Here is a 112,716-nt window from a genome sequence, read left to right as displayed (position 1 = left end):
GCTCGACGAGGACGAGCGCGCCGCGCTGCGCAACGGCGCCGTCGGATTCGTGTTCCAGTCATTCCAGTTGATGCCGCACCTGACGGCGCTCGAGAACGTGATGCTGCCGCTTGAGCTGAGGGGCGGCATCGGTGCGCGCGAAGCGGCCGAGCGGGCCCGCGCGCTGCTCGTGCAGGTCGGTCTCGGCGAGCGCACCGCGCATTATCCGAAGCTGCTGTCCGGTGGCGAACAGCAGCGCGTCGCGCTCGCGCGCGCGTTCGTCACGCACCCGGCGATCCTGTTCGCCGACGAACCCACTGGCAGCCTCGATGCGGCCACGGGCCATGCGGTCATCGACCTGATGTTCGAACTGAACCGCGCGCACGGCGCGACGCTCGTGCTCGTCACGCACGATGCCGAACTCGCGCGGCGCTGCGCGACGACGGTCACCATCGACGCCGGACGCATCGTCGCGCCGCAGGCGGCGTAGCACGGCGCTGAATGCTTGCGCCGGTCGCACACGGTAAATTGCCGGTGCGACCGGCATGCGCATGACGTTGCCGCGTCAGCGCTTGAGCGCCGCACGCGCGCGCTCGATCAGCGCGGTCGTCGATGAATCGTGCTTCGCGGGATCGACCGACTCGGCCGACAGGTCGGCTTCGACGACCTTGCCGAGAATCTTGCCGAGCTCGACGCCCCACTGGTCGAACGGATTGATGTCCCACACCGTCGCCTGCACCAGCACCTTGTGCTCGTAGAGCGCAATCAGCGCGCCCAGCGTGCGCGGCGTCAGCGCATCCACCAGCAGTGTCGTCGTCGGCCGGTTGCCCGGGAACGTCAGGTGCGGCGCGAGCGCTTCCTTGCCCGGGCCGGCGACCTTGCGCGCTTCGTCGAGCGTGCGGCCGAGCATCAGCGCTTCACTTTGCGCGAAGCAGTTCGCGAGCAGCTTCGGATGATGGCTCGCGAGCGGATGCTCGGGCGTCAGCACCGCGATGAAGTCGATCGGCACGATCGTCGGGCCCTGGTGCAGCATCTGGAAGAACGCGTGCTGGCCGTTGGTGCCCGGCTCGCCCCACGTGACGGCCGACGTCGGATAGTCGACGAACGTGCCGTCCAGGCGCGCGGACTTGCCGTTGCTTTCCATTTCGAGCTGCTGCAGGTACGACGGCAGGTAGTGCAGCGCTTCCGAATACGGCGCGACGAGATAGCTCTGCGAGCCGAAGAAGTTGCGGTACCAGATGCCGATCAGGCCGAGCAGCACCGGCAGGTTGCGCTCGAGCGGCGCTTGGCGGAAATGGCGGTCCATGTCGTTCGCGCCGGCGAGCAGTTCATCGAACTGCTCGGGCCCGATCGCGATCATGATCGACAGGCCGACCGCCGACCACAGTGAATAGCGGCCGCCGACCCAGTCCCACATTTCGAACACGTTGTCCGCGTCGATGCCGAACTTCACGACTTCGGCGGGGTTCGCCGACACGCCGACGAAGTGCTTCGCGAGGGAGGCCTCGGGGCAGCCGCGCGCGACGAACCAGTCGCGCAGCGAGCGGGCGTTCGTCATCGTCTCGAGCGTCGTGAAGGTCTTCGACACGATGATCGCGAGCGTTTCCTCCGGGTCGACCTGTTCGAGCACGCGCGCGAGATCGGCGCCGTCGACGTTCGACACGAAGTGGGTCGAGATGTCCGGGCTCGCGACGTGATGCAGCGCATGCGTGACCATCTTCGGTCCGAGATCCGAGCCGCCGATGCCGATGTTGATCACGTGGCGGATGCGCTTGCCGGTGTAGCCGGTCCACGCGCCGCTGCGCACGGCGCGTGCGAAGGTCGCCATCTTCGCGCGCTCGGCACTGATCTGCGCATGGAACGGCGCGTGCGGGTCGGTCGCGCGCAATGCCGTGTGCAGCGCGGCGCGGCCTTCGGTCGGGTTGACGATCTCGCCGGCGAACATCGCGTCGCGGCGCGCTTCGACGCCCGCTTCGCGGGCCAGTTGCACGAGCAGGCGCAGCGTGTCGTCGTTGATGCGGTTCTTCGACAAGTCGGCCGCAAGGCCGCCGCCGGGGATCGTGAAGCGTTCGGCACGGGTCGGCGCGCGGTCGTTTTCCGGCGCGAACCAGTCGCGCAGGCGCGCATGGCGGATTTGTTCGAAGTGGGATTGAAGGGCAGTCCAGGCGGGGAGCGAATTCAGCGTCATGGCGGTTCGAGTGAAGCGTGAATCGGGAGGAATGCCGCGCCGGCTCATCGGGATCGGAAGGCCGGCGGACGAGAGGACCCGCCGTGCGGCGGGGCACTCAGTATAGCGGCGTTATATGTCGGCGCGCGGCGACGGGTAAAAAAGGCGATTGATCAGCGTGCGCACCATCGGCGCGAGTTCGCCCGCGACGAGGCCGGCCGGGCCGTTGCCGTTCGCGGTCAGCGTGTCGGCCGCGAGGCCGTGCAGATACACGCCCGCGAGCGCGGCTTCGTACGGCGCGACGCGCTGCGCGAGCAGCGCGCCGATCAGGCCGCCGAGCACGTCGCCGGTGCCGCCGGTCGCGAGCGCGGCATTGCCGGTCGGGTTGATCGTCAGGCGGCCGTCGGGCGCCGCAATCACCGTGCCCGAACCCTTCAGCACGACGATGCTCGCGTAGCGCGCGGCGAGCGCCTGAGCCGCGGCCAGCCGATCGTGCTGCACCGTCGCGGTATCGCTGCCGAGCAGCCGGGCCGCCTCGAGCGGATGTGGCGTCAGCACGCACGCGAGGCCGCGCGTGCCGCGGGCGGCAATGGCGGTCGCGAGCTCGGCGTGGGTCGCGACGAGGTTCAGCGCGTCGGCGTCGAGCAGCGTCACGGCGTCGTGCGCGAGCACGTCACGCACGAGGGTTGCCGCGGCCTCGCGCGTGCCGAGGCCGCAGCCTGCCGCGATCGCGGACATCGCATCGAGGTCGAGGCCGTCCGCGGGATGCAGCATCAGCTCCGGAAAAGGCGGGTCGTACGGCGGCGCGCCGGCGCCGAGGAAGCCGACATGCACCTTGCCGGCACCCGCGAACAGCGCGGCACGCGCGGCGAGGATCGGCGCGCCGCACATGCCGGTATCGCCGCCGAGAACCGCCAGGCTGCCGAACGTGCCCTTGTGCGACGCGAACGCGCGGGCGGGCAGCGCGGCGGCGAACCGGGCCGGCGCATTCAGCACGACGGCCGGCGCGGCGGGTGGTGCGACGTCGAGCGACGCGATGTCGATCTTGCCGGCGAGATCGCGGCCGTCGCCCGTGTAAAGGCCCGGCTTCGCGCCGATGAAGGTGAGTGTATGTGTCGCGGCGACGGCGACGCCCGCGCCGACGATCCGGCCGGTGTCGCTGTCCAGTCCGCTCGGCACGTCGAGCGCGAGCACGCGGCCGCCGTTTCGTGTGTGCGCGGCGATGCGCGCGGCCTGTGCGGCGAACGGGCCGTCGAGTGCGGGGCCGAGGCCGATGCCGAACAGTCCGTCGACGACCCACGCGTAATCGTCCAGCGATGCGGGTGGTTCGGTCGACAGCGGCACGCCGGCCGCGCGCGCGAGGCCGAGCGCCCATTGCGCATCGTCCGGCTTGACCTCCAACGGCATCCACGCCTGCGTGGCGACGCCGAGCTGTTGCAACTGCGCGGCGGCCACCAGCGCGTCGCCGCCGTTGTTGCCGGGGCCGACCGCGAACCAGACCGGGCGTTCGTCGCCGGCGACCCGTTCGGACAGCCAGCGCGCGGCGGCGGTGCCCGCGCGGCCCATCAGCGTGTGCGGCGGCAGTTCGGCGGTTGCGGCGGCCTCGGCCGCGCGCAGGTCGGCGACGCGCAGCAGCGCAAGCGGGGCGGAGTCGGGAAGCGGGCGGGCATTCGTCATCGCGGGGTCATGGCGGCGGGGAGGGAGCCGCCCCGGGACGGGCCCGCGGCGGTCAGGTCGTGAAGCGCGCGGCGCTCAGCGCGGCGAGCGTGTCGGCCGGCCACTGCTGCGTGTCGCCGCCCACGCAGTCGGTCACCACTTTAGCAGACCCGCACGCGAGGCCCCAGCCGGCCGGACCGTGGCCGAAATTGACGAACACGCGCGGATGTGGGGTCGGACCGACGACCGGCAGGCCGTCCGGCGACAGCAACTGCGTGCCTTGCCAGGACAGCGCGGCGGAAATCTTCGCGGCGCCCGGCACCCAGTCGTGGACGGCTTGGCCAAGCAGCGCGAGCGCCGCCTCGGACAACGGCTCGGGGAGCGGCTTCGCGGTGTCGGCGAGGCTCTGCAGCACGGCGCCGCCGCCGATGCGCAACCGCTGGTGGGTGCGCGTGATCGAGATCCGCTTGATCGAATCGACGACGCTCAGGTGCGGCGCATGTTCTTCGTACGCGACCGGCGCGGTCAGCGTATGGGCGCGAACCGGATGCAGCGGCAGCCGCCAGCCGAGTCGCTCCAGCAGCGGCAGGCTGCCGGCGCCGGCGGCGACCACGATCGCGTCGGCCGAAATCACGTCGACCTCGTGCGCCTTTGCCGCGTGCCGGCCGCCGGCTGGCGGCGCGAGCTCGACCGCGGCGCGGCCGGTGTCGATGCGGATCGCGGCGACGTCCGCGCCGAAGCGAAACTGCACGCCGTGCTCGTCGAGCGTCTGCTTGACCAGCTTCGCGAACAGCGGGCAGTTGCCGGTGCGCTCGGCCTCGAGCAGCACGCCGCCGGCGAAGCCGGGCTCGGCCGGCACCGACGGCTCGAGTGCCGCGCATTCGTCGGCGGTGAGCACCCGATATGGCTGGTCGAGCGTGCGCAGCAGGTCGAGCGCCGGCTGCAGCGCTTCCCAGTCGCGCGTGTCGCGCACGACGTGCAGGATCCCCGGTTTCTGCTCGAATTCGAGCTGGAAGCGCGCCTCGATGTCGGCGAGCGACTCGCGCGACGCGTCGACCAGCGGGCGCAGCCGCGCGTACTGCGCGACGAATGCGTCGGGCTCGCGCAGCGCCGCGAGCTGCTTGACGAAGCGGCGTACGCCGCCGTTCAAGCCCGGCTTGTACACGATGCCGGTGTCGCGCGGCTGGCGCTCGCGCATGAAGGTCGGGCCGAACCAGACGTCGAGCGGGCTCGGCAGCAGCGTGCCGCCGTCGCCGTAGGTCGCGCCTTGCGCGACGGTCGCGTGGCGCTCGACCACGCACACCCGATGGCCGGCCGCGCGCAGCTGGTAGGCGGTGGCGACGCCGCTGAGTCCGCCGCCGATGACGATGACATCCATGGATTGCTTCGATGACGGGCGGCGCGCACGCCGCCCGGTGAGAATTCGCTGACGGGCCCCGGCCCGGTGAACCGGGAATGATAGCGCCAAAATCGCGCGAACCGGCGCCACGCGAGCCCATCCGATTCCGCCATCGTGCGGCCGCCGGCTGCCGCGGCCGGGCACGCCGGCCCGGCGGGCGGCTGCGCGGGTGGCTGGGCGCGGGGGATTGCGGCGGATTGCGGCGCACCGTCGCGGTGCGCGACGGGTCCCGATCGGCCGGTCTGGGACGACCGAGTTCCGGGTATAATTACGGCCTTCCTTTCGCCCCACGTCGCCACCTCGCGCGACTCATCGACGTCAGTCCAGCCCATGGCTCACTTCTCGTGTTTTCCCGGCGCTTCGGCCCTCTCCGATTTCCGTCAAACCCGTCTGCTCGACACGCTCAGGCAAATCGACGCCAACATCGTCGCGGTGCGCGGCCAGTTCCTGCACTTCGTCAATGCGGCCGAGCCGCTGTCGACCGACGACAGCGCACGCATCGACGCGCTGATGCACTACGGCGCGCCGTTCGAGCCGGCGGCCGAGAAGGGCGCGACCGAGACCTTCGTGGTGCTGCCGCGCTTCGGCACGGTGTCGCCGTGGGCCAGCAAGGCGACCGACATCGCGCAGCACTGCGGCCTCACGCAGGTGCGTCGCATCGAGCGCGGCGTCGAATTCACGGTCACGCTGAAGTCGGGCCTGCTCGGCGGCAAGAAGGCGCTGTCCGATGACGCGCGCGCAGCGGTCGCGGCCGCACTGCATGACCGGATGACCGAAAGCGTGGTCGCCGCGCGCGACGACGCGAAGCACCTGTTCGACGAACTGCCGGCCAAGCCGCTCGCGACCGTCGACGTGCTGGGCGTCGGCCGCGGCGCGCTCGAGCGCGCGAACGTCGAGCTGGGCCTCGCGCTCGCCGATGACGAAATCGACTACCTGGTCGACGCGTTCCGCAAGCTCGAACGCAACCCGACCGACGTCGAGCTGATGATGTTCGCGCAGGCGAACAGCGAGCACTGCCGCCACAAGATCTTCAACGCGCAGTGGACGATCGACGGCGAGCCGCAGGACATGTCGCTGTTCGCGATGATCCGCAACACCGAGAAGCTGAGCCCGCAAGGCACGATCGTCGCGTATTCGGACAACTCGTCGATCATGGTCGGCGCCGAGGCCGAGCGCTGGTTCCCGCGCAACGCGGGCGCGGCCGGCGAGCCGGGCGAGCGCTACGGGCGCCACACCGAACTCACGCACACGCTGATGAAGGTCGAGACGCACAACCACCCGACGGCGATCTCGCCGTTCCCGGGCGCGGCGACCGGCGCGGGCGGCGAGATCCGCGACGAAGGCGCGACGGGCCGCGGTGCGCGTCCGAAGGCCGGCCTCACCGGTTTCACCGTGTCGAACCTCGACCTGCCCGGCGCGCGCCAGTCGTGGGAAAACGCACGCGACGCGGCGCAGCCGCTCGGCGAGCGCAACCCGAACGATGCGCACGGCCCGTACGGCCGTCCGGACCGCATCGCATCGCCGCTGCAGATCATGATCGACGGCCCGCTCGGCGGCGCCGCGTTCAACAACGAATTCGGCCGTCCGAACCTCGGCGGCTACTTCCGCGTGTACGAGCAGAACGTCGACGGTCAGGTGCGCGGCTATCACAAGCCGATCATGATCGCGGGCGGCCTCGGCAACATCGCGGATCAGCATACGCACAAGCACGACGTGCCGGCAGGCTCCCTGCTGATCCAGATCGGCGGCCCCGGCATGCGGATCGGCATGGGCGGCGGCGCGGCGAGCTCGATGGCGACCGGCGCGAACACGGCCGAACTCGACTTCGACTCGGTGCAGCGCGGCAACCCGGAAATCGAGCGGCGCGCGCAGGAAGTGATCAACGGCTGCTGGCAGCTCGGCGCGGAAAACCCGATCCTGAGCATCCATGACGTCGGCGCGGGCGGCCTGTCGAACGCGTTCCCCGAGATCGTCGACGGCGCGGGCAAGGGCGCGCGCTTCGAACTGCGCAAGGTCGCGCTCGAGGAATCGGGCCTGTCGCCGCGCGAAATCTGGTCGAACGAGGCGCAGGAGCGCTACGTGCTGGCGATCGCGCCGGCCGACCTGCCGCGCTTCGAGGCGATCTGCGCACGCGAGCGCTGCCCGTTCGCGGTGGTCGGTGTCGCGACCGACGAACGCCAGCTGAAGCTCGTCGACGACGAAGCGACGGGCACCGACGAATACCCGGTCGACATGCCGATGGAAGTGCTGCTCGGCAAGCCGCCGCGCATGCACCGCGACGTCGCGCGCGTCGCCACCGAGCGCGCGCCGGTCGACGTGACGGGCATCGCGCTGTCGGAAGTCGCGGTCGACGTGCTGAAGCACCCGACGGTCGGCAGCAAGTCGTTCCTGATCACGATCGGCGACCGTTCGGTCGGCGGCACGTCGGTGCGCGACCAGATGGTCGGCCCGTGGCAAGTGCCGGTGGCCGACTGCGCGGTGACCGCGCTCGACTACGCGGGCTTCAAGGGCGAGGCGATGACGATGGCCGAGCGCACGCCGCTCGCGGTGATCGACGCGCCGGCATCGGGCCGCATGGCCGTCGGCGAGGCGATCACGAACATCGCGAGCGCGCCGATCGCGTCGCTCGACAAGCTGAAGCTGTCGGCGAACTGGATGGCCGCGTGCGGCACGGCCGGCGAGGACGCCGCGCTGTTCGATACGGTCCGGGCGATCGGCATGGAGCTGTGCCCGGCGCTCGGGATCGGCATTCCGGTCGGCAAGGACTCGCTGTCGATGAAGACCAAGTGGGACGAGCAGGGCGTCGCGAAGGAAGTCGTGTCGCCGGTGTCGCTGATCATCTCCGCGTTCGCACCGGTCGAGGACGTGCGCCGTCACCTGACGCCGCAACTGCGCCGCATCGCCGACGCGGGCGACAGCGTGCTGATCGCGATCGATCTCGGCCGCGGCAAGAACCGGATGGGCGGCAGCATCTTCGCGCAGGTCACGCAGCAGGTCGGTGACGCGACGCCGGACGTCGACGATCCGGAAGACCTGAAGCGCTTCTTCAACGCGATCCAGACGCTTAACGCGCAAGACAAGCTGCTCGCGTACCACGACCGCTCGGACGGCGGCCTGTGGGCGACGGTGTGCGAAATGGCGTTTGCGGGTCACGCGGGCGTGTCGCTGAACGTCGACATGCTGACGCTCGACCCGAATCACGAATCCGACTACGGCGACGCGAAGGACTGGGCGAAGCAGACGAGCGGCCGTCGCGAGGATCGCACGCTGCGCGCGCTGTTCTCGGAAGAACTCGGCGCCGTCGTGCAGGTGCGCACGGCCGATCGCGACGCGGTGCTCGGCGCGCTGCGCGAGTTCGGCCTGTCGGCGTGCTCGCACGTGATCGGCACGGTCAACGAGCGCGACGTGATCGAGGTGTACCGCGATGCGAAGAAGATCTTCGACGCGCCGCGTGCCGAACTCCATCGTGCATGGGGCGAAGTGAGCTGGCGCATCGCGCGCCTGCGCGACAACCCGGCTTGCGCGGACGCCGAATACGACGCGCTGCTCGATGCGGCGGACCCGGGCATCTCGCCGGTGCTGACGTTCGATCCGGCCGACGACATCGCCGCGCCGTTCATCGCGACGGGCGCACGCCCGCGCGTCGCGATCCTGCGCGAGCAGGGCGTGAACTCGCACCTCGAAACGGCGTACGCGTTCGACCGCGCGGGCTTCGACGCGCACGACGTGCACATGAGCGACCTGCTCGCGGGCCGCGCGACGCTCGCCGATTTCGCGGGCGCGGTGGCGTGCGGCGGTTTCTCGTACGGCGACGTGCTGGGTGCCGGCGAAGGCTGGGCGAAGACGATCCGCTTCAACGCGAACCTCGCCGACATGTTCTCGGCGTTCTTCGCGCGCCCCGACACGTTCGCGCTCGGCATCTGCAACGGTTGCCAGATGCTGTCGAGCCTCGCGTCGATGATTCCGGGTGCCGAGGCTTGGCCGAAGTTCACGCGCAACAAGTCCGAGCAGTTCGAGGCGCGCTTCTCGTTCGTCGAAGTCGAGAAGTCGCCGTCGATCTTCTTCGCCGGCATGGAAGGCTCGCGGATTCCGGTGGCGGTCGCGCACGGCGAAGGCTATGCGGACTTCTCGCAGCAGGGCGACATCGATCGCGTCGCGGTCGCGATGCGCTACATCGACCACCGCGGCGAAGCGACCGAGCGCTATCCGTTCAACCCGAACGGGTCGCCGGCCGGCATCACGTCGGTCACGACGGCCGACGGCCGCTTCTCGGTGCTGATGCCGCACATGGAGCGCGTGCACCGCACGGTCACGATGAGCTGGCATCCGGAAGATTGGGACGAAGCAAGCCCGTGGATGCGCGTGTTCCGTAACGCACGCCGCTGGATCGGCTGATGTTCGATCCGCACGCACCGGTCGAGATCGTCACGCTGCGCGATGAACGCGCCGGCGACGTCGATGCGATCGGTCGTGTGATCATGGCCGCGTTCGCGGACGAACCGCGGCACGGGCAGCTCGAGCGGCAGGTCGTCGACGTGCTGCGCGCGGATGGCGCACTCGGCGTGTCGCTCGTCGCGGAGCGCGACGAGCGCGTGATCGGTCACGTCGCGTTCTCGCCGGTCTCGATCGGCGGCGAGCCGGCCGGCAGTCACGCGTGGTACGGGCTCGCACCGCTCGCGGTGCGACCCGAATGTCGGCGCCAGAGCATCGGTGCGGGGCTCGTGCGCACGGGGCTCGACGCATTGCGCCGGCGCGGCGCGCGAGGCTGCGTCGTGCTCGGCGATCCCGCGTACTACGCGCGTTTCGGCTTCGTGCCGTCCGGCGATCTCGTGTTCGCGGATGCGCCGCGCGAGTATTTCCTCGCGCTGTCGTTCGACGAAGCTGCGCCGCGGCCGTCGGGTGAGGTCCGCTATCACGCTGCGTTCTATCCGGCATAGCGGTTCGCCGCGCTGTCCGTACAGGATCCAGCCGTTCCGAAAAAAAGCCGCCTCGAAGCGGCTTTTTCTTTGCGCGGCCGGGCAGGGCGGCGAGCCGCAACCATGCACATCCGGGCCGTGACGCGCGGGTCGGCTGCGTCCGGCACGTCGCATGCCGCAGCAGCACGCGCGCATGAAAAAGGCCGCTCCGGGGAGCGGCCTTTGCGCGGGCGAGTGTCGCCGACGTTACTGGATCTTCGCCTGCTGGCGCAGGCCTTCTTCGAACGCCTGCAGCTTCTGCTGCACGAGCTGTTGTGCGATCTGCGCCTTCACCTGATCGAACGGCGGCGGCGCGACATCGCGGATGTCGTCGGCACGGATGATGTGCCAGCCGAACTGCGTCTTCACCGGCGTGTCGGTCATCTGGCCTTTCTGCAGCTTCTGCGCGGCCGCCGCGAATTCCGGCACGTACGCCTTCGGGTCGGACCAGTCGAGGTCGCCGCCATTCTTGCCCGAACCCGGATCCTTCGAGTACTGCTTCGCGAGATCCTCGAACTTCGCGCCGCCCTTGATCTTCGCGATCAGGTCCTTCGCCTGCTGCTCGTTGTCGACGAGGATGTGATGCAGGTGGTACTCGCGGTTGCCGCCGGCACCCTTCACGAGCTCGTCATAGCGCGCCTTCACATCCGCTTCGCTCGGCTGGTTCTTCTTCAGGAAGCTCTCGATCATCGAGCGCAGCACGACCGTCTGCTGCGCGACGGCGACCTGCGCCTTCACGTCCGGGCGGTTCGGGATGCCTTCGCGGATCGCTTCCTGCATCAGGATTTCGCGGTTCACGAGTTCCTGGCGCACGGCCTGCTGCAGTTGCGGGCTGTCGGTCTGACCTTGCTGGACGAGCTGCGCGACCATCGCGTCGGCGCGTGACTTCGGAATCGGCGTGCCGTTCACGACGGCGATGTTCTGGGCGAATGCCGGTGCCGCTGCAAAAGCAGCCGCCGCGACCCACAGGCGGGGGGATTTCAGGATCATCGGGAATTCCTGTTGAGACTAGATTGAAGATTCGTTGAATTCTTCGGGCGTATAAGCCACGATCGCGAGCGCGTGTATGCCGCGCTGCATCGCATCAGCGAGCGCATCATACACCAGCCGGTGCCGCGCCACGCGCGGCTTGCCCGCGAATGCGGACGACACGATCGTGACCGTGTAGTGGCCGCCGGCGGCCGCGCCGGCGTGGCCCGCGTGCTGCGCGCTATCGTCGCGCACCGTGAGCGACAGCGGCGCGAGCGAGGCGGTCAGGCGCGCTTCGATCAGCGCGATGCGCTCGTCGGGCGAGGCGTCGAGAAAGGCGTCGGTCATGTCATTCGTCCTTCAGGTACTTCGTGAGCCACAGGCTCTGCAGGATGATGAACACGACCATCGCGCCCGTCGTCCCGAACAGCTTGAAGTTCACCCACTGCGATTCGGTGTAGTTGTGCACCACGTACAGGTTCGCGACGCCGAGCACCGCGAAGAACAGCGCCCACGCGACGTTCAGCTTGTCCCACACGGGATGCGGCAGCGTGAGCTGCTTGCCCATCATCTTCTCGATCAGGTTGTTGCCGAACGCATAGCGTGCGGCGAGCAGCCCGATCGCAAACAACCAGTACAGCACTGTCGGTTTCCATTGAATGAATTTTTCGTCATGCAGGACGAGGGTGGCGCCGCCGAACACGACGATCACGCCGAGACTGACCCACAGCATCGTGTCGACCTTCCGGTGCCGGAAGGCGACCCACGCGACCTGGGCCAGCGTCGCGACGATCGCGACGGCGGTGGCGGTGAAGATGCCCCAGACCTTGAAGGCGGCGAAAAACAGGATGATCGGAAACAGATCGAACAGGAATTTCATGGCGCTCGCAGCTGCGTGAAAGACCGCATCGCGCGGTCTTTCACCGTTGTGGGGACCCGCCAGGCGACACCGTCCGGGATCGGCGCAGCCGGCAAGGCTGTCCGACCGATCCGTCCGGCGCCGCTCATTCGTTTTCGGGTCGGGACTCGAAGTTTAACGCAGCCGAATTGATGCAGTACCGCAAACCGGTCTTGTCGCGCGGGCCGTCCTCGAACACGTGGCCGAGATGTGCGCCGCAATGGTTGCAGCGAACCTCGACGCGCACCATCCCGTGCGTGCGGTCGATCTTCTCGTCGATCACCTCGCCGTTCAGCGGCTTGAAATAGCTGGGCCAGCCGCAGCCCGAATGGAATTTCGCGCCGGATTCGAACAGCGGCGTGCTGCAGACGACGCATTTATAGATGCCGGCATCTTCGGTGTCGGTGTATTCGCCGGTGAACGCGCGCTCGGTTGCCGCATGCTGCGTGACTTCGTACTGCATCGGCGTGAGCCGGCGGCGCAGTTCGTCGTCATCCTTCGGGTACGGGTAGGTTTTATCGTCGGTATCGTGTGACATGTGGGTGTTCTCCTGATCGGTCGGTCGGGTCGTGCGGGTCACGACGAACAGCTCACTTCGAGCGACCCGGCCCAGTCGGGCGGCAATGACGCATACGCTTCATGTTCCGGTTGTTCGTCGAACGGCCGGCGCAGCACCTGCGCGAGTCGTTCGACTTCGGAAAAGTCCTTTTCCTTCGCGCGCCGGATCGCGACTTCGGCCAGATGGTTGCGCAGCACGTATTTCGGGTTCACGCGGTTCATCGCGGCCGCGCGGGCCGCGTCGTCGCGCGTCTCCTCGGACAGCCGCGTGCGGTAGAGGTTCGCCCACGCGTCGAATGCGTCGCGATCGATGAACAGGTCGCGCACCGGCGCGTCGCGGCTCGCGTCGTGCTTCGACAGCTGCGCGAGCCGGCGGAACGTCAGCGTGAAGTCCGCATGGCTTGCGTGCATCGTTTCGAGCAGCTTGTTCGCGAGCTCGGCGTCGTTTTCGCGTTCGAGCTCGAGGCCGAGCTTCGCACGCATCGCGCGTTCGAGCGCGGGTCCGAAGCGCTCCGGAAACTTCGCGAGCACGGCCTGCGCGTCCTCGACCGCGCGCTCGGCGCGCGCATCGTCGTCGGCGATGCCGTGCTGCAGCCCGATCAGCGGCAGCAGCGCCTGTGCGAGGCAGTAGCAGTTCCAGTGCGCGATGCGCGGCTGCATCCGGTACGCATAGCGGCCGCTCGTGTCGGAGTGGTTGCAGATGTGATTCGCGTCGAACGCGTCGACGAAGCCGAACGGACCGTAGTCGATCGTCAGGCCGAGGATCGACATGTTGTCGGTGTTCATCACGCCGTGGCAGAAGCCGACGGCCTGCCATTGCGCGACGAGGTCGGCCGTGCGCAGCGTCGCGGCTTCGAGCAGGGCGAGGTACGGATCGTCGGCGTCGCGGCACGTCGGATAGAAGCGGTCGATCACGTGATCGGCGAGCTGGCGCAACAGGTCCGGGCGATCGTTCGAGAAGAAGTGCTCGAAGTGGCCGAAGCGCACGAAGCTCTCCGACACGCGCGTGACGACGGCCGACGTCTCGATCTCCTCGCGCACCACCGGCTGGTCGGAGCCGATCACCGTGAGCGCGCGCGTGGTCGGGATGCCGAGGTGATGCATCGCTTCGGAACACAGGAATTCGCGGATCGACGAACGCAGCACGGCGCGGCCGTCGCCCATCCGCGAATACGGCGTGCGTCCGCCGCCCTTGATCTGCAGCTCGTAGCGCTGGCCGTCGGTGCCGGGAAGTTCGCCGATCGTCAGCGCGCGGCCGTCGCCGAGCTGGCCGGCCCACACGCCGAACTGGTGACCGGAATACACCGACGCGTACGGCAGCGCGTTCGCGGGCCAGTCGCGCGTCGGGTTGCCGGCGAACAGTTCGGCGAATCCGGGTTGGGCGGCGAACGATGCCGGCAGGCCGAGCAGCTGCGCGACTTCGTCGGAACAGCCGACGACGTACGGCGCGGGCAGCGGCGCGGCCGGCAGCCGCGTATGAAACGCGTCGCCGAGCGTGACGAACGCGCCAAGGGCCGGCGCGCCGAGCGTGGCGGCGAGGTCGGGGAGAGTGTCAGCCGCATCGGCTGCGCTTCGGGAAAACGACATGTTGAGCGCCTCTGGGTAAGCCGATATTGTAAGGCGGCGCCGCGCCGCCCGCACGGCGGCCCGCGTGCGTTGCGCGAGGCCCGTCCGGCCGTGGACAGGCCGCAAGCCGGCGCACCGCTTCAAGGCTGGTCACCGATTCGCGTCCTTCCGGGAGAACAAGACGATGGGTAAGCCGTTGCTGGGCCAGATGATGGACATGCCGTTGCTGGTGTCGTCGCTGATCGCGCATGCCGCGCGTTATGCGGGCGACACGGAGATCGTGTCGAAGCGCGTGGAAGGCGACCTGCATCGCTACACGTACCGCGATTGCGAGCAACGCGCGAAGCGCCTCGCGCAGGCGCTCGCACGGCTCGGCGTCGAATCGGGCGACCGCGTCGGCACGCTGGCCTGGAACGGCTACCGGCACCTGGAGGCGTATTACGGGATCGGCGGAATGGGCGCCGTGTGCCACACGATCAACCCGCGCCTCTTTCCGGAGCAGATCGCCTACATCGTCAATCACGCGGAAGACCGCTACGTTTTCTTCGACATCAATTTCGCGCCGCTCGTCGATTCGATCGCGCCGCAGTGCCCGCACGTGAAGGGCTGGATCGCGATGACCGACGCCGCGCACGTGCCGTCCGGCGCGCTGCCGTACCTGTGCTACGAAACGCTCGTCGACGCCGAAGATGGCCACTATGACTGGCCGCGCCTCGACGAGCTGCAGGCGTCGGGCCTGTGCTACACGTCGGGCACGACGGGCAATCCGAAGGGCGTGCTGTATTCGCATCGCTCGACGGTGCTGCACGCATACGGCGCCGCACTGCCCGACGCGATGAACCTGTCGGCGCTGGACGCCGTGCTGCCCGTCGTGCCGATGTTCCATGTGAACGCGTGGGGGCTGCCGTACGCGGTGCCGCTCACGGGCGGCAAGCTCGTGCTGCCCGGCAAGGACCTCGACGGCAAGTCCCTGTACGAATTGATGGAGGCCGAACGCGTGACGTTTTCCGCGGGCGTGCCGACCGTGTGGCTCGGGCTGCTGAACTACATGCGCGAGGCCGGCGTGCGTTTCTCGACGCTCAACCGCACGGTGATCGGCGGCTCCGCGTGCCCGCCCGCGATGCTGCGCACGTTCGAGGACGAATACGGCGTGCGCGTGATCCATGCGTGGGGGATGACCGAGCTGTCGCCGCTCGGCACGCTCGCGAAGCTCAACTGGGCGCAGTCACAGCGGCCGCTCGACACGCAGCGCCGGCTGCTGGAGAAGCAGGGGCGCGTGATCTGCGGCGTCGACATGCGGATCGTCGGCGACGACGGCCACGAACTGCCGTGGGATGGCGTCGCGTTCGGCGAACTGCAGGTGCGCGGGCCCTGGGTGATCGATCACTACTTCCGGAGCGATACGTCGCCGCTGTCGGACGGCTGGTTTCCCACCGGCGACGTCGCGACGATCGACCCCGACGGCTTCCTGCAGATCACCGACCGCAGCAAGGACGTGATCAAGTCCGGCGGCGAGTGGATCAGCTCGATCGACATCGAGAACGTCGCGATAGCGCACCCGGGCGTCGCCGAAGCCGCCTGCATCGCCTGTGCGCACCCGAAATGGACCGAACGGCCGCTGCTCGTCGTGGTGCCGCGCGAGGGGGCGAACCTGAGCCGCGACGCGCTGCTCGCGTTCTACGAGGGCAAGGTCGCGAAGTGGTGGGTGCCCGACGACGTCGTGTTCGTCGAATCGCTGCCGCACACCGCGACCGGCAAACTGCAGAAGCTGAAGCTGCGCGAGACGTTCCGCGACTACGTGCTGCCGACGGCCGTCAGCGAGTCGTAAGTCAGGGCCGGCCACGGTCCGCCACGCGGTCGCCCGATCCGCCCCCCGGATCGGGAAAAATTCAAATTGAACGACCGTGCTTTTTCGTTGTATGCTGCCTCCGTTCGATCCGGACATGCGGCCGTTCGACCGCGCACAATGAAGCGCAGCCACCCCGGCGCGCGATGCATGGAGGCAGGCAGATGGCAGTGGATTACTCGACTCGCGACGGCGTGGCCGTCATTACGCTCAACAATCCGCCCGTCAACGGGCTCGGCCTGTCGACACGCCAGGGCGTCATGGACGCGCTCGATCGCGCCGTGCAGGATCCGTCGGTCACGGCGATCGTGCTGACGGGCGCGGGCCGCGCGTTCTCGGGCGGCGCCGACATCACCGAATTCAATACCCCGAAGGCCCTGCAGGAGCCGACGCTGCACACCGTGATTCGCGCGGTGGAGGCGAGCGCGAAGCCGGTCGTCGCGGCGCTGCACAGCGTCGTGATGGGCGGCGGCCTGGAGCTCGCGCTCGGCGCGCACTATCGCGTCGCGGCGCCCGGTGCGCAGGTCGCGCTGCCCGAAGTGAAGCTCGGCCTGCTGCCGGGCGCGGGCGGCACGCAGCGGCTGCCGCGTGCGGTGGGCCTCGAAACCGCGCTGAACATGATCGTGTCGGGCGCCCCGGTGCCGTCGGAGCAACTCGCGAACAGCGGGCTGTTCGACGCGATGGCCGATGGCGACCTGCTCGACGCGGCCGTCGCGTTCGCGCGCAAGGTCGGTGCGCAGAAGGGGCCGCACCCGCGCGTGCGCGATCGCAAGATCGTTCACGAGAACGCTGCGGGTTTCATCCAGTTCGCGCGCAATTCGGCGCGGGCCGCCGCGCCGAATTTCCCCGCGCCGCACAAGTGCATCGACGCGATCGAAGCCGGCGTGCTGAACGGCTTCGACAAGGGCAGCGTTGCCGAGCGCGAGGGCTTCGTCGCGCTGATGATGACGCCGGAAAGCCGCGCGCTGCGGCATGCATTCTTCGGCGAGCGCGCGGCGAGCAAGATTCCCGACGTGCCGGCCGACACGCCGGTGCGCGAGATCCGCCGCGTCGGCGTGATCGGCGCGGGCACGATGGGCGGTGGCATCGCGATGAACTTCATCAACGCGGGCCTGCCCGTCACGCTGCTCGAGACGAAGCAGGACGCACTCGAGCGCGGGCTGGCCACGATCCGCAAGAACTACGACGCGCAGGTGAAGAAGGGCAAGCTCACGCAGCAGAAGCTGGACGCGCGCATGGCGCTGATCACGCCGACGCTGTCCTACGACGACCTGAAGGACGCGGATCTGATCGTCGAGGCCGTGTTCGAGGAGCTCGGCGTGAAGGAGCAGGTGTTCGGCCAGCTCGACGCGGTGGCGAAGCCGGGCGCGATCCTCGCGTCGAACACGTCGACGCTCGACGTCGACAAGATCGCCGCGTTCACGAAGCGTCCGCAGGACGTGGTCGGCATGCACTTCTTCAGCCCCGCGAACGTGATGAAGCTGCTCGAGGTCGTGCGTGGCGCGCAGACCGCGAAGGACGTGCTCGCGACCGTGATGGCGATCGCCAAGAAGATCCGCAAGACGGCGGTCGTGTCGGGCGTGTGCGACGGCTTCATCGGCAACCGGATGATCGAGCAGTACATCCGCCAGGCGCTCTTCATGCTCGAGGAGGGCGCGCTGCCCGCGCAGGTCGATCGTGCGATCGAGAAGTTCGGTTTCGCGATGGGCCCGTTCCGGATGAGCGACCTCGCCGGCAACGACATCGGCTGGGCGATCCGCAAACGCCGCTATGTCGAGAAGCCCGATCTGCAGTACTCGAAGATCGCCGACCGCCTGTGCGAGCAGGGCCGCTTCGGCCAGAAGACGGGCGGCGGCTGGTACGACTACGTGCCGGGCGACCGCAAGGCGAAGCCGTCGGCACTCGTCGACGAGATGGTCGTCGCGTATTCGAAGGAGCGCGGCGTCGAGCGGCGCAAGATCGGCGACGACGAGATCGTCGAGCGGCTCGTGTTCGCGCTCGTCAACGAAGGCGCGAAGATTCTCGAGGAGAAGATCGCGTCGAAGGCGTCCGACATCGACATGGTCTATCTGACCGGCTACGGCTTCCCGCTCTGGCGTGGCGGCCCGATGCTGTACGCGGACATGGTCGGCCTCTACAACGTCGAGCGGGCGATCCGCCGCTACGCGGCCGCGCCGAACGGCGACGCGTGGCAGCTCGCACCGTCGATCGTCGAGCGGGCGGCGGCCGGACGCGGATTCAACGACTGACGGGCCCCGCGTGACGGCACGGCGAAGCCCGCAAGGAGAAACGCAATGAAACGCACTGACGACGTATTGCTCGTGATCGACGTGCAGTACGACTTCATGCCGGGCGGCGCACTCGCGGTGCCGGACGGCGACGCGGTCGTGCCGGTGATCAACGCGCTCGCGCGACGCTTCGACCAGGTCGTGCTGACGCAGGACTGGCACCCGCGCGAACACGTGTCGTTCGCGGCGAACCACCCGGGGCACGAGCCGTTCTCGACGCTCGCGCTGCCGTACGGCGAGCAGGTGCTGTGGCCCGTGCACTGCGTGCAGGACACCGAAGGCGCGGCGCTGCATCGCGATCTCGACATCCCGCATGCCAGGCTCGTGATCCGCAAGGGCGGTGACGCCCAGCTCGACAGCTATTCCGCGTTCGTCGAAGCCGACCGCACGACGCGCACGGGGCTCGCCGGCTATCTGCGCGAGCTCGGCGCGAAGCGCGTGTGGTGTTGCGGGCTCGCGACCGACTATTGCGTCGCGTGGTCCGCGCTCGATGCGCGCGCGGCTGGCTTCGAGGCCGCGGTGATCAACGATGCGTGCCGTGCGATCGACCTGAACGGGTCGCTCGCGCACGCATGGCAACAGATGCAGGCGGCGGGCGTCGCACATGTGACGTCCGCGGGCGCGCGCCCGACGGCGTAGCGCATTCCCATCCGATTCAGGACAGCAGGACCGAAGGAGACTCGCATGACCGAAGCCGTAATCGTATCGACCGCACGCACGCCGCTCGCGAAATCGTGGCGCGGCGCATTCAACATGACGCACGGCGCGACGCTCGGCGGCCACGTGGTCGCGGCCGCGCTCGAACGCGCGAAGCTCGACCCCGCGCGCATCGAGGACGTGATCATGGGTTGCGCGAACCCCGAAGGCGCGACCGGCGCCAACATCGCGCGACAGATCGCGCTGCGCGCCGGGCTGCCGGTGAGCGTGCCGGGGATGACGGTGAACCGTTTCTGCTCGTCGGGTTTGCAGACGATCGCGCTCGCCGCGCAGCGGATCATCGCGGGCGAGGGCGACGTGTACATCGCAGGCGGCGTCGAATCGATCTCGTGCGTGCAGAACGAGATGAACCGGCATATGGTCCAGGAAGGCTGGCTCGTCGAGCACAAGCCCGAGATCTACTGGAACATGCTGCAGACGGCGGAGAACGTCGCGAAGCGCTACGGGATTTCGAAGGAGCGCCAGGATGCGTACGGCGTGCAGTCGCAACTGCGGGCCGCGGCCGCGCAGGAAGCCGGGCGCTTCAACGACGAGATCGTGCCGATCACCGTACGCGCGGGCATTGCCGACAAGGCCACGGGCCGGCTGTTCACGCAGGACGTGACGGTGTCGGCCGACGAAGGCATCCGGCCCGACACGACGTTCGAAGGCGTGTCGAAGATCCGTTCGGCCGTGCCCGGCGGCGTGATCACCGCGGGCAACGCGAGCCAGTTCTCGGACGGCGCGTCGGCGTGCGTGGTGATGAACGCGGATGTCGCGCAGCGCGAAGGGCTGCGTCCGCTCGGCGTGTTCCGCGGTTTCGCGGTGGCCGGTTGCGAGCCGGACGAGATGGGCATCGGCCCGGTGTTCGCCGTGCCGAAGCTGCTGAAGCAGGCGGGGCTGAAGGTCGACGACATCGGCCTGTGGGAACTGAACGAAGCGTTCGCGGTGCAAGTGTTGTACTGTCGCGACACGCTCGGGATTCCCGAGGACCGCCTGAACGTGAACGGTGGCGCGATTGCGGTCGGCCATCCGTACGGTGTGTCGGGTGCGCGCCTGACGGGCCATGCGCTGATCGAAGGCAAGCGGCGCGGCGTGAAATATGTGGTCGTCACGATGTGCATCGGCGGCGGGCAGGGGGCGGCCGGCCTGTTCGAAATCGTTTGATTTTGACCGACCGGCGCTCGCGGCTTCGTGGGTGGAAGCCGCGAGCGCCGGTATTCGCATGCTATTCGCAAGGAATGGGCAGCAAAAGGTGTAGATTTCATGCTGCCGTTTCCCCTTACTTGTCAAACGAATTGCCGCATCTATACTTGCTCTGACATTTGCCTTTCGGCGGGATGGGCCAGCGCGTGCGTTGCACCGACGCTCGCGACGCGTTTCCGGTAGCCGGCGAAGACGATGCAGCACGCGTTTCCGGCACCGTGGACGTTCGAACCACGCAGCAGACCGAAACGGGGTTCAAATTGAGCACGACCTATGCATCCGGGGAACCGCCGCGCGTCGTCAGCGCGGCTGCAAGGCTCTACGCGAAATGCCTGCTGGTCGGATTCGCGCTCTTGCCGGCCTATCTGATTGCCTATTTGTGGTTCTTCGGCGACCCGCGCGTCGTGTTCGAGAGCCACGCATTCCATGAAATCGCGATCGCGGCTGCCACGCTCGAAGGCGCATTCGTCACCTACGTGACGTGGGTGTGCTACCGGTCGTCCGGCGAGCCGCTGCTGCGCTGGCTGACACTCGGCTTTCTCGGTTTCGCGATGATCTACTCGCTGCACGGCGTCTTCACCGGGATGGCGCACCACAATATCTGGCTGTTCCTGCTGTACGGGCCCGCGTCGCGGCTCGTGATGTCGATCCTGCTGCTGACGGGCATGCTGTCGTATTCGAATCCGCCCGATCGGCCGGAAAAGCGCACGCGCGCGCTAACCTGGCTGCCATGGATCGCGTTCTTCGTGATCATCAATGTGGTGGTCGCCTACATCGCGTATTCGCCGGTCGCCGGCGCGCTGGGCACGCGGCTGTCGATGGAAGGCGGCGCGCTGGTGTTTTCGCTGCTGAACGTCGGCGTGCTGCTCGCAAGGCGCATCCGTTCGCCGCTGATGGTGATCTACGGCATGTCGATCATGGCGTTCGCGCTATCGTCGCTCGCGTTCATCCTGGGCAAGCCATGGAATCACATGTGGTGGCTCGCGCATGCGATCTTCGCGGGCGGGTTCTTCCTGCTCAGCTATGGCGTCGTGCAGGCGCTGCAGACGACGCGCTCGTTCTCGGCGATCTACCGCCAGGAAGACCTGATGAGCCGGCTGTCGGAATCGATGGCGCGCACCGATAGCGCGCTGCAGGAGTTGCGGCGCACGAACCAGAAGCTCGAGTACATGGCCGCGACCGATCCGATGACGGGGGCGTCGAACCGCCGCCAGTTCATCGGGCAGGTCGAGCGCGAGATCGTGCGTGCGGAGCGCGACGGCACGCCGTTTTGCCTGCTGGCGCTCGATCTCGACAACTTCAAGAACATCAACGACGCGTACGGGCACCAGATCGGCGACGAGGTGCTGCGCGGCGTCGTGCGCCAGTGTCTCGAGGCGATTCGTCCGGCAGGTGCGCTCGCGCGGGTCGGCGGCGAGGAGTTCATGGCGCTGTTGCCCGAGATGCCGCTCGAAGGCGCCCGCATGACGGCCGAGCGCGTGCGTTCGTCGATCGCGAGTTCGCCGTTCGGGCTGGATTTCAAGCGCGTGCAGGTGACGGTCAGCGTCGGCGTCGCGCAGTACGGTGTCGACGGGAGTACGGTCGATGCGTTGCTGCGCGCGGTCGACGAACGGCTGTACCAGGCGAAGCACGACGGGCGCAATCGCGTGGTCGCGCACTGACGAGCGACCGCTGCGCATCCGGCGGCGCCGCGCGCGTTGATGCGGGGCAATGGCGCGATGCCACGTACCGCCGTTTTGCGCGCAACCTGAACGAAGCCCCGCCCGCGGATACGCGCGCGGGGCTTTCGTTTCACCGACGGCCCGACTATCGCGACGCAATCGCCGCCGCGTTCACAGGCTGCGCGTCCTGAATCCGCTGCGCTGCCTGCCACCAGTACTTGCCCGTGCGCAGTTGCGGATCGCGGATCGCGAGATACGTCGTGCTCCACAGCTGCGCCGCGTTGGCCTCGGTCGCATCTGCGCTGCGCGTGCCGAATGCGTCGGTCCGGTACTGGCCGTTGACGTACGACCAGGTCCACATCTCAGACGTGCGCATGTCACGTCCGTTCGAGATCACCTGCCAGATCGTCTGCCGTGCCTGCGTCAGCAGCGTGCGCGTCGTGGCCGACAGGTCCTGGCGTGCGAGCTGGCGATCGAGCCCGGCGACCCACATCGCCTGCTGCCACGACCAGATCACCGTGCCGTGATACGCGGAACTCGTGAACTTCGGCCACAGCGCTTGGCTCGCATACGCGGGGTTCGCGATCAGCATCCCGACATCGGTGACGAGCCCGGTCGGGAAGGGCCGCGTGACGTCGGCGACGATCCGCTGGAGTTCGTCGTCCGGCGGCGTGCCGAACAGCAGCGCGAAGCCGCCGTCGGAATTCATGACCGGGATCGGGGTGCCTTGCTGGTCCAGCGACAGCGCGTAGAACGACAGCGGTGCGCTCGGCGCGGTGCCGGCCGGCACGCCGGCGGACGGCGCATAGGTCGACACGTCGGTCGCCGCCTGCGCGGCCGGCACGCTCACCTGGAACAGCGGCGGCGCCTGTTGCTCCCAGGTGGCCGCTTCGGTCGCCGTGTTCGCGAGCGCCGCGCGTTGCCCGGCGTCCAGGTACGGATCGAGCAGGCCGCGCGCGAGGAACGCGTTCGCCGCGCGCAGCGCGGCCGGCACGAGCACCGCATTCACGTCGTACGGGTAGACGCCGCCGCCGAGCCCGTCGGTGCTGTCGCGCCAGTTGCCGACGATCTCGCCGGGCCGCAGGCGGATCAGGTTCGCGACCGACGGCTGCTGCGCGAATGGCTGCGCGGTCGCCGCGACGTGCAGCAGGTTGACGACGAGCCGGCTGCCGTTGGTCTGGCCGTCGCTGCCGCGTTGCGCGAGATAGGCGGCCGCGCGCGCCTGGCCGCGTGTGTCGTCGATCAGCCAGGCCGCCGCGATCGGCGCGAGCAGGTAGTCGCTGTCGATCATCTTGTAGTCGTAGGCCGGCGTCGCATCGTTCGGCCGGCCTTTCTTCGCGTTGTCGACCAGCGCGAATTCGCCGATGCCTTCCTCGTGCGCGACCTTGCCGTCGTTCGACAGGCGGCTCAGCACCGACGTCAGGCCGGCCTCGATCGCCGCCGGCTCCAGCACCGGCATCAGCATGCGCACCGAGATCAGCGTGTCGCGGCCGAAGTAGGTGTCGTACTGCCACGAGCCGGCCAGCAGCTTGTCGTGGAAGCTCAGGAATTCGAGCACGTTCTGGCTGACCGGGTCGGGGTTCACGGACGGCGCGAGCAGGTCCGCGCGCGTGATCGGCGACAACGGCGTCTCGCCCGACAGCGCGTCGACGTGCAGTTTCAGCGTGCCTGTGCCGGGCGCCGCGCGCAGCACGAGCTTGCCGCCTGCGGCCGGCGCGATGCTGCCGCCATCGCGCAGCGTGATGCGCAGCGCGTAGCCGGGGGCGCCGTCGATCCTGTCGCGCTGCCATTGCGCGGCGCTGCCCTGGATCGTCGGGGCGGTGACGATCTCCGGCGGGATCGTCGCGCCGCCGTTGAAGTCGCGCAGGAAGCGCACGTTGCTGAGCAGGCCCTGGCGGATCGTCAGCGTATCGGTGTCGACCGACACGTCGGCACCGATGCCGTGCAGCGGACGACCGTGCGAGTCGGGCGCCGACAGCGCGGCGGGCGGCGTGTCGAGGCTCCAGTTCACCGGCTGCGCCGTATCGTCGAACCACAGCCCGGTGCCGCTGTTGCCGGCCGGAAACACCACGAGCAGGCGCGGTTTCGTCGACGAGCGCACCAGCAGATGCGCGGCGACCTGGTCCTGCCGGTAGAACGCATTGATCTGTCCGCCGGCGTCCATGCGGAACGACAGTGCGGCCTGGTTCGACGGCGGATTGGCCGGTTTGACGTCGTCGTCGTTGCAGGCCGCGAGCAGGCCGGCGCAGACGAATCCCATACAAAGCGACTTCGCGAAACGATGCATGTGATGTCCCTCCTGGTGAATGGTGATTTTTTATGAGAATGATCGAATCAGCGGGCGATCGGCCTGCTTCGTCCGGCGCGACGACATTCGGATGAATGCGCGATTTAATCCGGACGCGATGCGGGCGAATTGGATGGAATAACCGGCAGGCGGTTAAATGCCCGAATTGAAAAACAAAAGGAGACTTCGCCCCGGTGAAGCATGCATGACTTCTTCCGCAGGCGCCCCAGCGTGGCGCCGGAAGCGACACGTGTGCAGCGAGGAAGTGAAACGTAAGCTGTCGTAGGGGATTCTAAAGTTCGGATAAAGATGGAGTCAATAATGTTTTTGAAAACTCTTGGATGATTGCTTGAAAAGCGGATGCAATTATTTCCAGGTGGGTCGGTAAAATGTTCGAATCAGGATGAATTGAAAATAATCGAGTTTGAGATTGGGTGAGAATCGATCGGCAATGGATGTCGGTATAGGCCATTTGCCGGTGCTTTAGCAATCGGTGTTCCCGGCATGGAGCCGAGTGCCGTCGCGCGATGCCGCTTCCGAGTTCCGTCCCGTACCGCCGCGTTCGCGATCGCCCGTCGGCGCCGACAAATTTGGTAGGCTTGGAGGCGTCCTCCGCTTTCGATTTCGGTCCTTCGCGTAGCCGGGTGTTGCATCGATGATTGGCGCCGGACGAGGTTGCCTTTACATCATTTTGGAGAATGCGCGGTGCTGCACGTACCCGACGATTCAGTGCTCGTATTGGTCGATTTTCAGACACGACTGATGCCGGCGATCCACGCCGGGGCGTCTGTCGTGGCGCAGGCCGTTCGACTCGGCCGTATTGCCCGGATATTCGAGGTGCCGGTCATCGGGACCGAGCAAAGCCCGCTCCGACTCGGCGAGAGCGTGTCGGAGATCAAAGGGTTGTGCTCGGACACCGTGACCAAGGACCATTTCGACGCGTGTGCGGATGGTCTGGCCGATGCGCTTCCGGCCGAACGCAACAGCGTCATCGTGGCCGGTTGCGAGGCACACGTCTGCGTGTTGCAAACGGCCTTCGGCCTGTTGCGGAGCGGCCGTAAAGTCACGGTGGTCAGCGACGCCGTGGGTTCCCGCAAAACGGTCGATCGAGAAGCGGCGATCGGCAGGCTCGGGGCGAACGGCGTAGAGATCGCGACCGTCGAGATGATCGGGTTCGAATGGCTCGGGTCCAGTCGGCATCCGCGCTTTCGCGACGTGCTGCAATTGATCAAGTGAAGCGCGACGAGCTGATCATCTATAGCCGGGACGACGCGGCGCAGCCTGTGGGGCTGTTCCAACTGACGATGCCGGTGCGCACTTTCGAGCCGGCAGCGCGCTTACAGATCCCTGAAGGCGGGCAGGAGATCTTGCTCGACGAGCCGGATCTCTATTGCGTGACGACCTTCGGCAAATAGATCATCCACCCGACGCCCGGCTTGTCGTCGAATACTTGCTTAGTGACGTAGCTTCTCGGGAAGACAGAAACGTAAGCGGGATTGAATGCAGCGACCGTCGCCTGATCCGTATCGGTATCGCCAGCGCTTCGAGCCTGATGGACGCACCTCGAGATACAGCGCATTGCCGTCGGTAAGTTTGGTAGGCTTGTTGCCTGCTTTCGCTTGTCGGATCTTGACGTCGGTAAGTGGCACGGTGAAAAAGCGCGTATCGTCGTTGGAAGTTTGAAATTGAACCCGCTTTGATACCCGTCTTTTCGTCGGCTGGGCGCGATTTCCGACGAGCGTGAGCGAACGATGAAAGGGCAGTTGATGCCCCACTGGTAAGGGTTCTACGCGAATCGCGGAACCACCACGAACTGGAGCGAACGAAGTGATCAGACATATCGTCATGTGGAAGTTGAAGGAATCGGCGGAAGGCGGCACGCGTGCGCAGAACGCGCTGAAGCTGAAGGAAAAGCTCGAAGGCTGCCGCGATCTCGTGCCGGGCATCCTGCAGCTCGACGTCGGCGTGGCGACGCCCGGCCTCGACGCGACGTCGGACGTCGTGCTCGTGTCCGATTTCACGGACCAGGCCGCGCTCGATGCGTACCAGGTGCACCCGATTCACCAGGAAGTGAAGAAATTCGTCGTTGCGGTGGCCGAATCGCGCCAGTGCGTCGACTATTTCTCCGAAAGCGCACGATGAGCGACGCGGCATCCCCGACGGACGGCCCGTCGATCGAAAGCCCGTTCGTCGATCTGCTCGGCGTGCGGCTCGTGTCCGCGAAGGACGGCGCGAGCGAGATCGTGCTGCCGCTCGACGAGCGGCACATGAACACGTGGAGCATCGCGCACGGCGGTGTGACGATGACGCTGTCGGACATCGCGCTCGCGATGGCCGCGCGCAGCTTGACCGACGACGGCGTTGGCGTCGTCACGGTCGAGATGAAGGTGAACTTCATGCAACCGGGGCGCGGTGAGCTGCGCGCGTACGGACGCGTGATGCATCGTTCGACGACGATGGCGTACTGCGAAGGCGAAGTGCGCGACAGCGACGGCAACTTCGTCGCGAAGGCGCTCGGCACGTTCAAGTACATGCGGCGGCTCGCAGTGGGCCGCGACATCAAGCGACAACGCACGCGCACGGCGCCGGATGCCCAGCCCGGCCCGAGCGACGCGTAAGCGCCGGAACGAGCGGCCCTGCCTGATCGAAGGCAGGGCCGTTTTGTTTTGCGGCACGGATCCGCGACGGGATGGCGATATGGCGCGAATGAAGCCAAGGAGACCGTTCGGTCGGATCGCGGTATGCGGGATGATCGCCGGCTACGACGGCGTGCCCGCGCCGCTCGCGAATCCGGGCCTGATCCTGCGCTCGCGACTGACGATGCAGGGTTTCATCGTATTCGAGCATCCGGACGCGTGGCCGCCCGCGCTGGCCGAGCTGAGCGAACTCGTCGCGACGAAGCGGCTGCATTACCGCGAGACGATCGCACACGGGCTCGAGCGGGCGCCGCCCGCGCTCCTCGGGCTCCTGAAGGGCCGCAATTTCGGCAAGCAGCTGGTGCAGCTCGTCTGACCCGCGCGTGGCATCATGTGACGCTTGTCCGCTCACGGCGCCGCACGCGCCGTCCTCACCGATGCCGCTGAATCCGAAGATCGCCCAGGTGCTCGATATGGTCGAGCGCGCGAAACGTCCGTCCTATCACCACCAGACGCCGCAGCAGGCGCGCGCCGCGTACGAGAAGAGCGCACCGATTCTCGACGTCGCACCCGCGCCGATGCATTCGATCGAGGCCTGCGTCGTGCCGACGCGCGACGGCCGCTCGATCGGCGCGCGGCTGTACCTGCCGGTCGAGCCGAGCCTCGCCGAACCGCTGCCGGCGCTGGTCTATTACCACGGTGGCGGCTTCACGGTCGGCAGCGTCGATACGCACGACGCGCTGTGCCGGATGTTCGCGCGCGACGCGCAGTGCGCGGTGCTGTCGGTCGACTATCGGCTCGCGCCCGAACACCGGTTCCCGACCGCGGTGAACGACGCCGACGACGCATTGCGCTGGCTGCATCGCGAGGCCGCCGCCTTCGGCATCGACGCGACGCGGCTCGCGCTCGGCGGCGACAGCGCGGGCGGCACGCTCGCGACCGTCTGCGCGGTGCTCGCGCGCGACGCGGGCATCGACCTTGCGCTGCAGATGCTGATCTATCCGGGCGTGACGGGCCACCAGGACACCGAATCGCACGCGCGGCTCGCGAACGGCTACCTGCTGACGCAGGACACGATCCAGTGGTTCTTCACGCAATACGTGCGCGATCGGTCCGATCGCGACGACTGGCGTTTCGCGCCGCTCGACGGCAAGCGCGATGCGCCGTCGTTCGCCGGTGTCGCACCGGCATGGATCGCGACGGCCGAATACGATCCGCTGAGCGACGAGGGCGCCGCGTACGCGGACAAGCTGCGCGCAGCCGGCAATTCGGTCACGCTGGTCTGCTATCCGGGGATGATCCACGAGTTCTTCAAGATGGGCGGCTACGTGCCGGAGGTGCGGGCCGCGCATGCCGACGCGGTGGCGGCGCTCAAGGCGGCATTCGACGACGTTTGACGGCGGCGGCGCTCGACGCCGCGCGGAGGAAGCGATGACCGACGACTGGGTGGAAACGGGCGACTGGACGGTGCTGGGCGGCGATGCCGCCCGCATTCGCGATGCGGTGTTCGTGCGCGAGCAGCGGATTCCCCCGGAATGGGAGCTCGACGACGAGGATCCGTTGTCGCTGCACGCGGTTGCCTACCGTGTCGATGCGGCGACCGGCACACGCCGCGCGGTCGGGACCGGACGGCTGCTGCGCTCCGGCACGATCGGCCGCGTCGCGGTGCTGGCCGACGCGCGCGGGCAGGGCGCCGGATCGGCCGTGCTGCACGCGCTGCTGGAGGCGGCGCGGCATCGCGGCGAACCGGTCGTGCGGCTCTACGCGCAGGATGCCGCGGTGGCGTTCTACGTACGGCACGGTTTCACGACGATCGGCGACCGGTTCGTCGAAGTGGGCGTGCCGCACGTCGAGATGGCGCGCGCGCCCTAGAGCCCGTTATTCGTATGAACAGGCCCGGGCGCCGCACGCGCAGGCTCAGCGCGGCTGCGTCGCGTCGATGTCGAACGTGAACGTGCGCTCGAACGTGCCCGGGCGAACGGTGCGGTGCGAGCCGTCGTCGTCGCAGCGTTCCTTGATGTCGACCGTCAGCCGCACGCCTTCCTTCATCGTCACGCGCAGCGCAGTCGTGCCGCGCGTACCGTATTCGGGTGTCTCGATGAACGCGGCCGACAGCGCACGCTCGCGCTCGATCGGAATGCCGGTGTGCGGCAGCGCGTCGTCGTCCGCGACGTGCGGATCGCGCATCAGCTCGATCAGTTCGTCGAGCGACGGGGTCGGATTGTCAGTGAGCAGCGTGCCGAGTTCCGCGCGCTTGCGCACGACTTTCGGCCAGGGTGTATCGAGCCGCGCGTTCGACAGCGCATGCACGCCGGCGCCGATCGCGACCGGCGGGGCGACAGCGGTTTCGCCTTCGGCCGCGCGGTTGCAGAACCACGCGAGTTCGCGTCGCTTCCAGTCGCCGACCAGCAGGTTGAAGCCGTTGTACACGGCCGCGTGCTCGGCCAGCGCGCCGAGATAATCGAGCGGCGCGACGGACGGGCCGCCGAGGAAATCGGACACGAGCTTGCCGCGGGTTGGTGCGCCCGCGCGAATGTCGAACGGCGCGCGGTAATTGGTCAGCGCCGCGAAGCGGCCGTCGCGGGATACGCCGAGCCACGTGCCGCCCGCTTCGAGATCGCGGCCGGCCAGCACACCCGGCACGTCCTCCCACCACGAAAGCGGCGCACTCGTACGGCGAAAGAACTCGTCGCGGTTGGCGGTGAGGGTAAAGACAGGACCGGCGGCGGCATCAGGCTGCCAGTCGAAGGCAATCAGACACATCGGGCGAATCTCTCGCAGGAAACATCGTGCGCCGGCCGCCACGTGCGAACCGGCGTGCGAACAGGTTATCAGTGCGTCACGCTTCCGTCGGCCATGCGTACGGCAGCGCGTCGAACGCGAGCGTCGGTCCGTCGGCCGCGCCGAGGTGCACGGTGCCGCTGTCGAGCGCGGCCAGCTTGATCTCGACGAGCGCGTCAACGCCGCCCGCGGGTGCGGCCGCCGCATTGACGATCATTCCGCACGGCTGGCCCGGGTCGTCGCTGTGGAACAGCTCGACGCCGGCATGCACGGTGTCGGTCTCGCCGGTGACATGCGCGAGCGCGGTGCGGCGCTTGATCGTGCCGCGGTACTGGCTGCGCGCGACGACTTCCTGGCCCGGGTAGCACCCCTTCCTGAAGTTAACGGCGCCGATCACGTCGAAGTTGACCATCTGCGGCACGAACTGTTCGACGGCCGGCTGCGTGATGCGCGGCTCGCCCGCGCGCACGTCGAGCCAGTCCCATACGGCCGGCGACACGACCGGCAGCGTGCCGCCGAGCGCGGCGAGGCGCGCGTCGACTTCCGCGCGCGGCCCGATCCACAGATAGCGCTTGCGGCCTGCCGCGTCCGGCACGCGGATCAGCGCCCCGGCCGGGCCGTCGACCTTCACGTGCACGCCGTCAGGCAGCGCGTCGAAGATGCCCGACAGCGCATCGCGCACGTCGCCCGCGAAGCCGACCACCGCGAGCGTGTCGCTCGCGTCCGACAGTTTCGCCTTCGAGCGCAGCACGAACATTGACAAGCGTTTCTGAACGGCGGCCTGGACGTCTTTCGAGACCAGCAGGCGCACGCCGTGACCGGCGCGCCATGCGAGGAACGACGCGAGCAGGCGGCCCTTCGCCGAGCAGTAGCCGGACAGGCGCGCACTCGCGGCATCGAGATGCTCGATGTCGTTGGTGAGCTGGCTGTGCAGGAACGTCGCGGCGTCGTCGCCGGCCACGTCGATCACGCCGAACTGCGGGAGCGGCATGCAGGCGCCCGGCGCATCGAAATCGGCGGCGGACGGGCGGCGGAAAACGGGGAGCGAGGCAGGTGCGGCCTGGGCAGCCGGTGAAGCGAACGGTGTGCTCATGGAATGAGGGAACAGTCAACTCTGACTTTGACGGAGGCGAGCAAGTATTATATGGGTCTTACCTGAGTCTCGTTTCCATGTCCCTACTGAAGAAATGCGCCGCGACGGTCGTGGCGCTGGCCGTCGTTGTGGCCGCTGCCGGCGCGGGCGGCGGGTATTACTGGGCGACCCGGCCGCTGCTGCTGGGCGCCGCGTCGCTCGACGTCACGATCAAGCCGCGCAGCAGCGTGAAGAGCGTCGCGCTGCAGCTCAAGCGCGGCGGTGTGCCGGTCGAGCCGCTCGGCTTCGTCGCGATGACGCGCCTGCTCGGGCTGTCGAGCCGGCTCAAGTCCGGCAACTACGAATTCAAGACCGGCATCACGCCGTACGACGTACTGCAGAAGATCGCGCGCGGCGACGTGAACGAGTACGTCGCGACCGTGATCGAGGGCTGGACCTTCAAGCGGATGCGTGCGGAAATCGACGGCAATCCCGATCTCGCGCACGCGAGCGCCGGCATGAGCGACGCCGAGCTGCTGCGCGCGATCGGCGCGTCGGACGCCGCGATCCAGCGCGGCAGCGGCGAGGGGCTGTTCTTCCCCGACACCTACCTGTTCGACAAGGGCACGAGCGACCTGAACATCTACCGGCGCGCGTACCACCTGATGCAGACGCGTCTCGACGAAGCATGGGCCGCGCGCGCGCCGGGGCTGCCGTACAAGACGCCTTACGAAGCGTTGACGATCGCGTCGATCGTCGAAAAGGAAACGGGCCACGCGGCGGACCGCACGTTCGTCGCGGCGGTGTTCGCGAACCGGCTGCGCATCGGGATGCCGCTGCAGACCGATCCGTCGGTGATCTACGGCCTCGGCGACGCCTACGACGGCCGCCTGCGCAAGCGCGACCTGCAGGCCGACACTCCTTACAATACCTATACGCGCCGCGGGCTGCCGCCGACGCCGATCGCCCTGCCGGGCGTCGCCTCGCTGCAGGCGGCGATCAATCCGGCCCAGACGGGCGCGCTCTATTTCGTTGCGAAGGGTGACGGCACGAGCGTGTTCTCGGATACGCTCGGCGATCACAACAAGGCCGTGGACAAGTACATACGAGGTCAATAATGGCGAGCGGTAAATTCATCACGTTCGAAGGCATCGACGGGGCGGGGAAGACCACCCACCTGCAATGGTTCTGCGAACGTCTCCAGGCGAAGCTGGCCGCGAGCGGCCGGCAGGTCGTCGTCACCCGCGAGCCGGGCGGCACGCAGCTCGGCGAGAAGCTGCGCGAGATCCTGCTGAACCAGCCGATGGATCTCGAGACCGAAGCACTGCTGATGTTCGCGGCCCGGCGTGAACACCTCGCGCTCGTGATCGAGCCCGCGCTCGCGCGCGGCGACTGGGTCGTGTCCGATCGCTTCACCGACGCAACGTTCGCGTACCAGGGCGGCGGCCGCGGGTTGCCGCGCGACAAGCTCGAGACGCTCGAGCGCTGGGTGCAGGGCGGCTTCCAGCCCGACCTGACGGTGCTGTTCGACGTCGCGCCGCAGGTGGCGAGCGAGCGCCGCGGCGCCGTGCGCATGCCCGACAAGTTCGAAAGCGAGTCGGACGCGTTTTTCTCGCGCACCCGCGGCGAATACCTGCGGCGCGCGGAAGAGGCGCCGCACCGCTTCGCGATCGTCGACGCGACGCAGTCGATTCCCGAGATCCGCCAGCAGCTCGAACGCGTGCTCGCCGCGCTGTAACCCGAAGGAACGCACCACATGATCTATCCGTGGCAGACCGACGACTGGAACCGCTTGCAGCAACTGCGCCCGCAATGGCCGCATGCGTTGCTGCTGCACGGCCAGGCCGGGATCGGCAAGCTGCAGTTCGCGCAGCATCTCGCGCAGGGCTTCCTGTGCGAAGCGCCGCAGCCGAACGGCGAGCCGTGCGGCACCTGCGCGGCCTGCACGTGGTTCGCGCAGGGCAACCATCCGGACTACCGGATCGTGCTGCCCGAGGTGCTCGCGGGCGAAGCGCCGGGCGCGGCCGACGACGCGAAGCCGGCCGACGCCGATGAAGGCGGCAAGAAGACGCGCGCGCCGAGCAAGGAGATCAAGATCGAGCAGGTGCGTGCGTTGCTCGATTTCTGCGGGGTCGGTTCACACCGTGGCGGCGCGCGCGTCGTTGTGCTGTATCCGGCCGAGGCGCTGAACGTCGCCGCGTCGAACGCGCTGCTGAAGACACTGGAGGAGCCGCCGTCGGGCGTCGTGTTCCTGCTGGTGTCGGCCCGCATCGACCGGCTGTTGCCGACCATCATCAGCCGCTGCCGGCAGTGGCCGATGACCGTGCCGGCGCCCGACGCGGCCGCGGCGTGGCTCGCGGCGCGGGGCGTCGACGATGCGCGTGCGCTGCTCGCCGAAGCGGGCGGCGCGCCGCTCGCCGCGCTGGCGCTCGCGAGCGACGAGAACCGCCCGCTGCGCGATTTCACGCTCGGCCAGCTCGCGGCCGGCGCCGCGTGCGATCCGTTCGCCTGCGGCGAGACGCTGCAGAAGCTGCCGGTGCCGCTGGTACTCGGCTGGCTGCAGCGCTGGCTGTACGATCTGCTCGCGCAGCGCATGGCGGGCGCGCCGCGCTACTTCCCGATGCAGGCGGCCGCGCTCGCGCGTTGCGCGGAGGCGGTCGACGCGAACGCGTTCGCGCGCTTCATGAAGTCCGTGACGCGCCAGCGGACGGTCGAGAACCATCCGCTCAACGCCCGGCTCGTATTCGAGGAACTGTTTCTCGGTTATCGGGAAATGTTCGCGTGAGCGCGTATTGTTTCCTTCGGGTGGGGAAACGATTGCCGGCGAGCGCCTGAGCGCCCGTCTTACGTATTCAGGAAACACGATGTTCGTCGATTCTCACTGCCACATCAATTTCAAGGGTCTCGCCGACCGCCTGCCGGCCGTGCTGGAGAACATGCGCGAGCACGACGTCACGCACGCGCTGTGCGTGTCGGTCGACTTCGAGACGCTGCCCGACGTGCTCGCGATCGCGCAGGCGCACGACAACGTCTATGCGTCGGTCGGCGTGCATCCCGATCACGAGGACGCACGGGAGCCGACGCTCGCGGAACTGATCGAGCTGGCCGCGCACCCGAAGGTCGTCGCGATCGGCGAGACGGGCCTCGACTACTACCGCCTCGAGGGCCGCTCGATCGCCGACATGGAATGGCAGCGCGAACGCTTTCGCACGCATATCCGCGCGGCGACCGCGACGATGAAGCCGCTGATCATCCATACGCGCTCGTCGTCGGAAGACACGCTGCGGATCATGGCCGAGGAGCGCGCGGACGTGCCCGGCGGCGTGATGCACTGCTTCACCGAGCCGTGGGCCGTCGCCGAGCAGGCGCTCGCGCAGAACTTCCATATCTCGCTGTCGGGCATTGTCACGTTCAAGAACGCGACCGACGTGCAGGACGTCGCGCGGCGCGTGCCGCTCGAGCGGCTGCTGATCGAAACCGACTCGCCGTACCTCGCGCCGGTGCCGTATCGCGGCAAGCCGAATGAACCTGCGTACGTCAGCCATGTCGGACGTTTTATCGCATCCGAGCGCGGGATCGCCGTCGAGGCGCTGGCCGATGCGACGACACAGAACTTTTTCCGGCTGTTCAAGATCGCCCGCTCATGACGCGCGGCCAGCCGACAACCCAGGGAAGGAGCCCACAACAATGATGAAGCCGACCACATACCTGCCCAAGCGCGCCCTCGTCACCGCCGCGCTCGTCGCGAGCGGCCTGTTTGCCGTCGCCGGCGCGCATGCCGAGTCGCTCGACGCGATCGTCAAGGCGGTCAAGTTCGACGACATCGACGACATCGGCAAGCAGCTGAAGAGCGGCAAGCTCGATCCGAACACGCTCGCGCCGAACGGCGACCCGATCCTCGTGATCGCCGCGCGCGAGAAGTCCGACAAGGTCGCCACCGCGATCGCCACGACGCCGAACGTCGACCTCGAGAAGGAAGACAAGGCCGGCGAGAACGCGCTGATGCTCGCCTCGCTGAACGGTGATGTCGGCCTCGTCAAGTTGCTGATCGACAAGGGCGCGGAAGTCAGCAAGAAGGGCTGGGCGCCGCTGCACTACGCGGCCACCAACGGCCAGGACGCGGTCGTCAAGGTCCTGCTCGACCACGACGCGTATATCGACACGGCGTCGCCGAACGGCACGACGCCGCTGATGATGGCCGCCCGCGGCAACCATGCGACGACGGTCAATCTGCTGCTCGACCAGGGCGCCGATCCGCAGGTGAAGAACCAGCTCGGCATCACCGCGCTCGAGTTCGCGAAGCACTACAAGGCGCCGGACGCGATCGACATCCTGAGCAAGCGGACGGTGCGTGTCGGCGCATCGGCGCCGGCCGATGCCCAAAAGAGTGCAAAATGACGGTTTCGGCGCGGCGGCAGGGCGCGCCCGCCCGGCCGGAACCCGGCCGGCAGCGGGTGTCCGGCCGCCGTGCCGGTCAGCGCAGCGAGCGGCCTGGGGGCCGCATTGACATAAGGAACACCATGTTGCGGGCTATGTTTTGTGCCGCGGCGTTTGCCGTGCCGTTGTCGGCGGCGGCTTTCACGGGCGCGGATCTCGACCGGCTGTGCGCGAAGACGGACGTCAAGTCGCGGGCGTCGTGCGCGGCCTACATCGAAGGCGCCGCCGACGGCGTCTACAACACCATCGACGCGATTGGCGGCACCACCGGGCCGCGCGTCGGGCAGTATTTCTGCCTGCCGCCCGACATCCGGGCGCAGCAGATGACCGACGCGGTGCGCAAGTACATCGCGGAGAACCCGAAGCTGGCCGACTACAACGCGAGCACCGCGGTGTCGCTCGGTCTCGGCAAGGCGTTCCCCTGCAGGGGCGGCAGTTGATCTGACGCCGGATCCGGGCGCGCATGCGGCCCGGACGTCGCCGACGCATCCAGGACGAGGCCGCCGCGCCTCATAACCGAAGCATCCCGGGCGCCGATGATTTCAATCGAGGAACTGCAGCGCATCGCCGATGCGCCGTTGCATTCGTGGCTCGGCACGCTGATCGTGTCGGTCATCGTCGTGCTTGTCGTCTTGATCGTGCATCGTCTCGGCGCACGCATCGTCAAGCGCGTCGCGCAGCCGTATCCGCTGATGAGCGTGATCCTGCGCTATATCGACAAACCGTCGCTCGTCACGCTCGCGCTGCTCGCGCTCGAGTTTCTGTGGATCCAGGCGGACGAGGGCATGTCGTTCGTGCGCGGAATGTGCACCGCGGCCGCGGTCGGCTCGATCGTGTCGCTGACCTGGCTGCTGGTGCGGCTCGCGGCCGGCGTCGGCGACGCGATCATCCAGGCCCATCCGATGGATACGGCCGACAATCTCCACGCGCGGCGCATCCACACGCAGGCCAAGGTGCTCGTGCGAACCGTCATGGTGCTGATCGTGATCATCGGCACGGGCGCCGCGCTGATGACGTTCCCGAACGTGCGCCAGGTCGGCGCGAGCCTGCTGGCATCGGCCGGCGTCGCCGGCCTGGTCGCCGGTATCGCCGCGCGGCCGGTGCTCGGCAACCTGATCGCCGGGCTGCAGATCGCGCTCACGCAGCCGATCCGGCTCGACGACGTCGTCGTGATCCAGGGCGAGTGGGGCCGCATCGAGGAAATCACCGGCTCGTTCGTGTCGGTGCGGCTGTGGGACCAGCGGCGCCTCGTCGTGCCGCTGCAGTGGATCATCGAGAATCCGTTCACGAACTGGACGCGCAGCAGCGCGGAAATCATCGGCACGGTGTACCTGTCGGTCGACTACAGTACGCCGCTCGCGCCGTTGCGCGAGGAGCTCGCGCGGCTGGTCCAGGCGGCGCCAGAGTGGGACGGGCGCGTACAGGTACTGCAGGTGACCGACGCGACCGAGCGCGCGATGCAGTTGCGCGCGCTCGTCAGCGCGGTCGATTCGTCGTCGTGCTGGGACCTGCGCTGCCGCGTGCGCGAGGGGTTGATCGCGTATCTGCAGGCGCGTTTTCCGCAATGTCTGCCGCGCAGCCGGATGGAGCTGTATCCGCACGATTCCGCACCGGACGCGCCGAATCCCGTTCGGCCGCATGCGCGGCAGCCCGCCGCCAGCACGGCGGCCAACACCGCCGCCGATCCGCAGGCCGTCGACGGCCGCTGAACGTGGCCCGCCCTCCGTCACCATGACCGCGCTGAACACGCTCGCCATCGCCAATTACCGCTCGCTGCGTGAGCTGATCGTGCCGCTCGCGGCGCTCAACGTCGTCACCGGGCCGAACGGCAGCGGCAAGTCGAGCGTGTACCGTGCGCTGCGCCTGCTCGCCGACACCGCGCAGGGCCGCGTGATCCCGTCGCTCGCGCGCGAGGGCGGATTGCCGTCGACGCTGTGGGCCGGCCCCGAGCGCTTCTCGCGCGCGATGCTGGCCGGCGACGAGCCGGTGACGGGCACGGTGCGCAAGGGGCCCGTGAGCCTGAGGCTCGGCTTCGCGTGCGACGATTTCGGCTATGCGATCGATCTCGGCCTGCCGGTCCCGAGCCGTTCGCAGTTCGCGCTCGATCCGGTGATCAAGCGCGAATGCATCTGGGGCGGCGCGCTGCCGCGCCCGTCGACGCTGCTGGTCGACCGGCAGGGTGCGCAGATCCGCACGCGCACCGCGTCGGGCGACTGGCGGACGGTTCCGCAGCCGGTCGCGAGCTTCGACAGCATGATGACCGAGTTCGCCGATCCGACCGGCGCGCCGGAGATGATCGCGGTGCGCGAGCGGATCCGCTCGTGGCGCTTCTACGACCATTTCCGGACCGACGCGCAGGCGCCGGCCCGGCAGTCGCATATCGGCACCCATACGCCGGTGCTGGCGGACGACGGCGCCGATCTGGCCGCCGCGCTGCAGACGATTCGCGAAATCGGCGACGGCGCGGCACTCGATGCGGCGATCGACGACGCGTTTCCCGGTGCGTCGGTCGAGATCGACAATCCGGGCGGCCGCGGCCGCTTCGACGTGCTGATGCGTCAGCCGGGGCTGTTGCGGCCGCTCGCCGCCGCCGAACTGTCCGACGGCACGCTGCGCTACCTGCTGCTCGCGGCCGCGCTGCTGACGCCGCGGCCGCCGGCATTGATGGTGCTGAACGAACCGGAGACGAGCCTGCATCCCGATCTGCTGCCGGCGCTTGGCCGCCTGATCGCGCAGGCCGCGCAGCGTTCGCAGGTGCTGGTCGTGTCGCATGCGGCGCGGCTCATCGCGACGCTCGAGCGCGAGGCCGGCTGCGAATCGCTGGTGCTCGACAAGCAGCTGGGCGCGACCGCGCTCGTGGATGCCGACACGCGCGACCTGCCGGCATGGAAGTGGCCGTCGCGTTGAGCGGCACGGCGGCGTGCGTTCGATGGTGCTTCTCGCCCCGGGAAGGGGCTCGGCCGGCCCGGCAGCGCTGCTCCCGCGACGCGGCGGAATGTATCCGGTCTGTAACAACACCCATAAAATGAAAGACGGACGGTTCCCTGTATCGGGATCGCGAATAATAATGAGATATCCGGCTGGCGCCATGCCGGCCGGCGCCGTATGAAAGCGGGGCGGGCGCGACAGCGCAAACGCCCGCCGGCCGTGCGGCAACGGACAGGACACAGGAGACGTGGACCATGAGAATTGCCCAAATCGCCCCGCTGACCGAATCGGTGCCGCCAAAGCTTTACGGTGGCACGGAACGCGTCGTGTCCTACATCACCGAGGCGCTCGTCGATCTCGGCCATGATGTGACGCTGTTCGCCAGCGGCGATTCGACGACCCGGGCGAAGCTCGAACCCGTGTGGCCGCGCGCGCTGCGGCTCGATTCGTCGATCCGCGACCGGGTCGCCCCGCACATGCTGCTGATGGAGACGGTCGCGCGCCGCGCGAAGGACTTCGACGTGCTCCATTTCCACATGGACTACTACTCGTTCTCGGTCTTCAACCGGCAGGAAACGCCGTACGTGACGACGCTGCACGGCCGGCTCGACCTGCCCGAGCAGCAGCCGGTGTTCGACACGTTCAATACGGCGCCCGTGATCTCGATTTCCAACTCGCAGCGTCAGCCGCTGCCGCAGGCGAAATGGCTGACGACCGTCCACCACGGGCTGCCCGACACGATGTACATGCCGCAGCCCGTCGAGCCGCGCTATCTTGCGTTCCTGGGCCGCATCTCGCCGGAGAAGCGCGTCGACACGGCGATCCGGATTGCCCGCCAGTGCGGGCTGCCGATCCGGATCGCCGCGAAGATCGATGCGGCCGACGAGGAATACTTCGATAACGAGATCAAGCCGCTTTTCGCGTTGCCGCACGTCGAATTCGTCGGCGAGATCGCCGATCATCAGAAGGCCGAATTCCTGTCGGGCGCGCATGCGCTGCTGTTTCCGATCGACTGGCCGGAGCCGTTCGGGCTGGTGATGATCGAGGCGATGTCGTGCGGCACGCCGGTGATCGCATTCAATCGCGGCGCGGTGCCGGAAGTGATCGACGAGGGCGTGTCGGGTTTCATCGTGGAGGATGAAATCAGCGCGGTGGCCGCCGTGAACCGGCTGCACCTGCTGCCGCGCACGCGCGTGCGGCAGCGCTTCGAGCAGCGCTTCACGTCGCGCCGGATGGCGCAGCAGTACGTCGACGTCTACCAGTCGGTGATCCGCGCGCAGAAGCGCTCGCGCTTCAAGGTGATCGACTCGACGACCTGACGCGCGACGCGGGCGGATAAAAAAACGGCGATGCCCGCAAGGACATCGCCGTTTGCGCATGGCCCGCGCACGATGTGCACGGGCATGGCGTCAGCGTCAGATCTTGAGCTTCGTGACCTTCGTGCCGTTGATCGACACGTCGCCCATCAGGCCTGCGTTCGTCAGCACGACGACCTGGACCGGTGCGGTGGCCGTGTTGGAATCGACTGCGCCGTTCGCACCCATCTTCACGAGCGCGACCGAAGCGCCAGCGCCGGCTGCCCAGCCGTCCGAGCCGCGGAATTCGTCGAGCGCTTCCTGCGTCATGAACAGGAACACGATCGCCTTCGACTGCGCACCGGCCTGCAGGCCGACCGACAGCGACGACGTGTTGTAGTAGCCGACGGTGCTGCCGCCGACGCGCAGCGCGCCGTTGCCGGACTGGCCGCCGACGATCAAGCCGGCCTGCAGCACGTTCGGGAACACCAGCACGCCGCGCGACTTCGCGACGAGCTCACGCGAACCCTTGACCGTGGAATACATGCGCGACAGCGTGGCATCGACGCTCGAGTCGATCGCTTGACGCTTTGATGCGTTGGTCGCGGCGTTGTCCGGCTTGTCCGGGGTGGTGGTGCAACCGGTGAGCGCGAGGCTACCGACGATGAGCGCCGCGGCGGCTTTCAGCACAAGATTCCGTTTTTGCATCGTTCTTCTCCATCGGATGACGTTCGGAGTGAGTCTCGCTCAGGGAGCGGATCACGTCGGCAGTTATATCACAGCGGATTACAGCCTCTTTTCGTTGCGACGTGAAAAAGCGTCAAATCGATCGGGGGTGTCGCGGCACGCCAACGGATGGCCCGGCGCGCATGCGGCGATGCGTCGCGCGCCGGGCGACGGCAGGCGGCCGGCGGCCGGCGGGAAAGGGAAGGCGGGTCTGCGCGTCAATGCGTGACGGGGGGCGCCGGCGGAGCGGGCGGCTTGATCGGCGGGCGCCGCAGCGCACGGCGGATCAGTGCGATCACGACCCCGCACGCGAACAGGAATGCGGCCGGCACGACCCAGTAGCCGACGAACGCATGCCACAGATAACCCGCGAGCGTATTGCGGCGCACCAGGTATTCGTCGCGGGCCGCCTGCTGGCGAGCCGCGTTGGCGCTCAGCACGTCGGCCGGGCAGCCGGCCGCCCGTGCCGCATCAGGATCCCCGTGGCACTTCGCGGCGGCGCCGGCGGCCTGCTGCGCGTCGGTGAGCTGCCAGGTGGTCAGCGCGAGCTCCAGGTCGGCCTTGTTGTACGCCATTTCCTCGCGGATCTCGCGCACGGCGACGATCGCGACGGGCACGGCCCAGAACACGATCACGATCAGCCAGCGGCGGAACCAGCGGTGTTGTCTCCATGCCATCCATGCCTCCGTTTGACGCGGCGTGCGCGTCCGGCTCGAGGGCGGCCCGATGGCGCTTCTTGTACTTGGATGGGCCGCGTTGCAGCCATCATAGAAGAAATCGCGGCGAATTGCCGCACCATGTGGCGGCATTCGCACGGCGCGCCCGGAAAGCGGGGCGGGAGGGCGGCGCAACGTATCGCGGCGTCGGCGTGGCGATGCCGCCGGACGGTGCGCCGGCGCATCGGGGCGCATCGCGCGCGTCGATGCGTGTGCAACGAAAACAAAAAAGCCGCGCCCGCCGAAGCGGTGCGCGGCATTCGTGCGGGAGCGCCGGAACTCAGGCGGCCGGCTGGCTGCTCAGGCAACTCTTCATGAACGTCTTGCGGTCGTCGCCCTTCTTGCCGGTGGCCTGCGTGTTGCATGCCTTCATCTTTTCCTGCTGCGTCATTGCCTTCGCGGGCTTGGTCGACAGGCAGTCCTTCATGAACGCCTTGCGTTCGTCGCCCGTCTTGCCTGCGGCCTGGGTGTTACAGGCCTTCATCTTGTCCTGCTGGCTGTTCGCCGCGAAAGCGGGGGAAGCCAGCATGCCGCCGAGAAGCACTGCGGCTACGAGCGATTGGATTTTCATTTCGACACTCCCATGGGGTGAATTGCGCTTTATATCGACGCCGTCACGAAGCCCGGCGCAACGGGAACAGGGTCGCATCGCGCCGCGCGCTCCGATTATGGCAAATCAATGTGAAAACACCAAAACGGCATTCGTATAACGCGGCGGGTCGCGTAGCCGTTGACGGTGCGTGCGCGCGCCGGTGATCGGGACAAACCATGACGTGGGGGCGTCGGCCCGGGCCATACACGCGGAACCTGTCGGATGCCGGCCGCGAGCCATTACAATCGCGGCCATGAATACTCCGAACCCCGCATCCCCTTCGTCGTCGTCGGCCCTGCCGCGCATCGCCGTACTTGCCACCGGCGGCACGATCGCCGGCGCCGCGCCGGACGCCGCCAGCACGGCCGGCTACCAGGCCGGCGCGCTCGGCGTCAATTTCCTGCTCGACGCGGTGCCGGCGCTCGCGTCGGTCGCGCGCATCGACGCCGAGCAGGTCGCCAGCATCGACAGCAAGGATCTCGCGCTGCCGCTGTGGAATACGCTCGCCGCGCGCATCGACGCGCTGATGGCCGATCCGGCGATCGACGGCATCGTGATCACCCACGGTACCGACACGCTCGAGGAAACCGCGTACGCGCTGCATCTGGTCGTGACCGGCGACAAGCCGGTCGTGCTGACGGCCGCGATGCGGCCGGCCACCGCGCTGTCGTCCGACGGCCCGCTGAACCTGCTGAACGCAGTGACGGTCGCCGCCCATCCGGCCGCGCGCGGGCAGGGCGTGCTCGTCGCGTTCAACAACCGGATTCACGGCGCGCGTGACGTCGTGAAGACGAGCACCTATGCGGTCGACGCATTCCAGTCGCCGGAACTGGGTGCGCTCGGCTGGGTACAGGACGGCCGCGTCGAATTCGCGCGCCGCGTGACGCGCGCGCGCGATGCGCAACTGGCGATCGCCGCGGCGTGGCCACCGGTCGAAGTCGTCGCGAGCTATGCGGGCGTGACGCGCACGGCCGTCGACGCACTTGTCGCGGCCGGCGTGCGCGGCCTCGTCGTCGCGGGCACCGGCAACGGGTCGATCCATGCGACGCTGCAGGCAGCGCTCGCCGATGCGGTGAATGCCGGCGTCACGGTGGTGCGCGCGTCGCGGGTCGGCTCGGGGCACGTGATGCGCAACGGCGCGGCGAACGACGAGGCGCTCGGTTTCGTGAGCGCCGGATCGCTGAGCCCGTTCAAGGCACGCGTGCTGCTGATGCTGGCGCTCGCGAACGGCATTCAAGGGCGCGATGCGCTGCAACGCGCATTCGACACGCTGTGACCGGTGGCCGCCGATCGGGCGGCACGCGGCGCGCATGAAAAAAAGGCAGGCCAATGGCCTGCCTTTTTTGCGTCAGTGCTGGGCGATTGCTCAGGACTGCGGCGGAATCACGAGCTTCTGGCCCGGATAGATCCGGTCCGGGCTCGACAGCATCGGCTTGTTCGCCTCGAAGATCGCCGGGTACTTGTTCGCGTCGCCGTACACTTCCTTCGCGATCGCCGACAGCGTATCGCCCGGCTTCACGTCATGGTACTGAACTTCCGGATCGTCCGGCTGCAGATCGTCGTCGTTGACGCCCGCGACGCCTTGCACGTTGCCGGCCGCGACCTTGACCTTCGCCTTCGTGTCGAGGTCGCCGACGCTGCCCGACAGCGTGACGGTGCGCGACGCGCCGTCGAACGCGACGGTCAGATTCGACGTATCGAGACCCTGCGAGCTGATGTAGTTCTTGATCGCATCGGCGGCGGTCTGGTTCGCCGCATTCGGATCTTCCGCTGCTTGCGCGTCAGCATGACCCAGCAGTTTTTCACCCGCCTCTTTAATAAACGAAAGAAGACCCATCGCTGCACTCCCTAGGTGGTTGAAAAGAAAACGCGCCGTGAAGTGGCGAAAAAAACACCGCGCTGAGCGCACTCACCGGAGTGAGCGCCAGGCGCGGCGGATTTCTCGAAAGGCGTGGCGAAAGTGTAGGCGTTCATCGCGACGATTGCATGAAAAATCGCACGCCTGAACGTAAAGAAATGTAATACGCGAAATCCGACAGGCGGACACCCGACGACGACGTCTGACCGACCAAGGCTTCCCCGGCGCCGCCGGGTGCCGCTGCGGACCCCACCACGCCGCTCTCAGCCCAGAGCGGCGTTTTTCGCCCCGTCGCGCACGCGGTTAGCGATGCGCGGCGGGGCGCCCCACCGTGATGCGCGCGTGGTCGCGCACCGATACGACCGGCTGCGGCCGGATCGCGAGTATTCGCCGCGCTGCGCCCGCGCGCGTTCGCCGTTGCAGCGAAACGCGCGCCGCTGCATCTGCTGCATCGGCGTTATGCGGCCGGCGTCTGGCCGATTTCGAAGTTCGACATGATCTCGAGCGCACGCACCAGTGCCGAGTGATCCCATGCCTTGCCGCCGTGGGATGCGCACACGCTGAACAGTTGCTGCGCGCTCGCCGTGTGCGGCAGCGCGAGGCCAAGCTTGCGTGCGCCGTCGAGCGCGAGGTTCAGATCCTTCTGGTGCAGCTCGATGCGAAAGCCCGGATCGAACGTGCGCTTCGTCATGCGCGCGCCGTGCACTTCGAGGATCCGCGACGCGGCGAAGCCGCCCATCAGCGCCTGGCGCACGCGCTCCGGATCGGCGCCCGAGCGCGCGGCGAACAGCAGCGCTTCGCCGACCGCTTCGATGTTCAGCGCGACGATGATCTGGTTCGCGACCTTGCACGTCTGACCCGCGCCGTTGTCGCCGACGAGCGTGATGTTCTTGCCCATTTTCTCGAACAGCGGCTTCGCGCGCTCGAAGGCCTGCTCCGGGCCGCCGACCATGATCGTGAGCGTCGCTTCGCGGGCACCGACTTCGCCGCCGGACACCGGCGCGTCGAGGTAGTCGCAGCCGAGCGCGTTGATCTGTTTTGCGAATTGCTGCGTGTCGAGCGGCGAGATCGAGCTCATGTCGATCACGAGCTTGCCGGCCGTCAGGCCCTTTGCCACGCCGTCGTCGGCGAACAGCACATTACGCACGTCGGGCGTATCCGGCACCATCGAGATGATGATGTCCGCGTTCTGCGCGACTTCGGTCGAGTTCGCGACGACCTTCGCGCTCGCGCGCAGGTCGTCCGGCACCGGGAACGCGCCGTTCACGACGAGCTGATGATCGCCCTTGAGCAGGTTGCGCGCCATGTGCGCGCCCATGATGCCGAGGCCGATGAATCCGATGGTTGCCATGTGAAAGTCTCCTATAGGGGCGTAGGTGGGGAAGGGCGGATCTCAGGCGGCGCGGCGCGCCGAGCCCGGTGCGCAGCCGGCGACGCTTTGCAGCCAGCCGAGGCCTTCCGTCGTGGTGGTGCGGGGCTTGTATTCGCAGCCGACGTAGCCGGCATAGCCGAGCCGGTCGAGCAGCGCGAACAGGAACGCGTAGTTGATCTCGCCCGTACCCGGCTCGTTGCGGCCCGGGTTGTCCGCGAGCTGGACGTGGCCGATCGACGCGAGGTTGCGTTCGATCGTCGCGGCCAGTTCGCCTTCCATGCGCTGCATGTGATAGATGTCGTACTGCAGGAACAGGTTGTCCGAGCCGACCGCGCGGATCACGTCGAGCCCTTCGGACGAGCGGTTCAGCGCGAAGCCCGGGATGTCGAAGCTGTTGCACGGCTCGACCAGCAGGCGGATGCCTTCGCGCTTGAGCGCATCGGCCGCGAAGCGCAGGTTGTCGACGATCGTGACGAAGGTCTTGTCGCGCGCCGTGCTCGCCGACGGGATGCCGACGAGGCAGTTCAGCTGCGGCACCTTCAGCGCCTTCGCGTACTCGATCGCACGGCCGACACCTTCCTGGAACTCGCCGACGCGATCGGGCAGGCACGCGATGCCGCGCTCGCCCTGGTCCCAGTTGCCGGCGGGCAGGTTGTGCAGCACGAGGCGCAGGCGGTGCGTCTCGAGCCGCTCGGCGAGTTCCTCTTTCGCGTACGGGTACGGGAACAGGAACTCGACGGCGTCGAAGCCTGCGTCCGCGGCCGCCTTGAAGCGATCGAGGAACGGCACTTCGTTGAACAGCATGGTCAGGTTTGCAGCAAACTTCGGCATGAGCTAAGCCTCTTCGGTCGGTCAGTCAAAAAATGGCGTGCGGATCAGTCGAGCATCGAGATCGCGGTCGGCGCGTGCTCGGCCTTCTCGGCGAGTTCCTCGAACTCGTTGATCGCGTCGATTTCGGTGCCCATCGAAATGTTCGTCACGCGCTCGAGGATCACTTCGACGACGACCGGCACGCTGAACTCCTGTGCGAGCGCCTGCGCCTGCTTCAGCGCCGGCTCGATCTCTTCCGGCTTCGACACGCGCAGCGCCTTGCAGCCGAGGCCTTCGGCGACCGCCACGTGATCGACGCCATAGCCGTTCAGCTCCGGTGCGTTGACGTTGTCGAACGCGAGCTGCACGCAGTAGTCCATGTCGAACGCGCGCTGGGCCTGGCGGATCAGGCCGAGGTACGAGTTGTTCACCACCACGTGCACGTACGGCAGCTTGAATTGCGCGCCGGCGGCCAGCTCTTCGATCATGAACTGGAAGTCGTAGTCGCCGGACAGCGCGACGATCGGGCGGGTCGGATCGGCCGCACGCACGCCGAGCGCGGCGGGGATCGTCCAGCCGAGCGGGCCTGCCTGGCCGCAGTTGATCCAGTTGCGTGCCTTGAACACGTGCAGGAACTGCGCGGCGGCGATCTGCGACAGGCCGATCGTGCTGACGTAGCAGGTATCGCGGCCGAACACCTTGTTCATCTCTTCGTACACGCGCTGCGGCTTGACCGGCACGTTGTCGAAGTGGGTCTTGCGCTGCAGCGTGCGCTTGCGCGCCTGGCACTCGGACACCCACGCGCTACGGTCCTTCAGCTTGCCGGCGGCCTTCCATTCCTGTGCCACCGCGACGAACAGCTCGAGCGCGGCCTTCGCGTCGGACACGATGCCGAGATCCGGGCCGAACACGCGGCCGATCTGGGTCGGCTCGATGTCGACGTGCACGAACTTGCGGCCCTTCGTATAAACCTCGACGCTGCCGGTGTGGCGATTCGCCCAGCGGTTGCCGATGCCGAGCACGAAGTCGGACGCGAGCATCGTCGCGTTGCCGTAGCGGTGCGACGTCTGCAGGCCGACCATGCCGGCCATCAGCGGGTGGTCGTCCGGAATCGCGCCCCACGACATCAGCGTCGGGATCACCGGCACGCCGATCGTTTCGGCGAACTGGACGAGCAGGTCTTCGGCCACCGCGTTGAGCACGCCGCCGCCCGACACGATCAGCGGCTTGTCGGCGTCGTTGAGCATCGCGAGCGCCTTCTCGATCTGCGCGCGGCTCGCCGCGGGCTTGTAGACCGGCAGCGGTTCATACGTGTCGATGTCGAATTCGATTTCGGCGAGCTGCACGTCGATCGGCAGGTCGACCAGCACCGGGCCCGGACGGCCCGAGCGCATCAGGTGGAACGCCTGCTGGAACACGCGCGGCACCAGCGCCGGTTCGCGCACGGTGACGGCCCACTTGGTGACGGGCTTCGCGATCGACTCGATGTCGACGGCCTGGAAGTCTTCCTTGTACAGGCGTGCACGCGGTGCCTGGCCCGTGATCGCGAGGATCGGAATCGAGTCGGCCGATGCGGAGTACAGGCCGGTGATCATGTCGGTGCCGGCGGGGCCCGACGTGCCGATGCACACGCCGATGTTGCCGGGCGCGGCACGCGTGAAGCCCTCGGCCATGTGCGACGCGCCTTCGACGTGGCGGGCCAGCACGTGGCTGATGCCGCCCGACTGGCGCATCGCGGAATAGAACGGGTTGATTGCTGCGCCCGGCACGCCGAACGCGGTCTGGATGCCTTCCTTCTCGAGCACGAGTACGGCTGCGTCGACGGCTCTCATCTTGGCCATGAATGTCTCCTTGAATGTGTGGATCTTGCGAATCGGTCTGTTGGGAACACTTTAGGGACGCAGGAAAGGTTTGATAAGATCAGCCGAAGTCGCTTATTTCGAAACTAAAAGTATGGAATGACGGCCGGACGGGGCTTCCCGTCGGCGTCGACGCCGGGACGGAGACAGGAGATGGATCGTTTCAAGCAGATCGAGACGTTCGTGCGGGTCGCGGACGCGGGCAGCCTCGCGGCGGCGGCGCTCGAGGAGGGCGTGTCGCCGGTGGTGCTCGGGCGACGCATCGACGCGCTCGAGAAGCGCCTCGGCGTGAAGCTGATGTACCGCTCGACGCGGCGGCTGGTGGTCAGCGAGGAGGGCGCCGCGTTCCTCGAGCGCTGCCGCGGGCTGCTGTCCGAATGGGACCAGGCCGAGAACGAGCTGGCCGCCGGGCGGCGTGCGGTCAGCGGGCACCTGATCGTGTCCGCGCCGGCTGCGTTCGGCCGCAAGCACGTCGCGCCGCACGCACCCGGTTTCCTCGTCGACAAGCCGGAAATGCAACTGTCGTTCAACCTCACCGATCGCGTCGTCGATCTGGTGCGCGAAGGCTACGACCTGTCGATCCGGATCGGCGGCTCGGTCGACCCGAACTTCGTCGCGGTGAAGCTCGCGTCGAACCGGCGCGTCGTGTGCGGCACGCCCGACTATTTCCGCCGTCACGGCCGGCCGAAGTCGCTGGACGACCTGCTCAAGCACAACTGTCTCGCATTCAACCTGCAGGGCGGCCAGAACCGCGGCTGGTATTTCCAGCGCCACGGCAAGATCGTGACGATGCGGGTGGCCGGCAATCTCGACTGCAACGACGGCGAGCTGCTGCATCGCTGGGTGGCCGAGAGCCTCGGGCTCGGCTGGCGCTCGACCTGGGAAATCGCCGCCCAGCTCGAGACGGGCGAACTCGAGACGGTGCTCGACGAATACGCGCTGCCGGACTACGACATCCTCGCGGTCTATCCGCAGCAGCGCTACGTGCCCGCGCGCGTGCGCTACTTCATCGACTACCTGCGCGAAGCGTATGCGCGGCCCGGCTACTGGAGCACCACGCCGTAACGGGTGCGGCAGGTCCGGGCATTTTTTGCGCTTCACCGGCTTCGTGCGGGAATAAACTCGGTTCAGCGGCGGTAAGGTCATCGAGTGCGCATGCTGCCGGTCTGTCCGGGCATCGGGCGCGAGAACGGGCGCGACCACGGACGCGAAACGAGCGCGGCTTCGGCCGCCGGGACCAGGGAGGCCATGTGGGGCAAGCCGGACAGGCGGTCGACGAACGGGCGGAGGATGACGCGGTCGCGCGCGGCGAGCGGTTTCGCGCGCTCGTGCTGCCGCATCTCGACGCCGCGTACAACCTCGCCCGCTGGCTGAGCGGCAACCCGGGCGACGCGGACGACGTCGTCCAGGACGCGTGCATGCGCGCGCTGCGCTTCGTCGACTCGTGCCGCGGCGACAACGCCCGGCCGTGGCTGCTGACGATCGTGCGCCACACCTGGTACACGGAGTGGCGCCGCCGCACCCACGCGCACGAGGTTGCACTGCCCGACACGCTCGACGACACGGAGGTGCCCGACGACTGGCAGCCGGCGCCCGGGGATCCGCTCGCGCAGCTGCTGCGCGGCGAGAACGTGCGGCTCGTGAACGCGGCGCTCGCGAAGCTGCCGCCCGAATACCGCGAGGTGCTGGTGCTGCGCGAGATGGAGGATTTGAGCTACCGCGAGATCGCGGCGATCGCCGACGTGCCGGTGGGCACGGTGATGTCGCGGCTCTCGCGCGGCCGGCGCCGGCTTGCCGCGCTGCTGGGCGGCACGCAGGTGCCGCCGTCCGGACCCGCGCCGGGACGTGCGTCGGCGAGCGGAACCGCATCGGAGGCGATCGATGGACTGTAACGAAACGCGAGCATTGCTGGACGCGGACGTCGACCGCGAGCTGTCGGCGCCCGATGCGTTGCGCGTCCAGCGGCATGTCGAGGGGTGCGATGCGTGCCGTCGCGAACGCGAGCGGATCGTCGTGCTGGGGCGGGCCGTGCGGCAGGCCGATTATCACCGCGCGCCCGATGCGCTGCGGGCGAGCCTCCTCGCGGCGCTGCCGGCGCCAGGCGGCGCGCGTGAGTGCGGGCCGGGCCCTGCGGCGCCGGAGCCCGATGCAACGGCGCGGCCGCGGCCTCGATCGAGCGGTCGCCGCTGGTTCTCCTGGCCGGCCGGACGCGGCGTATCGGCTCGCCCGGCCTCTGCCGGGCCGGGGCCGCGCGTCACGGCGTTGCCCGGGCTCGGCTGGGGCGTGGCGCTGGTGGTCGCGCTCGCCGCGGCGGCCGGGATGGCGCTGTCCGCCCGCCACGCCGCAACCGGCCAGACGGTCGACGAGCTGGTCGCGAGCCACGTGCGGGCCGGCCTGTCGGCGCGCGACATCGACGTGATCTCGACCGACCGGCATACGGTCAAGCCGTGGTTCAACGGCCGGCTCGACTATGCGCCGCCGGTCGAGGACCTGTCGGCGAGCGGCTTCCCGCTCGCGGGCGGCCGGCTCGACTACGTCGGGCGGCGCCGCGTCGCGGTACTCGTGTACCGATACCGGCAGCACGTGATCGACGTGTACGTGCGGCCGGCGGGCGTCGGCGGGGAGACGGCGCCGTACGCGACCGTGTCGCAGGGCTATGCGCTCGACCGCTGGGAGGCGGCGGGGATGACCTGGTGGGCCGTGACCGACGCCGAGCCGTCGGCGCTGGCCGCGTTCAGGACGGCGCTCGACGCGCGGCTTGGCGGGGCGCGCAGCGAGTGACGGCGGGCCGCGGCGCCGGCCCGTCACCCGCGCGCAATGCTCCGCCCCCGATTCCCGAGCGGGCGCGCGAGCCGCCGTTCGACCGTTGGCGCGGGTTCAAGTCTTTGAAAACATGGCCGAATCCGGTCCGAAATCGTCGATCGGTGTTGCATGCGCCCTGTATCCGGGTTAGAATCTTCGGCTTCTCACTTGCCACACCGGTTCAGACGCCCGGGTGGCTTCAATCCACAAGGAGTGTGTAATGCGTCATTACGAAATCGTATTCATCGTGCACCCCGATCAAAGCGAGCAAGTGCCCGCGATGATCGAGCGTTACAAGACCACGATCACGACGCACGGCGGCCAGATCCACCGTGTCGAAGACTGGGGCCGTCGCCAACTGGCCTACATGATCGAGAAACTCGCGAAGGCTCACTACGTCTGCATGAACATTGAGTGCGACCAGACGACGCTCGACGAACTCGAACACGCGTTCAAGTTCAACGACGCCGTGCTGCGCCACCTCATCGTCAAGATGAAGAAGGCCGAGACCGGCCCGTCGCCGATGATGAAGGAAGTTCAGCGCGAAGAAGCCAAGAAGGCGGCTGCTGCTCAGCCGACCGAAGCGCAGGCTTAAGTTCGTCATTCATTAAGCCATCAAGGAGCGCGCTACTCACGTGAACAGGTTGCAATTGACGGCGAGCGTCGTCGAACGCGCACCGGTGCGATATACGCCGGCAGGTGTTCCGATCGCAAGCGCCACGTTGCACCACCGCACGGAAGTCGTCGAAGCAGGCATTCCCCGTCAGGTCGAAATGACGATCGAGGCGGTGGCGGCCGGTGAGGCGAGCGGCAGGCTGGAAAGTCGTGAAATGGGCGTCGAAACGCTGTTCACGGGCTTCCTGGCAAAGAAAAGCCGCAACGCGAGAACCTTGGTGTTTCACATCACAGCATTGCAGGACATTGGAAAGGACTGAAATCATGCCCCGCCCGACTGGTAAGAAATTCGACAAGCGTCGTCAGCAACAAAACCCGCTCTTCAAGCGCAAGAAGTTCTGCCGTTTCACGGCAGCCGGCGTCGATCAGATCGACTACAAGGACACGGAAACGCTGAAGGACTTCATCGGCGAAAACGGCAAGATCACGCCGGCTCGTCTGACGGGTACGAAGGCGCACTATCAGCGTCAGCTGGATACGGCAATCAAGCGTGCGCGTTTCCTCGCGCTGCTGCCGTACACCGATCAGCACAAGGCGTAATCAGGCGACGCAATAAGGAGAATTCGAATGCAAATCATTCTGTTGGAAAAAGTCGCCAATCTGGGTAACCTCGGCGACATCGTCAAGGTCAAGGACGGTTACGCTCGCAACTTCCTGATCCCGAACCGCAAGGCTCGCCGTGCAACGAAGGAAGCGATCGCCGAATTCGAAGTTCGCCGCGCTGAACTCGAAAAGGTCGCCGCTGAGAAGCTGGCGGCATCGCAGGCAGTCGGCGAGAAGCTGAACGGCCAATCGTTCGAAATCACGCAGAAGTCGGGCGTTGACGGCCGTCTGTTCGGCTCGGTCACGAACGGCGACGTCGCTGAACTGCTGAAGAAGGCAGGTTACGAAGTCGAGAAGCTGCAGGTTCGCATGCCGGAAGGCCCGCTGAAGATGATCGGCGAGCACACGGTCCAGGTCGCGCTGCATACGGACGTCGTCGTCGACGTCACGATCAACGTGATCGGCGACCACGCGTAAGCGTCGTACGCAAGCTTCCCGGGCGGCTTCCGCTGTCCGGACAAGGGCAGGCGCCCGGGCAACCGGGGCCTGCCTTTTTTATTGCCTGTTCGTCGGCGCCCGTCTCTAGTAACGTCGTAGGTTATTCGCGATAATCCCAACCCATGAACGCGCCGCAAGATCCTCAAATCGAATCGCTGAAAGTCCCGCCGCACTCGGTCGAAGCCGAGCAGTCGGTGCTCGGCGGCCTGTTGCTCGACAACGCGGCATGGGACCGGATTGCCGACTTCCTGTCGCAGGGCGATTTCTATCGCTACGACCACCGGATCATCTACGAGCACATTGGCCGGCTGATCGCGTCGACGCGCCCGGCCGACGTCGTGACCGTGTACGAAGCGCTGACCACGTCCGGCAAGGCCGACGACGTCGGCGGCCTCGCGTACCTGAACGCACTCGCGCAGAACACGCCGAGTGCGGCCAACATCCGCCGCTATGCGGAAATCGTGCGCGACCGTGCGGTGCTGCGCCGGCTCGTGTCGGTCGCCGACGAAATCTCGGCCGACGCGTTCAATCCGCAGGGCAAGGAAGTCCGCCAGCTGCTCGACGAAGCCGAATCGAAGGTGTTCTCGATCGCGGAAGAAGGCGCGCGCGGCAACCAGGGCTTCCTCGAGATCGGTCCGCTGCTCACGCAGGTCGTCGAGCGCATCGACACGCTGTACCACACCGCGAATCCGAGCGACGTCACGGGCACGCCGACGGGTTTCGTCGACCTCGACCGGATGACGTCCGGGATGCACGGCGGTGAGTTGATCATCGTCGCAGGGCGCCCGTCGATGGGTAAGACGGCGTTCTCGATGAACATCGGCGAATACGTCGCGGTCGAGTACGGGCTGCCGGTCGCGGTGTTCTCGATGGAAATGCCGGGCACCCAGCTCGTGATGCGTATGCTCGGCTCGATCGGCCGGCTCGACCAGCATCGGATGCGTACCGGTCGCCTGAGCGACGAGGACTGGCCGAAACTGACGCACGCGGTGCAGAAGATGAGCGAGGCGCAGCTCTTCATCGACGAGACGGGCGGCCTGAACCCGATGGAATTGCGCTCGCGCGCGCGGCGTCTCGCACGGCAATGCGGCAAGCTCGGCCTGATCATCGTCGACTACCTGCAGCTGATGTCGGGTTCGTCGCAGGGCGAGAACCGCGCGACCGAAATCTCGGAAATCTCGCGATCGCTGAAGAGTCTGGCTAAGGAGCTGGACGTGCCGGTGATCGCACTGTCGCAGCTGAACCGCGGCCTCGAACAGCGTCCGAACAAGCGTCCGGTGATGTCCGATTTGCGCGAATCGGGCGCAATCGAACAGGATGCGGACGTGATCCTGTTCATTTATCGCGACGAAGTCTACAACCCGGACAGCCCCGACAAGGGCACGGCCGAAATCATCATCGGCAAGCAGCGTAACGGTCCGATCGGCCCCGTTCGGCTCACGTTCCTGGGGCAATTCACGAAGTTCGACAACTTTGCAGGGGCGCAGACCTTCTACGGCGAGTAACGCCGGATGTAAAGCCCTAAATCGCCAAGCGTTGTATCCAATCCCGCCGTGCGCATATGCGCGCGGCGCGGCCCGACCGGAAACGGTACAATGTCGCCCGTTTTCGTGACAGTAGTTTGACAATCTCTCAGGAATCCCATGTTCGGTCGATTCATGCCCACCGAGGGCAAGTTCTTTGAACTCTTCAACGCGCACGCGAAGCACATCGTTTCCGGTGGCCGCGAGCTCGAACTGCTGATCGACAATCTCGCCGACGCCGAGATTCACAAGCAAAACGTGCAGACTGCCGAGAAGGCCGCTGACAAGCTGACGCACGAAGCGATCGATCTGCTGCACAAGACCTTCATCACGCCGCTCGATCGCGACGAGATCCACAAGCTGATCACGACGATGGACGACATCCTCGACCTAATGGAAGACGTCGCGACGGCCGTGTCGCTGTACGACGTGCGGTCCGTTACCTCCGAGGCGAGCCAGCTCGCGCACATCGTCACGCAGTCGGCCCAGCACGTGCAGCAGGCCGTCGGCATGCTGTCCGACATGAAGCAGTCGGCGCAGATCCTCAAGCAATGCGAAGAGATCGACCGCTGGGAGTCGGAGGCCGATCGCGTTCTGCGCTCGGCGATGTCGAAGCTGTTCCGCGAGGAAGACGACGTGAAGACGCTCATCAAGCTGAAGGCGATCTACGAGCTGCTCGAAGAGATCACCGACAAGTGCGAGGACGTCGCGAACATCATCGAAGGCATCGTGCTGGAAAACGCCTGAGCGGACCACGATGCATTCGATACAACTTGCCCTATGGATGGTCGCGACGCTGGTGCTCGTCGCGCTCGTATTCGACTTCATGAACGGCTTCCACGACGCGGCGAACTCGATCGCCACCGTGGTGTCCACCGGGGTGCTGAAGCCCCAGCAGGCCGTCGTGTTCGCGGCGGCGTTCAACGTCATCGCGTATTTCATCTTCCACCTGAAGGTGGCGCAGACGGTCGGCAAAGGCACGATCGATCCGGAGATCGTTGACCACTACGTCGTGTTCGGCGCGCTGATCGGCGCGATCGGCTGGAACGTGATCACGTGGTACTACGGGATCCCGTCGAGTTCGTCGCACGCGCTGATCGGCGGCCTCGTCGGCTCGGCGCTCGCGAAGTCGGGCTGGAGCGCGCTGAACATCGACGGCCTGATGAAGACCGTCGCGTTCATCTTCATTTCGCCGCTGCTCGGCTTCGTTCTCGGTTCGCTGTTCATGCTCGGCGTGTCGTGGCTGTATTTCCGCACCGCGCCAAGCAAGGTCGACCGGCGCTTCCGGCGGTTCCAGCTGCTGTCGGCCGGCCTGTACAGCCTGGGTCACGGCGGCAACGACGCACAGAAGACGATCGGCATCATCTGGATGCTGCTGATCGCATCGGGCTATGCATCGGCGACGTCCGATGCGCCGCCCGCGTGGGTGATCGGCGCGTGCTACCTGTCGATGGGCCTCGGCACGTTGTTCGGCGGCTGGCGCATTGTGCGCACGATGGGCCAGAAGATCACGAAGCTCAAGCCGGTCGGCGGTTTCTGTGCCGAAAGCGGCGGGGCGATCACGCTGTTCATCGCGTCGTTCCTCGGTATTCCGGTGTCGACCACGCACACGATCACCGGTGCGATCGTCGGTGTCGGCGCGACGCAGAAGCTGTCGGCCGTGCGCTGGGGCGTTGCCGGCAACATCGTGTGGGCATGGGTGCTGACGATTCCGGCATCCGCGCTGATCGCGGCCGGCGGATGGTGGGTCGGGCACCAGATCTTCTGATTCCGACGCTGCCGCCTCGACACGAAATGCGCCGCCAACCGAAAGGTTGCGGCGCATTTTCTTTGGTGGTCGGAAAGAGTGCGGCGAATGACGCGGTTGCCGCCGAGGATGAAGCGGGTCAGTAACTGCCGTTCGCGAAGCGGGCGATCGGATCGTCCGCGGTGCCGGTGCGCGCGCCGACGGGCGCGGATTGTGTCGACGCACGCAACACCTGCACGGGCTCGATGGTGCGCGGTGACGGCGCGGTGGCGGGCGGCGGTTCGTCGTCGAACGCGGCAGCCTGGGCGGCGGTCAGCGCCGTCGTCGGAATCTGCGTGCCGACCTCTGCCGGGCCGGCCGGCGCCGCATTCGCGGTCGGAGCGAGCATGTCGCCGTTCGCGGAGGTTGCCTGCTGCCGGGCGGCCAGCACGCGCGGCGGCGGCGGTTCGTACGGATCGGTGGCGGGCGCGGCTGTTGGGGCCACCGCAGCGGTCGATACGACCGCCGCGGCTTGCGCGACCGGAGCGGGAGACGGGGCCGCGCTGGCTTGCGCAGCGGCATAGGCGGGCTGCCGTGGCGCAGCGGCGGTCACGACAGCGGCCGGTGTGGCCGGCGGCGCGTCGCGCCGTGCCTCGTAGGTCGGCGTATCGAACGGTGCCGGTGTGCCGCGCGGCGGCGCGACACGGCGAATGCCGTCGAAGCGCTTGGCCCAGTACGGGTTCGTCAGGTAATCGAGCCGCACGGTGCCGCCGGTCGACGGCGCATTGACGAAGCGCAGCTTGCCGACATAGATGCCGACGTGCGAGTGCGGGCGTCCGGTCGTATTGAAGAAGATCAGATCGCCCGGCGCTACCGCTTCGGGGTCGATCGACACGCCGCGGCTGCTCATGTCGGCGGTCGTGCGCGGCAGGTTCACGTCGGCCGCGCGGCCGATCACGTAGCGCACGAGCCCGCTGCAGTCGAAACCGCTCGTCGGCGTGTTGCCGCCCCAACGATACGGCACGCCGACAAGGCTCATCGCCTGGATCGAGATTTCTTCCTGGCCGACGCTGTGATCGACGAATTTCGGGAAATTGGCGGGCGGCGGGAACGCGCGCGGGGTGGTGATCTTCATGCCGGAGGTGCGCGATGCCGACTGCGGCGGCACGCTGGAGCAGGCCGCGAGCAGAGAAACGACGGCGACGGGAACCCAGATTCGAAGCATGAGAAGGCGGACGAGCGCGGCGCGCTCGCCAATCGTATGACAACAGACAGACCCGATGGTAGACGTTCCGGCGGGGCTTAGGCAACCATTCCTGAGAATTTACTTGAAGTTTCGCGCGTAAGTGAGGTTGTTGCGTTACGAGACATGACCAACGTTTCCGACCCCAAAAATAAAAACGGCGCTCCGGAAACGGAGCGCCGCGTGGCGTCGACGGCCGGCGAGGCGCCGGTCGCGCGTTACAGGATGTCCGACGCGTAGTCGGCGAGCCGTGAGCGTTCGCCGCGCGCGAGCGTCACGTGGCCGCTGTGGCCCCAGCCCTTGAAGCGGTCGACGACGTAGGTCAGGCCCGAGCTGCCTTCGGTCAGGTAAGGCGTGTCGATCTGCGCGATGTTGCCGAGGCACACGATCTTCGTGCCGGGGCCCGCGCGCGTCACGAGCGTCTTCATCTGCTTCGGCGTCAGGTTTTGCGCTTCGTCGATGATCAGGTACTTGTCGACGAACGTGCGGCCGCGCATGAAGTTCATGCTCTTCACCTTCAGGCGCGAACGGATCAGCTCCTGCGTCGCCGCACGGCCCCATTCGCCGGCCGCGTCGTCGGTCTTCTGCAGCACCTCGAGGTTGTCGTCGAATGCACCCATCCACGGCTGCATCTTCTCTTCCTCGGTGCCGGGCAGGAAACCGATGTCCTCGCCGACGGGCACGGTCGCGCGCGTCACGATGATCTCGTTGTAGCGCTTGTCGTCGAGCACCTGCGCGAGGCCGGCCGCGAGCGCGACGAGCGTCTTGCCGGTGCCGGCCTGGCCAAGCAGCGTGACGAAGTCGATCTCGGGGTTCATCAGCAGGTTCAGCGCGAAATTCTGCTCGCGGTTGCGCGCGGTGATGCCCCACACGTTGTTCTTGTGGTGGCTGTAGTCGCGCAGCGTCTGCAGCAGCGCCGTCTTGCCGTTCAGCTCGCGGACGATCGCGTGGAACGTCGGCTCGCCGTTCTGCGGCTCGAGATAGACGAACTCGTTGACGAGCATCGACGCGACGAGCGGGCCGGTCACGCGGTAGTACGTCGTGCCCGTCTTCGTGTCCTGCCAGCTCTCCATGCCCTTCGCGTGCTTGGTCCAGAAATCCTGCGGCAGTTCGCGCACGCCGTTGTAGAGGAGATCCTTGTCCTCGAGTACCTGGTCGTTGAAGTAGTCTTCAGCGGGCAGGCCGAGCGCGTGCGCCTTGATCCGCATGTTGATGTCTTTCGACACCAGCACGACCTGGCGGTCCGGCCGGTCGCGCTGCAGCGCGCGCACGACGCCGAGGATCTGGTTGTCGGCCTTGCCTTCGGGCAGGCCTTCGATCGGCGCGATGTCCGCGAGCTTCGTCTGGAAGTACAGGCGGCCGAGTGCCTCGCGGCTGCCGAGGCGCGACAGCGGAATGCCGGCCGAGATCGGGCCGCCGTCGGCGACCAGCGCGTCGAGCGTGCGGCTCACCTGGCGGGCGTTGCGCGCGACTTCGGACATCCCCTTCTTGTGGTTGTCGAGTTCCTCGAGCGTCATCATCGGCAGATAGACGTCGTGTTCCTCGAAGCGGAAGAGGCTGCTCGGGTCGTGCATCAGCACGTTGGTGTCGAGCACGAACAGCTTCTGCAGTTCGGCTTCGGCCGGCTTGCGGCTGCGCGACTTCGTCGCGGCGCCGGCATCGCGCGCGGGCGCCGCGGACGGTTTGCCGGCGGCCGGCTTGTCGTTGCGTGCAACGACCGGCGCGGCGGGGGCAGCGGGTGCCGCCGGCACGGCCGGCGCCGGCATCGGCTGCAGCAGTGCAGCCGTCTGCCGGGTCTTGCGGCCGCGTGCGGGCGTGCTTGCGGTGTCGTGCTCCGACGACGCGACGGCGCGCAGCGGTGCGGTCGTGTTCGCGGCTTCGGTCATCGGTTGGGCCACGCTGGCCGGACCGTAGTCACCGGCTGTGGATGCGTCCCCTTCGGCGGACTTCTTCGCGGCTTTCGCGGGCCGCGCTTTCGCCTTGTATTCGTCGGGCGGCAGCAGGCTGCCGAGCTTGCTGGGGGGGGTAGGCAAAGGCATGGTGTCCCTCGGGAGGAATCGTGTCGCATGAAGTGCGCCGCTGATCGCATCCTGCGTGACGTAGACGCATGCAGTTTGCGCGCGGTGGCGCACAGGAATTTCGTCGAGCCGGTTCGCCTAAGTGTCGGTCAACTCCTTGACGAGATGACGGCCGGACCGAGAGCCGGCACGCAGTCCATAAAAAAAGCCGCTGCCCCGTGGACCGGGACATGCGGCTCGGCTGATACCGTCGTGATGCGCGTCAGGTGCCGGGAAGCAACGCAACGGGCACCGGCGCAGCTACGAGAAATATGGGGCGAACTGGCATTCATTGCGGCCCAATATAGCGCGGCTCAAAGCGCTTGTACAGCACTTAGCACGTCGTCCACGTGGCCGGGCACCTTGATGCCGCGCCATGCCTGGCGGAGCACGCCGTCGGCGTCGATCAGGAACGTCGAACGCTCGATTCCGCGCACTTCCTTGCCATACATTTTCTTCATCTTGATGACATCGAACAGCGCGCACAGCGCTTCGTCGGCATCGGAAATCAGCGGGAACGGCAGCTCGAGCTTTGCCTTGAAATTGTCATGCGAGCGCAGGCTGTCGCGCGACACACCGATGACTTCGGCGCCAGCCTTCTTGAACTTCGGATAGAGATCGCGGAACTGCAGGCCTTCGGTCGTGCAGCCCGGCGTGTTGTCCTTCGGATAGAAATACAGGACGAGCTTCCTGCCCTTCAGGTCGGACAGCGAAATGTCGCCACCCGTAGCCGGTGCGGTGAAATCGGGAACTTGACGGTCAACTTCGACGGACACGTGTTTCTCCTGTTGTTATGGAAAGGCGCCGCTCGGGCGGCGCGGTTCGGCGGGGGCGCCGCGGCACGCCGCGAGGGCGGGGCAGCGTGCCGGCGCGCGCGCACGCTCAGTCGGGCTGGACGATCAGTTCGCCGGAGCGGCCGGGGATTTCGCCCCACGTGACAGGGTACGATGGCAGCGAGTCGCGGTCCAGCGTCGCGTGGTAGTCGCCCATCGTCGCAAACGTATGGCCCTGCGCGCGCCAGCCGGCGAGTAGCTGTTCGAACACCGGCGCGAGCTTCTGGCCTTCCAGTTCCGCGTGCAGCGTGAACACCTGGTCGTGCGGATTGGCTTGCGTGAACTTCAGGATGTGCGCGGCGACGTTGTGCGTGTCGATGCCGTCGATACCGAGCACTTCGTCGAGCGTCGGCAGCGTGGTCGGCATCTGCACGTGCGACAGCGTGCGGCCGCCGACCACGGGCAGGTACGGCGAATGGCCGCGACCGTCGGATGCGTAGCGCATCCCCCATGCGTCGATCTGCTCGAATGCGGAGTCGTTCATCTGCCAGCCGGCCGCGCCGTGCGTGACGGGCGGTGCGCCGAAAATGTCGATGAAGCGCGCGTGGCTCTTCTGCATTTCACGTGCGGTCCAGTCGCGATCGCGCACGCGCACGTTGTCCTGCCAGTACACGTGATCCCACGTATGGATCCCGCATTCGAAGCCGGCCTCGTGGATCGCGCGCATGTCGGCGATCGCACGGCGGCCGATGTCGGGGGCCGGCAGCAGCACGCCGTACATCAGCTGCTTCACGCCGTAATGCTCGACCACCGACGTGCGCGACACCTTCTTCAGGAAGCCCGGGCGGAACACGCGCCGCAGCGCCCAGCCCGTGTGATCGGGCCCGAGGCTGAAGAGGAAGGTCGCGCGCGCACTGAAGCGGTCGAAGATGCGTGCGAGGTTAGGCACGCCTTCGCGCGTGCCGCGCAGCGTGTCGACGTCGATCTTGAGGACGATACGAGCCAAGCGAGCGTCCCGTCGTCAGTTCTGCTCGACCAGCGCGCGCGCGTCGGCGACATGGCCGCGATACGCTTCGAAGATCTTGCGCAGCGCGTCGTCGAACGTCGATTGCGGCGCCCATGCGAGTTCCTGCATCGTGTTGTCGATCTTCGGCACGCGGTTCTGCACGTCCTGGTAGCCGTTGCCGTAGTAGGCGCCCGACGTCGTCTCGACGAGCTGCACCTGCTTCGCGGAGCCGGCGTATTCCGGGTATTCGGCGGCCAGTTCGAGCATCTTGTGCGCGAGCTCGCGAACCGAGAAGTTATTCTTCGGATTGCCGATGTTGTAGATCTTGCCCGACGCGATGCCGTTCTTGTTATCGATGATCTTCATCAGCGCGCTGATGCCGTCGTCGATATCGGTGAACGCGCGCTTCTGCGAGCCGCCGTCGACGAGGCTGATGTTCTCGCCGCGCACGATGTGGCCGAGGAACTGCGTGACGACGCGCGAGCTGCCTTCCTTCGGCGTGTAGATCGAGTCGAGGCCCGGGCCGATCCAGTTGAACGGGCGGAACAGCGTGAAGTTCAGGCCTTCCATCCCGTAGCCCCAGATCACGCGGTCCATCAGCTGCTTCGAGCATGCGTAGATCCAGCGCGGCTTGTTGATCGGGCCGTAGGTGAGCGCCGATGCGTCCGGATCGAACTGCTCGTCCGAGCACATGCCGTAGACCTCGGAGGTCGACGGGAACACGAGGTGCTTGCCGTACTTGACGGCCGAACGCACGATCGGCAGGTTCGCCTCGAAGTCGAGCTCGAACACGCGCAGCGGCTGCTTGACGTAGGTCGCGGGCGTCGCGATCGCCACGAGCGGCAGGATCACGTCGCACTTCTTGACGTGATACTCGACCCACTCCTTGTTGATCGTGATGTCGCCTTCGAAGAAGTGCATCCGCTCGTGGTTGACGAGGTCGCCCAGCCGATCGGTCTGCATGTCCATGCCGAACACTTCCCAATCGGTGGTTTCAAGAATGCGCTTCGACAGGTGATGGCCGATGAAGCCGTTCACACCCAGGATCAGGACTTTTTTTGCTTTCATGAATGACGGGAAGAATGAATGAACTGCGCGAATTCCGCGGGCGTCACGACGGTTTCGCTGCCGTCGCGCTGCTGCCACAGCTCGAGAATGGATAGGGCGCGACTGTCGCCGCAGACGCCGAATAGCGCATTATCGCTTACGTGCAGGCCGGGCGGCAAATCTGCCGCAGCCACGGCGGCGGCGCTGCCGGGCGCCGCGAGGCGCGCGCGGGCGATCACGAAGCGTGTGTCGCCGACGTCGGTGAATGCGCCCGGATACGGGGGCGCGACCGCGCGCACCAGGTTGTAGACCTGCGCGGCCGGTTTCGACCAGTCGATCCGGCCGTCTTCCGGCTTGCGGCCGCCGTAGTAGCTGCCGCTCGCGAGCTCGTTCGGCAGGTGCGGCGCCTCGCCCGCGAGCAGCGCGGGCAGCACGCGCCAGAGCGTCTGCTCGGCGGCGACCGTCACCTTGTCGAACACCTGCGCGGCGGTGTCGTCCGGCAGGATCGGCACCGCGGTCTGGCCGATGATGGCGCCGGCGTCCGGTTTCGCGGCCATCTCGTGCAGCGTCGCGCCGGTTTCCGTTTCGCCGTTCAGCACGGCCCAGTTGGTCGGTACCCGACCCCGGTATTTCGGCAGCAGCGAACCGTGCATGTTGTACGCGCCGCGCGGCGCGATCGCGAGCAGGTCCACCGGCAGCATGTGGCGGTAATAGAACGAGAAGATGAAGTCCGGCTGCGCGTCGGACACCGCGCGGCGCAGCGCCGGGTCGGCGGGGTCGGCCGGCGTGGCGACCGCAATCCCGTGCTCGGCGGCGACGGATGCGACGCTGCCGAACCAGATGTTCTCGTTCGGGTTGTCCTCGTGCGTGACGACGAGCGCGACGTCGACGCCGCGTGCCAGCAGCACCTGCAGGCAGCGCACGCCGACGTTGTGATACGCGAAGACGACGGCGCGCGGCTTCATCGCGCCGCCCCCGTGCGGTTCGTGCCCGGCACCGCCGGCATCCCGTCGTGCTGTTCGAGCACGGCCTGGATCAGGTAGCGCGGCCGCGCACGCACCTGCTGGTAGATGCGGCCGACGTATTCGCCGAGCAGGCCGAGTGCGAAGATGATCACGCCGAGCAGGAAGAACGTGATCGCGAACAGCGTGAACACGCCTTGCACTTCCGCGCCGACGATGAAGCGGCGCACGAGCAGCAGCACGAACAGCGCGGCGGAGCCGAGCGACAGGATCACGCCGATGAACGACAGCCACTGCAGCGGCACGACCGAGAAGCCCGTCACGAGGTCGAAGTTCAGCCGGATCAGGCTGTACAGCGAGTACTTCGACTCGCCCGCGAAGCGTTCCTCGTGCGCGACCTCGATTTCGGTCGGGTTCTGCGCGAACGTGTAGGCGAGCGCGGGAATGAACGTGTTGACTTCGCCGCACACGTTGATCGTGTCGATGATGCGGCGGCTGTACGCACGCAGCATGCAGCCCTGGTCGGTCATCTTGATCCGCGTGATGCGCTCGCGCAGCCGGTTCATCATCTGCGACGCCTTGCGCCGCCACAGGCTGTCCTGACGCTGCTTGCGGATCGAGCCGACGTAGTCGTAGCCCTCGCGCATCTTCTCGATCAGCTTGCCGATTTCCTCCGGCGGGTTCTGCAGGTCGGCATCGAGCGTGATGACGATATCGCCGTGCGACTGCGCGAAGCCGGCGAGGATCGCCATGTGCTGACCGTAGTTGCCGTTGAGCAGCACGACGCGCGTCGTGTCGGGGCGCACGTGGAACTGGTCTGCAAGCATCGCGGCCGAGCGGTCGCGGCTGCCGTCGTTGATCAGGATCACTTCGTACGACGTGCCGAGTGCGTCGAGTGCCGGGTAGAGCCGCGCGAACAGCGCAGCCAGGCCGTCTTCCTCGTTGTATACGGGGATGATGACCGATACCTCCGGGTTCGCGGCGCCCGGATGCCCGGCGCGTGCTTCAAGGTGATTCATGTACGCTTATTTTCCGTATTGATCGCAAATCTGGTTGATGGCGTCGGCCACGCGACGCACGTCGTCTTCCGTCATCTGCGTGAAGAGCGGCAGCGTGACGGTCGACGCGCCGTACCGTTCGGCGTGGGGGAACATGCCCTCCTTGAAGCCGCGCGCACGATACAGCGTGAAAAGATGGATGGCCGGGTAGTGGACGCCCGTGCCGATCCCGCGTTCCTTCATCTGCGCCATGAAATCGGCGCGCGAGATCGACAGCCGGTCGAGCGGCAGCGTGACCTGGAACATGTGCCAGTTGCTGTTCTCGAAATCGGCGACGGGCAGGCCGAGGCCGAGCTTCACGGCCGGGCCGTCGCCGAGCGCGGCGAAATACGCGCGCGCGAGTGCGCGGCGCTGCGCGGTGAAGCGCTCGAGGTGCGGCAGCTGGCCGAGGCCGACGCGCGCGGCGACATCGGTCAGGTTGTACTTGCCGCCGAGCACGTCGCAGTCCATCCCGTCCAGGCCGGTGCGCGTGATGCCCTGCAGCCGGTACTTCTGCGCGAGCGTCGCCTCGTCCTCGTTGTTCAGCACGAGCGCGCCGCCTTCGATCGTCGTCAGGTTCTTGTTCGCGTGGAAGCTGAACGACACGATGTCGCCGAGCGCGCCGATGCGCTTGCCTTGCCACGTCGAGCCGAGCGCCTGCGCGGCGTCCTCGATCACGCGCAGGTTGTGCGCGCGCGCGATCGCGTACAGGCGGTCCATGTCGACCGGCAGGCCGGCCAGGTAGACCGGGATGATCGCCTTGGTGCGCGGCGTGATCGCCTGCTCGAGCTTGTCGAGGTCGATGTTGCGTGTGACCGGGTCGATGTCGGCGAACACGGGCGTCGCGCCGGTCTCGAGAATCACGTTGCTGGTCGACACCCACGTTGCCGGCGTCGTGATCACCTCGTCGCCGGGGCCGACGCCCGCGATGCGCAGGCCGATCTCGAGCGTGCAGGTGCCCGAATTGAACGCGCGGACCGGACGGCCGCCGCAATACTCGGACAGCGCGGCTTCGAATTTCTGGCTCTGCGGGCCGGTGGTGATCCAGCCCGAGCGCAGCACTTCGACGACGCCCTGGATGGTTTCCTCATCGATCTCGGGGCGGGTGAACGGCAGAAACGGAGCGGTAGTCTGGCTCATGAACACGTTAGCCTGTAATGGCGTGTAATAAAGGGGTCGGGCGATCCGGCCCGAAACCGGCATTAAACACCGGTTGGCGGATTCGTACCGTGATTTTTTGTAGGCGGACGCTTAATGCGCATGAGTGCACCTGGGCCCGCCGGGCACGCTCAACTGCGCGCGAGCACGAGCACGCCGATCAGGATGATGCCGATGCCGATGAGCCGCTGGACCGACAGCACTTCGCCGAACAGGTACCACGCTGCGAACGCGTTGACCACGTAGCCGAGCGACAGCATCGGATACGCGATCGACACGTCGACCCGCGACAGCCCGAGAATCCAGACGACGACGCTCAGCACGTAGCAGGCGAGGCCGCCGATGATCGGCAGCTGGGTTGCGATCTTCAGGCCGACCGGGATGATGTTCGCGCGGCTGAATTCGAAGTGTCCAACTGCGTTGACGCCGGCTTTCAGCAGAAGTTGCGCACAGGCGTTGAGCATCACGCCGGTGATGATGCAGACGAGCGAAACGGGATTCATGCGGTGGGCGTCCTTACGATTGCGGTTTCTCGACGATCACGCGGCGGTTGTCGCGCGCGATCACGCGCATCGGCACGCCTTGCTTGACCAGCGTGTCGTACTGGCCGGGCGGCATGATCGCGAGCGCATGGGTTTCCTGCTTCCAGCGTTCGATCCATTGGTCGACGGTCGGGATCCATTTGTTCGGCTCGACGGAGATTCCGAAGGCGAGCTCGTCCTGGCGCTGGACCATGATCGTCGTGTGGCCCATATAGAACGGGAACGTGTGATCGAGCATCTCGATCGAGTAGAACGGCGTGTCGGGCGGCAACTTCGCCAGTTCGGCGCGCACGGCGGGCGCGAGCAGCGCGCCCGAGCTGTAGCGGCCGAACTCGTCGTGACCGGTGCCGCCGATCGTGCCGAACGCGAGCCACGCGGCGCCGAACGCGGTGATCGCGGCCGCGACGCCCACACGGCGGTTCAGCCAGGCGGCGGCCAGCGTCAGCGCGGCCGCGACCGCGAGGCCCGCGTACAGCCAGATCTGGAACGTGCGGTACAGCGCGTTCGGCGTGCGGGCGTCACCCTGGTACGCGAGGAAGATGATCCCGAACGCCGCGACGACGATGAACACGAGATAGCCGAGCAGGTGGCGCCGGAACCGCTCCGCGGTGATCAGCGGCAGGTACGCGCCGATCATCAGCGCGAGCGCCGGCGCGATCGGCAGCACATACGAGATCAGCTTCGAATGCGACACGCTGAAGAACACGAAGATGAACGCGCTCCAGATCAGCAGCACGAGCATCGGGGAGAAGCCGTTCGGCTGGCGCGGCATGCGCAGCGCGTGGCGGATGCTCTGCCACGCGACCGACAGCCACGGCAGGAAGCCGACCAGCAGCACCGGCACGAAGTAGTAGAGCGGGCCCGGGCGATTCTGTTCCGGGGTCAGGTACCGACGGAACTGTTGGACGATGAAGAAGAAGTTGAAGAACTCGGGGTTGCGCTGCTGGACGAGCACGAACCACGGCGTGACGATCGCGAAGAAGATCACGAGGCCGCTCACCAGATAGAGCCGCTTCCACAGCGCCCAGTCGCGGGCGACCAGCGTATAGAGCACCAGCACGGCGCCGGGCAGGATCAGGCCGACGAGGCCTTTCGACAGCACGGCGAACGCCATCGCGGCCCAGCACGCCCACATCCAGCCGCGCACCGCGCCCGCGCGCAGCCCGGGGCGCTGCGCGAGCAGCAGCGAGCAGAGCGACAGCGCCATCCAGAACGCGAGCCCCATGTCGAGCGCGTTGAAGTGGCCCATCAGGTTCCAGTACGGCGAGCACGCGAGCACGACGGCCGCGAGGAAGCCCGACAACGGATTGAACAGGCGCGCGCCGGTGAAGCCGACGAGCAGCACGCCGGCGAAGCTGGCGAGGCCCGTATAGAGGCGCGCCTGCCATTCGCCGATGCCGAACCACGCGAACGTCAGCGCATTCAGCCAGGTCTGCAGCGGCGGCTTCTCGAAATACTTGTAGCCGTTGTAGCGCGGCGTGATCCAGTCGCCGGTGACGAACATTTCCCGGGCCATCTCCGCGTAGCGGCCTTCGTCGCTCGGGATCAGGTGGCGCAGCCCGAGCGGCGCGAACCAGACGATCGCGAGCGCGATGAACAGAAGGGCGAGCGTGATGCGATTGAGCGGTAGCCTCGACGGCGTATCGTTCATGGATTTTCAGCCTGTTGGTTGTTGTGATGGGCCGCCGGCGGGTCGTGCCGGGGGCGGGCGGCCTGCCGCGTATCGATCCGGATGATGATCCGGGGATCGACCCGGTGCGCCGGCCCGTGTTTTACCGCATCGGGGATTAACGTTCAATTAAGAGCGCGGCGGCGACTTTGCGGCCCTCGGCCATCAGGATGTTGTAGGTGCGGCAGGCGGCCTGGAAATCCATCGTCTCGACGCCGATCCGCTTGGCCGTGAGCGCGGCCACGAGCCGCGGATGCGGGAAGCGCAGCCGCGCGCCGCTGCCGAAGATCACGAGTTCGGGCGCCGGGTCGAGCAGCATCGCGAAATGCTCGGGCGCCAGTGCGTCGAACGACGACACCGGCCAGTCCCGCACCGGTGCGCCGGGCAGCACGATGACGCTCCCTTCGTGGCGTTGGAGGTTGACGTCGACATAATCGGGGCCGTAGCCGGTGACGGTGTTGAGCGCGCCGCTCGCGTCCTGGTGCAGTTTCAAATCGGTAATCCGCGGTTTCCGTAGGGGAGTGTCTGTCACGGGCCGCACGGGCCCGGGCGGCCGGTTTCGCGAGCCGGCGCACACGGGACGCCTGACGGCGCGGGCCCGGAGCGGCCATGGTGCATTGCGAAAGTCAGCCAAAATCCGCTAAATTATAACTTTTTGGTCGCCCCCGGGCGCCACTTGCGTCGTGCGTCGTCACAAGCGCCGTCCGACCGCCCGCTTTTTCCCAGTCTAGACAGCGCGCACAGACCGTCCGCTCTCCAGTTTTGATCCCGTCCCCCCGGCCGCAAGGCCAACCCAGGAACCGTGTCGTCGTGAAACCGATTCAGAAGTCGAACAAGCTGCTCAACGTCTGCTACGACATCCGTGGCCCGGTGCTCGAGCACGCGAAGCGCCTCGAGGAAGAAGGCCACCGCATCATCAAGCTGAACATCGGCAACCTCGCGCCGTTCGGGTTCGACGCGCCGGACGAGATCATCCAGGACATGATCCGCAACCTGCCGGCGTCGTCCGGCTATTCGGATTCGAAGGGGGTGTTCTCGGCCCGCAAGGCCGTGATGCACTACACGCAGCAGAAGGGCGTCGTCGGCGTCGGCCTCGACGACATCTACATCGGCAACGGCGCGTCCGAACTGATCGTGATGGCGACCCAGGCGCTCCTGAACGACGGCGACGAGGTGCTGCTGCCGGCGCCCGACTATCCGCTGTGGACGGCCGCCGTGAGCCTGTCGGGCGGCACGCCCGTGCATTACGTGTGCGACGAGCAGAACGCGTGGATGCCCGACCTCGACGACATCCGCCGCAAGATCACGCCGAACACCAAGGCGATCGTCGTGATCAACCCGAACAACCCGACGGGCGCCCTTTATTCCGACGAATTGCTGCTCGAGCTGCTCGGGATCGCGCGCGAGCACGGGCTGATCGTGTTCGCCGACGAAGTCTACGACAAGATCGTCTACGACGGGTTGGAGCACACCGCGCTCGGTTCGCTGTCGGAAGACGTGATCACCGTCACGTTCAACAGCCTGTCGAAGAGCTATCGCTCGTGCGGCTACCGCGCGGGCTGGATGGCCGTGTCGGGCCTGGGCGGCGACAATCGCCGGCGCGCGAAGGATTACCTGGAAGGCCTCGGGATCCTGTCGTCGATGCGCCTGTGCGCGAACGTGCCCGGGCAGTTCGCGATCCAGACCGCGCTCGGCGGCTATCAGAGCATCAACGAGCTGATCGTGCCGAGCGGGCGCCTGTACAAGCAGCGCGAGCTCGCGTACGACATGCTCACGTCGATTCCCGGCGTGACCTGCGTGAAGCCGCAGGCCGCGCTGTACATGTTCCCGCGCCTCGATCCCAAGCTCTATCCGATTCAGAACGACCAGCAGTTCATCCTCGACCTGTTGCTCGAGGAGCGTGTGCTGCTCGTGCAGGGAACGGGCTTCAACTGGGCGGCCCCGGATCACTTCCGCGTGGTGTTCCTGCCGAACCTCGACGACCTGACCGATTCGATCAACCGGATCGCACGCTTCCTCGACGGCTACCGCAAGCGCCATTCCGTCTGAGCGGACGGGGTCCCCCGGCATTCAATCATTCATTCTTACTCATCGACCACACGCAGCATGGAACCGATCAAAGTTGGCCTGTTGGGCTTCGGCACCGTCGGCAGCGGCACCTTCACGGTGCTGAACCGCAACCAGGAAGAAATCAAGCGCCGCGCGGGGCGCGGCATCGAGGTCGCGCGCATTGCCGTGCGCAACCCGGCCAAGGCGCAGGCCGCGCTCGGCGGTGACGCCGGCGGTGCGCAAATCACCGATGATTTCAACGCGGTCGTCGACGATCCGTCGATCGCGATCATCGCCGAGATGATCGGCGGCACGGGCATCGCGCGCGAGCTCGTGCTGCGCGCGATCGCGAACGGCAAGCACGTCGTGACGGCGAACAAGGCGCTGCTCGCGGTGCACGGCACCGAGATCTTCGAAGCCGCGCGCGCGAAGGGCGTGATGGTCGCGTTCGAGGCGGCCGTCGCCGGCGGCATTCCGATCATCAAGGCGCTGCGCGAAGGCCTGACCGCCAACCGCATCCAGTACATCGCAGGCATCATCAACGGCACGACGAACTACATCCTGTCGGAAATGCGTGATCGCGGGCTCGATTTCGCGACCGCGCTGAAGGCCGCGCAGGAGCTCGGCTACGCGGAAGCCGATCCGACCTTCGACATCGAAGGCATCGACGCCGCGCACAAGGCGACCATCATGAGCGCGATCGCATTCGGCGTGCCGGTCCAGTTCGACCGCGCGTACGTCGAAGGCATCAGCAAGCTCGACGCGACCGACATCCGCTACGCGGAAGAGCTCGGCTACCGGATCAAGCTGCTCGGCATCACGCGCCGCGCCGAAAACGGTATCGAGCTGCGCGTGCATCCGGCGCTGATTCCCGAGAAGCGCCTGCTCGCGAACGTCGAAGGCGCGATGAACGCGGTCGTCGTGCACGGCGACGCGGTCGGCACGACGCTGTACTACGGCAAGGGCGCGGGCGCGGAACCGACCGCGTCGGCGGTCGTCGCGGATCTCGTCGACGTCACGCGCCTGCATACGGCCGACCCCGAGCATCGCGTGCCACATCTCGCGTTCCAGCCGGACAGCCTGTCGAACACGCCGATCCTGCCGATCGAGGAAGTGACGAGCGGCTACTACCTGCGCCTGCGCGTGGCCGACCAGACGGGCGTGCTCGCGGACATCACGCGCCTTCTCGCCGAGACGGGCATCTCGATCGACGCGCTGTTGCAGAAGGAATCGGAGCAGGTCGACGACGCGAACGGCGAAACCGACATCGTCCTGATCACGCACGAGACGCTCGAGAAGCACGTCAACAAGGCGATCGCGCAAATCGAAAGCCTCGCGACGGTGGTCTCGAAGGTGACGAAGCTGCGCATGGAAGCGCTGAACTGAGGACCAGGAACGACATGAACTACATCTCCACGCGCGGCGCCGGCATCGGCGAGCGCCACACGTTCTCCGACATCCTGCTCGGCGGTCTCGCGAAGGACGGCGGGCTGTACCTGCCGGCCGAGTATCCGAAGGTGTCGGCCGACGAACTCGCGCGTTGGCGCGCGCTGTCGTACGCGGATCTCGCATTCGAGATCCTGTCGAAGTTCTGCGACGACGTGCCGGCCGACGACCTGCGCGCGATCACGCGCCGCACGTATACGGCCGCCGTGTACAGCAACACGCGCCATGGCGAGAACGCGTCCGACATCACGCCGCTGAAGACGCTCGGCACCGAGAACGGCACGGCGCTGTCGCTGCTCGAACTGTCGAACGGCCCGACGCTCGCGTTCAAGGACATGGCGATGCAGCTGCTCGGCAACCTGTTCGAGTACACGCTCGCGAAGCACGGCGAGGCGCTGAACATTCTCGGCGCGACGTCGGGCGACACGGGCAGCGCGGCCGAATACGCGATGCGCGGCAAGGCCGGCGTGCGCGTGTTCATGCTGTCGCCGCACAAGAAGATGAGCGCGTTCCAGACGGCCCAGATGTTCAGCCTGCAGGATCCGAACATCTTCAACCTCGCGGTCGAAGGTGTGTTCGACGACTGCCAGGACATCGTGAAGGCCGTGTCGAACGATCACGCGTTCAAGGCGCAGCAGAAGATCGGCACGGTCAACTCGATCAACTGGGCACGCGTGGTCGCGCAGGTCGTGTACTACTTCAAGGGCTATTTCGCGGCGACGCAGTCCAACGACGAGCAGGTGTCGTTCACGGTGCCGTCGGGCAATTTCGGCAACGTCTGCGCGGGTCACATCGCGCGGATGATGGGCCTGCCGATCGCGAAGCTCGTGGTCGCGACCAACGAGAACGACGTGCTCGACGAGTTCTTCCGCACCGGCGCATATCGCGTGCGCAGCGCGGAGAACACGTATCACACGAGCAGCCCGAGCATGGACATCTCGAAGGCGTCTAACTTCGAACGCTTCGTGTTCGACCTGCTCGGCCGCGATCCGGCACGCGTGATGCAACTGTTCCGCGACGTCGAGGAGAAGGGCGGATTCGACCTCGCGGCGAGCGGCGATTTCGCGCGCGTGGCCGAGTTCGGCTTCGTGTCGGGCCGCAGCAGCCACACGGACCGCATCGCGACGATCCGCGACGTGTTCTCGCGCTACGACACGATGATCGATACGCACACGGCCGACGGCGTGAAGGTCGCGCGCGAGCATCTCGACGCGGGCGTGCCGATGGTCGTGCTCGAGACGGCCCAGCCGATCAAGTTCGGCGAGACGATCCGCGAAGCGCTCGATCGCGAAGCCGAGCGGCCGGCCGCATTCGACGGGCTCGAGGCGCTGCCGCAGCGTTTCGAGGTCGTGAAGGCCGACGCGCAACAGGTGAAGGACTTCATCGCCGCGCACACGGGCGCGTAACGCAGCGCCGGGCTGCCGGGTTCAGGCCCGGCGGCGCAGGACGGCCGGAATGCCGATTCGTCGCACGGATCGGGGTTCCGGCCGTTTTGTTTGGTGGCGGCCGCGCGGCGGTCGTCCGATGCCGCGCGAAACAAGTGTCAGTGCCGCGCGTTCGCGCCGATCACAGTTGTCGCATGTCCGCCATATCGCACGTGCGCGCGACGGCGTCGCTACAATGACGTATTGACGCCAACGATCCCCCGATTCCATCGATGTCGAACCCGAATTCCGTGGCGCCGCGCGCGCCGATGCTGTCGACCGCGGAAGCGCTCGCCGCGCTGCTCGAAGCCGCGAAGCCGCTGCCCGGCGCCGAAACCGTCGCCACGCTCGATGCGCTCGGCCGCGTGCTGGCGGCCGACGTGAGCTCGCCGCTCGACGTGCCGCCGATGCATACGAGCGCGATGGACGGCTATGCGGTGCGGGTCGCCGACCTGCTGCACGGCGATCGGCGCCTGCCGGTGTCGCAGCGGATCCCGGCCGGCCATCCGGCCGCGCCGCTCGCGGCGGGCACGGCCGCACGGATCTTCACCGGTGCGACGGTGCCGCCCGGCGCCGACGCCGTCGTGATGCAGGAACAGGCGTCCGCCGACGGCGACGCGGTCGAGATCCTGCATACGCCGAAGGCCGGCGAATGGATCACCGCGCAGGGCGCGGACATCCGCCAGGGTTCGGTGATCCTGCCGGCCGGCACGCGGCTTACGCCGCAGGCGCTCGGCCTGGCCGCCTCGGTCGGCTGCGCGCGGCTGTCGGTCGCGCGGCGGTTGCGGGTCGCGGTGTTCTTCACCGGCGACGAACTGACGATGCCGGGCGAGCCGCTGAAGCCCGGCGCGATCTACAACTCGAATCGCTTCACGCTGCGTGGGTTGCTGGAGCGGCTCGGCTGCCACGTGACCGACTACGGGATCGTGCCCGACTCGCTCGCCGCGACCCGCGACACGCTGCGCGAGGCCGCGCGCGATCACGACGTGATCCTGACGAGTGGCGGCGTATCGGTCGGCGACGAGGATCACGTGAAGCCGGCCGTCGAGGCCGAAGGGCGGCTCTCGCTGTGGCAGATCGCGATGAAGCCCGGCAAGCCGCTCGCGTTCGGCGCGGTGCGCCGCGGCGACGAGCGTCCCGACGCGCACTTCATCGGGCTGCCGGGCAACCCCGTGTCGAGCTTCGTCACGTTCCTGCTGTTCGTGCGGCCGTTCCTGCTGCGCCTGTCGGGCGTGCGCGACGTCGCGCCGCGCGCGCTGTCGCTGCGGGCGGACTTCTCGCAAAGCAAGGGCGACCGGCGCAACGAATTCCTGCGCGCGCGCGTCAATGCGGCCGGCGGCCTCGACCTGTTCCCGAACCAGAGTTCGGCGGTGCTGACGTCGACGGTCTGGGGCGATGGCCTGATCGACAATCCGCCGCAGCACGCGATCAGCGCGGGCGAGACCGTGCGTTTCATTCCGTTTTCCGAACTGCTGTCGTAACGCGACGGCTTCCCGACCTATGAAGATTCAGCTGAAATTCTTTGCAAGCGTGCGCGAGGCGCTGGGTGTGTCCGACGAGCAGGCCGAGGTGCCGGACGGCGTGACGACCGTCGGTGACGTGCGTGCATGGCTGCGCCTGCGCGGCGGCGCGTGGGCCGAGACGCTCGCCGAAGGGCGCGCGTTGCGCATGGCGTGCAATCACGAGATGACCGACCCCGACACGCGGCTCACCGAGGGCTGCGAGGTCGCGTTTTTTCCGCCGGTGACGGGCGGTTGAGGGGTTTGTCATGGCAACCATACGAATCCAGACCGACGATTTCGACCTGAACGCCGAAGTGGCGGCATTGCGTGCGCGTAACCCGAAAATCGGAGCGGTCGCGTGTTTCGTCGGCACCGTGCGTGACCTGAACGAAGGCGATTCGGTCGCCGCGATGGAGCTCGAGCACTATCCGGGGATGACCGAGAAGGCGCTCGAGAAGATCGCCGCCGAGGCCGGCCGGCGCTGGCCCGGCATCGACGTCGCGATCGTGCATCGCGTCGGCCGGCTGCTGCCGCTCGACCAGATCGTGATGGTCGCCACCGTCGCGTCGCACCGCGGCGACGCGTTCGCGTCGTGCGAGTTCGTGATGGATTACCTGAAGACCGAGGCGCCGTTCTGGAAAAAGGAAACGACGCCGGACGGCGAACGCTGGGTCGATGCCCGCAGCACCGACGATGCGGCGCTCGCGCGCTGGGGCGTCGAATCGGGCAACACGCCGCGCTGAGCGCGGCATTCGCGTCGTGCGGCAATCTGCCGCGGGCGCTCGAGCGTTCCAGCGTTCAAGCGCCGTGAATCGCCGTGTCAGGCGTCCGGATCGACGCTGCGCCCGATGATCTTCGTCGGAAACGGCTCGCCTTGGGCGCGCGACGGCAGCGCGTGAGAATCATCGCCCGCATCCCGGCGGCGCGGCGCGATCGCATCGAGCAGCGCCTGCTGCTCGGGCGGAATCTGATAGTCCCAGCCGAAGCGGCTCAACTGCAGGCTCTGCGCGATCCGCAGCGCAGGTTCCATGAAGCGGATCGCCGCGGGCGGCGTGTAGCTCCCCTCGACGGTCTTCAGGAACAGTGAGAGCCACCGGCTGAAATGCGCGGGCGCTATCCCGTCGAGCGGCTGGTGCGCCTGCTGCACGTTGCCGCGATAGCCTTTGGTGCCGAGCACGAGGCTCGACCAGAAGCTGACCATCTTCGGCAGATGGTCGTCCCAGCGGCCGTCCAGCTTCGCGTCGAACACGGGCCCGAGCAGCGGATCGGCGCGCACGCGGTCGTAGAACGCGTATACGAGGTCGCGGATATTGTCTTCGGTCGGTTCGGCGTCGCGCGGGCGGGCGGGCGCGGTATCGGGCGAGGCGGGCAGGGCAGTCATCGCAAAAAGGGGCGGAAAATCGGGGCGTTGGCGGGGCCCGTCGACGCGGCAGCGCGGGCAATGCGCAGGACGCCGACCGGATTTTGACGCAAAATAGCGTCGACCCATGCCTGAAAAATGCGTGGATTCCATGCATCTTATTGCGCGCAGGCCGTCCCGGCAACCCGGCGCCTTCAAGCGCTCCCGACAGCCGGTCCGGCGCGCTCCGATCGACCCCGTCCGCATGATCGGGACACGATCGATCATTTTCCGTATTCGCTCATGAGACTCACCGACTACACCGACTACTCGCTGCGCGTCATGCTGTATCTCGCCGTGCGCGGCGAGGGGCTCGCGACGATCCAGGAGATCTCGGACGCCTACGGCATCTCCAAGAACCATCTGATGAAAGTCGTCCAGCAGCTCGGTGAGCTCGGCTGGGTCGATACCGTCCGCGGCCGCAACGGCGGGCTGCGACTGTTCCCCGACTCGCTGAAGCTGACGGTCGGGCAGGTCGTGCGCGCGACCGAGAGCGATTTCGCGCTGGTCGGCTGCTTTTCGGCCGACGGCGGCGAGTCGCGCGGCTGCGTGATCGAGCCGCAGTGCCGCCTGAAGGGCGTGCTGGCGGCCGCGCGCGATGCGTTCTTCGCCGAACTCGACGGCCACACGCTTGGCGAACTGGCCGAACCCGCGTCGCCGCTCGCCACCCTGCTGGGCATTCGTCCGATCGCGCTGGTGCGTGCCGAGCCGTCCGGGGATGACGCACCGGCGTCTGTGGTAGCACCGTCGAAGGCCGGCTGACACGCCGGCGTTACCCCGCATCCCGCTGCCCTGTGCCCATGGACCGCTCCATGTGTTTTTTGCGCTGAATCAACCCGAATTTCGCTTGAAACCCGCATAAGCATCCTCATCTTGGTGTTAATCGAAAATTGGAGGTCTCGACTAAATGAGAATCGACAAGCTCACCACCAAGTTCCAGGAAGCACTGGCAGACGCGCAAAGCCTTGCGGCAGGCCGCGACAATCAATACATCGAACCGGTTCACGTGCTGGCGGCGCTGGTCGCGCAGCACGACGGCTCCGCCCGCTCGCTGATGTCGCGCGCCGGCGTTCACGTGCAGGCGCTGCAAGGCGCGCTGAACGAGGCCATTTCGCGCCTGCCGCAAGTGACGGGCACGGGCGGCGACATCCAGATCGGCCGTGAGCTGGCCGGGCTGCTGAACCAGGCCGACAAGGAAGCGCAGAAGCTCAACGACACGTTCATCGCGAGCGAGATGTTCCTGCTCGCCGTGTCCGACGACAAGGGTGAAGCCGGCAAGCTCGCCCGCCAGCACGGCCTCACGCGCAAGTCGCTCGAAGCCGCGATCGCTGCGGTGCGCGGCGGCTCGCAGGTGCACAGCCAGGACGCCGAAAGCCAGCGCGAGGCGCTGAAGAAATACACGGTCGACCTGACCGAGCGCGCCCGTGCGGGCAAGCTCGACCCGGTGATCGGCCGCGACGACGAAATCCGCCGCTCGATCCAGATCCTGCAGCGCCGCACCAAGAACAACCCGGTGCTGATCGGCGAGCCGGGCGTCGGCAAGACCGCGATCGTCGAAGGGCTCGCGCAGCGGATCGTCAACGGCGAAGTGCCCGAGACGCTGAAGGGCAAGCGCGTGCTGTCGCTCGACATGGCCGCGCTGCTCGCCGGCGCGAAGTATCGCGGCGAGTTCGAGGAGCGCCTGAAGGCCGTGCTCAACGACATCGCGAAGGACGAAGGCCAGACGATCGTGTTCATCGACGAGATCCACACGATGGTCGGCGCCGGCAAGGCCGAAGGCGCGATGGACGCGGGCAACATGTTGAAGCCGGCGCTGTCGCGCGGCGAATTGCACTGCATCGGCGCGACCACGCTCGACGAATACCGCAAGTACATCGAGAAGGACGCCGCGCTCGAGCGCCGCTTCCAGAAGGTGCTCGTCGACGAGCCCAGCGTCGAGGCGACGATCGCGATCCTGCGCGGGCTGCAGGAGAAGTACGAACTGCACCACGGCGTCGACATCACCGACCCGGCGATCGTCGCCGCGGCCGAGCTGTCGCACCGCTACATCACCGACCGTTTCCTGCCGGACAAGGCGATCGACCTGATCGACGAGGCTGCGTCGAAGATCAAGATGGAAATCGATTCGAAGCCCGAAGAGATGGACAAGCTCGACCGTCGTCTGATCCAGCTGAAGATCGAGCGCGAGGCCGTGAAGAAGGAGCAGGACGAAGCGTCGCAGAAGCGTCTGCAGCTGATCGAGGAAGAGATCGACCGTCTCGGCCGCGAATATGCGGACCTCGAGGAGATCTGGACCGCCGAGAAGGCCGCGGTGCAGGGCAGCGCGCAGCTCAAGGAAGAGATCGAGAAGGTGCGGGCCGACATCGTGCGCCTGCAGCGTGAAGGCAAGCTGGAGAAGGTCGCCGAACTGCAGTACGGCAAGCTGCCGCAACTCGAGTCGCAACTGAAGCAGGTCACGCAGGCCGAAGAGCAGGAGCAGCACAACCCGACGCGTCCGCGTCTGCTGCGCACGCAGGTCGGCGCGGAAGAAATCGCGGAAGTCGTGTCGCGTGCAACCGGGATTCCGGTGTCGCGGATGATGCAGGGCGAACGCGAGAAGCTGCTGCACATCGAGGAAAAGCTGCACGAGCGCGTGGTCGGCCAGCACGAGGCGATCAGCGCGGTCGCGGATGCGATCCGTCGTTCGCGCGCGGGTCTCGCCGATCCGAACCGTCCGTACGGCTCGTTCCTGTTCCTCGGCCCGACGGGTGTCGGCAAGACCGAGCTGTGCAAGGCGCTGGCGTCGTTCCTGTTCGATTCGGAAGAGCACCTGATCCGCATCGACATGAGCGAGTTCATGGAGAAGCACAGCGTCGCGCGGCTGATCGGCGCGCCGCCGGGCTATGTCGGCTACGAGGAAGGCGGCTACCTGACGGAAGCCGTGCGCCGCAAGCCGTACAGCGTGATCCTGCTCGACGAGATCGAGAAGGCGCATCCGGACGTGTTCAACGTGCTGCTGCAGGTGCTCGACGACGGTCGCATGACCGACGGGCAGGGGCGCACGGTCGACTTCAAGAACACGGTGATCGTGATGACGTCGAACCTCGGCTCGCAGGTGATCCAGGCGATGACGGGTGCGCCGCAGGAAGAGATCAAGGACGCCGTGTGGATCGAGGTGAAACAGCACTTCCGTCCGGAGTTCCTGAACCGGATCGATGACGTCGTCGTGTTCCACGCGCTCGATCGCAGCAACATCGAATCGATCGCGAAGATCCAGCTCGCACGCCTGCACGACCGGCTCGCGAAGCTCGACATGGCGCTCGACGTGTCGCCGGCGGCGCTCGAACAGATCGCGAAGGTCGGCTACGATCCGGTGTTCGGCGCGCGGCCGCTGAAGCGCGCGATCCAGCAGGAGATCGAGAACCCGGTCGCGAAGCTGATCCTCGCGGGCCGCTTCGGCCCGAAGGACGTGATCCCGGTCGACGTCAACGACGGCGAGTTCGTGTTCGACCGCGTCGTGCACTGATCGCCGCTGATCGGCCGCCCGCCCGGTTCGCGCCGGGCGCGCAAAAACAAACACCCCGCTCAGGCGGGGTGTTTGCATATGGAGCGGCCGGAACTGCTGCCCGGGCCGTCAGCCGGTGCGGTGCGGGCTCAGGCCTGCTTGTTGCCGCCGAACATGCCGGCGAGTTGCGTGAGCGTGCCGAGCACGTTCGACGTATCGACCTGGCCGCCAGCCGGCACTTCGCCGTTCGGCGTCGCGCCGTTGACGACGTGCGGCAGCACTTGCGCGAGGATCGACGAGGCCTGCGACGGATCGATGCCGACCTTGGTCGCGAGCGCGCCGACGACGTCGGAGCCGAGCACGTTCTGCAGCGTGTCGCCCGAGATCGGCTGGTTTTCGCCGGTGCCGACCCACGAGCCGATGATGTCGCCGGCGCCGCCGGCCTTGAACTTCTCGATCAGGCCGTTCAGGCCGCCCGGCTGGTTGTTGATGAATTCGAGCGCGGTCGTGATGAGCGCGCTTTGCGAGTTGCCGCCGGCCTGGCCGCCGATCAGACCGCCAACGATGTCGAGGAGACCCATGGTTCTTCACCTTCACTGAAAAGGGCGCCGCAGCAACGGCGCCCGTTGATCGAATGCCGCGCGCACGCCGTCGCGCGCGCGGCGCACATCAGGCGCCCGACGCCGCGGCGGCGGAGGCTGCCTTGTCCTTCTTGCTCTTCTTCTTCGACCCCTTGGTCGCCTTCGTGGACGACGCCGCGGCCGGCGCGCTCGCGCCCGCGTCGGCGGATGCCGCCGCGGCTGCGGCCGCCTTCTCTTTCTTCGATGCGCGCTTGCTCTTGGCCGGCTTGGCCGCCGCTTCCGGCGCGCTGGCGGCCGGTGCGGTCGCCGTCGTGCCGGTCGTCGCGGTCGTCGGCGTCGATGCGGTGCCTGCCGACGTCGTGGCCGACGTGGTCGCCGACGTCGTCGCGGCCGGCTTCGACAGCTTCACGCCCTTCGGCGGCGTCGACGAGCCGCCGACCGTCAGGCCGTTTTCCTCGAGATGCCCGACCGACTTCGTGCCGAGACCCTTCACGCGGTTCGCGAGATCGTCCGCGTCCTTGAACGGGCCGTTCTTGGTGCGTTCGTCAATGATCGCCTTCGACTTCACGGGCCCGAGCCCCTTCACCGATTCGAGCGCGGCCTGGTCGGCCGTGTTGACTTCGACGGCCGTGGCGAGGCCGGCGGCAAGCGACAGCGACAGCGCGACGAACAGCATCAGCAGCTTTTTCAGCATGGCAAGGGCTCCCTGGTTCTGACGGATGAATGGGCGTTGCAACGGACGGCGGGGCGAGACCCGGCCGGGCGTCGCCGTTAAGCATAGGACAAATGCGTGCCCTTTTTAAGACAGGCGATGACCGAATCTTGCTGAAGGCTTGCGCCGCTGTAAAGACAGAAAGCTGCGCCGGGCAGTGGTTTTGACCATTCTTTACGGTGTCCGCGCTGCGGTCCGCGGCGCGGACTGCAAATTATTTGATATGGCCGTGCGACGATGCTTGACTTAGAGTGAACTCTAACTCCTAACCTTGTTCCTGCCATGTCGAAAACCGTATCCAAACCTTCCGCCGCCGGTCCGCTGACGATCGGGCAAGTCGCCGAACTGACCGGCGTGTCGACGCACACGTTGCGGTATTACGAGCAGGCCGGCCTGCTGCGCGCGATTTCGCGCACGGCGGCCGGGCACCGGCTCTATGCACCGGCCGACCTTGACTGGCTTGCCTTCGTGATGCGCCTGAAGGCGACCGGCATGCCGATCGCGCAGATGCAGCAGTTCGCAGCGCTGCGCTCGCAAGGCGAGTCGACGTTCGGTGAGCGGCGGCGGTTGCTGGCCGCGCATCGCGATGCGGTGCGCGCGCATATCGCGGAGCTGCAGGCGAGCCTCGACGCGATCGGCGACAAGATCGCGTACTACGAGACGCAGGAACGCGAGACGGAACGACGGGCGAATCCTACTCATTCACCCTCTGAACAGGACGGACACCATGGAACAACGCGTTGAAGACCGCTATACGCGCGGCTGGAACAAGCTGAAGGAAATCGACGGCGAAGTGGGCGAGCGCGTGATCGCGGCGCTCGCGCCGATCGCGCCCGACTTCGGGCGGCTGATCGTCGAGTTCAGCTTCGGCGATATCTACAGCCGGCCGCAGCTCGACCTGAAAGCGCGCGAGATTGCGACGATCGCCGCGCTGGCTGCGCTCGGCAATGCGCAGCCGCAACTGAAGGTGCATATCGAGGCCGCGCTGAACGTCGGCTGCACGCGCGCCGAGATCGTCGAGGTGTTCATGCAGATGGCCGTCTACGCGGGGTTCCCGGCCGCGCTGAACGCATTGTTTGCCGCGCACGAGGTGTTCACGCGGCGCGATGACGCGCTCGGCGAGGACGGCGCCGCGACTGAAGCGGCCGAGCACACGGCGTGATGCGAAGCGTGCCGATGCGTCGCAGGCATCAGATGCGGTGCGGCGCGACGATCCGGTGCTTGGCGATTCGCCGGTACAGCGTCGCGCGCGAGATGCCGAGCGCCTGCGCGGCCGCGTCGGGCCGCCAGCGATGCGCGGTGAGCGCCGCGACGATGCGGCCGCGTTCGTCGTCCGGCAGGGCGCCGGCCGGACCGGCGCCGAGCTGCGCGGCGAGATCGGCCGGCAGGTCGCGCCGCGTCACGCATGCGGCGTCGCATACCGCGCACGCATAGCGCAGCACGTTGCGCAGCTGGCGCACGTTACCGGGCCACGGATAGGCGGCGAGCTGCGCGGCGAGCGTCGGGTCGAGCGTGAGCACGTGGCCCGTCGCCTGCGCCTCCTCGGCGAACACCGTGGCGATCACGTCGCATACGTCCGCGCGCTCGCGCAGCGGCGGCAGCTCGAACGTCGCGCCGCTCAACCGGTAATACAGGTCCTCGCGGAACGTGCCGTCGGCCACCATCCGCGCGAGATCGCGGTGGGTCGCACAGATCACGTCGAGATCGACGCGCACGGGCGTGTCGCTGCCGAGCGGCACGACCTCGCCGTCGGCGAGCACGCGCAGCAGGCGCGTCTGCAGCGTGAGCGGCATGTCGCCGATTTCGTCGAGGAACAGCGTGCCGCCGTCGGCGAGCGCGATCTTGCCGCGCGCGCCGTGCTTGCGCGCGCCGGTGAACGCGCCGGCCGCATAGCCGAACAACTCGCTTTCGATCAGGGCCTCGGGCAGCGCGCCGCAGTTGACCGCGACGAACGGTCGCGCACGCCGCGCGCCGGCGTCGTGGATCGCGCGGGCGAACACTTCCTTTCCCGCGCCGGTTTCGCCCAGCACGAGGATCGGCAGCCGCTTGCTCGCGACCCGCAGCGCGAGTTCGGCCTGCTGCGCGACGCGCGCGTCGCTGCTGTGCAGGAACGGCGTCAGCGCGCCGACGTGGCGCTGCGCGGTGCCGGGGCGGCGCGATGCGGGGGCGGCCCGTGCGGTGCCGGTTTCGCGGCCGGCACGCCGTAGCGGGGCACGCAATCGCGCATAGAGCGGCGCGCCGGTCGCGCGCAGCCGCAGCGCGACGATCGCATCGAGCCGCGCGGCGTCGCGCAATGGCATCTCGGTTGCATCGAAGATCTCGTCGATATGGCGCGGTTCGCGCAGCGCCGGCAGCGCATCGCGCGCCTGCCGGTTCGCGGCGACGATATTGCCGCATTCGTCGAACGCAATCAGCCATTCCGGCTGTGCCTCGACGTAGTGACGGTTCGGATGCCCGAACAATATCCAGTGCTGCGCGGTGCTGTGCACGAAATAGCCGTCCTCGATCAGCGCCGCGCTCTGCCGCACGAGCTGGTACACGAGACGCTGGCTGTCGCGACCGTCGGGCGACTGGACGGCCGACGCATCGAGCACGCCGATCAGTTCGCCGCCCGGCGAGAAGATCGGGGCCGCGCTGCAGGTGAGTGTGGTGAACGCCGCGCGGAAGTGGTCGGTCTTGTGCACGGTGATCGGCGCGAGATCGGTCAGCACGCTCGCGACGCCGCAGGTGCCTTCCTCGCTTTCCGACCAGCACGAGCCGATGTGCAGCCCCGCATGGCGGAAGTCGTTGCGGCGCTCGCGGTCGATCCGGTAGTCGATCGTCACGCCATGCGCGTCGGTCAGCATCACGCAATAGTCGGCGACCCGAATCATGTCGTGCAGGCGCGTCAGGCACTGGCCCGATGCGCGCAGGAAGGCCTCCTCCTTGTCGCGCACCTCGCGCAGTTCGGCCGCGGTCAGCACGCGCGGGCCGATCGACGAAGCGGGGTCGAGCGCGTAGCGCTCGAGCGAGCGCTGCCACGACGACACGAGACGCGCGGAATCGGCCGGCGCGGGCAGGCGCCCGGCGAGCGCGCCGAGCACACGGTCGGCGTGCTGGGCCTGGGGGACGGCATAGGGCATGGTCGGCTCCGGTTCCGTACGGCGGGGATTTCGATGCTCTTGTAGCACATCCGCGGCAGCGGATCACATTGCATCGCAGCACGCGCGCGGCCTGAGACGTTCGTCTCACCGACATCTCAGCCCGTCTCGCGCAGCTGAGACGCGCGGACGTGCCCGGCAACACGGTGGTCGGGAGCGTGGCGGCGCGTGCCATGCCGCGATGCGCGTGGCTTGCCGGCCAAACGGCAATGACGATCACCGCGCCGAAGTCGCCGTGTCGAGGGATAGACCAGGTGAGACGCCCGGCCTGTTTCGCGGCGCTTCGAGCTGCCCGACAGCAGGTGCCGATGACGTGCGTACCCCGCCGAGCCAGCCTGTACGCGGGTTTCGCGGACGTTGCACACGCGGTGGCACGCCGCTTGCAGATGTGACGGGCAATGCCGGCGCAATCGCGTCGGCGACGACGATCCGCTGCCCTCGATGACGGCGGACGACACATGAAGGGCCGGTGCGCGAGCGCCGGTCCACTGGATGGAGACAAGCCCGTGACGACGCCCGTGACCGTCGGTGTGATCGCGAACCCCGCATCGGGGCGCGACATTCGCCGCCTGACGACGCATGCATCCGTGTTCCCCACTGCGGAAAAAGCCAACATGGTCGTGCGCCTGCTTGCCGGCCTCGGCGCGATGGGCGTCGAGCGCGTGCTGACCCTGCGCGACAAGACGGGCATCGCGACGCTGCTGATGCGTGCGCTCGATACGCATCGCGCGCTTGCCCCGCACGAACGCTGGCCCGACGTCGAATTCGTCGACCTGCCGATCTCCGACACGGTTGCCGACACGCACGCCGGCGCTGCCTACATGCGCCGGAGGGAAGTCGCGCTGATCGTCGTGCTCGGCGGCGACGGCACCCATCGCGCGGTCGCCGCGCACTGCGGCTCGACGCCGCTCGTCGCGCTGTCCACCGGCACCAACAATGCGTTTCCCGAACATCGCGAGGCGACCGTCGCGGGCATCGCGGCAGGACTCGCCGCGACCGGCGCCGTGCCGGCCGAGATCGCGTTTGTGCGCAACAAGCGGCTCGTCGTGCGCGGCGTGGCGGGCGCGAACGCGGGGCGCGAGGAGATCGCGCTCGTCGACGTGTGCGCGGCACGCCAGCGCTTCATCGGCGCGCGGGCGATCTCGGGGCCCGACGACATCGACGCGCTGTACCTGACCTTCGCGGAGCCGGACGGCATCGGCCTGTCCGCGCTCGGCGGCGCGTGGGCGCCGCTCGAGCGCAGCGCGCCGCACGGGCTCGCGATGCGCTTCGCCGCCGACGGCAACGCGGCCGGCACGCCGCTCGTCGCGCCGATCGCACCCGGCCGCGTCGATCGCGTCGTGATGCGCAGCTGCGAGCGGCTCGAGCCGGGTGCGTGGCAGACGATCCCGTTCGAGCGCGGCACGCTCGCGTTCGACGGCGAGCGCGAGATCGAGGTCGCGCGCGGCGATCGCTACGAGATCGCGCTCGACTGGCGCGGGCCGCTGACCGTCGATGTGGGCCGCACGCTGCGTTACGCGTCGTCGCGTCAGGTGTTGCGCGACGCCGGCGCGTGGCGCGGCTGACGCCAGCTTCACGTTTCACCGACGGCCGCAGGCCGTGCAATCCGTCGCCGGGGCGTTGCCGCGGCGGCATTCGCAGTCAGACCTACCAGGAGACACACATGACCGTTTCGACACAGCTCAGCAGGGACAAGCTGCTGGACGCCTACCGGCTGATGCGCACGATCCGCGAATTCGAGGAACGTCTGCACGTCGAGTTCGCGACCGGCGAAATCCCCGGCTTCGTCCACCTGTATGCAGGCGAGGAGGCATCCGCGGTCGGCACGATGCTGCACCTCGGTCTCGAGGACTACGTCGCGACCACGCACCGCGGGCACGGCCACTGCATCGCGAAAGGCGTCGACGTGCACGGCATGATGGCCGAGATCTACGGCAAGAAGACGGGCGTCTGCCACGGCAAGGGCGGCTCGATGCACATCGCCGACCTGTCGATGGGGATGCTCGGCGCGAACGGGATCGTCGGCGCGGGCGGTCCACTCGTGTGCGGCGCGGCGCTCGCGGCCAAGCACAAGAAGACCGGCGGGGTCGGCGTGTGCTTCTTCGGCGACGGCGCGTCGAACCAGGGCGTGATCTTCGAATCGATGAACCTCGCGTCGGTGTGGCGGCTGCCGGCGATCTTCGTGGCCGAAAACAACGGCTATGCGGAAGCGACGGCGTCGAGCTGGTCGGTCGCGACCGACAACATCGCCGATCGCGCGAACGGCTTCGGGATGCCCGGCGTGATCGTCGACGGCTTCGACTTCTTCGCGGTGCACGAGGCACTCGGCGAAGCGGTCGCACGCGCGCGCAGCGGCGGCGGTCCGACGCTCGTCGAGGTGAAGTTCACGCGCTACTTCGGCCACTTCGAAGGCGATGCGCAGACCTATCGCGCGCCGGGCGAAGTGCAGAAGCTGCGCGACGAGAAGGACTGCCTGAAGCATTTCGAAACGCGCGTCGTGCGCGCCGAAGCGCTGACGACCGACGAGCTGCGTGCCGTCGATGCCCAGGTGAAGACGCTGATCGACGACGCGGTCGCGCAGGCGAAGGCCGCGCCGCTGCCCGATGCGGCTGACCTGCTGGCCGACGTGTACGTGTCGTACCCGTGAATGCGATGTGACACGGCAGCCCTCAGTTGGCGGCCGGCACGGCGAACCGAATATCCCAGGAGACAGACATGGCAAGGAAGATCACTTATTCGCAGGCGATCAACGAGGCGCTCGCGCAGGAAATGGCGCGCGACGACAGCGTGATCGTGATGGGCGAGGACAATGCAGGCGGCGCGGGTGCGCCGGGCGAGGACGACGCGTGGGGCGGCGTACTCGGCGTGACGAAGGGGCTGTTCCACAAGTTTCCGGGGCGCGTGCTCGACACGCCGCTGTCGGAGGGGGGCTACATCGGCGCGGCGGTCGGTGCGGCCGCATGCGGGATGCGGCCCGTCGCGGAGTTGATGTTCATCGACTTCATGGGCGTGTGCTTCGACCAGATCTTCAACCAGGCCGCGAAATTCCGCTACATGTTCGGCGGCAAGGCCGTGACGCCGGTCGTGATCCGCGCGATGTACGGTGCCGGTCTGCGCGCGGCCGCGCAGCATTCGCAGATGCTCACGTCGCTGTTTACGCACATCCCGGGGCTGAAGGTCGTGTGCCCGTCGACGCCGTATGACGCGAAGGGGCTGCTGATCCAGGCGATCCGCGACGACGATCCCGTGATCTTCCTCGAACACAAGCTGCTCTACACGCGGGAAGGCGACGTGCCTGAGGAATCCTATGCGATTCCGTTCGGCGAGGCGAACGTCGTGCGCGAAGGCGACGACGCGACGATCGTCACGTACGGCCGGATGGTGCATCTCGCGACCGACGCGGCCGCGAAGCTCGCGAAGGACGGCATCCAGGTCGACGTGATCGACCTGCGCACGACGTCGCCGCTCGACGAGGAAACGATCCTCGAAAGCGCGGCGCGCACCGGCCGCGTGGTGGTCGTCGACGAGGCGAACCCGCGCTGCTCGATCGCGACCGACATCGCCGCGCTCGTCGCACAGCGTGCGTTCCGGACGCTCAAGGCGCCGATCGAGCTCGTGACCGCGCCGCACACGCCCACGCCGTTCGCCGGCGTGCTGGAAGACCTGTATATCCCGTCTGCCGATGCGATCGCGCAGGCGGTACTGAAGACGAGGAGCTGACACGATGTCGATTCACATGATCACGATGCCCAAGTGGGGGCTGTCGATGGAGCAGGGGCAGGTCAACGGCTGGCTGAAGGCAATCGGCGAGCGCGTGACGAAGGGCGACGAAGTGCTCGACGTCGAGACCGACAAGATCTCGTCGGGTGTCGAGTGCGCGTTCGACGGCACGCTGCGCCGGCAGGTCGCGCAGGAGGGCGAGACGCTGCCGGTCGGTGCGCTGCTCGGCGTGGTGGCGGCGGCCGACGCGAGCGATGCCGACATCGATGCGGCGATCGCCGAATTCCAGCGCGATTTCACGCCGAGCGCGGCGGCCGACGACGCCGGGGGCCCGCAGCCCGAGAAGGCGCAGATCGGCGGACGCACGGTCCGGTTCCTGAAGCTGGGCGATGGCACGGGCACGCCTGCCGTGCTGATCCACGGCTTCGGCGGCGACCTGAACAACTGGCTGTTCAACCATGCGGAACTCGCCGCGCACCGGCCCGTGTGGGCGCTCGATCTGCCCGGACACGGCGAATCGGCCAAGGCGGTTGAGACCGGCAACCTCGACGAACTGGCCGATGCGGTGCTCGCGCTGCTCGACGCGCAGCATATCGACCGCGCGCACCTGATCGGCCATTCGATGGGCGGCGCGGTCGCGATGGCGGCGGCCGAGCGTGCGCCGCAACGCGTGGCGTCCCTGACGCTGATCGCGAGCGCCGGGCTCGGTGCCGACATCAACCGCGGCTACATCGACGGCTTCGTCGCCGGCAACAGCCGCAATACGCTGAAGCCGCACCTCGGTGCGCTGTTCGCAGACCACGCGCTCGTCACGCGGCAACTGGTCGAGGACCTCGTCAAGTACAAGCGGCTCGAAGGCGTGCAGGCCGCGCTGGAGAAGATCGCGAACGCTGCGTTCGACGGCGCGGCCCAGCGGCGCGTGTTCCGCGACCGCGTCGCGTCCCTTGCGCCGCGCACGCTGGTGATCTGGGGCGAGCGCGACCAGGTGATTCCCGCGCAGCATGCGCAGGGCTTGCCGGACGGCGTGCGGGCCGAGGTGATTGCGGGCAGCGGTCATATGGTGCAGATGGAGGCGGCTGCCGACGTGAACCGCCTGATCGTCGCGTTTCTCGGAGATTGACGATGGCCGCCGCGCTCGAACGACCCAGCCTCACCGCGCTCGGCCAGCCGGGCGCGAGGAGCCGCGACAAGCTCGCGCGCATTCCGGTGCGCGTCGAGCCCGCGGCCGGCGCGGCGCTGCCGAAGCCGCCATGGCTGCGGGCGCGGCCGATGATGAGCGGGGCGGTCGCCGACATGGCGGCCGTGCTGCGCGATCACCGGCTGCATTCCGTGTGCGAGGAGGCCATGTGCCCGAACATCGGCGAATGCTTCGCGCAGCGCACCGCGACCTTCATGATCATGGGCGGGCTGTGCACGCGGCGCTGCCCGTTCTGCGATGTCGCGCACGGCCGTCCCGAACCGCTCGATCCCGGCGAGCCCGTGCGGCTCGCCGCCGCAGTCGCGGCGCTGGGGCTGCGCTACGTCGTGATCACGTCGGTCGATCGCGACGACCTGCGCGACGGCGGCGCCGCGCATTTTGCCGCCTGCATCGCGGCGGTGCGCGCGAGCGTGCCGGGCATCGGCGTCGAGGTGCTGACGCCCGATTTCCGGGGCCGCGTTCCCCGTGCGCTCGAGGCGTTGTCGTCGGCGTGGCCGGACGTGTTCAATCACAACATCGAGACGGTGCCGTCGCTGTACCGGGCGGCGCGGCCCGGCGCCGACTATCGCGGCTCGCTCGAACTGCTCGCACAGGCGAAGGCCGCGCGGCCGACGCTCGTGACGAAATCGGGATTGATGCTCGGGCTCGGCGAGCGCGACGACGAGGTGCGCGACACACTGCGCGATCTGCGTGCGCACGAGGTCGACGTATTGACGCTCGGCCAGTATCTCGCACCGTCCGCGCACCATCTGCCGGTGCGGCGCTACGTGAGCCCCGACGCGTTCGCCGCGTGGCGCGACGAGGGGCTGGCGCTCGGTTTCAGGGAAGTCGTTGCCGGCCCGCTCGTGCGGTCGTCGTATCACGCGGCCGACGTGCTGGAGGACGCGTAGGCCGCGGGCCGTGGGTCAGGCGTCGATGGACAGCTGCGCGCGGCTGACGCGGCGCAGGTAGAGGGCGAGTCCCGCACCGGCGAGCATCAGGCTGATCGTGTTCGCGAACCAGAAGCCGCGCGCACCGGTCAGCCATGCCGGCGCGATGCCGCCGATGTCGAAGCCGAGCACATAGCCGCCGCCGAGCCCGACGCCCCACAGCGCGACCGCGTAGATCACGGTCGGCACGACCGCGACCTTGTAGGCGCGCAGCACGAATGCCGACGTGATCTGCAGCGCATCGAAGAAGTGATAGCAGGTGACGATCGCGACCAGCGGCAGCGCGGCGGCCACCACGGCCGGGTTCGGCGTGTAGCCGCTGACGATCAACGGGCGCAGCGTGAACACGAGCACGCCGTACGCGGCCGCGATCCCGCACGCGAGCATCACGCTGTGCCGGCCGAGCAGGCGCGCCTCGTCCGGACGGCCGGCACCGAGCGCGCGGGCGACGAGCGTCGATGCCGCGACGCCGATCGACAGCGGCGTCATGTACAGCACCGCGCTGATGTTGCCGGCGATCTGATGGCCGGCGAGCGTCGTCGTGCCGAACTGTGCGATGAAGAGCGCCATGCACGTGAACGACGTGACCTCGATCAGGTACGACAGGCCCATCGGCACGCCGAGCTTGAGGATCGCCTTCTGGCGCACCCATACGGGCCAGCAAAAGCGCGAGAAGATCGCGAGCGGCGAGAACACGTCGAGCTTCGCGAGCAGCGTGAAGCCGATCAGCGCGAGCGCCCAGTTGATCAGCGTGCTCGCGAGCCCGCAACCGGGGCCGCCGAGGGCCGGCACGCCGAAGCCGCCGAAGACGAACCACACGTTGAGCGGAAACTTGAGCAGCAGCGCGCCGATCTGCAGGATCATCGCGAGGCGCGGCTTGCCGGCCGCGTTGGTCAGCGCGTTGTAGATCCGGAACACGAGGCTCGCCGGCAGGCCGTACGACAGGATGCGCAGGTAATCGACGGTGCGCTCGTGCAGCGCGGGCGGCGCGTGGGCAATGTGCAGCAGCGGTTCGGGAAAATGCAGCAGCAGGAAGCCGGGCACCGCGAGCAACAGCGCGAGCCACAGTGCCTGGCGGACTTCCTCGCCGATCTCGGCGTAGCGCCGGGCGCCGTACAGCTGCCCGGTGATCGGCTGCAGCGCGGACAGGATGCCCGTCATCCCGATGTAGATCGACACGTAGATCGACGAACCGAGCCCGAGCGCGGCCAGGTCGATGGCCGAGTAGCGGCCGACCATCGCCGTATCGATCACGCCGAACGCGATGATCGCGAGCTGGCCGACGAGCACCGGCCATGCGAGACCGACGATCCGGCGGATGTCGGCGAACATCGTCAATCGACCGTCCGGCGGCGCGGGCCACGGCGCTTGACGGGCGTCGTCGGCCGCTCGATGCGTTCGTACAGGCGGAAGCGCTCGTCGCGGTCGGCAACGCGGCGGCCTTCCCATACGAGACGCCACACGTATTGCGACATCGCGCTCGGCTCGCCGAAGTCCGCGCGGTCCTGGCGCAGGATCACGTCGCACTCGCCCGAGAATTCGAAGTGCATGTCGCCGAAGTACGCGAAGGTCGCGATCTGCGCATCACCGAGCCGCACGGGCGAGATGCACGCATAGTCTTTCGGCAAATGCGACGCGATCTGCTGCGCGACGTCGCTGTAGGTCCGGCCGTAGTTGACGATCGGCAGCCACAGCGTCATCAGCAGCACCCACATCAGCGTGGTGCCCGCGCCCGACAGCACGACGCTGCGCCACAGCACCTTCGGCTGGCGCGAGATGCGCCAGCGCGCGAGCAGGCACCAGCACACGGTGACGATCACCGCGCAGATGAACGACAGGATCTTGAAGTGCGGCTCGTAGCCCGGCACGAGGCGCGCGAGGTTGCGCGCGAGCGGATGCGGGAAGCCGGTGAGCGACGCGAGCCACACGAGCCACACGAAGGTGCCGAGGATCGTGAAGCTCAGCACCGCGAACCAGTCGATCGCGTTGATCGCGCCGCGTTTGAGCGTGGGCAGCGCGAAGGTGGCGAGCACCGCGAGCGGCGGCAGCAGGAGCATGTACATGCGGTTCGACTGCTGGCTCTGCAGGATCACGAGCGCGACGAGCGGCACGACGACCGACAGCGGAATCGCGATGTGCGCGCGGCGGCGCATGCCGGCCCAGCTCCACCAGGCCCAGATCGCGAGCGGCCACGCGGGCCACGTGAAGAGCGGCAGGTTCTTCGCCGCATAGCCGAGCACCGCGGTCGGCGGGCCCGAAAAGCGCATCAGGCTGCCGTGGATCCACTGGTTGAAGAACCACGCGGCGTCGTCGGGCGCCGCGTTGAAGGCGGCGAGCGGCCACAGCGCGGAGATCGCGGCCGCGAGCGGCACGCCGATCAGCGGCAGGCGCAGGTTGCGCATCTCCGGCGTGACGAGCCACAGCGCGGCCGTGCCGGCGAGCAGCGCGACCACGAGCACCGGGTTGCCGGACAGGGCGACGAGGCCCATCGCGACACCCCACCACAGCGCGCCCTGCATCGGTTTGTCGATGCCGCGCACGATGCCGTACACGAGCATCGCGATCCACGCGAACTGGGCGAGCTGCGGCGTCGTTTCGTGGCCGCGCTCCGCGAGCCCGAAGCATGCGACAAGGATCAGCAGCGCGCCGTCGGCGAGCGTGCGGCCGTAGTCGCGCGGCTCCGGCTCGCCGCCGAATGCGTACTTGAACGGCTGAACCTCGGCGCGCCGGCCGAGCAGGTAGGCGGCGTACCAGACGAACGCGCACGCGACACAGAACAGCACGCCCGTGTCGACGCGCGACGCGTTGCTCGCGTCGACCCACGGCGCCAGCGCGCGGATCGACAGCGCGCCGAGCCAGTAGCCGAGCGGCCCGTCGGTGGTGATGAACTTGCCGACCAGGTTCGGCAGCAGCCAGTCGTGCCAGCTGCCGGTGGCCATCGTCCACATCACGCCGAAGCCCGCCGCGTCTTCGTTCTTCCACGGATCCCGGCCGAACAGGCCGAATGCCGCGTAGACGAGGCAGAGCGTAAGCAGCAGCCAGCGCGGCAGCGCACGCGTGGCGGAGGCGGTGAGACGGACGACAGGCTTCATGCAGATGAGCGTTTTGTTATGGGCGGCCGGCGCGGGCGCGCGCGGTCGAGCCGGTTTCTAGCATCCGGCATTGTAGACGTGCCGGATGTTGCGCGTCAGGGGGTTCCTCAGGGCGCCGGCCGGCGGTTGCCGGGCGAGCAGAGACAAAAAAGGGCAGCCTGGGCTGCCCTTTTGTGCGATACCGGTGCGTTGCAACCACCGGATGCGGCGCGAAGCTTACTTCGCGAGTTTGCCGCTGGCGCGTGCGCCGAATTTGTTCTTGAACTTCTCGACACGGCCTGCCGTGTCCATGATCTTTTGCTGGCCCGTGTAGAACGAGTGCGATTCCGACGACACTTCGATCTTGGCGAGCGGGTAGGTCTTGCCGTCGAGTTCGATGTTTTCACGCGTCTGGATCGTCGAGCGCGTGATGAACTTGAAGCCGTTCGACATGTCTTGGAAGACGACTTCGCGGTAGTTCGGGTGAATGCCTTCTTTCATGGTCTTTCCTTGGTGAGAGCGGTAGCCAACCCGCCGCTTGCCGTGTCGGAGCGCACATTGCGCCTGCCAGACGACGCCAAGCCCGGCGCGAGCCACTTGCCTAAGGTCGAAAAACGGCGATTATGCCAGAAAATCAGATGGTTGACGAATAATTTTCATCACGCGCCGAGGGCGCCCGTCCGGGCCGGATCCTGCCGGTAGTAGCGCGCGAGCAGCCGGTACAGCTCCGGAAATTCGGACTCGAATGCGCGCGGCCGCACGAACAGCGCCTCGCTGCACACCGCGAAGAATTCCGACGGGTGGTCGGCCGCATAGGGATCGATCAGCGATTCCCGCTCGAAGCGCGCCCACGCACGGTCCGGCACCGCATCGACGCGTGCGCAGAACTGGTCGTACGCATGCTCGAACACGTCGGCCCAGGCCTGCGCGTCGAGGTGCGGCGCGTGCCAGCGGCGAAAAAGGGGCGGATAGCCGTCGGCCTCGCCGTTGACCATGTCGATCTTGTGCGCGAACTCGTGGATCACGACGTTGTACGCGTCGCGGCCGTCCGTCATCTGCGCGTCTTCCCACGACAGGATCACCGGGCCGCCTTCCCACGCTTCGCCGCTCGCGTCCTGCTCGACTTCATGGACGACGCCGTCCTCGTCCTGCACGGTCTTGCGGATCACGAATTCGCCTGGATACACGACGACGCCGACCCAGCCGTCGTACAGCGACAAATCCAGATTCAGCACGGGCAGGCACGCCTGCGCGGCGATCGCGACGATCATCTCGTCGGTCAGCTCGAGCCCGTGCGCGGTCGAAAACGATTTCTTCGCGATGAACAGGCTCGTGAGCTCGCGCAGCCGGCCCAGGTCGCCGGGCGTCAGCGTGGCGAGGAACGGCAGGCGCGCAACGGTGTCCTGCCACAACGCATCGGCAATCGGATGGCTGCGCAGCGCGCGGTCGCGGCGGCGGTCGTCGAACCAGCGGGTCAGTTTCGAGAGCATGGAGGCAGCGCAGGAAGATCCAAAGCCTGTCTTTTAACTCAATCGATCTCTTTTTGCCATGCCGCGAAGAGGCCGCCGACGAGCGCGACGCCCGCGAGGAAATAGAAACCGTCGAGCGACGCGAGGAACGACGCCTGTTGCGCGACCATCCGCGCGATCGACGCGATCGCGAGGGCGTGCGCGTCGTTCAGTGCATGGCCGGCTGCCACATAGCTGCGCGTGAGGGCGTCGACGGTCTGCTGGAACAGCGGATCGAACACGTTCGCGCGCTCGACGAGCCGCGTCTGATGCACGGCCAGCCGGTGCTGCTCGACGATGATCACCGACGACGTCGCGAACGAGATCGTCAGTTGCCGCACGATGTTCTTCAGCCGGTAGCCGTGCGTGTATTCGTCGATCGCGAAGATGCGGAACGTCAGGTTCGCGACCGGCAGCACGATGAACAGCAGCAGGAGCCCGCGCAGCAGCAGCGGGCCGATCAGTGCGGCCTCGCCGACTTGCGGCGTCATCCGCGTCATCCACAGCGCGGCGGCGATCGCGATCGCGAAACCCGGCACCACGAACCATTTCTTGTGCGTGACGTGCTTCGCATAGCGCAGGTAGGCGAACAGCGCGGTCGCCGAGATCAGCGACATCGTGCCGACCAGGCGCCCGGCGTTCTCGACCGGATAGCCGAGCCCGCTTTCGAGCAGGCGGGAAGTCAGGTAGCTGAAGCCGGTCGACTCGTAGTAATAGAACATGTACAGCAGCAATCCGACCTGGAACGTGCGCTCGCGAAACGCATGCAGCCGCACGAGGGGCGTCGGATGGTTCCACTGGTGATAGGCGAACCACGCGAGCGCGCCCACGCCGACGAGCGTCAGCATGATCAGCGTCGGCGAGCCGCTGTAGAGCTGGTAGTGCACCTGCTGCAGCACGATCTGCAGCGCGCCTTGCGCGAGCGCGAACACGATGTACGGCCAGAAATGTCCGGAGCCGCGCCCGTCGTCGGGCGTCCTGCCCGAATCGGGCAGCGTGAGGAAGGCGAGGATCGCGAACGCGATACCTGCGGGCGCCGTGCACGCGAACAGCGCGCGCCACGTCGAATGCGCGACGAGCAGCCCGCCGACGATCGGCGCGAGCGCGCTGCCGAGCAGGATCATGATCAGGAACGCGCGCGTGGCGGGCGGCCGCTCCTGCGGCTTGAAGCTGATCTGGATCAGGATCCGGCACGCACCCATCATCGGGCCGATGAAGTAGCCCTGGAAGCCGCGCGCGAACGCAAGCTCGAGCGACGTGTCGGCGAATGCCGCCGCGATCGCGCCGCACGAGAACATCAGCATGCAGCCGGCGACATAGCGGCGATGTCCGAGCCGGTCGACCCACCATTGCTGTTGCAGGATGCCGAGCACGGCCGTGACCGCATAGGCGCTGGATGACCACACGAGTTCATCGGGCGACGCGTTGATGCCGCCTGCGATGTAGCTCGCGAAGAACGAGAAGACTGCGTTGTCGAAGTAGTCGATGCCGGTGACGAGTGCGAGCGCCCACGGGAAGAGGTCCGCGCGCAGGTTCGCGCGGCTCCACAGCGGCGAGCGACCGGGCGCGACGTTCATTCTCGGTCCTTGCGCGTGCGGCGCGTGCCGGCTTGGGCCTGCCGCTGCGCGATCAGCGCGTCGGGATTTTCGCCCGCGAGCCGCCGCTCGATGTAATCGATGTCGTGCTGCAGTTCCTTGCGCAGCGCGACGGCTTCCTTCAGTTCGCGCTGGACGGCCGCGATCCGCTGGTCGAGCGTGTCGATCTGCTCGGCAAGGCCCGTGCGGATGTCGCGCAGCGACGCGTCCGAATAGCGGCGCCGGCCGTCGCCCGTTTCTTCCAGCGGGCGCTTGAGCATCTCGGTGATGCCGTGCAGCGAAAAGCCGAGTGCGCGCAGCCGCAGGATGCGGGCGAAGCGTTCGAGATCGGCTGCATCGTAAAGGCGATAGCGGCCGCCGCTGCGCGACGGCGTGACGAGTCCGCGTTCCTCGTAATATTTCAGCGTGCGCGGCGTGACGCCGAGCCGCGCCGCGGCGTCGCTCACGGTCAGCAGCGAGGGAGAGGCGTCGTTCGGCATAGGGGCGGCGGGCTTCGGTCGGGGCGATGGCGCGATTATAGATCAACCTGTACGTTCACGTACAGGTTGGGGCGAAAAAACGGCCGCCGGGCGAAACGCGCGGGCGGCCATTCGTTGCGGGGCGAGGGGAATCAGCCGCCGCGGCGCATCAGGTCGAAGAACTCGGAGTTGCTCTTCGTCTGACGGATCTTGTCGAGCAGGAATTCCATGGCCTCGACTTCGTCCATGTCGTGGATGAACTTGCGCAGCACCCAGATCTTTTGAAGGATCTCGGGCTTGATCAGCATTTCTTCGCGACGCGTGCCCGACTTGTTCAGGTTGATCGACGGATAAACGCGCTTTTCCGCGAGGCGGCGCTCGAGGTGCACTTCCATGTTGCCGGTGCCCTTGAACTCTTCGTAGATCACGTCGTCCATGCGGCTGCCGGTTTCAATCAGCGCGGTGCCGATGATCGTCAGCGAGCCGCCTTCCTCGATGTTGCGCGCCGCGCCGAAGAAGCGCTTCGGGCGCTGCAGTGCGTTCGCGTCGACACCGCCCGTCAGCACCTTGCCCGATGCCGGGATCACGGTGTTGTAAGCGCGTGCGAGACGCGTGATCGAGTCGAGCAGAATCACGACGTCGTGCTTCATTTCGACGAGGCGCTTGGCCTTCTCGATGACCATTTCGGCGACCTGCACGTGACGCGTGGCCGGTTCGTCGAACGTCGACGCGATCACTTCGCCGGCGACCGAGCGCTGCATTTCGGTCACTTCTTCAGGGCGCTCGTCGATCAGCAGCACGAACAGGACGACGTCCGGGTGGTTCTGCTTGATCGCGTGTGCGATGTGCTGGAGCATCACGGTCTTGCCCGACTTCGGCGACGCGACCAGCAGGCCGCGCTGGCCCTTGCCGATCGGCGCGATCATGTCGATGATGCGGCCCGTGACGTTCTCTTCGCCGCGCATCTCGCGTTCGAGCGCCAGCGGCTTGTTCGGGTGCAGCGGCGTGAGGTTCTCGAACATGATCTTGTGTTTCGAGGCCTCGGGCGGCTGCCCGTTGACTTTGTCGACCTTCACCAGCGCGAAGTAGCGCTCGCCGTCCTTCGGCGTGCGGACTTCACCTTCGATCGTGTCGCCGGTGTGCAGGTTGAAGCGGCGAATCTGCGACGGGCTGATATAGATGTCGTCGGTACTCGCGAGGTACGACATTTCCGGCGAGCGCAGGAAGCCGAAGCCGTCCGGGAGTACTTCGAGCGTGCCGTCGCCGAAGATCGTCTCTCCCGTCTTGGCGCGCTTTTTGAGAATGGCGAACATCAGCTCCTGCTTGCGCAGGCGGTTCGCGTTTTCGATCTCCAGGCCATTGGCCATTTCGATCAGTTCGGACACGTGCAGAGACTTGAGCTCGGATAAATGCATACGGAGAACCCGCCAGGGAGGAGAAGCGACGAAAAGAAATAAGGGAGGAGGGCGAGCGGAGGCGCTCTGAGACTTAATGCGTCTTGTAGACGTTTTTTGATTCTAGCATACGCTGATTCGTGCCTGAGCGGCCGATCGGCGGCTTGGCGGCGGACGTGTTGTCGGTTGACAACACGTCCGAGGAACGGCCCGTATTACAGGTGGCTGTCCAGGAATGCGGTGAGCTGCGACTTCGACAGCGCGCCGACCTTCTGCGCGGCGGCCGCGCCGTTCTTGAACAGGATCAGCGTCGGGATGCCGCGTACGCCGAACTTCGCAGGCGTCGCCTGGTTGTCGTCGACGTTGATCTTCGCGATCTGCAGCTTGTCGCCGTAGTCCTTCGCGACTTCGTCGAGGATCGGGGCGATCATCTTGCACGGGCCGCACCATTCGGCCCAGAAGTCGACGAGCACGGGCTTGTCGGATTTGACGACGTCCTGTTCGAACGATGCGTCGCTGATGTGTTTGATCTGTTCGCTCATTGGGTCAATACCTCTTACGGTTCGGGGACTGCCTGCTTGGCGCGTTGCGGCGCTCCGGCGGCCTGACGGCTGCCGGCCGCTGCGGCAGGTCACTCCGCTCTCCGGAAGGAAGGGCGTAGGCGCTGCATGGCGCGGCTCGCGGGTCGTTCGGGCGTCATATTAGCCTAAATTGCTATCTGCTGCGGGCGGCGATAGTAGCCGCTACGCGAGTAGGGGTACGACGCGCCGTTCGACCGTTGTGTTCCGAAGGTGGAGGCCCGCATGCAAAATACAAGAGCCGCGGTAATTCACCGTCTGCTTGCTCCGGCTGCATGCGCCCATGCGCGCGCCGGTTTGCTCGATCGCTCGCATTGTTGCGAACAAACGGTCGCATTCGACCGGAAGCGGTGATAGAATATGCCGTGACGGGCCTCCTCGCATGGTGGGGCGGTGAACCTGGTCAGGTCGGGAACGAAGCAGCCACAATCGTTTTCTGCCAGTGCCGAGGGTTGGGCTCGTCACCTTTCCTCTCGCCCCGTTCGTTGGGCGTTTTTTATTTCTGCGTCATTCTCCGTTTTTCCTGCGCTTTGCCCGTTTTCCGCACCGTTTCGCGTGTCGGCGCGACGCAGCGTTACTGATACAATTTCCCGATGACCTATCAAGTTCTCGCACGCAAGTGGCGTCCGAAGGATTTCGCTTCGCTCGTCGGCCAGGAGCACGTCGTCAGGGCGCTCACGCACGCGCTCGACGGCGGGCGTCTCCATCACGCCTATCTGTTTACCGGAACCCGCGGCGTCGGCAAGACGACGCTGTCGCGGATCTTCGCGAAGGCGCTCAACTGTGAAACCGGCGTCACGTCGCAGCCGTGCGGCGTGTGCCGCGCGTGCCGCGAGATCGACGAAGGCCGCTTCGTCGACTACGTCGAGATGGATGCGGCAAGCAACCGCGGCGTCGACGAGATGGCCGCGCTGCTCGAGCGCGCGGTGTACGCGCCCGTCGATGCGCGCTTCAAGGTCTACATGATCGACGAAGTGCACATGCTGACGAACCACGCGTTCAACGCGATGCTGAAGACGCTCGAGGAGCCGCCGTCGCACGTCAAGTTCATCCTCGCGACGACCGATCCGCAGAAGATTCCCGTCACCGTGCTGTCGCGCTGCCTGCAGTTCAACCTGAAGCAGATGCCGGCCGGGCACATCGTGTCGCATCTCGAGCGGATCCTCGGCGAAGAGCAGATCTCGTTCGAGCAGCAGGCGCTGCGCCTGCTCGCTCGCGCCGCCCAGGGCAGCATGCGCGATGCGCTTTCGCTGACCGACCAGGCGATCGCCTATTCGGCGAACGAAGTGACCGAATCGGCGGTGTCGGGCATGCTCGGCGCGCTCGACCAGACCTACATGGTGCGCTTGCTCGATGCGCTCGCGGCCGGCAACGGCCCGGAGATCCTCACGATCGCCGACGAGATGTCGCTGCGCAGCCTGTCGTTTTCCACCGCGCTGCAGGATCTCGCGAGCCTGCTGCACCGGATCGCATGGGCGCAGTTCGCGCCTGGCTCGGTGCTCGAGGAATGGCCGGAAGCGGCCGACCTGCGCCGCTTCGCGGAGGCACTGAGCCCCGAGCAGGTTCAGCTGTTCTATCAGATCGCGACGGTCGGACGCGCGGAGCTTGGCCTCGCGCCGGACGAATACGCCGGCTTCACGATGACGCTGCTGCGGATGCTCGCGTTCGAGCCGGCCGTCGGCGCCGGCAGTGCGCCGGGTGGCCAGCCGGCCGTGCCGCGTGCCGTACCCGCGCCCGCGCCGCGTGCGGCCGCTGCCGCTGCCGCTGCGTCGGCTGCGGCGCCCAAGTCGCCATCGGTACCCGTACCGGCACCGACACCGGCAGCCGCGGAGGCAGTACGTCCTCAGGCCGCCGCTCCGGTCGTGTCCGCCGCGCGTCCGTCGCCGGTCCAGTCCGGCGATGCGGTGACATCGTCCGCGGTGAAGCCTGTTGCGACGACGCCGGCAGCGGCTGCGACCGAAGCGCCGGCCGCACCGCAGCCGCAAGCGAAGCCGGCACCTCAGGCGGCACCGGTGAGCGATGCGCCGCCGGCCGTGCGCAACGAACCTGAACCGCCTGCTGCCGCCAAGGGCAGCGATGAACCTGCAGCGCCTGCCGAACCGGCGCCGCGTGCCGCGCCTGCCGCGCGCCCGTCGGCCCGCGGTGGCGCAGCTGCCGCACTCGACGTGCTGCGCAATGCCGGCATGCGCGTGTCGTCCGACCGCTCGCGGGCGGACGCCGCGCCGAAGCCGGCCGCGGCCCAGCCGGCCGTCGACAAACCGGCGCCATCGCGTCCCGCCGTGCAGGTGCCGACGCCGCGTGCGGCGGCTCGCGCGCCGCAGGCTGCCGACACGCGCCAGGCGCCGCCGCCGTGGGAAGACATTCCGCCGGACGAATACGTGCCGCTCAGCGCCGACGAGATGTTCGGTGGCGGGGCCGACGACGGCTTCGTCCCGGTATTCGACAGCGGCCCCGACGACGTGCGCATTGCGCCGAAGCCGGCGGAGGCCCGTCCGTCTGCACCGGTCGACACGCGCCCGCTGCCGCCCGCGATCGCGCTCGATCCGATCGGCTTCGACGGCGAATGGCCGGCGCTGGCCGCACGGTTGCCGCTGAAGGGCGTCGCGTATCAGCTTGCGTTCAACAGCGAGTTGACGGCCGTCGACGCGACGACGTTGAAGCTGTCCGTGCCGGTGCCGCAGTATGCGGACGCCGCCCAGGTCGCGAAGCTGAAAGCCGCGCTGGCCGACGCACTCGGCAAGCCTGTCGAGGTCGCGGTCGAGGTCGGGCCCGCGCGGCGCACCGCGGCGGCGCTCGATGCGGCCGCACGCGCGGTCCGCCAGCGCGAGGCCGAGCAGGAGATCCACGGCGATCCGTTCGTCCAGCAGCTCGTGCGTGATTTCGGCGCGCGTATCGTCGAAGGCTCGGTGCGGCCGCTCGCCGATTCGGCGCCGGACGGCCCGCCGCCGACGCTGCATTGAACGAATCGCACCGCGACAGGCACAATCACGCCCGCACACATTGACCGGCATGCGCCGCATGCCGGTTTTCACATGATCAAGAAGGAGTATTCCCATGTTGAAAGGCAACCTCGCCGGACTGATGAAGCAAGCGCAGCAAATGCAGGAAAACATGAAGAAGATGCAGGAGCAGCTTGCGCAGATCGAAGTCGAAGGGCAGTCGGGTGCCGGCCTCGTCAAGGTGACGATGACGTGCCGCAACGAAGTGCGTCGCGTGGCGATCGACCCGAGCCTGCTCGCGGACGACAAGGACATGCTCGAGGATCTGGTCGTGGCCGCGTTCAACGATGCCGTACGCAAGGCCGAAGCGACGTCGCAGGAGAAGATGAGCGGCATGACCTCGGGCCTGCCGCTGCCCCCGGGTTTCAAGCTGCCGTTCTGAGCGCAGCGTCCGTTCAGCCCGTCCAGTCTCCAGCCACCGTATGAAACAGCCGTCCGCCCTGTCCGCGCTCGTCGAGGCGCTGCGTGTATTGCCCGGTGTCGGGCCGAAATCCGCGCAGCGCATGGCGTACCACCTGATGCAGCACGATCGGGAGGGCGCGGAGCGGCTCGGCCGGTCGCTGCTGTTCGCGACCGAGCACCTGCAGCACTGCGAGAAGTGCAACACGTTCACGGAAGCGCAGATCTGCGAGGTGTGCAGCGACGACGAGCGTGATCCGACGCTGCTGTGCGTCGTCGAGACGCCGGCCGACCAGATCATGCTCGAGCAGACGATGACGTACCGCGGGCTGTATTTCGTGCTGATGGGGCGGCTGAGCCCGCTCGACGGGATCGGCCCGAAGGAAATCCATTTCGACCGCCTCGTGCGGCGCGCGTCCGACGGGATTGTCAAGGAGGTCGTGCTCGCGACCAACTTCACGAACGAGGGCGAAGCCACCGCGCACTACCTCGGCCAGACGCTGAAGGCGCGCGGGCTCGCGGTCACGCGCCTCGCGCGCGGCGTGCCGGTCGGCGGCGAGCTCGAATACGTCGACGCGGGCACCATCGCCCGCGCGATGCTCGACCGCCGCACGATGTAAGCCGGGCGCCGCCGGCGAGCGGCGCCGTTCCTCATGCCAGGGAGACACATGAGCACCAGCCAGGGCCCGCTCGCGGGCGTCAAAGTGCTCGAATTCGGGACGCTGATCGCGGGGCCGTTCGCGTCGCGCCTCTGTGCCGAATTCGGCGCGGAAGTGATCAAGATCGAGGATCCGAACGGCGGCGACCCGCTGCGCAAGTGGCGCAAGCTGCATCCGGAGCAGGGCGGCACGTCGCTGTGGTGGTCGGTCCAGGCGCGCAACAAGAAATCGGTCACCCTCAACCTGAAATCCGATGCCGGCAAGGCGATCGCGCGGCAGCTCGCGCGCGAGGCCGACATCGTGATCGAAAACTTCCGCCCGGGCCTGCTCGAGAAGCTCGGCCTCGGCTACGACGTGCTGTCGGCCGACAACCCCGGTCTCGTGATGGTGCGCCTGTCCGGCTACGGGCAGACGGGCCCGTATCGCGACCGGCCCGGCTTCGGCGCGATCGCCGAATCGATGGGCGGATTGCGTCACATCACCGGCTATCCGGATCTGCCGCCGCCGCGCATCGGCATCTCGATCGGCGATTCGATCGCCGCGCTGCACGGCGTGATCGGCGCGCTGATGGCGCTCCACCACCGCAACGTGAATGGCGGCGCGGGGCAGGTGGTCGACGTTGCGCTGTATGAAGCGGTATTCAACATGATGGAAAGCGTGGTGCCCGAATACGGCGTATACGGGATGGTGCGCGAGCGCACCGGCGCGTCGCTGCCGGGCATCGTGCCGTCGAACACCTACGCGTGTCGCGACGGCAGCATCGTGATCGGCGGCAACAGCGACCCGATCTTCAAGCGGCTGATGAAGGCGATCGAGCGCGACGACCTCGCCGACGATCCCGCACTCGCACGGAACGACGGACGCGTGCCGCGCACGCAGGAAATCGACGACGCGATCGCCGCGTGGCTCGCGCCGCGCACGATCGACGACGCGCTGGCCGTGCTCAACGCGGCCGACGTGCCGGCCGGGCGCATCTACAGCGCCGCCGACATGTTCACCGATCCGCAGTTCGTCGCGCGGCAGATGATCCAGCGTTTCAAACTGGCCGACGGCACCGACATTCCGCTGCCGAACATCACGCCGAAGCTGTCCGGCACGCCGGGCGAAACGCGCTGGCTCGGGCCCGAACTCGGCGAGCACACCGACGAGGTGCTGCGCGGCCTCGGCTACGACGCGCAGGCGATCACCGCGCTGCGCGAGGCCGGCGCGATCTGAAGCGTCTCGAGCCGCGGCGATGCGCGCCGGGCTTCCCCGACGGGACTTTCTTCCGGGCGGTCGGGCGTTTTCCCGGGTATGCGGAACGCCGCCGCGCAATGCGGCGGCGCACCGCATACGCGTGCTGCGTGCGGGCCCCTCAGCCGCCGCCGGACTGTCGCTCTCGCGCCATCTTTCCTCGGTTACAATCGCCGGATGCGAATCCTACTCAGCAACGACGACGGCTATCTCGCCCCCGGTCTCGGCGCGCTCAGCGACGCGCTGCAGCCGTTGGCCGACCTCACCGTGATCGCACCCGAGCAGAACTGCAGCGGCGCGTCGAATTCCCTCACGCTGTCGCGGCCGCTGTCGGTGCAGCGCGCGACGAATACGGGTTTCTTCTACGTGAACGGCACGCCGACCGATTCGGTGCACGTCGCGTTGACGGGGATGGCCGACGAGCGTCCGGACCTCGTCGTGTCGGGGATCAACAACGGCCAGAACATGGGCGAAGACACCCTCTATTCAGGGACAGTTGCGGCCGCCACCGAAGGCATCATGTTCGGCGTGCCGGCCATCGCGTTCTCGCTGGCCGACAAGGGCTGGGCGCATCTGGCCGACGCGGCGCGCGTCGCCGCGGAAATCGTCGAGCATTACCTCGCGCATCCGCTACCCGGTCAGCCGCTGCTGAACGTCAATATTCCGAATCTGCCGTACGACGAGCTGAAAGGCTGGAAGGTCACGCGCCTCGGCAAGCGTCACCCGTCGCAGCCGGTGATTCGCCAGACCGACCCGCGCGGCGAGCCGGTTTACTGGATCGGGGCCGCGGGTGCGGCGCTGGACGCGAGCGAAGGTACTGATTTCCACGCCGTCGCCAACGGTTTCGTGTCGATCACGCCGCTGCAGCTCGATCTCACGCATACGCAAATGCTGCCTGCAACGCGCGAATGGGCGCGCGCAGGCGGGCGGGCTTCATGAGCGGCGAGCGCGCGAAGCGGTTCCCGCTCGCGCTCGAAGATCTCAAGCGAGCGCCACGCAAATCGGAAGTCCGGTCCGGTGAACGCCATGCGGCGATCGCGGTGCCGAAGGCCGCCGACAAGCCCGCTGCCGTGCTCAAGCCGGTGGCGAAGACGGGCGCTGCCCGCGCGCTGCCCGGCACGACCGCCGCGAAGCCTGCGACCGCACCGAAGCCGACCGTGCTGAAGCCCGCGATGCCGAAGCCGGCCGCGCCGAGCATCGCGCCGGCCGGCGCGTTCGCGCTGACCTCGGAACGTGTGCGCGAGCGCATGGTCGAACGCCTGCGCGCGAACGGCGTGACCGACGCGCGCGTGCTGGATGCGATGGCCGCGGTACCGCGCCACATGTTCGTGGATCCGGGGCTCGCGACGCAGGCCTATGAGGATTCCGCGTTGCCGATCGGCCACCAGCAAACGATTTCAAAGCCGTCGGTCGTCGCGCGCATGATCGAGCTCGCGATGGCCGGCCGCACGCTCGAGCGCGTCCTCGAGATCGGCACCGGTTGCGGCTACCAGGCCGCGGTGCTGAGTCACGTGGCACGCGACGTGTATTCGATTGAACGCATCAAGCCGCTCTACGAGCGCGCGAAGCTGAACCTGCGGCCGCTGCGCGTGCCGAACATCCGTTTGCATTATGGCGACGGGCGTGTCGGCCTGCCGTCCGCGGCCCCGTTCGACGCGATCGTGATCGCGGCGGCGGGGCTCGACGTGCCGCAGGCGCTGCTCGAGCAGCTCGCGATCGGCGGGCGGCTCGTCGCGCCGGTCGGCGCGCAGAGCGGGCAGCACCAGGTGCTCACGCTTGTCGAGCGCGTCGCGCCCGCGCAATGGCGAGAGTCCCGGCTTGATCGCGTTTTCTTTGTCCCTTTAAAATCCGGAGTGATTTGAAACCGATGAGTATGTTGCGCGCGATGCAAAACAACCGAACCAGGGAACCGCTCACGTTCGCCCAGCGCGCGATCTGTGTGGCTGCGTTCTCCACGCTACTGGCCGCCTGTGCGACGCGGCTCGACAACGCGCCCGTCGTCGACCGCTCCGGAACGCTCGGCACGACCGCTGCCGCGCAGCCGGCGGTGCCGCTCGGCCCGCCGCCGCCCGGCTTCTACCGGGTGAAACCGGGTGACACGCTGTACCGGATCGCACTCGAGAACGGGCAGAACTATCGCGACATCGCCGCGTGGAACAACCTGACGAACCCGAACCAGATCGAAGTCGACCAACTGCTGCGCGTGGCGCCGCCGGGCGGCGCCGCGGTTGCCGGCTCGCCGGCTGCCGCGCCGATCGCCGGCGCCGCCGTCGCGACCGCGCCGCTCAGCAGCGGTCCCGCGATGCCGGCCGCAGGCTCGTCGTCCGCGATCACGCCGCCGGCTGCCGCCGCCGCATCGAGCGACACGGCAGCAGCGCCGAGCGGCCCCGTGACGTTCGCATGGCCCGTGCGCGGGCCGCTGCTGAACGGTTTCGACGACGCGAAGAACAAGGGTGTCAATATCGGCGGCACGTCCGGTGAACCCGTGAAGGCGGCGGCCGATGGCCGCGTCGTCTACTCGGGCAATGGCCTGCGTGGCTACGGCAACCTCATTATCATCAAACACGATGCAACTTACCTCACGGCGTATGCACATAATCGCGCTTTGATGGTAAAAGAGGGGGACGCGGTGACGAAGGGGCAGAAGATCGCCGAGATGGGTAACAGCGATGCTGACCGCGTGATGCTGCATTTCGAGGTTCGCCGGCAGGGTAAACCTGTCGATCCGCTGAAGTATTTGCCGCCTCAATAACCGAGACGACCATGCCGAAATCGAAGCGCCACGAGCCGCAAGCCGAGTCTGAGAAGATCAGTCGTGCCACGCAAGCATCGGTGGGGCGAGCTGGCGCTTCGAAGGACGACGAAGACGACGTCGCGGAAAACGAACGTGATATCGAGGCAAGCGACGCCGAAGCGGACGGCGACGGCGAGCGCGAAGGCCGTACGGAAGCGGCTCCCGACGTCGACGATTTCCGCGCATTGCTGCAGGCCGAGCTCACGGCCGACACGATCCAGCATTACCTGAACCGCATCAGCGTGAAGCCGCTCCTGACCGTCGAGGAGGAGCAGCGCTATTCGCGTCTCGCGAAGGCCGGCGAATTCGAGGCGCGGCAGGTGATGATCGAGCGCAACCTGCGTCTTGTCGTCAGTATCGCGAAGGGTTACCTGAACCGCGGCGTGCCGCTGCTCGACCTGATCGAGGAAGGCAACCTCGGCCTGATGCACGCGATCGAGAAATTCGACCCGACGCGCGGCTTTCGCTTCTCGACCTATGCGACGTGGTGGATCCGCCAGAGCATCGAGCGGGCGATCATGAACCAGGCCCGCACCGTGCGCCTGCCCGTGCACGTGATCCGCGAGCTGAACCAGGTGCTGCGCGCGAAGCGCCACCTCGAAAAGAATTCGATGTCGACGGGCGAGGCGGCCGAACGCCGCGAAGCCAGCATCGACGACATCGCCTATCTCACCGGCAAGACCGCCGAGGAAGTCACCGACATCCTCGCGCTCAACGAGCACACCGCATCGCTCGACGCACCGCTCGACCTCGATCCCGCGAGCAGCCTGCTCGACCTGCTGCCCGACGACCAGAGCCAGTCGCCCGACGCCGAGGTGCAGCACCGCGAACTCGAGACGCTCACGCGCGCGTGGCTGTCACGGCTGTCCGACAAGCACCGCCACGTGATCGAGCGCCGCTTCGGCCTGAACCACATCGAACCGGCCACGCTCGAGGAGCTGGCCGACGAGATGGGGCTCACGCGCGAGCGCGTGCGGCAGATCCAGCAGGAAGCGCTGGTGCGCCTCAAGCGGTTCTTTGCCTCCAATGGCGTGCGCAAGGACGCCGTTCTGTAACTGATGACTCCGATTCTCGTTTTTGACATCGAGACCATTCCCGATGTCGACGGCATTCGCCGTCTGGAAGATCTGCCCGCGACGCTCGACGACGCCGCGGTGGCCGAACATGCGTTCGCCGCGCGCCGGGAGAAGACCGGCGGCGATTTCCTGCCGCATCACCTGCAGCGCATCGCGGCGATTTCCTGCGTGTTCCGCGACAACAACGGTTTCCGTGTGCGCTCGCTGGGCACGCCCCAGGACAACGAGGCGACGCTGATCCAGTCGTTCTACCGCGTGATCGAGAAATACACGCCGCAGCTCGTGTCGTGGAACGGCGGCGGCTTCGATCTGCCGGTGCTCCATTACCGTGCGCTCGTGCACGGGATTCCCGCGACGCGCTACTGGGACCTGGGCGAGGACGACCGCGAGTTCAAGTGGAACAACTACATCGCGCGCTATCACTCGCGGCATACCGATCTGATGGACGTACTCGCGATGTATCAGGCGCGTGCGAACGCGCCGCTCGACGCGCTCGCGAAGCTGTGCGGCTTTCCGGGCAAGCTGGGGATGGACGGCAGCCAGGTGTGGCCGGCGTTCCAGGACGGACGGATCGAGGAAATCCGCAACTACTGCGAAACCGACGTCGTCAACACCTACCTGCTGTATTGCCGGTTCCAGCTGATGCGCGGCGGCCTGACGCCGAGCGAATATGCGGACGAGATCCTGCTCGTGAAGAACTCGCTTGCGCAGGAGCCCGCGTCGCATTGGGCCGAATACCTGGCCGGCTTCGACGCGTGACGCGGGCGGCCCGCGTCGCGGCCGCGATCAATTGACCTCGAGTTCGAGCACGACCGGCTGGTGATCCGACTCGCGCAGGTCGCCGTCGATCTCGCAGCGCGTGACGCGCGGCAGCAGCGTATCGGTCACGAACACGAAATCGCACGCGAGCGGCCCCTCCGACCATTGCACCGTGTCGTAGACGCCGGCGGTCGGCGGCGGCGTGTGGCCCGGGTGTCGGGCGATCCAGGCATCGACGAACGACGGCGCGTCCGCGATCGGCTCCAGCAGGCGTCGGTATGCATCGCTGTCGAACGCGCTGTTGAAATCGCCGCAGATGATCGCGTCGCGCGGCTGGCCGGTCGCGCTGAACGGTCCCGCGGCATTCTCCGCCGGGGCGGGCTGGTCGGCGTGGGCGCAGGCTTCGCGGTGCCGGGCGCGCAACGCATCGACCTGTGCGAGTCGCTGGCGCGCGGAATAGTATTCAAGGTGCGTCGTGACGATCCGCAGCGCGCCGGACGGCGTCGTCAGCTCGACTTCCAGCGCGACGCGCGGCATCGACGGCGCGCCGGCGTCGGCCGGCCACGGCAGCAACTGGCGCAGCACGCGTCCGACCGGCAGCCGTGTCGCGATCGCATTGCCGAACTGCCGGCGCGGCGCGCCGGGTTCGAGCGGCGGCAAGTCGGCGCCGATCGCATCGACGATCGTATAGCCGGGCAGCAACGCCGCCAATTCGGCGAACTGGTTGGGGCCCGGCTGGCCGGGCAGCGCGCCGAAGCCGCTCGTGACTTCCTGCAGGCATAGCACGTCGAAGTCGCCGATCCGGCGGGCGGCGGCGATGGTGCGCGCGAGGTCGACGACGCCATCCGCGTCCCGACCCCATTGAATGTTCCAGTCGATCAGTCGCATGGTCGAGTCTCCTGCGAGCAGAGAGTGTCCTCCGAGCAGAACGTGTGCCGCCGGTTGGCTGGCAAGACGCCGCGCCTGCGGGCCGGCTGCGGCCCATTTGTGCATGATGCGGCGCGGTGGATGCATCCGTATCGACGCTTGCGCCATGAAAGCGGGCGATGCGGGCTGTCGTCGTCTACAATCTCGCCTTCTTCAACGTTTGTCAGGAAAAGCTGGTGTCCGAAGCCGTCCCCACTTCTGCGCGCAAATCGAAAAATGCGCCCGTCGCGCCCGGGCCTGCCCCGGTTCTCGAGATCGAATCGCTCGACATGGAAGCGCGCGGTGTCGGCCGCACGGTCACCGAGGACGGCACGCCAGGCAAGGTCATCTTCGTCGAGGGCGCGCTGCCCGGCGAGCGCGTGACCTATTCGAGCTACCGTCGCAAGCCGAGCTACGAGCAGGCGACCGTTGTCGACATTCTGCGCCCGAGCGTGCTGCGCACGGAGCCGAAATGCGCGTTCTTCGGCACCTGCGGCGGCTGCTCGATGCAGCACCTCGACATGCGCGCGCAAGTGGCGATCAAGCAGCGCGTGCTCGAGGACAACCTGTGGCACCTGTCGAAGCTGCGCGCGGAGACGATGTTCGCGCCGATCCATGGCCCGTCGTGGGGCTACCGCTACCGTGCGCGCCTGACCGTGCGCAACGTCGCGAAGAAGGGCGGCGTGCTGGTCGGGTTCCACGAAAAGAAGAGCAGCTATGTCGCCGACATGACGAGCTGCGAAGTGCTGCCGCCGCACGTGTCCGCAATGCTCGTGCCGCTGCGCCGGCTGGTCGAGGGGCTGTCGATCCGCGACCGGATGCCGCAGATCGAACTCGCGGTCGGTTCGCAAGTCACGGCGCTGGTGCTGCGCGTGCTGGAGCCGATCAATGCGGACGACGAAGCGCTGCTGCGCGCGTTCGCGGACGAGCACAAGGTGCAGTTCTGGCTGCAGCCGAAGGGCCCGGACACGGTGACGCCGTTCTATCCGCTCGACGTCCCGCTCGACTACACGCTGCCGGAGTTCGGCATCCGCATGCCGTTCAAGCCGACCGACTTCACGCAGGTCAACCATCAGATCAACCGTGTGCTGGTGGGCCGCGCGCTGCGCCTGCTCGCGCCGTCGCGCGACGATCGCGTGCTCGACCTGTTCTGCGGGATCGGTAACTTCACGCTGCCGCTCGCGCGACTGTCGCGCGAGGTGATGGGCATCGAAGGCAGCGAAACGCTGACGACGCGCGCGCTGGCGAATGCGCGCGAAAACGGCGTCGATGGCCACACGACGTTCGCGTGCCGGAACCTGTTCGAAGTGACGGGCGACGACCTCCGTGCGCTCGGCGCATTCGACAAGTTCCTGATCGACCCGCCGCGCGAAGGCGCGCTCGCGGTGTCGAAGGCGCTGGCCGAAATCGCGCAGAGCGGCGAAGGCCCGCTGCCGAAGCGTATCGTCTACGTGTCGTGCAACCCGTCGACGCTCGCGCGCGACGCTGGCCTGCTCGTGCACGAGGCGGGTTACCGCCTGAAGGGCGCCGGGGTCGTGAACATGTTCCCGAATACGTCGCACGTCGAATCGATCGCGCTGTTCGAGCGCGACTGAGCGGGCGGACGCCAGACGTAAAAAAACCGGCCCGCGGGCCGGTTTTTCATGGGGTGCGGCGAACGTCAGTTGCGGTTGCCGCCGAAGATGCCAAGCAGCGCGAGCAGGTTCGTGAACACGTTGTACAGGTCGAGGTAGATCGCGAGCGTGGCCGAGATGTAGTTCGTCTCGCCGCCGTTCACGACGCGCTGGACGTCGAACAGCATGTAGGCCGAGAAGATCGCGATCGCGAGCACCGATACGGTGAGCATCAGCGCCGGCAGATGCAGGAAGATATTCGCGACCGAGGCCAGCAGGATCACGATCACGCCCATGAACAGCCACTTGCCGAGCCCCGAGAAGTCGCGCTTGCTGACGGTTGCGATCGTCGCCATCGCGGCGAAGATGATGCCGGTGCCGCCGAACGCGAGCATGATCAGCGACGGGCCGTTCGAGAAGCCGAGGATGAAGCTCAGCAGCCGCGACAGCATCAGGCCCATGAAGAACGTGAAGCCGAGCAGCACGAACACGCCGGCCGCGCTGTTTTTCGTCCGCTCGATCGCGAACATGAAGCCGAACGCGATCGCGAAGAACGCGAGCAGGCTCATCATCGGGCTCGTGGCCGCGAACAGCGAGAAGCCCGTCGCGACGCCGACCCAGGCGCCCAGCACGGTCGGCACCATCGACAGCGCGAGCAGCCAGTACGTGTTCCGCAGCACGCGGTTGCGAACTTCGGCGGTGCTGACGGAACCGCCGCGGCCGAAATTGTACGGATAGTCGTTCATGGTTTCTCCTAACATTGAACGCGTGGGCGTCCGGGGCCGGTTCGGCGCGCGCGGTGTGCGGCGCAGCAAACCGGGGCAGCTATGGCTAAGATACGTTCCGCGCCGCGAGGTTTCAATGGCGGGCGGCGCAAAAACATATGGATTCGAAACCTTTCATTCGTGTAAGGGTTCAATCGCAATGATACACGGGATCGTGCTACAATAGCGGATTCATTTGAACCTGTAACTTCTTAATTTTTTGGAGTTTTTATGGCAATCGAGCGCACCCTGTCGATCATCAAGCCGGATGCGGTGGCAAAGAACGTGATCGGTCAGATCTACAGCCGTTTCGAAGGCGCCGGCCTGAAGATCGTCGCATCGCGCATGGCTCACCTGTCGCGTGGCGACGCAGAGAAGTTCTATGCGGTTCACGCAGCACGTCCGTTCTTCAAGGACCTCGTCGATTTCATGATCTCGGGCCCGGTGATGATCCAGGTTCTGGAAGGTGAAGGCGCGATCCTGAAGAACCGCGACCTGATGGGCGCGACGGATCCGAAGAAGGCGGAAAAGGGCACGATCCGCGCCGACTTCGCCGACAGCATCGACGCGAACGCCGTGCACGGCTCGGACGCTGCCGAAACGGCCGCGGTCGAAATCGCGTTCTTCTTCCCGGAAATGAACGTCTACTCGCGCTAAGCTCTGGCTGGCAACAAGTAGGCAGGATTCAGCGCAAGCGGCAAGGCAGCACATCATGACGAGCGAAACTTCCGTCAATCTTCTCGACTTCGATGCCGAGGGTCTTGTCGCGTACTGCGGCAGCCTCGGCGAGAAGCCGTTCCGCGCCAAGCAGTTGCAGCGCTGGATCCACCAGTACAACGCCGGCGATTTCGACGGCATGACCGATCTCGCGAAGTCCCTGAGAGAAAAGCTCAAGGGCCGTGCGTCGATCGTGATGCCCGAGATCGCCAGCGATCACGTTTCCACCGACGGCACGCGCAAGTGGCTGATCGACGTCGGAAACGGCAATGCGGTCGAAACCGTGTTCATCCCGGAAGAGACGCGCGGCACGCTGTGCGTGTCGTCGCAGGCCGGGTGTGCGGTCAACTGCCGCTTCTGCTCGACGGGCAAGCAGGGCTTCTCCCGCAACCTGTCGACAGCCGAAATCATCGGCCAGCTCCGGATGGCCGAATTTGCACTGCGTGCGTCGCTCGGTCGCGCGCCCGGTCCGAACGGCAAGGCCGAACGGGTCGTCACCAACGTGGTGATGATGGGCATGGGCGAGCCGCTGCTGAACTACAGCGCGGTCGTGCCTGCGATGCGGCTGATGCTCGACGACAACGCGTACGGCCTGTCGCGCCGCCGCGTCACGCTGTCGACGTCCGGCGTGGTGCCGATGATGGACCGCCTCGGCGCCGAATTGCCGGTCGCGCTCGCCGTTTCGCTGCACGCGCCGAACGATGCGCTGCGCGACGAGCTGGTGCCGCTCAACAAGAAGCATCCGCTTCGCGAGCTCATGGCCGCGTGCCAGCGCTATCTGAAAGTCGCGCCGCGCGACTTCATTACTTTCGAATACTGCATGCTCGACGGCGTCAACGACACCGAAGCGCATGCGCGCGAACTGCTGGCCGTCACGCGTGACGTTCCGTGCAAGTTCAATCTGATCCCGTTCAATCCGTTTCCGGAATCGGGCCTCATCCGCTCGAAGCCGGAGCAGATCAAGCGCTTTGCCCAGGTCCTCATCGACGCGGGTGTCGTCACGACCGTGCGCAAGACGCGCGGCGACGACATCGACGCCGCGTGCGGCCAGCTGGCCGGCGCCGTGAAGGACCGCACGCGCCTGGCGGAGCGAACGGGCGCAGCAGCAAAAATCATCGAAGTTCGGGCAATTTGACGGGGGCGCCAGGTCGGGGCGGCCTGGCCCGGATGCCCGAGCCTCTTGGCGGTACAACACGCGAATAGCGATCGGTCGCGGCGCCCTGGCGCCGCGCATGATATGGACAGTTGCGGGTGCCGGCCGGCGCAAGCCGGCGGCGCTCGCCAGTGAAGAAGAATCGACGCGAGGACAAGGATGAGTGAGCCGCAGCCGACAAACGGCGCAGAGACGGATGCCGCGAAGCCGGCACCGGCGGGGTTGGAAACGCTGGCGGCCGTCGGCAGCCGGTTGGCGCAGCTCCGGGAGGCGAAGGGCTGGACGGTCGACGACGTGTCGGCGCGGCTCAAGGTCGCCCCGCAGAAGCTGCGTGCGCTCGAGGCAGGCGACATCAGCCATTTGCCCGGCGTGACGTTCGCGCTCGGCGTCGTGCGCAGCTACGCGAAGATGCTCGGCGTCGATCCGGAGCCGTTTGCACAGGCGTTGCGCCGCGAGCGCGGCGTGCCGGAAGTCGATCTGTCGATGCCCGCGTCGTCGGGGACGGATCTGCCGCGCGGCCGTGTGTCGATTCCGCTCGGCGGCTCGTCGCGCCACCATCCGTGGCTGTGGGGGACGGCGATCGTCGTCGTCGCGGTGGTCGCGGTGCTCATGTGGCACACTGGCGGCGATTCGTCGAGCTGGCTCGCGCGTTTCAAGGGCAGCGACACCGAACATGCGTCGGCGGCCAGCGCGCCGGCGGCGTCTTCGGTCGAAGAGGCCGCCGCGGGCGGCGCGTCGGCGGCAGCCGGCAACGTTGCCCCGGCGCAGGTTGCGGCATCCGCCGTGGCGCCGCAGGTCGTTGCATCGGCTGCACCGGCGCCGGTTCCGGCCCCGCCGGTCGCGGTGCCTGCATCGCAACCCGTCGTGACGGCTGCAGCGAGCGGCGCAGCCGTGCCGGCCCAGCCCGCGAGCGTCGTGGTGGCGGCAGGCCAGTCGATGGTCGAACTGAAGGTCAAGCAGGATTGCTGGTTCAGCGTGCGCG

The 112,716-nt window shown here is 67.3% G+C and carries 105 protein-coding genes, 1 other RNA gene and 4 pseudogenes (2 of these 110 cut by a window edge); 65 read left to right on the top strand and 45 right to left on the bottom strand.

The genetic code is table 11. The annotated features are described in order from the left end of the window. Positions 1-469: the 3' portion of an ABC transporter ATP-binding protein gene (locus ACVK00_RS21865; protein WP_011657158.1), read on the top strand. It extends 233 nt beyond the left edge of the window; the window shows 469 of its 702 coding nt (coding positions 234-702); its start codon lies off the left edge, out of view; it ends in the stop codon at positions 467-469. A gap of 75 nt (positions 470-544) precedes the next feature. On the opposite strand, the gene pgi is transcribed toward ACVK00_RS21865, so the two are convergent. From pgi to ACVK00_RS21850, 3 genes are all read right to left on the bottom strand, one after another. Continuing rightward, positions 545-2,167: a glucose-6-phosphate isomerase gene (pgi, locus tag ACVK00_RS21860; protein WP_105785547.1), complete on the bottom strand. Its 1,623-nt coding sequence runs from the start codon at positions 2,165-2,167 to the stop codon at positions 545-547. 111 nt (positions 2,168-2,278) lie between these two features. After that, complete coding sequence (locus ACVK00_RS21855) at positions 2,279-3,823, bottom strand: NAD(P)H-hydrate dehydratase (protein WP_284890510.1); 1,545 nt, start codon at positions 3,821-3,823, stop codon at positions 2,279-2,281. A 52-nt stretch (positions 3,824-3,875) separates the two neighbouring features. Continuing rightward, positions 3,876-5,180: an FAD-dependent oxidoreductase gene (locus tag ACVK00_RS21850; RefSeq protein WP_228904576.1), complete on the bottom strand. Its 1,305-nt coding sequence runs from the start codon at positions 5,178-5,180 to the stop codon at positions 3,876-3,878. A gap of 351 nt (positions 5,181-5,531) precedes the next feature. Here ACVK00_RS21850 and purL point away from each other — a divergent pair, with 351 nt between their 5' ends. Next, positions 5,532-9,596: a phosphoribosylformylglycinamidine synthase gene (gene purL / locus ACVK00_RS21845; protein WP_284890513.1), complete on the top strand. Its 4,065-nt coding sequence runs from the start codon at positions 5,532-5,534 to the stop codon at positions 9,594-9,596. Further along, positions 9,596-10,138: a GNAT family N-acetyltransferase gene (locus ACVK00_RS21840; RefSeq protein ID WP_284890514.1), complete on the top strand. Its 543-nt coding sequence runs from the start codon at positions 9,596-9,598 to the stop codon at positions 10,136-10,138. The genes purL and ACVK00_RS21840 overlap by 1 nt, the downstream gene beginning before the upstream one ends. 225 nt (positions 10,139-10,363) lie before the next feature. On the opposite strand, the gene ACVK00_RS21835 is transcribed toward ACVK00_RS21840, so the two are convergent. The 5 genes from ACVK00_RS21835 to ACVK00_RS21815 form a co-directional block, all read right to left on the bottom strand. Next, positions 10,364-11,146 carry a peptidylprolyl isomerase gene (locus ACVK00_RS21835; RefSeq protein ID WP_228904568.1) on the bottom strand — a complete coding sequence of 261 codons (783 nt, stop codon included), beginning with the start codon at positions 11,144-11,146 and terminating at the stop codon, positions 10,364-10,366. 18 nt (positions 11,147-11,164) lie between these two features. Further along, on the bottom strand, positions 11,165-11,473 hold the full coding sequence (locus tag ACVK00_RS21830; RefSeq protein ID WP_284890516.1) for a BolA family protein: 309 nt from the start codon (positions 11,471-11,473) through the stop codon (positions 11,165-11,167). Between the two features lies 1 nt (position 11,474). Beyond that, the gene (locus ACVK00_RS21825; protein ID WP_006753406.1) at positions 11,475-12,005 is read right to left on the bottom strand and encodes a septation protein A; all 531 of its coding nucleotides are present in this window, start codon (positions 12,003-12,005) and stop codon (positions 11,475-11,477) included. Between the two features lie 124 nt (positions 12,006-12,129). Beyond that, complete coding sequence (gene msrB, locus ACVK00_RS21820; protein ID WP_228904565.1) at positions 12,130-12,561, bottom strand: peptide-methionine (R)-S-oxide reductase MsrB; 432 nt, start codon at positions 12,559-12,561, stop codon at positions 12,130-12,132. A 38-nt stretch (positions 12,562-12,599) separates the two neighbouring features. After that, positions 12,600-14,168 (bottom strand): protein adenylyltransferase SelO, encoded by a 1,569-nt coding sequence (locus ACVK00_RS21815; protein WP_284890518.1) that lies wholly within the window; start codon positions 14,166-14,168, stop codon positions 12,600-12,602. A 163-nt stretch (positions 14,169-14,331) separates the two neighbouring features. Here ACVK00_RS21815 and ACVK00_RS21810 point away from each other — a divergent pair, with 163 nt between their 5' ends. The 5 genes from ACVK00_RS21810 (at position 14,332) to ACVK00_RS21790 (ending at position 21,844) form a co-directional block, all read left to right on the top strand. Next, a complete protein-coding gene (locus ACVK00_RS21810; protein WP_228904560.1) occupies positions 14,332-15,975 on the top strand; it encodes a 3-(methylthio)propionyl-CoA ligase in 1,644 nt (547 codons plus the stop codon). 182 nt (positions 15,976-16,157) lie between these two features. Then, positions 16,158-18,242: a 3-hydroxyacyl-CoA dehydrogenase NAD-binding domain-containing protein gene (locus ACVK00_RS21805; RefSeq protein WP_284890519.1), complete on the top strand. Its 2,085-nt coding sequence runs from the start codon at positions 16,158-16,160 to the stop codon at positions 18,240-18,242. A 45-nt stretch (positions 18,243-18,287) separates the two neighbouring features. Next, on the top strand, positions 18,288-18,920 hold the full coding sequence (gene pncA / locus ACVK00_RS21800) for a bifunctional nicotinamidase/pyrazinamidase (protein ID WP_006753411.1): 633 nt from the start codon (positions 18,288-18,290) through the stop codon (positions 18,918-18,920). A 45-nt stretch (positions 18,921-18,965) separates the two neighbouring features. Further along, the gene (locus ACVK00_RS21795; protein ID WP_284890520.1) at positions 18,966-20,144 is read left to right on the top strand and encodes an acetyl-CoA C-acyltransferase; all 1,179 of its coding nucleotides are present in this window, start codon (positions 18,966-18,968) and stop codon (positions 20,142-20,144) included. Between the two features lie 299 nt (positions 20,145-20,443). Beyond that, the gene (locus ACVK00_RS21790; RefSeq protein WP_354122984.1) at positions 20,444-21,844 is read left to right on the top strand and encodes a sensor domain-containing diguanylate cyclase; all 1,401 of its coding nucleotides are present in this window, start codon (positions 20,444-20,446) and stop codon (positions 21,842-21,844) included. Positions 21,845-21,989: 145 nt separating this feature from the next. On the opposite strand, the gene ACVK00_RS21785 is transcribed toward ACVK00_RS21790, so the two are convergent. Continuing rightward, a complete protein-coding gene (locus ACVK00_RS21785) occupies positions 21,990-24,131 on the bottom strand; it encodes a glucosidase family protein (RefSeq protein ID WP_284890521.1) in 2,142 nt (713 codons plus the stop codon). A 705-nt stretch (positions 24,132-24,836) separates the two neighbouring features. Here ACVK00_RS21785 and ACVK00_RS21780 point away from each other — a divergent pair. Further along, positions 24,837-25,367 (top strand): isochorismatase family protein, encoded by a 531-nt coding sequence (locus ACVK00_RS21780; RefSeq protein ID WP_228904552.1) that lies wholly within the window; start codon positions 24,837-24,839, stop codon positions 25,365-25,367. Then, entirely contained in the window at positions 25,364-25,546 is a 183-nt protein-coding gene (locus tag ACVK00_RS21775) for a hypothetical protein (protein WP_435521224.1), read from the top strand. Before ACVK00_RS21780 ends, ACVK00_RS21775 begins: the two co-directional genes overlap by 4 nt. Here the strand turns inward: ACVK00_RS21775 and ACVK00_RS21770 are convergent. Next, positions 25,522-25,650 (bottom strand): annotated as a pseudogene (locus tag ACVK00_RS21770) (LysR family transcriptional regulator); the annotation flags it as partial. The gene ACVK00_RS21775 and the pseudogene ACVK00_RS21770 overlap by 25 nt on opposite strands. A gap of 49 nt (positions 25,651-25,699) precedes the next feature. Beyond that, a pseudogene (locus tag ACVK00_RS21765) lies at positions 25,700-25,978 on the bottom strand (hypothetical protein); the annotation flags it as partial. On the opposite strand from ACVK00_RS21765, the gene ACVK00_RS21760 reads away from it, so the two are divergent. The 5 genes and pseudogenes from ACVK00_RS21760 to ACVK00_RS21740 all read left to right on the top strand — a co-directional run bounded on the left by ACVK00_RS21760 (position 25,959) and on the right by ACVK00_RS21740 (position 28,639). Further along, positions 25,959-26,273: a Dabb family protein gene (locus tag ACVK00_RS21760; RefSeq protein ID WP_228904551.1), complete on the top strand. Its 315-nt coding sequence runs from the start codon at positions 25,959-25,961 to the stop codon at positions 26,271-26,273. The pseudogene ACVK00_RS21765 and the gene ACVK00_RS21760 sit on opposite strands and share 20 nt — an antisense overlap. Then, complete coding sequence (locus ACVK00_RS21755) at positions 26,270-26,749, top strand: PaaI family thioesterase (protein ID WP_006753420.1); 480 nt, start codon at positions 26,270-26,272, stop codon at positions 26,747-26,749. Before ACVK00_RS21760 ends, ACVK00_RS21755 begins: the two co-directional genes overlap by 4 nt. A 70-nt stretch (positions 26,750-26,819) precedes the next feature. Further along, a pseudogene (locus ACVK00_RS21750) lies at positions 26,820-27,143 on the top strand (NADP-dependent oxidoreductase); the annotation flags it as partial. A gap of 61 nt (positions 27,144-27,204) precedes the next feature. Next, positions 27,205-28,164 carry an alpha/beta hydrolase gene (locus ACVK00_RS21745; RefSeq protein WP_284890605.1) on the top strand — a complete coding sequence of 320 codons (960 nt, stop codon included), beginning with the start codon at positions 27,205-27,207 and terminating at the stop codon, positions 28,162-28,164. Positions 28,165-28,198: 34 nt separating this feature from the next. Further along, on the top strand, positions 28,199-28,639 hold the full coding sequence (locus ACVK00_RS21740) for a GNAT family N-acetyltransferase (RefSeq protein ID WP_228904548.1): 441 nt from the start codon (positions 28,199-28,201) through the stop codon (positions 28,637-28,639). A 45-nt stretch (positions 28,640-28,684) separates the two neighbouring features. On the opposite strand, the gene ACVK00_RS21735 is transcribed toward ACVK00_RS21740, so the two are convergent. Continuing rightward, positions 28,685-29,530, bottom strand: a complete 846-nt coding sequence (locus tag ACVK00_RS21735) for an NRDE family protein (protein ID WP_228904547.1) — start codon at positions 29,528-29,530, stop codon at positions 28,685-28,687. Between the two features lie 76 nt (positions 29,531-29,606). After that, complete coding sequence (ygfZ, locus tag ACVK00_RS21730; RefSeq protein WP_228904546.1) at positions 29,607-30,641, bottom strand: CAF17-like 4Fe-4S cluster assembly/insertion protein YgfZ; 1,035 nt, start codon at positions 30,639-30,641, stop codon at positions 29,607-29,609. A 77-nt stretch (positions 30,642-30,718) separates the two neighbouring features. Between ygfZ and mltG the strand changes: the two genes are divergently transcribed. The 9 genes from mltG to ACVK00_RS21685 all read left to right on the top strand — a co-directional run bounded on the left by mltG (position 30,719) and on the right by ACVK00_RS21685 (position 39,304). Continuing rightward, entirely contained in the window at positions 30,719-31,738 is a 1,020-nt protein-coding gene (gene mltG, locus ACVK00_RS21725; protein ID WP_228904545.1) for an endolytic transglycosylase MltG, read from the top strand. After that, positions 31,738-32,358 (top strand): dTMP kinase, encoded by a 621-nt coding sequence (tmk, locus tag ACVK00_RS21720; RefSeq protein ID WP_006755651.1) that lies wholly within the window; start codon positions 31,738-31,740, stop codon positions 32,356-32,358. The genes mltG and tmk overlap by 1 nt, the downstream gene beginning before the upstream one ends. 18 nt (positions 32,359-32,376) lie before the next feature. Next, positions 32,377-33,405 carry a DNA polymerase III subunit delta' gene (locus ACVK00_RS21715; RefSeq protein ID WP_284890609.1) on the top strand — a complete coding sequence of 343 codons (1,029 nt, stop codon included), beginning with the start codon at positions 32,377-32,379 and terminating at the stop codon, positions 33,403-33,405. A gap of 79 nt (positions 33,406-33,484) precedes the next feature. Continuing rightward, positions 33,485-34,267 (top strand): TatD family hydrolase, encoded by a 783-nt coding sequence (locus tag ACVK00_RS21710; RefSeq protein WP_228904542.1) that lies wholly within the window; start codon positions 33,485-33,487, stop codon positions 34,265-34,267. Between the two features lie 40 nt (positions 34,268-34,307). Next, complete coding sequence (locus ACVK00_RS21705; protein WP_228904540.1) at positions 34,308-35,018, top strand: ankyrin repeat domain-containing protein; 711 nt, start codon at positions 34,308-34,310, stop codon at positions 35,016-35,018. 122 nt (positions 35,019-35,140) lie between these two features. Further along, positions 35,141-35,497, top strand: coding sequence for a Rap1a/Tai family immunity protein (locus ACVK00_RS21700; RefSeq protein ID WP_006755340.1), 357 nt, complete (start codon positions 35,141-35,143; stop codon positions 35,495-35,497). Between the two features lie 96 nt (positions 35,498-35,593). After that, positions 35,594-36,766 (top strand): mechanosensitive ion channel family protein, encoded by a 1,173-nt coding sequence (locus ACVK00_RS21695; RefSeq protein ID WP_284890614.1) that lies wholly within the window; start codon positions 35,594-35,596, stop codon positions 36,764-36,766. A gap of 22 nt (positions 36,767-36,788) precedes the next feature. Next, positions 36,789-37,964: an AAA family ATPase gene (locus tag ACVK00_RS21690; protein WP_284890616.1), complete on the top strand. Its 1,176-nt coding sequence runs from the start codon at positions 36,789-36,791 to the stop codon at positions 37,962-37,964. Positions 37,965-38,239: 275 nt separating this feature from the next. Next, positions 38,240-39,304, top strand: a complete 1,065-nt coding sequence (locus ACVK00_RS21685; RefSeq protein ID WP_284890618.1) for a glycosyltransferase family 4 protein — start codon at positions 38,240-38,242, stop codon at positions 39,302-39,304. A gap of 96 nt (positions 39,305-39,400) precedes the next feature. Here the strand turns inward: ACVK00_RS21685 and ACVK00_RS21680 are convergent, their stop codons facing one another. From ACVK00_RS21680 to ACVK00_RS21670, 3 genes are all read right to left on the bottom strand, one after another. Beyond that, the gene (locus tag ACVK00_RS21680) at positions 39,401-39,988 is read right to left on the bottom strand and encodes a BPSL1445 family SYLF domain-containing lipoprotein (protein WP_006761880.1); all 588 of its coding nucleotides are present in this window, start codon (positions 39,986-39,988) and stop codon (positions 39,401-39,403) included. 236 nt (positions 39,989-40,224) lie between these two features. After that, entirely contained in the window at positions 40,225-40,683 is a 459-nt protein-coding gene (locus ACVK00_RS21675) for a hypothetical protein (protein ID WP_228904531.1), read from the bottom strand. A gap of 319 nt (positions 40,684-41,002) precedes the next feature. Next, complete coding sequence (locus ACVK00_RS21670; RefSeq protein WP_174388134.1) at positions 41,003-41,293, bottom strand: PsiF family protein; 291 nt, start codon at positions 41,291-41,293, stop codon at positions 41,003-41,005. 274 nt (positions 41,294-41,567) lie between these two features. On the opposite strand from ACVK00_RS21670, the gene ACVK00_RS21665 reads away from it, so the two are divergent. Beyond that, the gene (locus tag ACVK00_RS21665) at positions 41,568-42,590 is read left to right on the top strand and encodes an asparaginase (RefSeq protein ID WP_284890624.1); all 1,023 of its coding nucleotides are present in this window, start codon (positions 41,568-41,570) and stop codon (positions 42,588-42,590) included. Positions 42,591-42,680: 90 nt separating this feature from the next. Here ACVK00_RS21665 and lysM read toward each other — a convergent pair whose 3' ends face one another. The 4 genes from lysM to gcl all read right to left on the bottom strand — a co-directional run bounded on the left by lysM (position 42,681) and on the right by gcl (position 47,195). Next, entirely contained in the window at positions 42,681-43,151 is a 471-nt protein-coding gene (lysM, locus tag ACVK00_RS21660) for a peptidoglycan-binding protein LysM (RefSeq protein WP_166725586.1), read from the bottom strand. A 478-nt stretch (positions 43,152-43,629) separates the two neighbouring features. Next, positions 43,630-44,523: a 2-hydroxy-3-oxopropionate reductase gene (locus tag ACVK00_RS21655; protein ID WP_105834091.1), complete on the bottom strand. Its 894-nt coding sequence runs from the start codon at positions 44,521-44,523 to the stop codon at positions 43,630-43,632. A 42-nt stretch (positions 44,524-44,565) separates the two neighbouring features. Continuing rightward, positions 44,566-45,375, bottom strand: coding sequence for a hydroxypyruvate isomerase (gene hyi, locus ACVK00_RS21650; RefSeq protein ID WP_011657073.1), 810 nt, complete (start codon positions 45,373-45,375; stop codon positions 44,566-44,568). A 44-nt stretch (positions 45,376-45,419) separates the two neighbouring features. Then, positions 45,420-47,195, bottom strand: coding sequence for a glyoxylate carboligase (gene gcl, locus ACVK00_RS21645; protein ID WP_354122983.1), 1,776 nt, complete (start codon positions 47,193-47,195; stop codon positions 45,420-45,422). 171 nt (positions 47,196-47,366) lie between these two features. On the opposite strand from gcl, the gene ACVK00_RS21640 reads away from it, so the two are divergent. The 10 genes from ACVK00_RS21640 (at position 47,367) to ACVK00_RS21595 (ending at position 55,022) form a co-directional block, all read left to right on the top strand. Further along, a complete protein-coding gene (locus ACVK00_RS21640; RefSeq protein WP_284890636.1) occupies positions 47,367-48,278 on the top strand; it encodes a LysR substrate-binding domain-containing protein in 912 nt (303 codons plus the stop codon). A 185-nt stretch (positions 48,279-48,463) separates the two neighbouring features. Further along, the gene (locus tag ACVK00_RS21635; RefSeq protein ID WP_284890638.1) at positions 48,464-49,105 is read left to right on the top strand and encodes an RNA polymerase sigma factor; all 642 of its coding nucleotides are present in this window, start codon (positions 48,464-48,466) and stop codon (positions 49,103-49,105) included. Continuing rightward, the gene (locus ACVK00_RS21630) at positions 49,095-49,994 is read left to right on the top strand and encodes a zf-HC2 domain-containing protein (protein ID WP_284890640.1); all 900 of its coding nucleotides are present in this window, start codon (positions 49,095-49,097) and stop codon (positions 49,992-49,994) included. Before ACVK00_RS21635 ends, ACVK00_RS21630 begins: the two co-directional genes overlap by 11 nt. Before the next feature lie 241 nt (positions 49,995-50,235). Then, entirely contained in the window at positions 50,236-50,610 is a 375-nt protein-coding gene (gene rpsF / locus ACVK00_RS21625) for a 30S ribosomal protein S6 (RefSeq protein ID WP_006755436.1), read from the top strand. A 40-nt stretch (positions 50,611-50,650) separates the two neighbouring features. Then, complete coding sequence (priB, locus tag ACVK00_RS21620; protein WP_011657069.1) at positions 50,651-50,950, top strand: primosomal replication protein N; 300 nt, start codon at positions 50,651-50,653, stop codon at positions 50,948-50,950. Positions 50,951-50,954: 4 nt separating this feature from the next. Beyond that, on the top strand, positions 50,955-51,230 hold the full coding sequence (gene rpsR / locus ACVK00_RS21615) for a 30S ribosomal protein S18 (protein WP_011657068.1): 276 nt from the start codon (positions 50,955-50,957) through the stop codon (positions 51,228-51,230). A gap of 27 nt (positions 51,231-51,257) precedes the next feature. Beyond that, positions 51,258-51,710 (top strand): 50S ribosomal protein L9, encoded by a 453-nt coding sequence (gene rplI, locus ACVK00_RS21610; protein WP_166724701.1) that lies wholly within the window; start codon positions 51,258-51,260, stop codon positions 51,708-51,710. Positions 51,711-51,853: 143 nt separating this feature from the next. Further along, positions 51,854-53,236 carry a replicative DNA helicase gene (locus ACVK00_RS21605; RefSeq protein WP_166724700.1) on the top strand — a complete coding sequence of 461 codons (1,383 nt, stop codon included), beginning with the start codon at positions 51,854-51,856 and terminating at the stop codon, positions 53,234-53,236. 138 nt (positions 53,237-53,374) lie between these two features. Continuing rightward, positions 53,375-54,001: a DUF47 domain-containing protein gene (locus ACVK00_RS21600; RefSeq protein WP_166724699.1), complete on the top strand. Its 627-nt coding sequence runs from the start codon at positions 53,375-53,377 to the stop codon at positions 53,999-54,001. A gap of 10 nt (positions 54,002-54,011) precedes the next feature. Next, a complete protein-coding gene (locus tag ACVK00_RS21595) occupies positions 54,012-55,022 on the top strand; it encodes an inorganic phosphate transporter (RefSeq protein WP_228904518.1) in 1,011 nt (336 codons plus the stop codon). A 118-nt stretch (positions 55,023-55,140) separates the two neighbouring features. Here ACVK00_RS21595 and ACVK00_RS21590 read toward each other — a convergent pair whose 3' ends face one another. Together ACVK00_RS21590 and ACVK00_RS21585 are read right to left on the bottom strand one after the other, a co-directional pair. After that, positions 55,141-56,205 (bottom strand): C40 family peptidase, encoded by a 1,065-nt coding sequence (locus ACVK00_RS21590; RefSeq protein WP_284890709.1) that lies wholly within the window; start codon positions 56,203-56,205, stop codon positions 55,141-55,143. A 236-nt stretch (positions 56,206-56,441) separates the two neighbouring features. After that, complete coding sequence (locus ACVK00_RS21585) at positions 56,442-58,262, bottom strand: PhoH family protein (protein ID WP_166724697.1); 1,821 nt, start codon at positions 58,260-58,262, stop codon at positions 56,442-56,444. Between ACVK00_RS21585 and ACVK00_RS21580 the strand changes: the two are divergent. Further along, positions 58,158-58,402 (top strand): annotated as a pseudogene (locus ACVK00_RS21580) (hypothetical protein); the annotation flags it as partial. The gene ACVK00_RS21585 and the pseudogene ACVK00_RS21580 sit on opposite strands and share 105 nt — an antisense overlap. A gap of 192 nt (positions 58,403-58,594) precedes the next feature. On the opposite strand, the gene ACVK00_RS21575 reads toward ACVK00_RS21580, so the two are convergent. The 9 genes from ACVK00_RS21575 to ACVK00_RS21535 all read right to left on the bottom strand — a co-directional run bounded on the left by ACVK00_RS21575 (position 58,595) and on the right by ACVK00_RS21535 (position 66,967). Then, positions 58,595-59,056, bottom strand: coding sequence for a peroxiredoxin (locus ACVK00_RS21575; RefSeq protein WP_031403668.1), 462 nt, complete (start codon positions 59,054-59,056; stop codon positions 58,595-58,597). A 106-nt stretch (positions 59,057-59,162) separates the two neighbouring features. Next, on the bottom strand, positions 59,163-60,059 hold the full coding sequence (locus tag ACVK00_RS21570; protein ID WP_228904505.1) for a polysaccharide deacetylase family protein: 897 nt from the start codon (positions 60,057-60,059) through the stop codon (positions 59,163-59,165). A 15-nt stretch (positions 60,060-60,074) separates the two neighbouring features. Then, on the bottom strand, positions 60,075-61,127 hold the full coding sequence (locus ACVK00_RS21565) for a bifunctional UDP-4-keto-pentose/UDP-xylose synthase (protein WP_166724696.1): 1,053 nt from the start codon (positions 61,125-61,127) through the stop codon (positions 60,075-60,077). Further along, entirely contained in the window at positions 61,124-62,071 is a 948-nt protein-coding gene (locus ACVK00_RS21560; RefSeq protein ID WP_228904503.1) for a formyltransferase, read from the bottom strand. The genes ACVK00_RS21565 and ACVK00_RS21560 overlap by 4 nt, the downstream gene beginning before the upstream one ends. Beyond that, entirely contained in the window at positions 62,068-63,087 is a 1,020-nt protein-coding gene (locus ACVK00_RS21555) for a glycosyltransferase (protein ID WP_228904502.1), read from the bottom strand. The genes ACVK00_RS21560 and ACVK00_RS21555 overlap by 4 nt, the downstream gene beginning before the upstream one ends. 6 nt (positions 63,088-63,093) lie before the next feature. After that, entirely contained in the window at positions 63,094-64,245 is a 1,152-nt protein-coding gene (locus ACVK00_RS21550; RefSeq protein ID WP_166724693.1) for a DegT/DnrJ/EryC1/StrS family aminotransferase, read from the bottom strand. A gap of 149 nt (positions 64,246-64,394) precedes the next feature. Further along, on the bottom strand, positions 64,395-64,766 hold the full coding sequence (locus tag ACVK00_RS21545) for an SMR family transporter (RefSeq protein WP_006754748.1): 372 nt from the start codon (positions 64,764-64,766) through the stop codon (positions 64,395-64,397). 13 nt (positions 64,767-64,779) lie between these two features. Continuing rightward, positions 64,780-66,456, bottom strand: coding sequence for a glycosyltransferase family 39 protein (locus ACVK00_RS21540; protein ID WP_228904500.1), 1,677 nt, complete (start codon positions 66,454-66,456; stop codon positions 64,780-64,782). A gap of 136 nt (positions 66,457-66,592) precedes the next feature. Then, positions 66,593-66,967: an Mth938-like domain-containing protein gene (locus ACVK00_RS21535; protein ID WP_059817584.1), complete on the bottom strand. Its 375-nt coding sequence runs from the start codon at positions 66,965-66,967 to the stop codon at positions 66,593-66,595. Between the two features lie 317 nt (positions 66,968-67,284). On the opposite strand from ACVK00_RS21535, the gene ACVK00_RS21530 reads away from it, so the two are divergent. The 6 genes from ACVK00_RS21530 to ACVK00_RS21505 all read left to right on the top strand — a co-directional run bounded on the left by ACVK00_RS21530 (position 67,285) and on the right by ACVK00_RS21505 (position 73,638). Then, the gene (locus tag ACVK00_RS21530; protein ID WP_006754745.1) at positions 67,285-68,523 is read left to right on the top strand and encodes a pyridoxal phosphate-dependent aminotransferase; all 1,239 of its coding nucleotides are present in this window, start codon (positions 67,285-67,287) and stop codon (positions 68,521-68,523) included. 57 nt (positions 68,524-68,580) lie between these two features. Continuing rightward, positions 68,581-69,909, top strand: a complete 1,329-nt coding sequence (locus ACVK00_RS21525; protein ID WP_284890725.1) for a homoserine dehydrogenase — start codon at positions 68,581-68,583, stop codon at positions 69,907-69,909. Between the two features lie 14 nt (positions 69,910-69,923). After that, positions 69,924-71,375, top strand: coding sequence for a threonine synthase (thrC, locus tag ACVK00_RS21520; RefSeq protein ID WP_284890727.1), 1,452 nt, complete (start codon positions 69,924-69,926; stop codon positions 71,373-71,375). A 251-nt stretch (positions 71,376-71,626) separates the two neighbouring features. Then, the gene (locus ACVK00_RS21515; protein WP_229050238.1) at positions 71,627-72,874 is read left to right on the top strand and encodes a molybdopterin molybdotransferase MoeA; all 1,248 of its coding nucleotides are present in this window, start codon (positions 71,627-71,629) and stop codon (positions 72,872-72,874) included. A gap of 19 nt (positions 72,875-72,893) precedes the next feature. Continuing rightward, positions 72,894-73,151, top strand: coding sequence for a molybdopterin converting factor subunit 1 (moaD, locus tag ACVK00_RS21510; RefSeq protein WP_284890731.1), 258 nt, complete (start codon positions 72,894-72,896; stop codon positions 73,149-73,151). 10 nt (positions 73,152-73,161) lie between these two features. Next, positions 73,162-73,638 (top strand): molybdenum cofactor biosynthesis protein MoaE, encoded by a 477-nt coding sequence (locus tag ACVK00_RS21505; RefSeq protein WP_044847275.1) that lies wholly within the window; start codon positions 73,162-73,164, stop codon positions 73,636-73,638. 77 nt (positions 73,639-73,715) lie between these two features. Here ACVK00_RS21505 and ACVK00_RS21500 read toward each other — a convergent pair whose 3' ends face one another. Further along, positions 73,716-74,276, bottom strand: a complete 561-nt coding sequence (locus ACVK00_RS21500; RefSeq protein ID WP_284890887.1) for a group III truncated hemoglobin — start codon at positions 74,274-74,276, stop codon at positions 73,716-73,718. Positions 74,277-74,537: 261 nt separating this feature from the next. Between ACVK00_RS21500 and ACVK00_RS21495 the strand changes: the two genes are divergently transcribed. Both ACVK00_RS21495 and clpB read left to right on the top strand, forming a co-directional pair. Continuing rightward, positions 74,538-75,056 carry an Rrf2 family transcriptional regulator gene (locus tag ACVK00_RS21495; RefSeq protein WP_284890735.1) on the top strand — a complete coding sequence of 173 codons (519 nt, stop codon included), beginning with the start codon at positions 74,538-74,540 and terminating at the stop codon, positions 75,054-75,056. Between the two features lie 145 nt (positions 75,057-75,201). Further along, entirely contained in the window at positions 75,202-77,799 is a 2,598-nt protein-coding gene (clpB, locus tag ACVK00_RS21490) for an ATP-dependent chaperone ClpB (RefSeq protein WP_228904485.1), read from the top strand. A 128-nt stretch (positions 77,800-77,927) separates the two neighbouring features. Here clpB and ACVK00_RS21485 read toward each other — a convergent pair whose 3' ends face one another. Beyond that, entirely contained in the window at positions 77,928-78,359 is a 432-nt protein-coding gene (locus tag ACVK00_RS21485) for a YidB family protein (RefSeq protein ID WP_166724682.1), read from the bottom strand. Between the two features lie 88 nt (positions 78,360-78,447). Then, positions 78,448-79,053 carry a ComEA family DNA-binding protein gene (locus ACVK00_RS21480; protein WP_228904483.1) on the bottom strand — a complete coding sequence of 202 codons (606 nt, stop codon included), beginning with the start codon at positions 79,051-79,053 and terminating at the stop codon, positions 78,448-78,450. A 300-nt stretch (positions 79,054-79,353) separates the two neighbouring features. Between ACVK00_RS21480 and ACVK00_RS21475 the strand changes: the two genes are divergently transcribed. Together ACVK00_RS21475 and ACVK00_RS21470 are read left to right on the top strand one after the other, a co-directional pair. Continuing rightward, complete coding sequence (locus tag ACVK00_RS21475; protein WP_228904477.1) at positions 79,354-79,815, top strand: MerR family transcriptional regulator; 462 nt, start codon at positions 79,354-79,356, stop codon at positions 79,813-79,815. Further along, positions 79,799-80,233, top strand: a complete 435-nt coding sequence (locus ACVK00_RS21470) for a carboxymuconolactone decarboxylase family protein (RefSeq protein WP_284890740.1) — start codon at positions 79,799-79,801, stop codon at positions 80,231-80,233. Before ACVK00_RS21475 ends, ACVK00_RS21470 begins: the two co-directional genes overlap by 17 nt. A 28-nt stretch (positions 80,234-80,261) precedes the next feature. Here the strand turns inward: ACVK00_RS21470 and ACVK00_RS21465 are convergent, their stop codons facing one another. Further along, complete coding sequence (locus ACVK00_RS21465) at positions 80,262-82,193, bottom strand: sigma-54-dependent Fis family transcriptional regulator (RefSeq protein WP_284890742.1); 1,932 nt, start codon at positions 82,191-82,193, stop codon at positions 80,262-80,264. A gap of 524 nt (positions 82,194-82,717) precedes the next feature. On the opposite strand from ACVK00_RS21465, the gene ACVK00_RS21460 reads away from it, so the two are divergent. The 5 genes from ACVK00_RS21460 to lipA all read left to right on the top strand — a co-directional run bounded on the left by ACVK00_RS21460 (position 82,718) and on the right by lipA (position 88,019). After that, the gene (locus tag ACVK00_RS21460; protein WP_284890744.1) at positions 82,718-83,776 is read left to right on the top strand and encodes an ATP-NAD kinase family protein; all 1,059 of its coding nucleotides are present in this window, start codon (positions 82,718-82,720) and stop codon (positions 83,774-83,776) included. A 98-nt stretch (positions 83,777-83,874) separates the two neighbouring features. Further along, positions 83,875-84,858, top strand: coding sequence for a thiamine pyrophosphate-dependent dehydrogenase E1 component subunit alpha (locus ACVK00_RS21455; RefSeq protein WP_006753665.1), 984 nt, complete (start codon positions 83,875-83,877; stop codon positions 84,856-84,858). A 68-nt stretch (positions 84,859-84,926) separates the two neighbouring features. Continuing rightward, a complete protein-coding gene (locus ACVK00_RS21450) occupies positions 84,927-85,931 on the top strand; it encodes an alpha-ketoacid dehydrogenase subunit beta (protein WP_105785799.1) in 1,005 nt (334 codons plus the stop codon). A gap of 4 nt (positions 85,932-85,935) precedes the next feature. Continuing rightward, on the top strand, positions 85,936-87,051 hold the full coding sequence (locus tag ACVK00_RS21445; protein ID WP_284890748.1) for an acetoin dehydrogenase dihydrolipoyllysine-residue acetyltransferase subunit: 1,116 nt from the start codon (positions 85,936-85,938) through the stop codon (positions 87,049-87,051). A gap of 2 nt (positions 87,052-87,053) precedes the next feature. Next, positions 87,054-88,019, top strand: coding sequence for a lipoyl synthase (lipA, locus tag ACVK00_RS21440; protein ID WP_228904467.1), 966 nt, complete (start codon positions 87,054-87,056; stop codon positions 88,017-88,019). A 15-nt stretch (positions 88,020-88,034) separates the two neighbouring features. Here the strand turns inward: lipA and ACVK00_RS21435 are convergent, their stop codons facing one another. From ACVK00_RS21435 to trxA, 8 genes are all read right to left on the bottom strand, one after another. Beyond that, positions 88,035-89,390 carry an MATE family efflux transporter gene (locus ACVK00_RS21435; RefSeq protein ID WP_228904465.1) on the bottom strand — a complete coding sequence of 452 codons (1,356 nt, stop codon included), beginning with the start codon at positions 89,388-89,390 and terminating at the stop codon, positions 88,035-88,037. Between the two features lie 2 nt (positions 89,391-89,392). Continuing rightward, positions 89,393-91,150 (bottom strand): ArnT family glycosyltransferase, encoded by a 1,758-nt coding sequence (locus ACVK00_RS21430; protein ID WP_228904463.1) that lies wholly within the window; start codon positions 91,148-91,150, stop codon positions 89,393-89,395. Between the two features lie 216 nt (positions 91,151-91,366). Next, positions 91,367-91,630 (bottom strand): type B 50S ribosomal protein L31, encoded by a 264-nt coding sequence (locus ACVK00_RS21425; RefSeq protein ID WP_006761151.1) that lies wholly within the window; start codon positions 91,628-91,630, stop codon positions 91,367-91,369. A gap of 158 nt (positions 91,631-91,788) precedes the next feature. Further along, positions 91,789-92,619: a M90 family metallopeptidase gene (locus tag ACVK00_RS21420; RefSeq protein ID WP_284890753.1), complete on the bottom strand. Its 831-nt coding sequence runs from the start codon at positions 92,617-92,619 to the stop codon at positions 91,789-91,791. 38 nt (positions 92,620-92,657) lie between these two features. After that, positions 92,658-94,214: an MFS transporter gene (locus ACVK00_RS21415; protein WP_284890755.1), complete on the bottom strand. Its 1,557-nt coding sequence runs from the start codon at positions 94,212-94,214 to the stop codon at positions 92,658-92,660. Next, positions 94,211-94,711: a MerR family transcriptional regulator gene (locus tag ACVK00_RS21410; RefSeq protein ID WP_354122982.1), complete on the bottom strand. Its 501-nt coding sequence runs from the start codon at positions 94,709-94,711 to the stop codon at positions 94,211-94,213. The genes ACVK00_RS21415 and ACVK00_RS21410 overlap by 4 nt, the downstream gene beginning before the upstream one ends. Positions 94,712-94,842: 131 nt before the next feature. Then, positions 94,843-96,105: a transcription termination factor Rho gene (gene rho / locus ACVK00_RS21405; RefSeq protein WP_006753675.1), complete on the bottom strand. Its 1,263-nt coding sequence runs from the start codon at positions 96,103-96,105 to the stop codon at positions 94,843-94,845. Between the two features lie 194 nt (positions 96,106-96,299). Next, positions 96,300-96,626, bottom strand: a complete 327-nt coding sequence (gene trxA / locus ACVK00_RS21400; RefSeq protein WP_006402348.1) for a thioredoxin TrxA — start codon at positions 96,624-96,626, stop codon at positions 96,300-96,302. A gap of 403 nt (positions 96,627-97,029) precedes the next feature. Between trxA and ffs the strand changes: the two genes are divergently transcribed. The 10 genes from ffs (at position 97,030) to ACVK00_RS21350 (ending at position 106,581) form a co-directional block, all read left to right on the top strand. Next, positions 97,030-97,128: signal recognition particle sRNA small type (gene ffs, locus ACVK00_RS21395), an RNA gene on the top strand. A 127-nt stretch (positions 97,129-97,255) separates the two neighbouring features. Next, positions 97,256-99,622, top strand: a complete 2,367-nt coding sequence (locus tag ACVK00_RS21390; RefSeq protein WP_284890826.1) for a DNA polymerase III subunit gamma/tau — start codon at positions 97,256-97,258, stop codon at positions 99,620-99,622. Between the two features lie 94 nt (positions 99,623-99,716). Beyond that, positions 99,717-100,043, top strand: coding sequence for a YbaB/EbfC family nucleoid-associated protein (locus ACVK00_RS21385; RefSeq protein WP_284890827.1), 327 nt, complete (start codon positions 99,717-99,719; stop codon positions 100,041-100,043). 40 nt (positions 100,044-100,083) lie between these two features. Then, positions 100,084-100,680: a recombination mediator RecR gene (gene recR / locus ACVK00_RS21380; protein ID WP_151068233.1), complete on the top strand. Its 597-nt coding sequence runs from the start codon at positions 100,084-100,086 to the stop codon at positions 100,678-100,680. Between the two features lie 48 nt (positions 100,681-100,728). Next, positions 100,729-101,934, top strand: coding sequence for a CaiB/BaiF CoA transferase family protein (locus ACVK00_RS21375; protein ID WP_228904454.1), 1,206 nt, complete (start codon positions 100,729-100,731; stop codon positions 101,932-101,934). A 195-nt stretch (positions 101,935-102,129) separates the two neighbouring features. After that, complete coding sequence (gene surE / locus ACVK00_RS21370; protein WP_284890828.1) at positions 102,130-102,891, top strand: 5'/3'-nucleotidase SurE; 762 nt, start codon at positions 102,130-102,132, stop codon at positions 102,889-102,891. Further along, a complete protein-coding gene (locus ACVK00_RS21365; RefSeq protein WP_228904451.1) occupies positions 102,888-103,814 on the top strand; it encodes a protein-L-isoaspartate(D-aspartate) O-methyltransferase in 927 nt (308 codons plus the stop codon). The genes surE and ACVK00_RS21365 overlap by 4 nt, the downstream gene beginning before the upstream one ends. 5 nt (positions 103,815-103,819) lie before the next feature. Further along, positions 103,820-104,704 carry a peptidoglycan DD-metalloendopeptidase family protein gene (locus ACVK00_RS21360; RefSeq protein WP_284890829.1) on the top strand — a complete coding sequence of 295 codons (885 nt, stop codon included), beginning with the start codon at positions 103,820-103,822 and terminating at the stop codon, positions 104,702-104,704. Between the two features lie 11 nt (positions 104,705-104,715). Further along, positions 104,716-105,801, top strand: coding sequence for an RNA polymerase sigma factor RpoS (rpoS, locus tag ACVK00_RS21355; protein WP_166725480.1), 1,086 nt, complete (start codon positions 104,716-104,718; stop codon positions 105,799-105,801). A gap of 3 nt (positions 105,802-105,804) precedes the next feature. Then, entirely contained in the window at positions 105,805-106,581 is a 777-nt protein-coding gene (locus ACVK00_RS21350) for a 3'-5' exonuclease (protein ID WP_006755578.1), read from the top strand. 27 nt (positions 106,582-106,608) lie between these two features. On the opposite strand, the gene ACVK00_RS21345 is transcribed toward ACVK00_RS21350, so the two are convergent. After that, positions 106,609-107,469: an endonuclease/exonuclease/phosphatase family protein gene (locus ACVK00_RS21345; RefSeq protein WP_228904447.1), complete on the bottom strand. Its 861-nt coding sequence runs from the start codon at positions 107,467-107,469 to the stop codon at positions 106,609-106,611. A gap of 158 nt (positions 107,470-107,627) precedes the next feature. Between ACVK00_RS21345 and rlmD the strand changes: the two genes are divergently transcribed. Continuing rightward, entirely contained in the window at positions 107,628-109,082 is a 1,455-nt protein-coding gene (gene rlmD, locus ACVK00_RS21340; RefSeq protein ID WP_324251164.1) for a 23S rRNA (uracil(1939)-C(5))-methyltransferase RlmD, read from the top strand. Between the two features lie 65 nt (positions 109,083-109,147). On the opposite strand, the gene ACVK00_RS21335 is transcribed toward rlmD, so the two are convergent. Next, positions 109,148-109,846: a Bax inhibitor-1/YccA family protein gene (locus ACVK00_RS21335; RefSeq protein ID WP_228904443.1), complete on the bottom strand. Its 699-nt coding sequence runs from the start codon at positions 109,844-109,846 to the stop codon at positions 109,148-109,150. A 249-nt stretch (positions 109,847-110,095) separates the two neighbouring features. On the opposite strand from ACVK00_RS21335, the gene ndk reads away from it, so the two are divergent. From ndk to ACVK00_RS21320, 3 genes are all read left to right on the top strand, one after another. Further along, on the top strand, positions 110,096-110,521 hold the full coding sequence (gene ndk, locus ACVK00_RS21330) for a nucleoside-diphosphate kinase (RefSeq protein ID WP_006755775.1): 426 nt from the start codon (positions 110,096-110,098) through the stop codon (positions 110,519-110,521). Positions 110,522-110,576: 55 nt separating this feature from the next. Next, entirely contained in the window at positions 110,577-111,716 is a 1,140-nt protein-coding gene (gene rlmN / locus ACVK00_RS21325) for a 23S rRNA (adenine(2503)-C(2))-methyltransferase RlmN (protein WP_006755776.1), read from the top strand. 177 nt (positions 111,717-111,893) lie between these two features. After that, positions 111,894-112,716, top strand: partial view of a helix-turn-helix domain-containing protein gene (locus ACVK00_RS21320; RefSeq protein ID WP_284890830.1) — the 5' portion only. Its footprint extends 194 nt past the window's final position; the window shows 823 of its 1,017 coding nt (coding positions 1-823); the start codon lies at positions 111,894-111,896; its stop codon lies beyond the right edge, outside the window.

The sequence above is a fragment of the Burkholderia sp. PvR073 genome, assembly GCF_054055695.1.
This window is presented reverse-complemented; position numbering and strand designations above follow the sequence as displayed.

Excerpts from the sequence above, each read along its gene's own strand:
- pgi (WP_105785547.1), bottom strand. The coding sequence starts at position 2,167 with ATGACGCTGAATTCGCTCCCCGCCTGGACTGCCCTTCAATCCCACTTC.
- ACVK00_RS21855 (WP_284890510.1), bottom strand. The coding sequence starts at position 3,823 with ATGACGAATGCCCGCCCGCTTCCCGACTCCGCCCCGCTTGCGCTGCTG.
- ACVK00_RS21850 (WP_228904576.1), bottom strand. The coding sequence starts at position 5,180 with ATGGATGTCATCGTCATCGGCGGCGGACTCAGCGGCGTCGCCACCGCC.
- purL (WP_284890513.1), top strand. The coding sequence starts at position 5,532 with ATGGCTCACTTCTCGTGTTTTCCCGGCGCTTCGGCCCTCTCCGATTTC.
- ACVK00_RS21840 (WP_284890514.1), top strand. The coding sequence starts at position 9,596 with ATGTTCGATCCGCACGCACCGGTCGAGATCGTCACGCTGCGCGATGAA.
- ACVK00_RS21835 (WP_228904568.1), bottom strand. The coding sequence starts at position 11,146 with ATGATCCTGAAATCCCCCCGCCTGTGGGTCGCGGCGGCTGCTTTTGCA.
- ACVK00_RS21830 (WP_284890516.1), bottom strand. The coding sequence starts at position 11,473 with ATGACCGACGCCTTTCTCGACGCCTCGCCCGACGAGCGCATCGCGCTG.
- ACVK00_RS21825 (WP_006753406.1), bottom strand. The coding sequence starts at position 12,005 with ATGAAATTCCTGTTCGATCTGTTTCCGATCATCCTGTTTTTCGCCGCC.
- msrB (WP_228904565.1), bottom strand. The coding sequence starts at position 12,561 with ATGTCACACGATACCGACGATAAAACCTACCCGTACCCGAAGGATGAC.
- ACVK00_RS21815 (WP_284890518.1), bottom strand. The coding sequence starts at position 14,168 with ATGTCGTTTTCCCGAAGCGCAGCCGATGCGGCTGACACTCTCCCCGAC.
- ACVK00_RS21810 (WP_228904560.1), top strand. The coding sequence starts at position 14,332 with ATGGGTAAGCCGTTGCTGGGCCAGATGATGGACATGCCGTTGCTGGTG.
- ACVK00_RS21805 (WP_284890519.1), top strand. The coding sequence starts at position 16,158 with ATGGCAGTGGATTACTCGACTCGCGACGGCGTGGCCGTCATTACGCTC.
- pncA (WP_006753411.1), top strand. The coding sequence starts at position 18,288 with ATGAAACGCACTGACGACGTATTGCTCGTGATCGACGTGCAGTACGAC.
- ACVK00_RS21795 (WP_284890520.1), top strand. The coding sequence starts at position 18,966 with ATGACCGAAGCCGTAATCGTATCGACCGCACGCACGCCGCTCGCGAAA.
- ACVK00_RS21785 (WP_284890521.1), bottom strand. The coding sequence starts at position 24,131 with ATGCATCGTTTCGCGAAGTCGCTTTGTATGGGATTCGTCTGCGCCGGC.
- ACVK00_RS21755 (WP_006753420.1), top strand. The coding sequence starts at position 26,270 with ATGAGCGACGCGGCATCCCCGACGGACGGCCCGTCGATCGAAAGCCCG.
- ACVK00_RS21745 (WP_284890605.1), top strand. The coding sequence starts at position 27,205 with ATGCCGCTGAATCCGAAGATCGCCCAGGTGCTCGATATGGTCGAGCGC.
- ACVK00_RS21740 (WP_228904548.1), top strand. The coding sequence starts at position 28,199 with ATGACCGACGACTGGGTGGAAACGGGCGACTGGACGGTGCTGGGCGGC.
- ACVK00_RS21735 (WP_228904547.1), bottom strand. The coding sequence starts at position 29,530 with ATGTGTCTGATTGCCTTCGACTGGCAGCCTGATGCCGCCGCCGGTCCT.
- ygfZ (WP_228904546.1), bottom strand. The coding sequence starts at position 30,641 with ATGAGCACACCGTTCGCTTCACCGGCTGCCCAGGCCGCACCTGCCTCG.
- mltG (WP_228904545.1), top strand. The coding sequence starts at position 30,719 with ATGTCCCTACTGAAGAAATGCGCCGCGACGGTCGTGGCGCTGGCCGTC.
- tmk (WP_006755651.1), top strand. The coding sequence starts at position 31,738 with ATGGCGAGCGGTAAATTCATCACGTTCGAAGGCATCGACGGGGCGGGG.
- ACVK00_RS21715 (WP_284890609.1), top strand. The coding sequence starts at position 32,377 with ATGATCTATCCGTGGCAGACCGACGACTGGAACCGCTTGCAGCAACTG.
- ACVK00_RS21710 (WP_228904542.1), top strand. The coding sequence starts at position 33,485 with ATGTTCGTCGATTCTCACTGCCACATCAATTTCAAGGGTCTCGCCGAC.
- ACVK00_RS21705 (WP_228904540.1), top strand. The coding sequence starts at position 34,308 with ATGATGAAGCCGACCACATACCTGCCCAAGCGCGCCCTCGTCACCGCC.
- ACVK00_RS21700 (WP_006755340.1), top strand. The coding sequence starts at position 35,141 with ATGTTGCGGGCTATGTTTTGTGCCGCGGCGTTTGCCGTGCCGTTGTCG.
- ACVK00_RS21695 (WP_284890614.1), top strand. The coding sequence starts at position 35,594 with ATGATTTCAATCGAGGAACTGCAGCGCATCGCCGATGCGCCGTTGCAT.
- ACVK00_RS21690 (WP_284890616.1), top strand. The coding sequence starts at position 36,789 with ATGACCGCGCTGAACACGCTCGCCATCGCCAATTACCGCTCGCTGCGT.
- ACVK00_RS21685 (WP_284890618.1), top strand. The coding sequence starts at position 38,240 with ATGAGAATTGCCCAAATCGCCCCGCTGACCGAATCGGTGCCGCCAAAG.
- ACVK00_RS21680 (WP_006761880.1), bottom strand. The coding sequence starts at position 39,988 with ATGCAAAAACGGAATCTTGTGCTGAAAGCCGCCGCGGCGCTCATCGTC.
- ACVK00_RS21675 (WP_228904531.1), bottom strand. The coding sequence starts at position 40,683 with ATGGCATGGAGACAACACCGCTGGTTCCGCCGCTGGCTGATCGTGATC.
- ACVK00_RS21670 (WP_174388134.1), bottom strand. The coding sequence starts at position 41,293 with ATGAAAATCCAATCGCTCGTAGCCGCAGTGCTTCTCGGCGGCATGCTG.
- ACVK00_RS21665 (WP_284890624.1), top strand. The coding sequence starts at position 41,568 with ATGAATACTCCGAACCCCGCATCCCCTTCGTCGTCGTCGGCCCTGCCG.
- lysM (WP_166725586.1), bottom strand. The coding sequence starts at position 43,151 with ATGGGTCTTCTTTCGTTTATTAAAGAGGCGGGTGAAAAACTGCTGGGT.
- ACVK00_RS21655 (WP_105834091.1), bottom strand. The coding sequence starts at position 44,523 with ATGGCAACCATCGGATTCATCGGCCTCGGCATCATGGGCGCGCACATG.
- hyi (WP_011657073.1), bottom strand. The coding sequence starts at position 45,375 with ATGCCGAAGTTTGCTGCAAACCTGACCATGCTGTTCAACGAAGTGCCG.
- gcl (WP_354122983.1), bottom strand. The coding sequence starts at position 47,195 with ATGGCCAAGATGAGAGCCGTCGACGCAGCCGTACTCGTGCTCGAGAAG.
- ACVK00_RS21640 (WP_284890636.1), top strand. The coding sequence starts at position 47,367 with ATGGATCGTTTCAAGCAGATCGAGACGTTCGTGCGGGTCGCGGACGCG.
- ACVK00_RS21630 (WP_284890640.1), top strand. The coding sequence starts at position 49,095 with ATGGACTGTAACGAAACGCGAGCATTGCTGGACGCGGACGTCGACCGC.
- rpsF (WP_006755436.1), top strand. The coding sequence starts at position 50,236 with ATGCGTCATTACGAAATCGTATTCATCGTGCACCCCGATCAAAGCGAG.
- rpsR (WP_011657068.1), top strand. The coding sequence starts at position 50,955 with ATGCCCCGCCCGACTGGTAAGAAATTCGACAAGCGTCGTCAGCAACAA.
- rplI (WP_166724701.1), top strand. The coding sequence starts at position 51,258 with ATGCAAATCATTCTGTTGGAAAAAGTCGCCAATCTGGGTAACCTCGGC.
- ACVK00_RS21605 (WP_166724700.1), top strand. The coding sequence starts at position 51,854 with ATGAACGCGCCGCAAGATCCTCAAATCGAATCGCTGAAAGTCCCGCCG.
- ACVK00_RS21600 (WP_166724699.1), top strand. The coding sequence starts at position 53,375 with ATGTTCGGTCGATTCATGCCCACCGAGGGCAAGTTCTTTGAACTCTTC.
- ACVK00_RS21595 (WP_228904518.1), top strand. The coding sequence starts at position 54,012 with ATGCATTCGATACAACTTGCCCTATGGATGGTCGCGACGCTGGTGCTC.
- ACVK00_RS21590 (WP_284890709.1), bottom strand. The coding sequence starts at position 56,205 with ATGCTTCGAATCTGGGTTCCCGTCGCCGTCGTTTCTCTGCTCGCGGCC.
- ACVK00_RS21585 (WP_166724697.1), bottom strand. The coding sequence starts at position 58,262 with ATGCCTTTGCCTACCCCCCCCAGCAAGCTCGGCAGCCTGCTGCCGCCC.
- ACVK00_RS21565 (WP_166724696.1), bottom strand. The coding sequence starts at position 61,127 with ATGAAAGCAAAAAAAGTCCTGATCCTGGGTGTGAACGGCTTCATCGGC.
- ACVK00_RS21560 (WP_228904503.1), bottom strand. The coding sequence starts at position 62,071 with ATGAAGCCGCGCGCCGTCGTCTTCGCGTATCACAACGTCGGCGTGCGC.
- ACVK00_RS21555 (WP_228904502.1), bottom strand. The coding sequence starts at position 63,087 with ATGAATCACCTTGAAGCACGCGCCGGGCATCCGGGCGCCGCGAACCCG.
- ACVK00_RS21550 (WP_166724693.1), bottom strand. The coding sequence starts at position 64,245 with ATGAGCCAGACTACCGCTCCGTTTCTGCCGTTCACCCGCCCCGAGATC.
- ACVK00_RS21545 (WP_006754748.1), bottom strand. The coding sequence starts at position 64,766 with ATGAATCCCGTTTCGCTCGTCTGCATCATCACCGGCGTGATGCTCAAC.
- ACVK00_RS21540 (WP_228904500.1), bottom strand. The coding sequence starts at position 66,456 with ATGAACGATACGCCGTCGAGGCTACCGCTCAATCGCATCACGCTCGCC.
- ACVK00_RS21525 (WP_284890725.1), top strand. The coding sequence starts at position 68,581 with ATGGAACCGATCAAAGTTGGCCTGTTGGGCTTCGGCACCGTCGGCAGC.
- thrC (WP_284890727.1), top strand. The coding sequence starts at position 69,924 with ATGAACTACATCTCCACGCGCGGCGCCGGCATCGGCGAGCGCCACACG.
- ACVK00_RS21515 (WP_229050238.1), top strand. The coding sequence starts at position 71,627 with ATGTCGAACCCGAATTCCGTGGCGCCGCGCGCGCCGATGCTGTCGACC.
- moaD (WP_284890731.1), top strand. The coding sequence starts at position 72,894 with ATGAAGATTCAGCTGAAATTCTTTGCAAGCGTGCGCGAGGCGCTGGGT.
- ACVK00_RS21505 (WP_044847275.1), top strand. The coding sequence starts at position 73,162 with ATGGCAACCATACGAATCCAGACCGACGATTTCGACCTGAACGCCGAA.
- ACVK00_RS21500 (WP_284890887.1), bottom strand. The coding sequence starts at position 74,276 with ATGACTGCCCTGCCCGCCTCGCCCGATACCGCGCCCGCCCGCCCGCGC.
- ACVK00_RS21495 (WP_284890735.1), top strand. The coding sequence starts at position 74,538 with ATGAGACTCACCGACTACACCGACTACTCGCTGCGCGTCATGCTGTAT.
- clpB (WP_228904485.1), top strand. The coding sequence starts at position 75,202 with ATGAGAATCGACAAGCTCACCACCAAGTTCCAGGAAGCACTGGCAGAC.
- ACVK00_RS21485 (WP_166724682.1), bottom strand. The coding sequence starts at position 78,359 with ATGGGTCTCCTCGACATCGTTGGCGGTCTGATCGGCGGCCAGGCCGGC.
- ACVK00_RS21480 (WP_228904483.1), bottom strand. The coding sequence starts at position 79,053 with ATGCTGAAAAAGCTGCTGATGCTGTTCGTCGCGCTGTCGCTGTCGCTT.
- ACVK00_RS21475 (WP_228904477.1), top strand. The coding sequence starts at position 79,354 with ATGTCGAAAACCGTATCCAAACCTTCCGCCGCCGGTCCGCTGACGATC.
- ACVK00_RS21470 (WP_284890740.1), top strand. The coding sequence starts at position 79,799 with ATGGAACAACGCGTTGAAGACCGCTATACGCGCGGCTGGAACAAGCTG.
- ACVK00_RS21465 (WP_284890742.1), bottom strand. The coding sequence starts at position 82,193 with ATGCCCTATGCCGTCCCCCAGGCCCAGCACGCCGACCGTGTGCTCGGC.
- ACVK00_RS21455 (WP_006753665.1), top strand. The coding sequence starts at position 83,875 with ATGACCGTTTCGACACAGCTCAGCAGGGACAAGCTGCTGGACGCCTAC.
- ACVK00_RS21450 (WP_105785799.1), top strand. The coding sequence starts at position 84,927 with ATGGCAAGGAAGATCACTTATTCGCAGGCGATCAACGAGGCGCTCGCG.
- ACVK00_RS21445 (WP_284890748.1), top strand. The coding sequence starts at position 85,936 with ATGTCGATTCACATGATCACGATGCCCAAGTGGGGGCTGTCGATGGAG.
- lipA (WP_228904467.1), top strand. The coding sequence starts at position 87,054 with ATGGCCGCCGCGCTCGAACGACCCAGCCTCACCGCGCTCGGCCAGCCG.
- ACVK00_RS21435 (WP_228904465.1), bottom strand. The coding sequence starts at position 89,390 with ATGTTCGCCGACATCCGCCGGATCGTCGGTCTCGCATGGCCGGTGCTC.
- ACVK00_RS21430 (WP_228904463.1), bottom strand. The coding sequence starts at position 91,150 with ATGAAGCCTGTCGTCCGTCTCACCGCCTCCGCCACGCGTGCGCTGCCG.
- ACVK00_RS21425 (WP_006761151.1), bottom strand. The coding sequence starts at position 91,630 with ATGAAAGAAGGCATTCACCCGAACTACCGCGAAGTCGTCTTCCAAGAC.
- ACVK00_RS21420 (WP_284890753.1), bottom strand. The coding sequence starts at position 92,619 with ATGCTCTCGAAACTGACCCGCTGGTTCGACGACCGCCGCCGCGACCGC.
- ACVK00_RS21415 (WP_284890755.1), bottom strand. The coding sequence starts at position 94,214 with ATGAACGTCGCGCCCGGTCGCTCGCCGCTGTGGAGCCGCGCGAACCTG.
- ACVK00_RS21410 (WP_354122982.1), bottom strand. The coding sequence starts at position 94,711 with ATGCCGAACGACGCCTCTCCCTCGCTGCTGACCGTGAGCGACGCCGCG.
- rho (WP_006753675.1), bottom strand. The coding sequence starts at position 96,105 with ATGCATTTATCCGAGCTCAAGTCTCTGCACGTGTCCGAACTGATCGAA.
- trxA (WP_006402348.1), bottom strand. The coding sequence starts at position 96,626 with ATGAGCGAACAGATCAAACACATCAGCGACGCATCGTTCGAACAGGAC.
- ACVK00_RS21390 (WP_284890826.1), top strand. The coding sequence starts at position 97,256 with ATGACCTATCAAGTTCTCGCACGCAAGTGGCGTCCGAAGGATTTCGCT.
- ACVK00_RS21385 (WP_284890827.1), top strand. The coding sequence starts at position 99,717 with ATGTTGAAAGGCAACCTCGCCGGACTGATGAAGCAAGCGCAGCAAATG.
- recR (WP_151068233.1), top strand. The coding sequence starts at position 100,084 with ATGAAACAGCCGTCCGCCCTGTCCGCGCTCGTCGAGGCGCTGCGTGTA.
- ACVK00_RS21375 (WP_228904454.1), top strand. The coding sequence starts at position 100,729 with ATGAGCACCAGCCAGGGCCCGCTCGCGGGCGTCAAAGTGCTCGAATTC.
- surE (WP_284890828.1), top strand. The coding sequence starts at position 102,130 with ATGCGAATCCTACTCAGCAACGACGACGGCTATCTCGCCCCCGGTCTC.
- ACVK00_RS21365 (WP_228904451.1), top strand. The coding sequence starts at position 102,888 with ATGAGCGGCGAGCGCGCGAAGCGGTTCCCGCTCGCGCTCGAAGATCTC.
- ACVK00_RS21360 (WP_284890829.1), top strand. The coding sequence starts at position 103,820 with ATGAGTATGTTGCGCGCGATGCAAAACAACCGAACCAGGGAACCGCTC.
- rpoS (WP_166725480.1), top strand. The coding sequence starts at position 104,716 with ATGCCGAAATCGAAGCGCCACGAGCCGCAAGCCGAGTCTGAGAAGATC.
- ACVK00_RS21350 (WP_006755578.1), top strand. The coding sequence starts at position 105,805 with ATGACTCCGATTCTCGTTTTTGACATCGAGACCATTCCCGATGTCGAC.
- ACVK00_RS21345 (WP_228904447.1), bottom strand. The coding sequence starts at position 107,469 with ATGCGACTGATCGACTGGAACATTCAATGGGGTCGGGACGCGGATGGC.
- rlmD (WP_324251164.1), top strand. The coding sequence starts at position 107,628 with ATGCGGGCTGTCGTCGTCTACAATCTCGCCTTCTTCAACGTTTGTCAG.
- ACVK00_RS21335 (WP_228904443.1), bottom strand. The coding sequence starts at position 109,846 with ATGAACGACTATCCGTACAATTTCGGCCGCGGCGGTTCCGTCAGCACC.
- ndk (WP_006755775.1), top strand. The coding sequence starts at position 110,096 with ATGGCAATCGAGCGCACCCTGTCGATCATCAAGCCGGATGCGGTGGCA.
- rlmN (WP_006755776.1), top strand. The coding sequence starts at position 110,577 with ATGACGAGCGAAACTTCCGTCAATCTTCTCGACTTCGATGCCGAGGGT.